The sequence below is a fragment of the Nocardioides sp. genome (assembly GCF_030019515.1).
Lineage (GTDB): Bacteria > Actinomycetota > Actinomycetes > Propionibacteriales > Nocardioidaceae > Nocardioides.
This window is the reverse complement of record NZ_JASEEQ010000006.1, coordinates 1-114,344: the sequence shown is the minus strand read 5'-3', so window position 1 is coordinate 114,344 and position 114,344 is coordinate 1. Positions and strand designations below refer to the sequence as shown.

105 protein-coding genes and 5 tRNA genes (1 of these 110 running past the window's edge) are annotated in these 114,344 nt (G+C 72.2%); 37 read left to right on the top strand and 73 right to left on the bottom strand.

Annotated elements, in window-relative coordinates:
* From QMC84_RS10420 to QMC84_RS10410, 3 genes are all read right to left on the bottom strand, one after another.
* A protein-coding gene (locus QMC84_RS10420) for a ribonuclease E/G (protein WP_300374567.1) crosses the window boundary here: on the bottom strand, positions 1-39 show its start. It extends 3,162 nt beyond the left edge of the window; the window shows 39 of its 3,201 coding nt (coding positions 1-39); its start codon is at positions 37-39; its stop codon lies beyond the left edge, outside the window.
* A 348-nt stretch (positions 40-387) separates the two neighbouring features.
* Entirely contained in the window at positions 388-1,098 is a 711-nt protein-coding gene (locus QMC84_RS10415; RefSeq protein ID WP_300374565.1) for a TIGR03936 family radical SAM-associated protein, read from the bottom strand.
* Between the two features lie 33 nt (positions 1,099-1,131).
* Positions 1,132-2,322 carry a winged helix DNA-binding domain-containing protein gene (locus QMC84_RS10410; RefSeq protein ID WP_300374563.1) on the bottom strand — a complete coding sequence of 397 codons (1,191 nt, stop codon included), beginning with the start codon at positions 2,320-2,322 and terminating at the stop codon, positions 1,132-1,134.
* 63 nt (positions 2,323-2,385) lie between these two features.
* Between QMC84_RS10410 and QMC84_RS10405 the strand changes: the two genes are divergently transcribed.
* Positions 2,386-3,588, top strand: a complete 1,203-nt coding sequence (locus QMC84_RS10405; RefSeq protein WP_300374561.1) for an MFS transporter — start codon at positions 2,386-2,388, stop codon at positions 3,586-3,588.
* Between the two features lie 54 nt (positions 3,589-3,642).
* On the opposite strand, the gene QMC84_RS10400 is transcribed toward QMC84_RS10405, so the two are convergent.
* The 9 genes from QMC84_RS10400 to QMC84_RS10360 form a co-directional block, all read right to left on the bottom strand.
* Complete coding sequence (locus QMC84_RS10400; RefSeq protein WP_300374559.1) at positions 3,643-5,634, bottom strand: TIGR03960 family B12-binding radical SAM protein; 1,992 nt, start codon at positions 5,632-5,634, stop codon at positions 3,643-3,645.
* An 87-nt stretch (positions 5,635-5,721) separates the two neighbouring features.
* A complete protein-coding gene (locus QMC84_RS10395; protein WP_300374557.1) occupies positions 5,722-5,880 on the bottom strand; it encodes a hypothetical protein in 159 nt (52 codons plus the stop codon).
* 81 nt (positions 5,881-5,961) lie between these two features.
* On the bottom strand, positions 5,962-7,182 hold the full coding sequence (gene rodA, locus QMC84_RS10390; RefSeq protein ID WP_300374555.1) for a rod shape-determining protein RodA: 1,221 nt from the start codon (positions 7,180-7,182) through the stop codon (positions 5,962-5,964).
* A 2-nt stretch (positions 7,183-7,184) separates the two neighbouring features.
* Complete coding sequence (mrdA, locus tag QMC84_RS10385) at positions 7,185-9,311, bottom strand: penicillin-binding protein 2 (RefSeq protein WP_300374553.1); 2,127 nt, start codon at positions 9,309-9,311, stop codon at positions 7,185-7,187.
* 16 nt (positions 9,312-9,327) lie between these two features.
* Positions 9,328-9,840: a rod shape-determining protein MreD gene (gene mreD / locus QMC84_RS10380; protein WP_300374551.1), complete on the bottom strand. Its 513-nt coding sequence runs from the start codon at positions 9,838-9,840 to the stop codon at positions 9,328-9,330.
* Positions 9,837-10,763 carry a rod shape-determining protein MreC gene (mreC, locus tag QMC84_RS10375; RefSeq protein WP_300374549.1) on the bottom strand — a complete coding sequence of 309 codons (927 nt, stop codon included), beginning with the start codon at positions 10,761-10,763 and terminating at the stop codon, positions 9,837-9,839. Before mreC ends, mreD begins: the two co-directional genes overlap by 4 nt.
* Entirely contained in the window at positions 10,760-11,791 is a 1,032-nt protein-coding gene (locus QMC84_RS10370) for a rod shape-determining protein (RefSeq protein WP_300374547.1), read from the bottom strand. Before QMC84_RS10370 ends, mreC begins: the two co-directional genes overlap by 4 nt.
* A gap of 131 nt (positions 11,792-11,922) precedes the next feature.
* On the bottom strand, positions 11,923-12,330 hold the full coding sequence (gene ndk, locus QMC84_RS10365) for a nucleoside-diphosphate kinase (protein WP_300374545.1): 408 nt from the start codon (positions 12,328-12,330) through the stop codon (positions 11,923-11,925).
* A gap of 75 nt (positions 12,331-12,405) precedes the next feature.
* Positions 12,406-13,086 carry a pyridoxamine 5'-phosphate oxidase family protein gene (locus tag QMC84_RS10360; RefSeq protein WP_300374543.1) on the bottom strand — a complete coding sequence of 227 codons (681 nt, stop codon included), beginning with the start codon at positions 13,084-13,086 and terminating at the stop codon, positions 12,406-12,408.
* 70 nt (positions 13,087-13,156) lie between these two features.
* Here QMC84_RS10360 and QMC84_RS10355 point away from each other — a divergent pair, with 70 nt between their 5' ends.
* Complete coding sequence (locus QMC84_RS10355; RefSeq protein ID WP_300374541.1) at positions 13,157-14,482, top strand: PLP-dependent aminotransferase family protein; 1,326 nt, start codon at positions 13,157-13,159, stop codon at positions 14,480-14,482.
* On the opposite strand, the gene QMC84_RS10350 is transcribed toward QMC84_RS10355, so the two are convergent.
* Positions 14,471-14,857 (bottom strand): DUF4233 domain-containing protein, encoded by a 387-nt coding sequence (locus QMC84_RS10350; RefSeq protein WP_300374539.1) that lies wholly within the window; start codon positions 14,855-14,857, stop codon positions 14,471-14,473. The genes QMC84_RS10355 and QMC84_RS10350 overlap by 12 nt on opposite strands.
* A complete protein-coding gene (locus QMC84_RS10345; protein WP_300374537.1) occupies positions 14,854-16,272 on the bottom strand; it encodes a folylpolyglutamate synthase/dihydrofolate synthase family protein in 1,419 nt (472 codons plus the stop codon). Before QMC84_RS10345 ends, QMC84_RS10350 begins: the two co-directional genes overlap by 4 nt.
* 66 nt (positions 16,273-16,338) lie before the next feature.
* On the opposite strand from QMC84_RS10345, the gene QMC84_RS10340 reads away from it, so the two are divergent.
* A complete protein-coding gene (locus tag QMC84_RS10340) occupies positions 16,339-17,442 on the top strand; it encodes an NAD(P)-dependent alcohol dehydrogenase (protein WP_300374534.1) in 1,104 nt (367 codons plus the stop codon).
* Here the strand turns inward: QMC84_RS10340 and QMC84_RS10335 are convergent.
* The gene (locus tag QMC84_RS10335; RefSeq protein WP_300374532.1) at positions 17,420-18,337 is read right to left on the bottom strand and encodes a GNAT family N-acetyltransferase; all 918 of its coding nucleotides are present in this window, start codon (positions 18,335-18,337) and stop codon (positions 17,420-17,422) included. The two genes, QMC84_RS10340 and QMC84_RS10335, sit on opposite strands and share 23 nt — an antisense overlap.
* A 79-nt stretch (positions 18,338-18,416) precedes the next feature.
* Between QMC84_RS10335 and valS the strand changes: the two genes are divergently transcribed.
* Positions 18,417-21,038, top strand: coding sequence for a valine--tRNA ligase (valS, locus tag QMC84_RS10330; RefSeq protein WP_300374530.1), 2,622 nt, complete (start codon positions 18,417-18,419; stop codon positions 21,036-21,038).
* Positions 21,039-21,081: 43 nt separating this feature from the next.
* Here valS and QMC84_RS10325 read toward each other — a convergent pair whose 3' ends face one another.
* The 18 genes from QMC84_RS10325 to QMC84_RS10240 all read right to left on the bottom strand — a co-directional run bounded on the left by QMC84_RS10325 (position 21,082) and on the right by QMC84_RS10240 (position 35,273).
* A complete protein-coding gene (locus QMC84_RS10325) occupies positions 21,082-21,765 on the bottom strand; it encodes a hypothetical protein (protein WP_300374528.1) in 684 nt (227 codons plus the stop codon).
* Between the two features lie 268 nt (positions 21,766-22,033).
* On the bottom strand, positions 22,034-23,314 hold the full coding sequence (clpX, locus tag QMC84_RS10320) for an ATP-dependent Clp protease ATP-binding subunit ClpX (protein ID WP_300374526.1): 1,281 nt from the start codon (positions 23,312-23,314) through the stop codon (positions 22,034-22,036).
* 156 nt (positions 23,315-23,470) lie between these two features.
* The gene (locus QMC84_RS10315) at positions 23,471-24,082 is read right to left on the bottom strand and encodes an ATP-dependent Clp protease proteolytic subunit (protein WP_300374872.1); all 612 of its coding nucleotides are present in this window, start codon (positions 24,080-24,082) and stop codon (positions 23,471-23,473) included.
* Between the two features lie 14 nt (positions 24,083-24,096).
* A complete protein-coding gene (locus QMC84_RS10310) occupies positions 24,097-24,684 on the bottom strand; it encodes an ATP-dependent Clp protease proteolytic subunit (protein ID WP_011756910.1) in 588 nt (195 codons plus the stop codon).
* Positions 24,685-24,797: 113 nt separating this feature from the next.
* Positions 24,798-25,271: an SRPBCC family protein gene (locus QMC84_RS10305; RefSeq protein ID WP_300374524.1), complete on the bottom strand. Its 474-nt coding sequence runs from the start codon at positions 25,269-25,271 to the stop codon at positions 24,798-24,800.
* Positions 25,268-26,395 carry a hypothetical protein gene (locus tag QMC84_RS10300; protein WP_300374522.1) on the bottom strand — a complete coding sequence of 376 codons (1,128 nt, stop codon included), beginning with the start codon at positions 26,393-26,395 and terminating at the stop codon, positions 25,268-25,270. The genes QMC84_RS10305 and QMC84_RS10300 overlap by 4 nt, the downstream gene beginning before the upstream one ends.
* Positions 26,396-26,448: 53 nt before the next feature.
* Positions 26,449-27,849, bottom strand: coding sequence for a trigger factor (tig, locus tag QMC84_RS10295; protein WP_300374520.1), 1,401 nt, complete (start codon positions 27,847-27,849; stop codon positions 26,449-26,451).
* A 38-nt stretch (positions 27,850-27,887) separates the two neighbouring features.
* A tRNA-Pro gene (locus tag QMC84_RS10290) sits at positions 27,888-27,960 on the bottom strand.
* A 44-nt stretch (positions 27,961-28,004) separates the two neighbouring features.
* Positions 28,005-28,078 (bottom strand) — tRNA-Gly (locus QMC84_RS10285).
* A gap of 98 nt (positions 28,079-28,176) precedes the next feature.
* Positions 28,177-29,280 (bottom strand): PP2C family protein-serine/threonine phosphatase, encoded by a 1,104-nt coding sequence (locus QMC84_RS10280; protein ID WP_300374518.1) that lies wholly within the window; start codon positions 29,278-29,280, stop codon positions 28,177-28,179.
* 31 nt (positions 29,281-29,311) lie between these two features.
* Positions 29,312-30,160, bottom strand: a complete 849-nt coding sequence (locus QMC84_RS10275) for a DNA-formamidopyrimidine glycosylase family protein (RefSeq protein ID WP_300374516.1) — start codon at positions 30,158-30,160, stop codon at positions 29,312-29,314.
* The gene (locus QMC84_RS10270; RefSeq protein WP_300374514.1) at positions 30,153-30,641 is read right to left on the bottom strand and encodes a ribose-5-phosphate isomerase; all 489 of its coding nucleotides are present in this window, start codon (positions 30,639-30,641) and stop codon (positions 30,153-30,155) included. The genes QMC84_RS10275 and QMC84_RS10270 overlap by 8 nt, the downstream gene beginning before the upstream one ends.
* A 158-nt stretch (positions 30,642-30,799) precedes the next feature.
* Complete coding sequence (purE, locus tag QMC84_RS10265; RefSeq protein WP_300374512.1) at positions 30,800-31,312, bottom strand: 5-(carboxyamino)imidazole ribonucleotide mutase; 513 nt, start codon at positions 31,310-31,312, stop codon at positions 30,800-30,802.
* 19 nt (positions 31,313-31,331) lie between these two features.
* On the bottom strand, positions 31,332-32,534 hold the full coding sequence (locus tag QMC84_RS10260) for a 5-(carboxyamino)imidazole ribonucleotide synthase (protein ID WP_300374510.1): 1,203 nt from the start codon (positions 32,532-32,534) through the stop codon (positions 31,332-31,334).
* 23 nt (positions 32,535-32,557) lie between these two features.
* A complete protein-coding gene (locus tag QMC84_RS10255; RefSeq protein WP_300374508.1) occupies positions 32,558-32,869 on the bottom strand; it encodes a winged helix-turn-helix domain-containing protein in 312 nt (103 codons plus the stop codon).
* 78 nt (positions 32,870-32,947) lie between these two features.
* The gene (locus tag QMC84_RS10250; RefSeq protein ID WP_300374506.1) at positions 32,948-33,955 is read right to left on the bottom strand and encodes an adenylate/guanylate cyclase domain-containing protein; all 1,008 of its coding nucleotides are present in this window, start codon (positions 33,953-33,955) and stop codon (positions 32,948-32,950) included.
* Positions 33,942-34,442, bottom strand: coding sequence for a PH domain-containing protein (locus QMC84_RS10245; protein ID WP_300374504.1), 501 nt, complete (start codon positions 34,440-34,442; stop codon positions 33,942-33,944). Before QMC84_RS10245 ends, QMC84_RS10250 begins: the two co-directional genes overlap by 14 nt.
* Before the next feature lie 12 nt (positions 34,443-34,454).
* Complete coding sequence (locus tag QMC84_RS10240; protein ID WP_300374502.1) at positions 34,455-35,273, bottom strand: biotin--[acetyl-CoA-carboxylase] ligase; 819 nt, start codon at positions 35,271-35,273, stop codon at positions 34,455-34,457.
* A 56-nt stretch (positions 35,274-35,329) separates the two neighbouring features.
* On the opposite strand from QMC84_RS10240, the gene QMC84_RS10235 reads away from it, so the two are divergent.
* Genes QMC84_RS10235 through QMC84_RS10230 form a run of 3 tightly spaced genes read left to right on the top strand, consistent with a single transcriptional unit; the run spans position 35,330 to position 38,980 of the window.
* Positions 35,330-36,964: an acyl-CoA carboxylase subunit beta gene (locus tag QMC84_RS10235; protein WP_300374501.1), complete on the top strand. Its 1,635-nt coding sequence runs from the start codon at positions 35,330-35,332 to the stop codon at positions 36,962-36,964.
* On the top strand, positions 36,961-37,185 hold the full coding sequence (locus QMC84_RS22410; RefSeq protein ID WP_366145743.1) for an acyl-CoA carboxylase subunit epsilon: 225 nt from the start codon (positions 36,961-36,963) through the stop codon (positions 37,183-37,185). Before QMC84_RS10235 ends, QMC84_RS22410 begins: the two co-directional genes overlap by 4 nt.
* Positions 37,186-37,201: 16 nt before the next feature.
* Entirely contained in the window at positions 37,202-38,980 is a 1,779-nt protein-coding gene (locus QMC84_RS10230; RefSeq protein WP_300374499.1) for a biotin carboxylase N-terminal domain-containing protein, read from the top strand.
* A 753-nt stretch (positions 38,981-39,733) separates the two neighbouring features.
* On the opposite strand, the gene QMC84_RS10225 is transcribed toward QMC84_RS10230, so the two are convergent.
* Both QMC84_RS10225 and QMC84_RS10220 read right to left on the bottom strand, forming a co-directional pair.
* Complete coding sequence (locus QMC84_RS10225) at positions 39,734-40,024, bottom strand: ATP-binding protein (protein ID WP_300374497.1); 291 nt, start codon at positions 40,022-40,024, stop codon at positions 39,734-39,736.
* 171 nt (positions 40,025-40,195) lie between these two features.
* A tRNA-Leu gene (locus QMC84_RS10220) sits at positions 40,196-40,279 on the bottom strand.
* A gap of 277 nt (positions 40,280-40,556) precedes the next feature.
* Here QMC84_RS10220 and QMC84_RS10215 point away from each other — a divergent pair.
* Genes QMC84_RS10215 through pknB form a run of 7 tightly spaced genes read left to right on the top strand, consistent with a single transcriptional unit; the run spans position 40,557 to position 49,183 of the window.
* A complete protein-coding gene (locus QMC84_RS10215; RefSeq protein ID WP_300374495.1) occupies positions 40,557-41,273 on the top strand; it encodes a DUF3662 and FHA domain-containing protein in 717 nt (238 codons plus the stop codon).
* A gap of 2 nt (positions 41,274-41,275) precedes the next feature.
* Positions 41,276-41,752 (top strand): FHA domain-containing protein, encoded by a 477-nt coding sequence (locus QMC84_RS10210; RefSeq protein ID WP_300374493.1) that lies wholly within the window; start codon positions 41,276-41,278, stop codon positions 41,750-41,752.
* A 4-nt stretch (positions 41,753-41,756) separates the two neighbouring features.
* Positions 41,757-43,085: a protein phosphatase 2C domain-containing protein gene (locus QMC84_RS10205; protein ID WP_300374492.1), complete on the top strand. Its 1,329-nt coding sequence runs from the start codon at positions 41,757-41,759 to the stop codon at positions 43,083-43,085.
* On the top strand, positions 43,085-44,491 hold the full coding sequence (locus tag QMC84_RS10200) for an FtsW/RodA/SpoVE family cell cycle protein (RefSeq protein ID WP_300374491.1): 1,407 nt from the start codon (positions 43,085-43,087) through the stop codon (positions 44,489-44,491). The genes QMC84_RS10205 and QMC84_RS10200 overlap by 1 nt, the downstream gene beginning before the upstream one ends.
* Positions 44,488-45,960 (top strand): penicillin-binding protein 2, encoded by a 1,473-nt coding sequence (locus QMC84_RS10195; RefSeq protein WP_300374489.1) that lies wholly within the window; start codon positions 44,488-44,490, stop codon positions 45,958-45,960. The genes QMC84_RS10200 and QMC84_RS10195 overlap by 4 nt, the downstream gene beginning before the upstream one ends.
* The gene (locus QMC84_RS10190; RefSeq protein ID WP_300374487.1) at positions 45,957-47,372 is read left to right on the top strand and encodes a protein kinase; all 1,416 of its coding nucleotides are present in this window, start codon (positions 45,957-45,959) and stop codon (positions 47,370-47,372) included. The genes QMC84_RS10195 and QMC84_RS10190 overlap by 4 nt, the downstream gene beginning before the upstream one ends.
* Positions 47,369-49,183, top strand: coding sequence for a Stk1 family PASTA domain-containing Ser/Thr kinase (gene pknB, locus QMC84_RS10185; protein ID WP_300374485.1), 1,815 nt, complete (start codon positions 47,369-47,371; stop codon positions 49,181-49,183). Before QMC84_RS10190 ends, pknB begins: the two co-directional genes overlap by 4 nt.
* Here the strand turns inward: pknB and QMC84_RS10180 are convergent.
* Positions 49,143-49,964: a DUF881 domain-containing protein gene (locus QMC84_RS10180; RefSeq protein WP_300374483.1), complete on the bottom strand. Its 822-nt coding sequence runs from the start codon at positions 49,962-49,964 to the stop codon at positions 49,143-49,145. The two genes, pknB and QMC84_RS10180, sit on opposite strands and share 41 nt — an antisense overlap.
* A gap of 50 nt (positions 49,965-50,014) precedes the next feature.
* Between QMC84_RS10180 and QMC84_RS10175 the strand changes: the two genes are divergently transcribed.
* Entirely contained in the window at positions 50,015-50,473 is a 459-nt protein-coding gene (locus QMC84_RS10175) for a cell division protein CrgA (RefSeq protein WP_300374481.1), read from the top strand.
* Between the two features lie 413 nt (positions 50,474-50,886).
* On the opposite strand, the gene QMC84_RS10170 is transcribed toward QMC84_RS10175, so the two are convergent.
* Both QMC84_RS10170 and QMC84_RS10165 read right to left on the bottom strand, forming a co-directional pair.
* Positions 50,887-51,807 carry a rhomboid family intramembrane serine protease gene (locus QMC84_RS10170; RefSeq protein WP_300374479.1) on the bottom strand — a complete coding sequence of 307 codons (921 nt, stop codon included), beginning with the start codon at positions 51,805-51,807 and terminating at the stop codon, positions 50,887-50,889.
* Between the two features lie 16 nt (positions 51,808-51,823).
* Positions 51,824-52,336 (bottom strand): peptidylprolyl isomerase, encoded by a 513-nt coding sequence (locus QMC84_RS10165; protein WP_300374477.1) that lies wholly within the window; start codon positions 52,334-52,336, stop codon positions 51,824-51,826.
* A gap of 156 nt (positions 52,337-52,492) precedes the next feature.
* Here QMC84_RS10165 and QMC84_RS10160 point away from each other — a divergent pair, with 156 nt between their 5' ends.
* On the top strand, positions 52,493-53,134 hold the full coding sequence (locus QMC84_RS10160) for a hypothetical protein (protein ID WP_300374475.1): 642 nt from the start codon (positions 52,493-52,495) through the stop codon (positions 53,132-53,134).
* A gap of 39 nt (positions 53,135-53,173) precedes the next feature.
* On the opposite strand, the gene QMC84_RS10155 is transcribed toward QMC84_RS10160, so the two are convergent.
* From QMC84_RS10155 to QMC84_RS10140, 4 genes are read right to left on the bottom strand one after another with little or no spacing between them, the layout of a single operon-like run.
* Complete coding sequence (locus QMC84_RS10155; protein WP_300374473.1) at positions 53,174-54,193, bottom strand: 1-acyl-sn-glycerol-3-phosphate acyltransferase; 1,020 nt, start codon at positions 54,191-54,193, stop codon at positions 53,174-53,176.
* Positions 54,190-55,074, bottom strand: coding sequence for a patatin-like phospholipase family protein (locus QMC84_RS10150; protein WP_300374471.1), 885 nt, complete (start codon positions 55,072-55,074; stop codon positions 54,190-54,192). Before QMC84_RS10150 ends, QMC84_RS10155 begins: the two co-directional genes overlap by 4 nt.
* Positions 55,075-55,114: 40 nt before the next feature.
* Positions 55,115-55,462 carry a DUF3817 domain-containing protein gene (locus QMC84_RS10145; RefSeq protein WP_300374469.1) on the bottom strand — a complete coding sequence of 116 codons (348 nt, stop codon included), beginning with the start codon at positions 55,460-55,462 and terminating at the stop codon, positions 55,115-55,117.
* Between the two features lie 9 nt (positions 55,463-55,471).
* The gene (locus tag QMC84_RS10140) at positions 55,472-56,227 is read right to left on the bottom strand and encodes an SURF1 family protein (RefSeq protein ID WP_300374871.1); all 756 of its coding nucleotides are present in this window, start codon (positions 56,225-56,227) and stop codon (positions 55,472-55,474) included.
* 105 nt (positions 56,228-56,332) lie between these two features.
* Between QMC84_RS10140 and QMC84_RS10135 the strand changes: the two genes are divergently transcribed.
* Genes QMC84_RS10135 through QMC84_RS10125 form a run of 3 tightly spaced genes read left to right on the top strand, consistent with a single transcriptional unit; the run spans position 56,333 to position 58,870 of the window.
* Positions 56,333-57,088, top strand: coding sequence for a GntR family transcriptional regulator (locus QMC84_RS10135; protein WP_300374467.1), 756 nt, complete (start codon positions 56,333-56,335; stop codon positions 57,086-57,088).
* Complete coding sequence (locus QMC84_RS10130) at positions 57,085-57,825, top strand: sterol desaturase family protein (protein ID WP_300374465.1); 741 nt, start codon at positions 57,085-57,087, stop codon at positions 57,823-57,825. Before QMC84_RS10135 ends, QMC84_RS10130 begins: the two co-directional genes overlap by 4 nt.
* Before the next feature lie 46 nt (positions 57,826-57,871).
* Positions 57,872-58,870, top strand: coding sequence for an HNH endonuclease (locus QMC84_RS10125; protein ID WP_300374463.1), 999 nt, complete (start codon positions 57,872-57,874; stop codon positions 58,868-58,870).
* Between the two features lie 111 nt (positions 58,871-58,981).
* Here QMC84_RS10125 and QMC84_RS10120 read toward each other — a convergent pair.
* The 11 genes from QMC84_RS10120 to dnaA all read right to left on the bottom strand — a co-directional run bounded on the left by QMC84_RS10120 (position 58,982) and on the right by dnaA (position 71,188).
* A tRNA-Ala gene (locus QMC84_RS10120) sits at positions 58,982-59,054 on the bottom strand.
* 58 nt (positions 59,055-59,112) lie between these two features.
* Positions 59,113-59,238, bottom strand: coding sequence for a DLW-39 family protein (locus tag QMC84_RS10115; RefSeq protein ID WP_300374461.1), 126 nt, complete (start codon positions 59,236-59,238; stop codon positions 59,113-59,115).
* Between the two features lie 33 nt (positions 59,239-59,271).
* A tRNA-Ile gene (locus tag QMC84_RS10110) sits at positions 59,272-59,348 on the bottom strand.
* A 139-nt stretch (positions 59,349-59,487) separates the two neighbouring features.
* Positions 59,488-60,006 (bottom strand): DUF3566 domain-containing protein, encoded by a 519-nt coding sequence (locus QMC84_RS10105; protein WP_300374459.1) that lies wholly within the window; start codon positions 60,004-60,006, stop codon positions 59,488-59,490.
* Positions 60,006-62,780 carry a DNA gyrase subunit A gene (gyrA, locus tag QMC84_RS10100; protein WP_300374457.1) on the bottom strand — a complete coding sequence of 925 codons (2,775 nt, stop codon included), beginning with the start codon at positions 62,778-62,780 and terminating at the stop codon, positions 60,006-60,008. The genes QMC84_RS10105 and gyrA overlap by 1 nt, the downstream gene beginning before the upstream one ends.
* A gap of 51 nt (positions 62,781-62,831) precedes the next feature.
* Entirely contained in the window at positions 62,832-64,910 is a 2,079-nt protein-coding gene (gene gyrB / locus QMC84_RS10095; protein ID WP_300374870.1) for a DNA topoisomerase (ATP-hydrolyzing) subunit B, read from the bottom strand.
* 380 nt (positions 64,911-65,290) lie between these two features.
* Complete coding sequence (locus tag QMC84_RS10090) at positions 65,291-65,866, bottom strand: DciA family protein (RefSeq protein ID WP_300374455.1); 576 nt, start codon at positions 65,864-65,866, stop codon at positions 65,291-65,293.
* Complete coding sequence (gene recF / locus QMC84_RS10085) at positions 65,856-67,010, bottom strand: DNA replication/repair protein RecF (RefSeq protein ID WP_300374453.1); 1,155 nt, start codon at positions 67,008-67,010, stop codon at positions 65,856-65,858. Before recF ends, QMC84_RS10090 begins: the two co-directional genes overlap by 11 nt.
* A 125-nt stretch (positions 67,011-67,135) precedes the next feature.
* The gene (gene gnd / locus QMC84_RS10080) at positions 67,136-68,038 is read right to left on the bottom strand and encodes a phosphogluconate dehydrogenase (NAD(+)-dependent, decarboxylating) (RefSeq protein ID WP_300374451.1); all 903 of its coding nucleotides are present in this window, start codon (positions 68,036-68,038) and stop codon (positions 67,136-67,138) included.
* 59 nt (positions 68,039-68,097) lie between these two features.
* Positions 68,098-69,237, bottom strand: coding sequence for a DNA polymerase III subunit beta (gene dnaN / locus QMC84_RS10075; RefSeq protein ID WP_300374450.1), 1,140 nt, complete (start codon positions 69,235-69,237; stop codon positions 68,098-68,100).
* Positions 69,238-69,634: 397 nt separating this feature from the next.
* Positions 69,635-71,188, bottom strand: coding sequence for a chromosomal replication initiator protein DnaA (gene dnaA / locus QMC84_RS10070; protein WP_300374448.1), 1,554 nt, complete (start codon positions 71,186-71,188; stop codon positions 69,635-69,637).
* 535 nt (positions 71,189-71,723) lie between these two features.
* Here dnaA and rpmH point away from each other — a divergent pair.
* From rpmH to QMC84_RS10030, 8 genes are all read left to right on the top strand, one after another.
* On the top strand, positions 71,724-71,861 hold the full coding sequence (gene rpmH / locus QMC84_RS10065) for a 50S ribosomal protein L34 (RefSeq protein WP_011758123.1): 138 nt from the start codon (positions 71,724-71,726) through the stop codon (positions 71,859-71,861).
* 33 nt (positions 71,862-71,894) lie between these two features.
* On the top strand, positions 71,895-72,248 hold the full coding sequence (gene rnpA, locus QMC84_RS10060) for a ribonuclease P protein component (protein WP_300374445.1): 354 nt from the start codon (positions 71,895-71,897) through the stop codon (positions 72,246-72,248).
* On the top strand, positions 72,245-72,523 hold the full coding sequence (gene yidD / locus QMC84_RS10055; protein WP_300374443.1) for a membrane protein insertion efficiency factor YidD: 279 nt from the start codon (positions 72,245-72,247) through the stop codon (positions 72,521-72,523). Before rnpA ends, yidD begins: the two co-directional genes overlap by 4 nt.
* 3 nt (positions 72,524-72,526) lie before the next feature.
* Complete coding sequence (gene yidC, locus QMC84_RS10050; protein WP_300374441.1) at positions 72,527-73,597, top strand: membrane protein insertase YidC; 1,071 nt, start codon at positions 72,527-72,529, stop codon at positions 73,595-73,597.
* Between the two features lie 50 nt (positions 73,598-73,647).
* Positions 73,648-74,250 carry a R3H domain-containing nucleic acid-binding protein gene (locus tag QMC84_RS10045; protein WP_300374869.1) on the top strand — a complete coding sequence of 201 codons (603 nt, stop codon included), beginning with the start codon at positions 73,648-73,650 and terminating at the stop codon, positions 74,248-74,250.
* A 10-nt stretch (positions 74,251-74,260) separates the two neighbouring features.
* Positions 74,261-75,013, top strand: coding sequence for a 16S rRNA (guanine(527)-N(7))-methyltransferase RsmG (gene rsmG, locus QMC84_RS10040; protein WP_300374439.1), 753 nt, complete (start codon positions 74,261-74,263; stop codon positions 75,011-75,013).
* A gap of 143 nt (positions 75,014-75,156) precedes the next feature.
* Positions 75,157-76,098 carry a ParA family protein gene (locus QMC84_RS10035; RefSeq protein WP_300374437.1) on the top strand — a complete coding sequence of 314 codons (942 nt, stop codon included), beginning with the start codon at positions 75,157-75,159 and terminating at the stop codon, positions 76,096-76,098.
* Positions 76,095-77,051 (top strand): ParB/RepB/Spo0J family partition protein, encoded by a 957-nt coding sequence (locus tag QMC84_RS10030; RefSeq protein WP_300374435.1) that lies wholly within the window; start codon positions 76,095-76,097, stop codon positions 77,049-77,051. The genes QMC84_RS10035 and QMC84_RS10030 overlap by 4 nt, the downstream gene beginning before the upstream one ends.
* 27 nt (positions 77,052-77,078) lie before the next feature.
* Here the strand turns inward: QMC84_RS10030 and QMC84_RS10025 are convergent, their stop codons facing one another.
* Genes QMC84_RS10025 through QMC84_RS10015 form a run of 3 tightly spaced genes read right to left on the bottom strand, consistent with a single transcriptional unit; the run spans position 77,079 to position 80,170 of the window.
* Positions 77,079-77,855 (bottom strand): lysophospholipid acyltransferase family protein, encoded by a 777-nt coding sequence (locus tag QMC84_RS10025; protein ID WP_300374433.1) that lies wholly within the window; start codon positions 77,853-77,855, stop codon positions 77,079-77,081.
* A 1-nt stretch (position 77,856) separates the two neighbouring features.
* Entirely contained in the window at positions 77,857-78,828 is a 972-nt protein-coding gene (locus QMC84_RS10020; protein ID WP_300374430.1) for a D-alanine--D-alanine ligase, read from the bottom strand.
* 22 nt (positions 78,829-78,850) lie between these two features.
* Complete coding sequence (locus tag QMC84_RS10015) at positions 78,851-80,170, bottom strand: PLP-dependent aminotransferase family protein (protein WP_300374428.1); 1,320 nt, start codon at positions 80,168-80,170, stop codon at positions 78,851-78,853.
* 67 nt (positions 80,171-80,237) lie between these two features.
* On the opposite strand from QMC84_RS10015, the gene QMC84_RS10010 reads away from it, so the two are divergent.
* Positions 80,238-80,912 (top strand): GNAT family N-acetyltransferase, encoded by a 675-nt coding sequence (locus QMC84_RS10010; protein ID WP_300374426.1) that lies wholly within the window; start codon positions 80,238-80,240, stop codon positions 80,910-80,912.
* A gap of 130 nt (positions 80,913-81,042) precedes the next feature.
* Here QMC84_RS10010 and trxA read toward each other — a convergent pair whose 3' ends face one another.
* The 7 genes from trxA to QMC84_RS09975 form a co-directional block, all read right to left on the bottom strand.
* Positions 81,043-81,369 (bottom strand): thioredoxin, encoded by a 327-nt coding sequence (gene trxA, locus QMC84_RS10005; protein ID WP_300374424.1) that lies wholly within the window; start codon positions 81,367-81,369, stop codon positions 81,043-81,045.
* A 97-nt stretch (positions 81,370-81,466) separates the two neighbouring features.
* Positions 81,467-82,456, bottom strand: a complete 990-nt coding sequence (gene trxB / locus QMC84_RS10000) for a thioredoxin-disulfide reductase (protein ID WP_300374422.1) — start codon at positions 82,454-82,456, stop codon at positions 81,467-81,469.
* A gap of 134 nt (positions 82,457-82,590) precedes the next feature.
* Complete coding sequence (locus QMC84_RS09995; protein WP_300374420.1) at positions 82,591-83,313, bottom strand: hypothetical protein; 723 nt, start codon at positions 83,311-83,313, stop codon at positions 82,591-82,593.
* Positions 83,314-83,429: 116 nt separating this feature from the next.
* Positions 83,430-84,173: an RNA polymerase sigma factor SigM gene (gene sigM / locus QMC84_RS09990; RefSeq protein ID WP_300374418.1), complete on the bottom strand. Its 744-nt coding sequence runs from the start codon at positions 84,171-84,173 to the stop codon at positions 83,430-83,432.
* Between the two features lie 7 nt (positions 84,174-84,180).
* The gene (locus QMC84_RS09985) at positions 84,181-85,983 is read right to left on the bottom strand and encodes a protein kinase family protein (RefSeq protein ID WP_300374416.1); all 1,803 of its coding nucleotides are present in this window, start codon (positions 85,981-85,983) and stop codon (positions 84,181-84,183) included.
* Positions 85,984-86,070: 87 nt separating this feature from the next.
* Positions 86,071-87,729 carry a murein biosynthesis integral membrane protein MurJ gene (gene murJ / locus QMC84_RS09980; RefSeq protein WP_300374414.1) on the bottom strand — a complete coding sequence of 553 codons (1,659 nt, stop codon included), beginning with the start codon at positions 87,727-87,729 and terminating at the stop codon, positions 86,071-86,073.
* Positions 87,726-89,885 carry a DUF6049 family protein gene (locus tag QMC84_RS09975; RefSeq protein ID WP_300374412.1) on the bottom strand — a complete coding sequence of 720 codons (2,160 nt, stop codon included), beginning with the start codon at positions 89,883-89,885 and terminating at the stop codon, positions 87,726-87,728. Before QMC84_RS09975 ends, murJ begins: the two co-directional genes overlap by 4 nt.
* Positions 89,886-90,002: 117 nt before the next feature.
* On the opposite strand from QMC84_RS09975, the gene QMC84_RS09970 reads away from it, so the two are divergent.
* Together QMC84_RS09970 and QMC84_RS09965 are read left to right on the top strand one after the other, a co-directional pair.
* Entirely contained in the window at positions 90,003-91,424 is a 1,422-nt protein-coding gene (locus QMC84_RS09970; protein ID WP_300374868.1) for a CCA tRNA nucleotidyltransferase, read from the top strand.
* 58 nt (positions 91,425-91,482) lie between these two features.
* A complete protein-coding gene (locus QMC84_RS09965) occupies positions 91,483-93,129 on the top strand; it encodes a helicase HerA-like domain-containing protein (RefSeq protein ID WP_300374410.1) in 1,647 nt (548 codons plus the stop codon).
* 12 nt (positions 93,130-93,141) lie between these two features.
* Here QMC84_RS09965 and QMC84_RS09960 read toward each other — a convergent pair whose 3' ends face one another.
* From QMC84_RS09960 to QMC84_RS09945, 4 genes are all read right to left on the bottom strand, one after another.
* Positions 93,142-94,203, bottom strand: coding sequence for a hypothetical protein (locus QMC84_RS09960; protein ID WP_300374408.1), 1,062 nt, complete (start codon positions 94,201-94,203; stop codon positions 93,142-93,144).
* 147 nt (positions 94,204-94,350) lie between these two features.
* Positions 94,351-98,421, bottom strand: a complete 4,071-nt coding sequence (locus QMC84_RS09955) for a PKD domain-containing protein (RefSeq protein ID WP_300374406.1) — start codon at positions 98,419-98,421, stop codon at positions 94,351-94,353.
* Positions 98,422-98,681: 260 nt separating this feature from the next.
* Positions 98,682-99,767: an inositol-3-phosphate synthase gene (locus tag QMC84_RS09950; RefSeq protein WP_300374404.1), complete on the bottom strand. Its 1,086-nt coding sequence runs from the start codon at positions 99,765-99,767 to the stop codon at positions 98,682-98,684.
* 60 nt (positions 99,768-99,827) lie between these two features.
* A complete protein-coding gene (locus QMC84_RS09945) occupies positions 99,828-100,490 on the bottom strand; it encodes a PadR family transcriptional regulator (RefSeq protein ID WP_300374402.1) in 663 nt (220 codons plus the stop codon).
* 161 nt (positions 100,491-100,651) lie between these two features.
* On the opposite strand from QMC84_RS09945, the gene QMC84_RS09940 reads away from it, so the two are divergent.
* Complete coding sequence (locus tag QMC84_RS09940) at positions 100,652-102,997, top strand: transglycosylase domain-containing protein (RefSeq protein ID WP_300374400.1); 2,346 nt, start codon at positions 100,652-100,654, stop codon at positions 102,995-102,997.
* 94 nt (positions 102,998-103,091) lie between these two features.
* Positions 103,092-104,510 carry a glycosyltransferase 87 family protein gene (locus QMC84_RS09935; protein ID WP_300374398.1) on the top strand — a complete coding sequence of 473 codons (1,419 nt, stop codon included), beginning with the start codon at positions 103,092-103,094 and terminating at the stop codon, positions 104,508-104,510.
* Between the two features lie 85 nt (positions 104,511-104,595).
* On the opposite strand, the gene QMC84_RS09930 is transcribed toward QMC84_RS09935, so the two are convergent.
* A complete protein-coding gene (locus QMC84_RS09930; protein ID WP_300374396.1) occupies positions 104,596-105,666 on the bottom strand; it encodes an alanine racemase in 1,071 nt (356 codons plus the stop codon).
* Positions 105,667-105,673: 7 nt separating this feature from the next.
* Positions 105,674-106,789, bottom strand: coding sequence for a peptidoglycan bridge formation glycyltransferase FemA/FemB family protein (locus tag QMC84_RS09925; protein ID WP_300374867.1), 1,116 nt, complete (start codon positions 106,787-106,789; stop codon positions 105,674-105,676).
* Between the two features lie 206 nt (positions 106,790-106,995).
* On the opposite strand from QMC84_RS09925, the gene QMC84_RS09920 reads away from it, so the two are divergent.
* The 5 genes from QMC84_RS09920 (at position 106,996) to QMC84_RS09900 (ending at position 112,583) form a co-directional block, all read left to right on the top strand.
* Entirely contained in the window at positions 106,996-107,610 is a 615-nt protein-coding gene (locus QMC84_RS09920) for a sigma-70 family RNA polymerase sigma factor (protein ID WP_300374394.1), read from the top strand.
* Entirely contained in the window at positions 107,607-108,068 is a 462-nt protein-coding gene (locus tag QMC84_RS09915) for a hypothetical protein (protein WP_300374392.1), read from the top strand. Before QMC84_RS09920 ends, QMC84_RS09915 begins: the two co-directional genes overlap by 4 nt.
* 223 nt (positions 108,069-108,291) lie before the next feature.
* A complete protein-coding gene (locus QMC84_RS09910) occupies positions 108,292-109,701 on the top strand; it encodes a S8/S53 family peptidase (RefSeq protein WP_300374390.1) in 1,410 nt (469 codons plus the stop codon).
* Positions 109,702-109,708: 7 nt separating this feature from the next.
* Complete coding sequence (locus QMC84_RS09905; protein ID WP_300374388.1) at positions 109,709-112,162, top strand: CHAT domain-containing tetratricopeptide repeat protein; 2,454 nt, start codon at positions 109,709-109,711, stop codon at positions 112,160-112,162.
* A gap of 121 nt (positions 112,163-112,283) precedes the next feature.
* Positions 112,284-112,583, top strand: coding sequence for a hypothetical protein (locus QMC84_RS09900; protein WP_300374386.1), 300 nt, complete (start codon positions 112,284-112,286; stop codon positions 112,581-112,583).
* Positions 112,584-112,649: 66 nt separating this feature from the next.
* Here the strand turns inward: QMC84_RS09900 and QMC84_RS09895 are convergent, their stop codons facing one another.
* From QMC84_RS09895 to QMC84_RS09880, 4 genes are all read right to left on the bottom strand, one after another.
* Positions 112,650-113,063, bottom strand: a complete 414-nt coding sequence (locus QMC84_RS09895) for a VOC family protein (protein WP_300374384.1) — start codon at positions 113,061-113,063, stop codon at positions 112,650-112,652.
* On the bottom strand, positions 113,060-113,869 hold the full coding sequence (locus tag QMC84_RS09890) for a deoxyribonuclease IV (protein WP_300374382.1): 810 nt from the start codon (positions 113,867-113,869) through the stop codon (positions 113,060-113,062). The genes QMC84_RS09895 and QMC84_RS09890 overlap by 4 nt, the downstream gene beginning before the upstream one ends.
* 10 nt (positions 113,870-113,879) lie before the next feature.
* Positions 113,880-114,059, bottom strand: coding sequence for a hypothetical protein (locus tag QMC84_RS09885; RefSeq protein ID WP_300374380.1), 180 nt, complete (start codon positions 114,057-114,059; stop codon positions 113,880-113,882).
* A 5-nt stretch (positions 114,060-114,064) separates the two neighbouring features.
* Positions 114,065-114,344, bottom strand: a 280-nt coding sequence (locus QMC84_RS09880) for a hypothetical protein (protein ID WP_300374378.1), incomplete at its 5' end; no start/stop codon positions are given.

The window sequence follows — 114,344 nt, the reverse complement described above, 5'->3', positions numbered from 1 at the left end:
CGTGGTGAGTTCTGCTCCGGCCTGGAGGTCGTCGGGCATCGTGTGTGCTCCTAGGCCCGCGCGCCGTGCGCTCGGGCGAGTCCGACGTCGCCCGCCCGGGCATTCAGAGCCGGCGACGCAAAGCCTGTCGTGTGGCGGCGACACCCTCCGCGGTGCGTCACCGGTGCACGTCGCCTCGCCTGCCGCGGTCGTCTGGCCGAGTCCCCAAGAACTCATGGTGGGTCGCTGTCACCGACCTACCGGGCCGCGTCGCGGTCTGGTGAGACGACATCCAGCCAGCGTGCCGACCCTGGGTGGGCCGGCGAGAACGTCGTCGTACCGTTCCGGGCAGGTTGCCCGGGCCGATCTCTGCGAGTATCGCACACGTCGCGGCGATGCCCCGCACCGTCAGCCGCGCAGCGGGTCGCCGATCTGCCCGGTCACCGGGTCGAGGGGGCCCTGGGCGAGGCGGGTGAGGAGCGGGGCGCCGGGGATCTCGAGGCTCGCGACCGACGCCAGACCGGCCAGCACGTCGTCGGGGCGCACCGACGGCACGGCGTGCCGCAGCACGAGGTCGAGACGGGTCCCGGCCCCGTGCGGCACCGCGGCGAGGGCGACCACGGCGGCGCGGCAGTCGAACTCGCGCAGCCCCTTCTTGGTCATCCGCTGCACCGGCGCGGCGTCGGCAGCGAGGAAGGCCGCGACCGCGGGTTCGGCGACCTGCGGGTCGACCTCGAGGTCGAGCAGCCAGTGGCTGGCCTCCAGCAGGTCGGCGAGCGACCCGCCGGCGGCCTCCACGACCTCGACGACGTCGAGACCGTCGGGCAGCGCCTCCTCCAGGGCGGCGCGCACGGACGCGGGGTCCCGGGTCTCGGCCAGGCCGATCTCGAGGTACTCGGCCTCGCTCGCGGACCCGGTCGGCGCGGCGCCGGCGTACGAGATCCGCGGGTGCGGGTTGAACCCCGAGGAGTAGGCCATCGGCACCCGGGCCCGGAAGATCGCGCGCTCGAAGGCCCGGCTGAAGTCACGGTGGCTGGTGAACCGGAGTCGGCCGCGCTTGGCGTAGCGGATCCGCAGCCGCTGGACGGGCGGGGCTTGCTGCTCGGGCTGGTCGCGCACCGGGCAAGGCTACGGGTTCAGCGCGCACCGGGCTCAGGGAGTGGCCGCCTGCCTCATCGCCGCGGACGGGTAGACCGTGCTGACCCGGTCGCCTCCGAGCCAGGCGGTCAGCCGGGCCGCCTCGGCCCCCAGCGCCGCCCGGCCGTCGGCGCCCACGTCCTCGAGGAGGTTGAGCACGACCACGCCGTCGGGGTCCTGCACCCAGCAGCCGACCACCCGGCCGTCCCACCAGGCGGTGGTGCCGGCGTTGCCGTTGGTGTCGAACAGCGCCGGCGCGTGCGGCCCGAGGAAGAAGGACCGCTCCTTCCAGCCCATGACGGTCGGGTCGAGCACCGGGAGCAGCGCCGCCCACGGCTCGACCGCCGGCTCGGCGTCCGCGAGCAGCGGGTCCTCGGGCAGCAGCCACCCGGTGCCGCCGCCCGCGAGGCCCACCTGGACCGCGGCGACATCGGCCAGCGCGGCGCGGACCGCGCCCTTCGTGGCGCCCAGCCACCACACCAGGTCGGCCTCGGTGCCGGGTCCGAAGCTGCGCAGCCAGCGGCCGACAAGCTCGGCGTACCCCTCCCGCTCCTTGGCGGGCCCGGGCACCTCGCCCAGCCAGGTCCGGGTCAGCGTCCACTGCGGCCGGGCGGTGCGCCAGTGGCCGGCGTTGCGGCCGCGGACGATGCTGCCCTCCAGCCCGAGCTGGGTGAGCAGCCGGGGCGCGATCGGGACGTGCCCGCCGTAGGACTTGCCGGGCGACATGTGCAGGCGACCCTCGAGCTCGGGCACCTGCTCGCGCAGCTGGGCGGCCGACAGCTCCGAGCCGTCGGCGAGCCGGGCCAGGGTGGCGGTCTCGGCGGCCGCGACCCAGCCGGCGCCGTCGACCGCCAGGCCCCCGGCCTCGACGTCCTTGGCCAGGCGGGCCCGGTGGGCCCGGGCCACCCGGGCCGACGCGCTCCCCCAGGCGGCCGGCAGCAGGTCGAGCGGGAAGACGAACAGCGTGCGCCGCATCGCGAGCTGCTTGACCAGCGTGCGGTCGGCGTACAGCGCCCGGTCGACGTCGGCCACCGTGATCTCGTCGACGCGCGCCCACAGCGAGAGGTAGACCGTGGGTGCCTCGGTGGCGTGCAGCACGGTCATGGCGTACGTCGCCGCCTCGGGGCCGGTGGCCCGGTGACCGGGCGCGAGGGCGTGACGGCGCGCCAGTCGGGACCGACGCTCGGCGGCGCTGACCTCTCGCATGAGCCCCATCCTGCCGCCGCCCGCCCCCAGCGGGCTGGCGGGCCGGGTGAGAGCATCGCCCGGGTGAGCACCTCCGCGCGTCGTACGGCCGCCCTCGTCCTGGTCGGTCTGGTCCTGCTGTCCTTCAACCTCCGGCCCGCCGCGATCAGCGTCGGGCCGGTGCTCGCGGAGGTCCGGGACGCCTTCGAGATGTCGGGCGCGACGGCCGGCCTGCTCACCTCGCTGCCGGTGATCGCGTTCGCCGTGTTCGGCGCGCTCGCGCCCGCGGCGGCGCACCGGATCGGCATCCACCGGGTCACGCTGCTGGCGCTCCTCGCCGCGATCGCGGGACTCGTCGGCCGGGTGCTGACCCACCAGGAAGGCGTGTTCCTGCTGCTGTCCCTCGTCGCGCTCGCGGGGATGGCGATGGCGAACGTGCTGCTCCCCTCGCTGGTGAAGCTGCACTTCCCCGACCGGATCGGGCGGGTCACCGCGATCTACACGACCGCGCTGTCGATCGGCCTGACGTCCGCGCTGGTGCTGACCGTCCCGATCTCCGCGGCGTTCGGCGGCTGGCGCTCCGGGCTGGGCGCGTGGGCGATCCTCGCGGTCCTGGCCGCCATGCCGTGGCTCTCGCTGATCGCCCACGACCGGCACCTCGAGACGGCCCCGCGCTCGATCAGGTTCGTCGACGTCGCGCGCACGCCGCTCGGCGTGGCGATGGCGCTGTTCTTCGGGCTGCAGTCGCTGCAGGCCTACGTCATCTTCGGCTGGTTCCCCCAGCTGTGGCGCGACAGCGGCTACTCCGCGACCGTCGCCGGCCTGCTCGCGGGGGTCGTCGCCGGGATGAGCATCCCGCTGTCGCTGTGGCTGCCGAACGTGCTGGCGCGGAGCGAGGACCCCCGGCGGCTGATGCTCACGGTGATCGCGGCCTACCCCGTCGGCTACCTCGGGCTGATGGTGGCGCCGTACGCCCTGGCACCGGTGTGGGCCGTGGTCCTCGGCGTCGCCGCGGCGACCTTCCCCCTGATCCTGACCCTGATCGGGCTGCGGGCGCGCACCCCGGAGGGCACGGCGGCGCTCTCGGCGTTCACGCAGTCCACCGGCTACCTGGTCGCCGCGATCGGCCCGTTCCTGATCGGCGTCGTGCACGACGCGTCCGGCGGCTGGAACCTGCCGCTGCTGATCCTGCTGCTGCTCGCACTGCCGCTGTTCGCGCTGGCGACCTACATGTCCCGGCCGAGGTACGTCGAGGACCAGCTGCGCGCGAGCTCGCCGCGCACCTGACGTATCGGTCGCCCACCCGGAGTCCGGGCGACCGATACGTCAGGGGCGTGCGGATCAGACGACGCTGAGCGGCAGCAGCCTCTGGCCGGTGGGGCCGATCTGGATCTCGGTGCCCATCACCGGACACACCCCGCAGTCGTAGCAGGGCGTCCAGCGGCAGTCCTCGACCTCGATGTCCGACCCCTCGGCGGCCGCCAGGGCGTCCTCCCAGTCGGCCCACAGCCAGTCCTTGTCGAGCCCGGAGTCCAGGTGGTCCCAGGGCAGCACCTCGTCGTACTCGCGCTCGCGGGTGGTGAACCAGTCGAGGTCGACGCCGGTGCCGGCCAGGCCCGTCTCGGCGGAGGCGACCCAGCGCTCGTAGGAGAAGTGCTCGCTCCAGCCGTCGAACCGGCCGCCGTCGCGCCACACCTGCTCGATGATCGCGCCGACGCGCCGGTCGCCCCGGGAGAGCAGGCCCTCGATCGTGCCGGGCTTGCCGTCGTGGTAGCGGAAGCCGATGGCGCGGCCGAACCGCTTGTCCTCGCGGACCGTGTCGCGCAGCTTCTTCAGCCGCTCGTCGGTGGTCTCGTGGTCGAGCTGCCCGGCCCACTGGAACGGGGTGTGCGCCTTCGGCACGAAGCCGCCGATGGAGACGGTGCAGCGGATGTCGTTGCGCCCGGAGACCTCGCGGCCCTTGGCGATCACCTGCTTGGCGAGCTCGGCGATCGCGAGCACGTCCTCGTCGGTCTCGGTCGGCAGGCCGCACATGAAGTAGAGCTTCACCTGCCGCCAGCCGTGGGAGTACGCCGTCGCCACGGTGCGGATCAGGTCCTCCTCGGTAACCATCTTGTTGATCACCCGGCGCATCCGCTCCGACCCGCCCTCGGGGGCGAACGTCAGGCCGGAGCGCCGGCCGTTGCGCGAGAACTCGTTGGCGAGCGTGATGTTGAAGGCGTCCACGCGGGTGCTCGGCAGGCTGAGGCTGACGTTGGAGCCCTCGTAGCGGTCGGCCAGGTCCTTGGCGACCTCGCCGATCTCGGTGTGGTCCGCGCTGCTCAGCGAGAGCAGGCCGACCTCCTCGAACCCGGACTTCCGGATGCCGTTCTCGACCATGTCGCCGATGGTGCGGATCGAGCGCTCGCGGACCGGGCGGGTGATCATGCCGGCCTGGCAGAAGCGGCAGCCGCGGGTGCAGCCGCGGAAGATCTCCACGGAGTACCGCTCGTGCACGGTCTCGGCGAGCGGGACCAGCGGCTTGGAGGGGTAGGGCCACGCGTCGAGGTCCATCAGCGTGTGCTTGCGGACCCGGAACGGGATCCCGGGACGGTTCGGGACGACCGCCTCGATGGTGCCGTCCTCGGCGTACACGACGTCGTAGAAGCGCGGCACGTAGACGCCGCCGCTGACCGCGAGGCGGCGCAGCAACTCGTCCCTGGTCATCGCGGAGCCGCCGGGGCCGTTCTTCTCCTGCTTCCACTCGCGGACCACCTCGGAGATCGCGAGCACGACCTCCTCGCCGTCGCCGAGCACGGCGGCGTCGATGAAGGCGGCGATCGGCTCGGGGTTGAACGCCGCGTGGCCGCCGGCGAGCACGATCGGGTCGTCCTCGCCCCGGTCGGCGGCGTGCAGCGGGATGCCGGCCAGGTCGACGGCGTTGAGCATGTTCGTGTAGCCGAGCTCGGTGGAGAAGCTGAAGCCGAACAGGTCGAAGGCGCGCACCGGCCGGTGCGCGTCGACGGTGAACTGCGGGATCGGCCCGGCGGCGTCGCCCGCCCGCATCACCCGCTCCATGTCCGGCCACACGGCGTACGTGCGCTCGGCGACGATCCAGTCGCGCTCGTTGAGCACCTCGTAGAGGATCTGGACGCCCTGGTTGGGCAGGCCGACCTCGTAGGCGTCGGGGTACATCAGTGCCCAGTGGACGGTCTCGCCCTCGGGCGCGCAGTCCCAGTCCTTGACGGTGGAGTTGAGCTCGCCGCCGACGTACTGGATCGGCTTGGAGACCGATGCGAGCCGGGGCTCGAGGCGGCCGAAGACAGACTCCGGGGCGCTCGCGGGCGCGGACATGGAAGTACCTCGCAGAACTGCGTCGACGGTCGGGAAGGTCCCCAGGGTACGTCGCGCTCCGCGTCGCCGCGAACTGTCGCGCGATGCTCAGTCGGTGTCCGGGGCGAGCTCCTGGAGCGCGCGGCGCGCCACCACGAGCTGCTCCTCGGCGAGGACGATGAGGTCCTCGAGCCCGCGGGCTCCATATCGGTTGGCCACGCTGCGGACGGCCTCGGCGATCTCCGGCTCGATGTCGCGGTCGGTCATGACCTCATCCAAACACGAGTCAGCCGACCGGATCGGCCGGAGCGCGCCCGGGCGGCCCGGCCGTCCTCGTGCCCCTGCAGGTCAGGCCCGGACACTGAGCCCGGGGCGAACCGCGCGCAGGGGCATCGCGTGCCGCAGCGGCAGCGTCGCCGTCGAGCGCAGGTGGATGTTCTGGAGCAGCCCGATCGCGAGCATGCCGGCGAACATCGAGCTGCCGCCGTACGACACGAACGGCAGGGGCACGCCGGTGACCGGCATGATCCCCAGGCACATGCCGACGTTCTGGAACGCCTGGAAGCCGAACCAGCAGGCGATCCCGGCGGCGGCCAGCCGGCCGAACGGGTCGTCGGTGCGTGCCGAGATCGCCAGCGCCCGCCAGATCACGAGGCCGAGCAGCGCGATGACGACGCCGGCGCCGACCAGGCCCAGCTCCTCCCCCGCGACCGTGAACACGAAGTCGGTGTGCTGCTCGGGCACGAAGCCGGCGCGGGTCTGCGAGCCGTCGAAGAGGCCCTGGCCGAACAGCCCGCCGTTGCCGACCGCGATCCGCGCCTGCTCGACGTTGTAGCCCGCGCCCCGCGGGTCGAGGTCGGGGTTGGTGAACGCGAGGAATCGGTCGACCTGGTACTGCTTCAGGAGCCCGGCCGCGACCGCCGCCGCGGCCGCGGTGAGGCCGCCGGCAGCCAGCAGGCCGAGCCAGCGCCGCGGCGCACCGGAGACGGCGAGCACGCCGAAGACGGTCGCGGAGAGCACGAGCATCGTGCCGAGGTCGGGCTGGAGCATGATCAGGGCGGCCGGGAGGCCGGCGATGGCGAGCATGCCGAGGACGTCGCCCAGACTGCCCCCGAGGCGGCCCCTGCGGGCGTCGGCGCGCTCCGCGACCCACAGCGCCATGCCGATGACGACGGCGAGCTTGGCGAACTCCGAGGGCTGGATGGACATCCCGCCGAGCTGCAGCCAGGACCGGGAGCCGTTGATAGTGGTGCCCATCGTCAGCACCAGCGCGAGCCCGCCGAGCGAGGCGACGTACGCCAGCGGCGCGACGATCCGGAGCCACCGGTGGTCGGTCGCGAGCACGACGACCATCAGCACGAGCCCGATCAGGACGTTGACGACCTGCTTCTTCAGGTACGCCGTGGGGTCGCCGCCCGTGAGGTCCTCGCGGTGCGAGGTCGCCGACCACACCAGCAGGCTGCCGAGCGTGACCAGGCCGAGCACGGCGAGCATCAGCACCCAGTCGAGACCGGGGGCCTTGAGCCCGGACGTGTTGAGGGGCGGGCGTACGGATCGCGTGGTCGCCACGGTCAGTCCTCCTCGTCCTGGCGCTCGGAGCCCTGCTCGGCCGGCGGCAGGATCGTGCCGTCCTTCATGAACGTCGGCAGCGCCTTCGGCGGGGTGGTGCCGGGGATCGCGGCCCGCGACGGGTCGACGCTCATCCCGTCGACGCCGTACAGCGCCTCCCAGACCTTGCGGACCGCGGGGCCCGAGGTGCCCGAGCCGGTCCCGGCCTGGCTGACCATCATCACCACGACGTAGTTCTCGTCGTACGACGCGACCCACGACGTCGACTGCTTGCCGTAGACCTCGGCGGAGCCGGTCTTGCCGCGGATGTGGACCCGGTCGAGCGGGAAGTCGCCGAACCGCCAGGCCAGGGTGCCGACCCGCGGGGTGCCCTGCAGCGCCTGGTCGACGTAGCGCAGGCTCTCGGCGCTGGCGTCCACCTTGCCCTCGACGACCGGGTCGAACCGCTTGAGCACGGTGCCCTCGGGGCTGACGACCGCCTTGGCTACCCGCGGGGCGTAGAGCGTGCCGCCGTTGGAGAGGGCGGCGTAGGCGCGGGCGAGCTGGAGCGGGGTGACCATCGTGTCGCCTTGCCCGATCGAGTAGTTCACCGCGTCGCCGGCGCGGTAGTAGCTGCCCTCGAGGCAGAACTCGTGGGCGAAGACGCGCAGGAAGTCGCTCTTCGCGCTGCCCTCGCGGTCGACCTTGCAGTAGTAGCCCTTCATCGCCTTCCAGTAGGCGAGCTTCCAGTGCCGGTCGGCGATCCGACCGCTCGCCTCGCCCGGCAGGTCGACGCCGGTCTCGCTCCCGAAGCCGAAGTTCTTGGCCTCCTGGACCAGCGGGTCCAACGCGTCGACGTTCGTCGGGTCGGAGCCGTACTTCTGCCAGAAGTGCAGGCCGACGCGGTAGAAGAACGTGTCGCAGGACAGCTGCAGCGCCTGGTCGAAGCCGATCATCCCGTACGACGCGGACTCGTAGTTCTTGAACCAGCGGTTGCCGACCTGGAGGCCGGACGAGCAGTCCAGGCGGGTGCCGGTCGAGAAGCCGTTGTTCAGGGCACCGACCGCCATGATCGGCTTCCAGGTCGAGCCGGGGGCGAACTGGCCCTGGGTCGCCCGGCCGAGCAGCGGGTTGCCGGCCGCGTCGGAGTAGAGCCGCGCCAGCTGCCGCTTGGTGATGCCGCCCACCCACACGCCCGGGTCGTAGGTCGGCTGGCTGGCCATCGCCACGATCCGGCCGGTCCGCGCCTCCATCACCACCACCGCACCGGAGTCGGCGCGGTAGTTGCGGTGGGTGACCTCGTCGTAGGTCTGCCGCGCGGTCCGGATCGTCTCGGCGAGCTGCCGCTCGACCACGCCCTGCACCTTCGCGTCGATCGAGGTGACCAGGGTGTCGCCGGGCTGCCCGGCGACCTCGCCGTCGTCACCGAGCACCCGGCCCATCGAGTCCACGGCCACGCTCTTGTAGCCGGGCATGCCGCGCAGCCAGCGGTCGTACTGCTTCTCGACACCGGCCCGTCCGACCGACGAGGCGCCGTTGACCGACCGGTCGCCGTGCTGCTCGGCACGGTCGAGCTCGTCCTCCGTGATCGGGCTCAGGTAGCCCAGCACGTGCGCGAGGTTCACGCCGTACGGCCGGGGGTAGGCGCGCACGCTCTGCTGCTCGGCGAGCACGCCCGGGTAGTCCTCGGGCTGCTCCAGGATCCGCAGCGCGACCGCCTGCTTGACGTCCATGGCGACGGGCACCGGCTGGTACGGCGAGCCGTTCCAGCAGGTGCCGGGGACGCTGCCCGCCTCGCCGCAGGTGATCAGCTGGTGGCGGATCGTCCGGGCCGGGACGTCGACGACATCGGCGACCCGGCCCACCAGCACCTCCTGCTGGTGGTCGGTCATCCTGCCGAGCATGGTCCGGTCGATCGACACGACCCACGACGTGCGGTTGGCCACCAGCGGGCGGCCCTGGTCGTCGACGATCAGGCCGCGCTGAGGCTGCACGACGATCTCGCGCACCGACTGGGAGGCCGCCTGGGCGTGGTACTCGTCGCCGCCGACGACCTGGAGGTAGTACAGGCGCGCGAACAGGGTGGCGAAGAGCGAGAACACCAGGACCTGGATCACCACCAGGCGCAGCCGGCCGGAGCGCGCGGACATCGAAGACACCCCGGCCCTAGGCGATCGCGCGATCGGGCTCGATCCGCCGGAACACCGCCATCACGGCGGGCAGCACGAGCGGGGTGAGCAGCAGGTCCCACAGGAGCGCGACCCCGATCACCTCGAGCAGCTCGGGGATGCCGAGCGCGGGGTCGTCGAGGACCAGGCCGCTGAGCGCGAAGACCGAGGTGCCGACGAACGACGACGCCGCGACCGTCGCGACCACCGCACCGACCGAGGGGCGGGCCCCCTGGCGCACCCGGCCGGCGACGTACGCGACGAGCACCAGGGCCAGGGCCCAGCGCCCGGCGACGTGGTCGGCCGGGGGTGCGAGGTCGAGGGCGACGCCGGCACCGAAGCCGAGCACCATCGCGAAGGAGGTCCCCTGGGTGAGGGCGGCGCCGACGACGACGAGCAGGCACAGGTTCGGGACGATGCCGTCCCACGCGAGGTGCGGGAAGACCGAGACCTGGAGCACCAGCGCGACCGCCACCGCGGCGGCGGCCACCGCCGCCCTCAGGGCGTTCACCGCAGGCTCCCGTCGGACTCGATGACCGCGCGGTCGCTCGCGGTGCCCGACGGCACCACGACGCCGACCAGGTCGAGGGCGCCGAAGTCCACGAACGGGTCGATCACGGCGCGCTGCGAGGTCTCCCGCAGGCTGCTGTACACCGTGGTGACCCGACCGACCGGGATGCCGGACACGTAGGGACCACCGGCCTCGCTGCCCCAGGTCACGACCGCGTCGTGCTTGGCGGGAACGGCCCTCTGGTCGACCAGCTCCAGGTCGAGCCGGCCCTGGTCGCCGATCACGCCGCGGCCGTGGAGGAAGCCGACCTCCATGCTCTCCCCGACCCGGCCGCCGACCACGGAGTCGGCGTCGACGATCAGCAGCACGGTCGCGGTGCTGCGGGTGACCCGCAGCACGCGGCCGACCAGGCCGTCGTTGTTGATCACGGTGAGGTCGGGCTGCAGCCCGGCGTCCGTGCCGGCGTCGATGGTCACCGTGCTGGAGAACGACTGCGAGGACCCGAGCCCGACCACCCGGGCGGGGACCAGGGAGTACCCGAGGCTGCGAGCGGCCGCGGTGAGGCCGTCGTACTCCTCGAGCCGGTTGCGGTCGTAGCCCTGGGTCGCGAGGTCCGACCTGAGCCGGGAGTTCTCGGCCTGGAGCGCGATCAGGTCGTCGTGCATCGAGCCCCGCGAGCGGAACCAGTCGGGGACGGCGGTGAACGGCCGGACCACGGTCGCGGTCGCCACCTCGACCGGCCCGAGGACCTCGCCCGCGACCCGCCGGGCCGGCTCGAGCGGCGAGCCGTCGCCGGCCTGGTCGAGCGTCATCAGACTGAGGCAGGCCAGCACCAGCGCGACGAGCAGCGCCGGCGACGAGGGCGGCCGCTCCCCCGGGCTGCGCCACCGGCGCTCGCGGGTCGCCGGCCGGTCACGGATCATCGGCGGCGCCTCTGGTCGCCGACCAGCACCTGCTGGAGGGCCTCGAACTCCTCGACGCACTTGCCGGCGCCGAGCGCGACCGAGCTAAGCGGGTCCTCGGCGACGTGCACGGGCATCCCGGTCTCGTGGCGCAGCCGCTCGTCGAGCCCGCGCAGCAGCGCACCGCCGCCGGTGAGCACGATGCCGCGGTCCATGATGTCGCCGGCCAGCTCGGGCGGGGTCTGGTCGAGGGTGGTGCGTACGGCGTCGACGATCGCGTGCAGCGGCTCCTCGAGGGCCTGGCGGACCTCGGCGCTGGACACGGCCACGGTGCGCGGCAGCCCGGAGACCAGGTCGCGGCCGCGGATGTCCGCCTCGGGCTCCTCCGACATCGGGAACGCCGAGCCCAGGGTGGTCTTGACCTCCTCGGCGGTGCGCTCGCCCAGCATCAGCGAGTGCTCCTTCTTCATCCAGGCGACGATCGCCTGGTCGAGGTCGTCGCCCGCGGTGCGGATCGACAGGCTGGTGACGATGCCGCCCAGGGAGATCACCGCGACCTCGGTGGTGCCGCCGCCGACGTCGACGACCATGTTCCCGGTGGCCTGGTGGACCGGCAGCCCGGCGCCGATGGCGGCTGCCATCGGCTCCTCGACGATGTAGACCCGGCGCGCGCCGGCCTGGTAGCCGGCCTCCTTCACGGCCCGCTGCTCGACCGCCGTGATGCCGCTCGGGACGCAGATCACCATCCGCGGCTTGGCGAAGTAGCGGCGCCGATGCACCTGCTGGATGAAGAACCGGAGCATCTGCTCGGTGGCCTCGAAGTCGGCGATCACGCCGTCCTTGAGCGGGCGGATCGCGGTGATGTTGTCGGGCGTGCGCCCGATCATCCGCTTCGCCTCGTGCCCGACGGCGAGGATCTCGCCGGTCGTGTCGTTGAGGGCGACCACGCTGGGCTCGTCCACCAGCACACCCTTGCCGCGCACGTAGACCAGGGTGTTGGCGGTCCCGAGGTCCACGGCCATGTCGCGGCCGATGAAGCTGTTCGCCATGCGTCGCCCTGTCGCTGAAGCTCCACCGCCTGGGGACGGTGGTGCAGATGGGGAAGGTGTGACAACAGGCTACGAAGGCAGGGTGCTGCCGCCGGGGAGGACACGCGGCCCGCCCGGGCAATTCCCCCAGGTCAGAGACCCGGGAACCAGATCCCGATCTCGCGCTCGGCCGACTCCGCGGAGTCCGAGCCGTGCACCAGGTTCTCCCGGTTGGACAGCGAGAGGTCGCCGCGGACGGTGCCGGGGGCGGCCTTGCGGCCGTCGGTGGCGCCGTTGAGCGCCCGCACCACCTCGACCGAGTTCTCGCCCTCGAGCACCAGGGCCACCAGCGGCCCGCTGGTCACGAAGTCGCGCAGCGGCGGGTAGAACTCCTTCTCGACGTGCTCGGCGTAGTGCTCGTCGGCGACCGAGGCGTCGATGGTGCGCTGCTCCATCGCGACGATGGTCAGCCCCTTCGCCTCGTAGCGCGACAGGATCGCTCCGACCAGCCCGCGGCGGACGGCGTCGGGCTTGAGGAGGACGAGGGTGCGCAGACTCATGGCCCGAACCCTAGCGAGCGGGGAGGGGTCCGCCGCGAGGGCCCTTCGACGCTCGACGGCGGGTCTTTGGGCCGCTCATCCCAGGGACCGGGCCCGCCGCCCCACCTCGTCGGGCACCGGGCCGACCGCGTCGGAGTCGGGCACCGGCGCACCCGCCACCCGGCGGATCGGGACGTGCCCGCCCCAGGCGCCCGCCTCGACGTCCTCGGCCTCGTCGCCGGGTCCCCCGGCGCGGGCCTTCATCGACGCCTCGTGGAGAGGTACGGCGAGCACCGCGGTGGCGGCCAGCTCCTTGCGCGTCGAGGGCCGCAGGGTCGCCGTACGGCCCGGGACCATGTGGTCGACGATCAGGGTCAGCGCCCGGTCCCGCTCGGCCGGGTCCTCGACCAGCCGGGCCGGCCCGATCACGACCGCGCAGCGGTAGTTCATCGAGTGGTGGAAGGCCGAGCGGCCGAGCACCAGCCCGTCGAGCTCGGTCAGCGTGACGCAGACCGTCGCACCGGCCGCCGCGCCGGCCCAGCCCGCCGCGACCGAGCCGTGCACGTAGAGGGTGCCGTCGCGGTCCGGCCCGGCGGGGTCGACGCCGAACGCGACCGGGAGCACCAGCGGGTGGTCGCCGACGACCACCCCGAGGTGGGCGACCAGGGCGTCGTCGAGCAGGCGGTGCAGCTCGGCCCGGTCATCGACCGCGCGGTTGCGGCCCCGGCCGACGGTGGTGCGGGCGGTGGGCGAGAGGGTCGGGTCGAGCGTGGTCACGGCACTAGGATCGCCGAGAAGTGGCCTGCGCACACGGGCCAATCCGTCACGACTTCGACAGGACAATCCGATGGCCACCCTGCCAGTGCGGCTGGACCGCGACGCCCCGGGCCCGCTCGGCGTGCAGCTCTCCGGCCGGATCCGGGACCTGGTCCTGGCCGGCACGCTGACCCGGGGCGACCGGCTGCCGAGCACCCGCGCGCTGGCCGTCGAGCTCGGGGTCAGCCGCGCGGTGACCGAGCAGGCCTACGAGCAGCTGCTGGCCGAGGGCTGGCTGACCGCGCGTCGCGGCTCGGGCACCTTCGTCGCCGCCGGCGGGGCCGCGCGGGCCGACGCACCGTCCCGTCGACCGCTGCGCCCGCCCACGGACCTGGTCCGCCTCGACGCCGGCACCCCGTGGATCGACCCCCGGCACGCCGCCGGGTGGCGGCGCGCGTGGCGGGAGGTGTCGACCGCCCGACCGCCACGGGGGTACGACGACCCGCGCGGGCTGCCCGAGCTGCGGGCCGCGCTGGCCGACCGGCTGGCCCGGACCCGTGGGCTGGCCATGCACCCCGACGAGGTGGCCGTGGTCAACGGCACCACCGACGGGCTGCGCCACCTGCTGACCGCGCTGCCACCCGGACCGGTGGCCCTGGAGGACCCGGGCTACCGGGCGGCGGTCGAGACGGTGCGGGGGCTGGGGCGCGAGGTGCGCGACCTGCCGGCCCTGGCCCCGGTGACCGACCTGACCGGGGTCGCCGCGGCCTACGTCACGCCCGCGCACCAGCACCCGCTGGGCCGGGTGCTCCCGGGGCCCGAGCGGGTCTCGCTGCTGGCCGCGGCGCGTGCGGCCGGGGCGCTGGTGGTCGAGGACGACTACGACTCCGAGTTCCGCTACGACGTGGCCCCGGTGCCGGCCCTGGCCAGCCTGGACCGGACCCGGGTCGCCTACCTCGGGACTGCGGCGAAGTCCGTGGCTCCGTCGCTGCGGCTGGGCTGGCTGGTCGCGCCGCCGGAGCTCGGCGAGCGGGTGCAGGCCCGCCGCACCGTCACCCACGAGGGCGTGCCGTGGCCGGTCCAGCGCGCCTGCCTCGCCCTGCTCCGCGACGGGTACGTCGACCAGGTCGTCCGCACCGCCCGGCGGGTCTACGCCGAGCGGGCGCCGCGGGTCGCGGCCGCGCTCGCGCCGTACGCCGAGCTGGCCGGCCCGCTCGCGGGCATGTACTCGACCTGGCTGCTGCCGGCGGCGGACGCCGAGCGGGCCCGGGACGCCGCACGCCGGGCGGGCTTCGAGGTGAACCTGCTCGCGGACTACTGCCGCTCGGCGACGCTCACCGGCCTGGTCGTCGGGTTCGGCGGGGTCACCGACGAGGAGCTGGACCGGGCGCTCGCCGCGCTGGTCTCAGCCCTCTGAGCCCGCCGGGCCCGCGTCGGCGGCCGCGGCGTAGGCCGCCGCCCGCTCGCGCTCGATCCGGACGCCGAGGAAGTACGCGGCGCCCCACAGCAGCGCGAAGATCGCGCCGAGGAAGAACATCAGCGGGATCACGAAGCCCAGGCCGATCGCGGCGCCCTGCACCAGCCAGCCGAGGCTGTAGGCCCACTCGCCGCGCAGCATCCCGGCGAGCAGCAGGCACGCCACGGTGAGACCGAGTCCGACCCAGAGCGCGGTGGCGACGTCGACGTCGGCGACCGCGATCATCACCGGCGTGGTCAGGCCGAGGGTGACGGCCTCCAGGGCCAGGACCGCCGCGCACATCCCCCGGCGCGGCGACCGCTCCGGGCCGCTCACCGGGCCGCTCCTCGGTTCCGTTCGGGACGGACCAGGAGGGAGCGGGCCTCGCCGACGGTCACCACGGACCCGGTGACCAGGACGGCGCCGGAGCCGAGGGGGGCGCCGAAGGTCTCGCCGGCCTCGGCCAGCGTCGCCGCCTCCTCGAGGGCGACCGCCACGGTGGGCGCGACCGACACCCGGTCGGGCCCGAAGACCTCGCGGGCGACCGCCGCGAGCCGCTCGGCCGGCAGCGCTCGCGCGGTGGAGTTCTGGGTGCACACGACGTGAGCGAGGACCGGCTCGAGCGCGGCCAGCAGTCCCTCGTGGTCCTTGTCCCCCATCACCCCGACCACGCCGATGAGCGGGGAGAACGTGAACGAGTCCTCGATGGCGGCGGCGATCGCCTCGGCGCCGTGGGGGTTGTGCGCCGCGTCGAGCACGATCGTCGGGCTGCGCCGGACGATCTCCAGCCGGCCGGGCGAGGTCGCCTCCGCGAACGCGGCGCGAACGAGGTCCTCGTCGAGGGGCTGGCCGTGCTCGTCGGCACCCAGGAACGCCTCGACCGCGGCGAGGGCGACCACGGCGTTCTGCGCCTGGTGGGCGCCGTGCAGCGGGAGGAACACGTCGTCGTACCGGGCGCGCAGGCCCTGGAGGGCGAGCACCTGGCCGCCGACGGCGGGCACCTGCGAGATGACGCCGAACTCCAGGCCCTCCCGGACCACGCCGGCGCCGACCTCGGCGGCCCGGTCGAGGAGCACCCGGGTGACCTCCGGCGTCTGCTGGGCGAGCACCGCGACGGAGCCCGGCTTGATGATGCCGGCCTTCTCGACGGCGATCTGGGCCGGCGTCCCGCCGAGGTACGCCGCGTGGTCCACCGCCACCGGGAGCACCACCGCCACGGTGGCGTCCGCGACGTTGGTCGCGTCCCACGAGCCACCCATCCCCACCTCGACCACGGCGACGTCGACGGGCGCGTCCGCGAACGCGGCGTACGCCATCCCGACCACGGTCTCGAAGAACGACAGCGGGTGGTCCTCGCTCGTGTCGACGAGGTGGGTGTACGGCGCCACGTCGTTGAACGCGCGCACGAACGCCTCGTCGCTCAGCGGCTCGCCGTCCACCGAGATCCGCTCGGTCATCCGCTCCACGTGCGGGCTGGTGAACCGGCCGGTGCGCAGGTCCAGCGCGCGCAGCAGCGTGTCGATCATCCGCGAGGTCGAGGTCTTGCCGTTGGTGCCGGTCAGGTGGATGACCGGGTACCCGGACTGCGGGTCGCCGAGCACCTCGGTGAACGCGCGGATCCGGTCGAGGGAGGGCTCCAGCCTCGTCTCCGGCCAGCGGGACAGCAGGGCGTCCTCGACCTCCTCGAAGGTCGCGGCGAGCCGGGGCGCGTCGGGGGTGTTGCCGGGGGTGTTGCCAGGGGTGTCGCTCATGGTGCGTCGAGTCTAGGGAGCGGCGAGCCGCTGACAGAAAGTGGAACAGGTTCTAGGTTGCTCCTCATGAGAACCACGGTCGCGGTCGTCAACGGTCCCGGAGCGGAGTTCGTGCTCGAGGCGGTGGAGGTCGACGGCCCGCGCGCCGACGAGGTGCTGGTGCGCATCGTCGCGACCGGCCTGTGCCACACCGACCTCTCGCTGCGCGACACCCTGCCCGCGGAGATGTTCCCGAGGGTCTTCGGCCACGAGGGTGCCGGCGTCGTCGAGGAGGTCGGCGCCGACGTGACCGGCATCGCGGTCGGCGACCACGTGGTGCTCAGCCTCGCCTCGTGCCGCGGCTGCGCGAAGTGCCAGGCCGGGCAGGCGGGCTACTGCGAGCAGACGCTGATGCTCAACTACATGGGCTTCCGCACGGACGGCTCGACGTCGTACTCCCGGGAGGGCGGGCCCGTCTACGGCCACTTCTTCGGGCAGTCGTCCTTCGCCCGGCACGCCGTCGCGCTCGCCAGCAGCGTCGTCGTGGTCGACCCCTCGCTCGACCTGACCCGGATCGCGCCGTACGGCTGCGGCTTCATGGCCGGCTCCGGAGCCGTGCTCAACGTCGCGCAGCCTGGGCCGGGCGACTCCGTGGCGGTGTACGGCGTGGGCGCGGTCGGGCTGGCCGCCGTCGCCGCCGCACGCGCCAGCGGGGTGGGGACCGTCGTGGCCGTGGACCTCCAGGCCCGCCGGCTCGAGGCGGCCGAGCGACTCGGCGCGATCGGCGTCGACCCGGCCGGCCTGGGCGAGACGACCGTGGTGGAGCGGGTCAAGGAGCTGACCGGTGGCGGCGCGACGTACGGCATCGAGACGACCGCGGTGCCCTCCGTCCTCAAGGAGGCCGCCCAGTCATTGGGGGTGCAGGGCACGCTGGTCGTCCTCGGCCTGGACATGAGCCGCCCGGAGTTCCCGGTCGACGCGATCGACCTGCTCCAGAACGGCAAGGTCGTGCGAGGCTCGGTCGAGGGCGACTCCGACCCGCAGGAGATGGTCCCGAGGATGCTGCGGATGAACGCCGAGGGCAGGCTGCCGCTCGACGACCTGGTCACGACCTACCCCTTCGGCGAGATCAACAGCGCGATCGCCGACGTGCTCGCCGGGAGGGTGGTCAAGCCGGTCCTGGTGTGGTGAGGACCAGGTTGGCCATGTCGACGACCGCCTCGTAGCCGAGCGCCTGATAGATCCGGTTCGACGTCGGGTTCGCCTGGTCGGTGAACAGGCAGCAGCGCACGCCCCTCTCGACGTACTGCCGGGAGACGTCGGCGACCGCGGCGCTGGCGAAGCCCCGGCCCCGGTGCCGCACCGGCGTGTAGACCGGGCCGATCCGGGTCACGCCGTTCGCCGGCGGGTTCGCAGCCGTCAGGTGCACCGGCTCGCCGCGCTCGTCCTCCCAGAGCCAGACCACCTCCTGCTCGAGACGCAGCAGCATGTCGTCCGCCGTGAGGTCCGGCATGGCATGGGGCTCGTCGCGGCCGGCCTGCTCGGCGGCGGCGAGCCCGAACGCCCGGAACCACGCGAGCGCCCGGTCGAGGTCGTTCGCGGTCGCGAGCCGCAGCCGACCGGGCGGGCTCGGCGGCACCGCGAGCTCGCCGAGCTCGAAGAGCCGCAGGTGCTCGTGCACGCGCACCTCGCCGCCGGCCAGCCGGGCGGCCTCCTCCGCGACCCGGCGGGCCGCCGGCAGCGCGCCGTTCACGCCGTGCAGCGGCTCGCCGCGCTCGTGCACGAGCCGGGCCAGCGTCACTGCCGCCTCGTCGGGCATCGGCAGCACGTAGAGCGGATACGGCTCGAACGGCGCGGTCCGCATCGCCACGCCGACCACCGCACCCGCCTCGTCGCGGACGACCGCCCACCAGCAGGGGTGCTGGCCCCGCGCGACCCCGCGCTCGTCCGCGGCGGCGATCCGCTCGGTCACCGTCGCGATCACCGTGGTCAGCACGGGGTCGGCGGCCAGGTGGGACCCCGCCGCGGCGAGGAACGCGGCGGGCTCCTCGGTCAGCTCGAGGTGGTACGGGACCGACGGGGACATGGGTGAAAGTCAGCCACCGGAGTGCCCGTGCTCACAACCGGTTTCTCCGGTGCCGCGGCCTGACCCTAGGATTTCCTCCATGACCGACACGCAGGCTGGCCAGGCACCGGAGACGACGACCGCACCGCAGGTCGCCGTAGCCGTACCTGACAAGCCTGCACTCGAGGGCCTCGAGGCGACCTGGAGCGAGCGCTGGCGCGCCCAGGACACCTACGCCTTCGACCGCACCCAGCCGCGCGAGAACGTCTACTCCATCGACACCCCGCCGCCGACCGTGAGCGGGAGCCTGCACGTGGGGCACGTGTTCTCCTACACCCACACCGACCTGATCGCCCGCTTCCAGCGGATGCGCGGCAAGTCCGTGTTCTACCCGATGGGCTGGGACGACAACGGGCTCCCGACCGAGCGTCGGGTGCAGAACTACTACGGCGTCCGATGCGACCCGTCGCTGCCCTACGACCCCGACTTCACCCCGCCCGAGAAGGCAGACCCGAAGCGGCAGATCCCGATCAGCCGGCCCAACTTCATCGCGCTGTGCGAGCAGCTGGTCCAGGAGGACGAGCAGGTCTTCGAGCAGCTGTGGCGCACCCTCGGCCTCTCGGTCGACTGGAAGCAGCACTACACGACGATCGGTGCCAAGTCGCAGACCGTGAGCCAGCGCGCGTTCCTGCGCAACTTCGCCCGCGGCGAGGCCTACCTGCAGGAGGCGCCCACGCTCTGGGACGTCACGTTCCAGACCGCGGTCGCCCAGGCCGAGCTCGAGGCGCGGGAGTACGCCGGCGCCTACCACCGGGTCGCGTTCCACAAGCCGTCCGGGGAACCGGTGTTCATCGAGACCACGCGGCCCGAGCTGATCCCCTCGGTGGTCGCGCTGATCGCGCACCCCGACGACGAGCGCTACCAGCCGCTGTTCGGGTCGACCGTCACCAGCCCGGTGTTCGGCGTCGAGGTCCCGGTGCTCGCGCACCCGCTCGCCGAGATGGACAAGGGCGCCGGCATCGCCATGTGCTGCACGTTCGGCGACCTGACCGACGTCCAGTGGTGGCGCGAGCTCGACCTGCCGGTCCGCACCCTGATCGGCCGCGACGGGCGGATGTCCCGCGAGACGCCCGACTGGCTGGCGCACGAGCCCGCGGCCGCGGCGTACGAGGACCTCAAGGGCAAGACCGCCTTCTCCGCCCGTGAGGCCGTCGTCGCGAAGCTGCGCAAGACCGGCGACCTGGACGGCGAGCCGAAGCCGACCCAGCGGATGACGAACTTCTACGAGAAGGGCGACAAGCCGCTCGAGATCGTCGCCACCCGGCAGTGGTACATCCGCAACGGCGGTCGCGACACGGAGATCCGCGGAGAGATGCTCGCCCGCGGCGCCGAGATCGAGTGGCTCCCGGGGCACATGAAGCACCGCTACGACAACTGGGTCGGCGGCCTCAACGGCGACTGGCTGATCTCGCGGCAGCGGTTCTTCGGCATCCCGTTCCCCGTGTGGTACCCGCTCGACGCCGAGGGCGAGCCGGACTACGACCACCCACTGCTCCCCCGCGAGGACGAGCTGCCCATCGACCCGTCGACGGCCGCCCCGAACGGCTACACCGAGGACCAGCGGGGCAGGCCCGGCGGCTTCCTCGGCGACCCGGACGTGATGGACACCTGGGCGACCTCCTCGCTGACCCCGCAGATCGCCGGCGGCTGGGAGTCCGACCCCGACCTGTGGCAGCGGGTGTTCCCGATGGACCTGTGCACCCAGGCGCACGACATCATCCGCACCTGGCTGTTCTCCCGGGTCGTCCGGGCCCACTTCGAGAACCACGCGGCGCCGTGGTCGCACGCCCTGGTCTCCGGGTTCATCCTCGACCCGGACCGCAAGAAGATGTCGAAGTCCAAGGGCAACGTCGTGGTCCCGACCGACATCCTCGACAAGTTCGGCGCGGACGCAGTGCGCTGGCGCGCCGCGATGGCGCGGCCGGGACTGGACTCGCCGTTCGACGAGACCCAGATGAAGGTCGGCCGCCGGCTCGCGATGAAGGTCCTCAACGCCTCGAGGTTCGTGCTCGGCGGCGTCGGTGCCACCGCAGTGACGCCGTTCGAGGTCTCCGAGCCCGTCGACTGCGCCCTGCTGGGCCGCCTCGCCGAGGTGATCACGAGGGCCACCGACGCGTTCGAGGCCTACGACTACACGACCGCGCTCGAGACCACCGAGAAGTTCTTCTGGGAGTTCTGCGACGACTACCTCGAGCTGGTCAAGGAGCGTGCGTACGACGAAGCGGGGGGCGCCGCCACGGCGTCGGCCAAGGCCGCGCTCGCCCTGGCCCTGCACGCCCAGCTCCGGCTGCTCGCGCCGTTCCTGCCGTACGTGACCGAGGAGGTCTGGTCCTGGTGGCAGCAGGGCTCGATCCACCACGCCTCGTGGCCGACCGTCGTCGAGCTCGGCTCCGCCGCCGCCACCGACGCCGCCACCCTCGACGCGGTCTCGGCCGCGCTGATCGGCATCCGGGGTGCGAAGTCGAACGCCAAGGTCTCGATGCGCGCCGAGCTCTCCCGGGTCGAGATCCGCGGGCCGCAGGCGCTCGTCCGGGCCGCCGAGCAGGCCGCCGACGACCTGCGCAAGACCGGCAAGGTCACCGGCGAGCTGGTCTTCACCGTCGATGACGGCGCCACCGAGCTGAGCGTGGCCGCGGAGCTGAGCGCCCCCGACCCGAGCTAGTGCCGGAGCTGGTGCCCGAGCTGGTGCCCGAGCTGGTGCCGAGCTAGTGGTGGTGCCCGCGGCCGCCGTCGTGATGGCCGTGACCGGGGCCCTCGCCCCGGTGACCGCGGTCGCCGTCGTGGCCGTGCCCGTCGCCGTGCTCGTGGCCGTCGCCGTGCTCGTGGCCCTGGCCGTGACCCCGACCGCGGTCGCCGACCCAGTCGTGGTGGTCGCGGGCCTGGGGGGCCGGGCCGGTGTTCGGGGTGGTGACGTTCGGCGCCGGGTGCTCGCTCCGGCCCTGACCGTGGCCGTTGCCGCGGCTCGCGGAGTCGTCCTGATCCGTGGCGTCGTCGGTGTCCACCACCGGGTCGGAGGCGTCGTGCACGTCACCGACGACCGCGCCGACGACCGCGTGGTGGCCGTGTGTCGCGGACGAGTGCTCCGCGGGCGCCGGCTCCCCCTGGGCGGGCGCGGCGGCGAGCGGCGCCGAGGTGCCGGAAGCCGCGCCGACCGGCAGCGGGCCGGCGGCGACGATGGTCGACTCGTGCGCGGGGTCGTGCTCGAGCACGGTGGCCTCGAGCACCCGCTGGCCGACGATCCCGTCGAGGCCCGCGCGCAGCCAGCCCGGGGTCGCCTCGCTGCGGGCCATGTGCACCATCATCAGGGCGCACGCGATCGCGACGACCGTGAACGCCACCAGGGGCGGCTTGTGGTCGAGGAAGAGGCGCGGCCTGCGTCGGGCATTCATCGGGACTGAGTCTCCCGGTATCCGCGGCGCGGCTCCAAGCCTCCGGGGCACTCCGGGACGGATATGACCCGAATGGACTAGTCCGACTAGTCAGGTGGGGCCAGGAGGCGGTGTCGACTCGAGCCCAGGTGGTTGGGTGCGGGCCGCCACCTCGACTACGCCGGTTCGCTCCGCGACTCCGGTCTCGACACGGCCGTCGCGACCTCGTCCCTCGGTCGCGGGCCTTGCTCGACCTCCGCCTTCGATCGTCGCGGCGGAGCCGCGCCGATCAGGCGGACTTCTTCTTCTTCTCCGTCTCCCGCGGGATCAGGGTCGGCGAGACACCGTCCATCACGACCTCACGGGTCACGATCACCTTGGCGATGTCGCCGCGCGAGGGCACGTCGTACATCACGTGGAGGAGCACCTCCTCGATGATCGCGCGCAGGCCGCGGGCACCGGTGCCGCGCTCGAGCGCGTTGTCGGCGATCGCCTCGATCGCGTCGGCGGTGAACTCCAGCTCGACGCCGTCGAGCTCGAAGAGCTTCTGGTACTGCTTGACCAGCGCGTTGCGCGGCTCGGTGAGGATCTGGACCAGGGCGTGCTGGTCGAGCTTGCTCACGCTCGCGATCAACGGCAACCGCCCGATGAACTCGGGGATCAGGCCGAACTTCGTGAGGTCCTCGGGCCGCACCTGGGCGAGCAGGTCCTCGGCCTCGCGCTCGGCCTTGCCGCGGACCTCGGCGGTGAAGCCGAGGGTCTTCTTGCCGACCCGCTGCTCGACGATGTGCTCCAGCCCGGCGAACGCGCCGCCGACCACGAACAGGATGTTCGTGGTGTCGATCTGGATGAACTCCTGGTGCGGGTGCTTGCGGCCGCCCTGCGGAGGGACCGAGGCGGTCGTGCCCTCGATGATCTTCAGCAGCGCCTGCTGGACTCCCTCACCGGAGACGTCGCGGGTGATCGAGGGGTTCTCGGCCTTGCGGGCCACCTTGTCGATCTCGTCGATGTAGATGATGCCGGTCTCGGCCTTCTTGACGTCGTAGTCGGCGGCCTGGATCAGCTTGAGCAGGATGTTCTCGACGTCCTCGCCGACGTAGCCCGCCTCGGTGAGCGCGGTGGCGTCGGCGATCGCGAACGGCACGTTGAGCATCCGGGCCAGCGTCTGGGCGAGATACGTCTTGCCGCAGCCGGTGGGGCCGATCACGAGGATGTTCGACTTGGCGACCTCGACGACCTCCTCCTTGCTGTGCTTGCCCGACAGGGGCTGGAGGCCGGCCTGGACCCGCTTGTAGTGGTTGTAGACCGCGACCGCGAGGGACTTCTTCGCCTGCTCCTGGCCGATGACGTAGGAGTTGAGGAACTCGAAGATCTCCTTCGGCTTGGGCAGCTCGTCGAGGCTGACCTCGGCACCCTCGCTGAGCTCCTCCTCGATGATCTCGTTGCACAGGTCGATGCACTCGTCGCAGATGTAGACCCCGGGACCCGCGATCAGCTTCTTGACCTGCTTCTGGCTCTTCCCGCAGAACGAGCACTTGAGCAGGTCGCCTCCGTCACCGATACGTGCCACGGGCGGTCATCCTCCGGTCCTGTCGAGCTGTCCTTCGTGCTGTGCGGTCGAGCTGGGCCCGATGGTGCGAGCCGATGGTGCGGGGCGAGACCCTCTCCGAAGGTACCTCCTGCCGCCCCCGGTCGGGGGCCGGACACGAGGAACACACCGGACGGGTCAGCCGGCCACCGCGGGGGTGCCCTTGAGCGACTGGAGCACGGCGTCGATCAGGCCGTACTCGACCGCGCCCTCGGCGGTGAGGATCTTGTCCCGCTCGATGTCGTGGCTGACCTCCTCGATGGAGCGGCCGCTGTGGTCGCTGATCATCTTCTCGAGCAGCTCGCGCATCCGCAGGATCTCGTTGGCCTGGATCTCGATGTCGGAGGTCTGGCCGAAGGTGCCCTCGGTGTAGGGCTGGTGGATGAGGATCCGGCTGTTCGGCAGCGCCAGGCGCTTGCCGGGGGTGCCGGCCGCCAGCAGGATCGCTGCCGCGGAGGCCGCCTGCCCGATGCACACGGTCTGCACATCGGGCTTGATGAACTTCATCGTGTCGTAGATCGCGGTGAGCGCGGTGAACGACCCGCCGGGACTGTTGATGTAGATGCTGATGTCCTGGTCGGGGTTCATCGACTGCAGGCAGAGCAGCTGGGCGATCACGGCGTTCGCGACGTCGTCGGAGATCGGCGTGCCGAGGTAGATGATGCGGTCCTCGAACAGCTTGGCGTAGGGGTCGATGCGCCGGAAGCCGTACGACGTGCGCTCTTCCCACTGCGGGATGTAGTAGTTCATCTCAGACATTCGGGTCAGTCCTTCTGCCGGGCCGGGCGGCCGTCGTCGGCGGCCTCGCGAGCGCTCTTGATGACCTGGTCGACCAGGCCGTACTCCTTGGCCTGGTCGGCGGTGAACCACCGGTCGCGGTCGGCGTCCATCTCGATCTGCTCGACCGTCTGGCCGGTGTGCTCGGCGATCAGCTCGAGCAGGACCTTCTTGATGTGCAGCGACTGCTGGGCCTGGATCTTGATGTCCGAGGCCGAGCCGCCCATCCCGGAGGAGGGCTGGTGCATCATGATCCGCGCGTGCGGCAGGGCGTAGCGCTTGCCCTTGGTGCCGGCGCAGAGCAGGAACTGGCCCATCGAGGCGGCCAGGCCCATCCCGACCGTGGCCACGTCGTTGGGGATGTAGTTCATGGTGTCGTAGATCGCCATGCCCGCGTCGACCGAGCCACCGGGCGAGTTGATGTGGAGGAAGATGTCCGCTTCGGGGTCCTCCGCCGAGAGCAGCAGCAGCTGGGCGCAGATCGCGTTCGCGTTCTGGTCGCGCACCTCGGAGCCGAGGAAGACGATCCGCTCGCGCAGCAGCCGCTGGTAGATGTGGTCGTCGAGCACGTTCATGCCCGCGCCGCCGTTGAGCTGTGGGCTGGAGTTCTGGGTCACGAGAGCGACCCTAGCCGCAAGCCCGGACAGAACCACGGCCAATCCCCCGCTGTTCGCCGACAGCAGATAAGTCACGCCTCGGCGGCCGCCTTCAGCCGGGCCACGGTCCGGGCCATGCCCGCCTCGAGCTCGTCGGCGTGGCCCTCGCTCCCGCCCAGGGCGAGCGGGGCGAACACCCTGCTCATCGCTGTCATGCCGCGCGGGACCGGGCGGCGGTGCACGACCCGGGTGGTCGTCCCCTCCGCCGCGGGCGTCAGCTCCCAGATCCACCGTGCACCGCTGGAGGTGGTGTCCCAGGCGACCGTGCGGCCCGGCTCGAGGGCCGAGACGACGTTGCGGGTCGGCCAGAGCGCCGCCCTACGGCGGTTGAGCCCGAGGTACCACTGCCCGACCCGGAGGCCACCGGGCTTCAGCGGGACCATCCGGACCAGCTCGGGGCTCCACTCCGGCATCCGGGAGAAGTCGGTCAGCAGCGCCCAGACCCGCTCCGGCGGCGCCTCGACGGTGGCCTCGGCACGCAGCTCGCGATCGGCGGGTCCGGTCATGCGAGCCAGTCTCCCAGAGCGCGGTGGACCTCGGGGTGGTTGAGCAGCCCGAAGTGGTCGGTGCGGCCGACGTGCAGCACGTCGGCACCGGGGAACAGCTCGCGGCCGTGGCGGTCGCGGCCGTACGCCGAGGGCACCCGGACGAGCAGGTCGCCGACGACGTGCCCCACGGGATGGCGCCGGCTGGCGGTCACGGTCGCGGCGACCAGCCGGTAGCGGGCATGCGGCAGGGGCGGGACGTCCTCGGCCAGACCGGCGACCAGGTCGTGCACGCCGACCGAGCGCAGGTCGAGGATCCGCCCGAACGTCGCGGTCTCGGGCCGCCGCCCCAGCCCGCGGCTGCCGTGCCCGATCCCGCGGGCGACCGGGGCGCCCAGGTGCGGGGTCCCGAGCGTGACGACGTCGGAGACCAGGTGGGTCCACGGCCGCTCGACCCCGTGCGCCACCGCGCCGGCGGCCCGCAGGATCAGCCCGCCCATCGAGTGCCCGACCAGCGCGATCCGGCGCACCGGCACCGGCCAGTCCTCGACCAGCCGCTGGAGCAGCGCGGAGAGCGCGACGCCGTTCTGGCGCAGACCCAGCCCGGTGTTGGCGCGCAGGAAGACCGGGGTCCAGCCCGCGCCGGCCAGCGCCTCGCCGTACGTCGTGCCGGTGCGCTCGCGACACCGCTCCCAGTAGGACTCGTTCTCGCAGAGCCCGTGCAGGAACACCACGACGCGACCGGTGGCGTCGGGGAAGGCGGCCGCGAGGCCCGGCCCGTCGAGCGGCACGTCGCGGCCCGCGGACCGGACCGCCATCGCGATCGCGAGCCGCGGCCGCTCCGCGACCAGACGGTCGCCGATCAGGCCGTTGACGGCCGAGCTGACGAAGCGGCCGCGCGGGCCGTCCTCGAGGCGCGGGCCGACGCCGGTCTCGGCGACCTTGCCGAGCCCGGCCGAGGCGGCGCGCAGCCCGGCACTGAGGCCGCCGCACACCGCGCCGGCGATGGCGCGGCCGGGGTAGCCCCCGAACCGGTCGGCCCAGGCGTCGTGGGCATCGCGCACGCTGCGCACGACCAGCTCGTCGGCGGCCTCGGACAGCAGCGAGAGCGCGTCGAGGTAGGTCGGACCGGAGGGGGTGCTCACCCGCGGGAGCGTACCGAATGAGTGCACAGACGTGCACTCATTCGGCGGGTCGCTCACGCCTGGGTGGCGGACTCCTCGGCCGGCTGCTCCTCGGCCTCGGACTGCTCGGCCTCGGCCTCCGGCTCGCCGATGGTGCCGTCGGGGCGCAGGTTCTTCAGCTCGACGACGTTGCCGGAGGCGTCCTTGACGACCGCGGCCTCCACGATCCGGGCGAGCGCCTTGCCGCGAAGGATCTCCTGCACCAGCTCGGGGATGTGGTTGTGCTCGAACATGTGGTTCGCGAACTCCTGCGGGTCCTGGCCGGACTGCTGGGCGCGCCGCACGAGGTGCTCGGAGAGCTCGGCCTGGTCGATGCCGAACTCCTCCTTCTTGGCGATCTCGTCGAGCAGGAACTGCGCGGCGACCGCATCGCGGACCCGCCGCTCGAGGTCGGCCTCGAACTCGTCCAGGGTCTGGCCCTCGTCCTCGAGGTACTTGTCCATGGGGACGCCGGCGTACGCGAGCTGCTGCTCGAGGTTCTGGCGGCGGGCGTTGAGCTCATCGGTCACGACGACCTCCGGCAGCGGCACCTCGACCCGGTCGAGCAGCTGCTCGAGGACGGCGTCACGGGCGGCGGCGGCCTGCTCGAGGCGCCGGCCGCGGCCCAGGCGCTCGCGGACGTCCGCGGTGAGCTCCTCGACGGTGTCGAACTCCGAGGCCATCTGGGCGAACTCGTCGTCGACCTCGGGGAGCTCCTGCTCCTGGACCTGGCTCACGGTGACCGAGACGTCGACCGCCTGGCCGACCAGGTCGCCGCCGACCAGCTCGGACTGGAAGGTCTTCTGGTCGCCGGCGGCCATGCCGGTCAGCGCCTCGTCGAGGCCGTCGAGCATGCCGCCGCGACCCACCCGGTAGGACATGCCGGAGACCTCGGCGCCCTCGATCGGCTCGCCGTCCCGGGTCGCCACGAGGTCCATGACCACGAAGTCGCCGTCGGCGGCCGGGCGCTCGACGTCGATCAGCGTCGCGAAGCGCTCGCGCAGCGCCTCGACCTGCTCCTCGACGTCGGTGTCGGTGAGCTCGATGTCGTCGACCTGCGCCTCGACGCCGTCGTAGTCGGGCACCGCGATCTCGGGCCGCACGTCCACCTCGGCGGTGAACTCCAGGGCCTGGTTGTCCTCGAACTTGGTGACCTCGATCTCCGGCTGCGCGAGCGGCTGGAGGGAGCTGGCCTGCAGCGCCTCGACGTACTTCTGCGGAACGACGTCGTTGATGGCCTGGTCGAGCACGGCACCGCGGCCGACCTGGCGGTCGATCACGGCCGGCGGGACCTTGCCGCGGCGGAAGCCGGGGACGTTGATCTGCTGGGCGATCTGCTTGTACGCCGCGTCGAGGCTCGGCTTGAGCTCCTCGAAGGGCACCTCGACGGTCAGCTTGGCCCGGGTCGGGCTCAAGGTCTCGACGGCGCTCTTCACAGGCTTTCTCCTCATGCATCTGTTAGGTGGGTGGTGCGTCGGGGCGACAGGACTCGAACCTGCGATCTCCTGCTCCCAAAGCAGGCGCGCTAGCCACTACGCTACGCCCCGCCAAGTGGGCTCCGGTCCGCCTCGGGTGCGGCTCGGTCCCTGCTTGGAGCGGATGACGGGAATCGAACCCGCGTAGCCAGTTTGGAAGACTGGGGCTCTACCATTGAGCTACATCCGCGCACCCGGGGGCGGGACCCCCGCGAACCCCCGAATCGTGCCATACCTGCGCGGCTCCGCCCCAACCGAGGGCGCCGCACGGGCCCGGCCCCTCGATCGTCAGCGGCGGTGCAGGACCACCAGTGCCCGGTCGTCGTTGTCCGAGCCGAGGGCCTCGACGAGCCGATCGGCACCGCCCTCGAGCCCGCCGCGCAGCAGCCGCTCCGCCTGGCCGAGCATCCGGTCGATGCCCATGCCGATCTCGCGGCGCGGGGTCTCGACCATTCCGTCGGTGTAGAGCAACAGCGCGTCGCCGGGCCGGAGCAGGCCGCGGACCATCGTGAACTCGGCGTCCTCGATCAGGCCGAGGACCGGGCCCTCTGCCTCGTGGACCGTCCACCTCCCCGAGCCGGCGTCCAGCTGGGCGGCCGGCGGGTGGCCCGCCGTACGGATCTCGAACTCGCCGGTGTCGGTGTCCAGGGAGAGGTGGATGGCGGTGGCGAAGCCCTCGTCCCAGTCCTGGCGGAGCAGGTAGTCGTTGGCGGCCTCGAGGAACTCCCCCGGCGGCAGCGCACCGAGCAGGCCGCCGAACGCACCGGAGAGCTGCAGGGCGCGGGTGCCGGCCTGCTCGCCCTTGCCCGACACGTCGACCACGGCGAGCTCGACCCGGCTGCTTCGCCGCGGCCGGGTGGCGACCACGAAGTCCCCCGCGAAGGGGGTGCCGCCCGCCGAGCGCAGGGCGGTCTCGAGCAGCCACTCATCCGAGAGCGTCGGGACGCCGCCCTGGTTGAGGATGCGGTCGCGGAGGTCGACGAGCATCGATTCGCCCAGGACGCCGGCGACCCCGAGCCGCGAACGGCGGAACGAGGTGACCAGCACGATGAAGCAGAGCAGGAAGACGATCGCGATCGCGAGCACGGTGCGCAGCAGGATGTGCTCCTGACGGCCCACGGTGAGCATCAGCATCACCATCAGGAACACCACGAACCACGGGAGGTGTCGGGGTCCGAGCAGCAGGCTGCCGAGCAGCAGCGGGACCATCAGCGCGGTCAGCGGGATGATCGTCGGCCAGGCCAGCACCACGGCGGTGATGGCCACGGTGAGCGCGACCAGCGCGACCAGGATCCGGTTGTGCGGGCGGATCCCCCGGCCGATGGCCTGGCTGACGGAGGGTCGCCGCCGCGCGGACCGGGCGGGCCGGCCCGCCTCGGAGGGAGCGGTCATGGTCGGCATCGGTCCTCGTGCTCGGGGGTGCTCACTGTAGTGCGCGGGAGCGGAACCTGGGCTGGCATCGCGGGCACCAGAACAGGTTTCTTCCCTGGAGCTCGACGGTCCGCACGGTCGAGCCGCACACGTGGCACGGCTGCGCGGTGCGGCGGTAGACGTAGACCTCGCCCCCGTGGTCGTCGCGGCGGGGCGGCCGGCCCATGGCCTCGGGCGTGTGCTCGGGCCGCACGGTGTCGATCCGGCCGGTCCGAACGCCCTCGCGCATCAGCACCACGAGGTCGTCCCACATCGCCTGCCACTGCCCGGCGCGCAGCGTGTTGCCGGGGCGCTGGGGGTCGATCCGGTGCCGGAACAGCAGCTCGGCGCGGTACACGTTCCCCACGCCGGCGAGCACCGCCTGGTCCATCAGCAGGCCGCCGATCGGCGCCCTGCTGCGCCGGATCCGCGCCCAGGCGCGGCCGGGATCGGCGTCGGCACGCAACGGGTCCGGGCCGGAGCGGGCGACGACCGCGTCGCGCTGCTCCCGGGTCACCAGCTCGCAGGTGGTGGCGCCGCGCAGGTCGGCGTACGCGTGCCAGTCCCGGTCCGCGGCCACGATCCGCAGGCGCACCTGCCCGACCGCCGCGGGCACCTCCTCGATGCCGGCCACGACGTCGAGCCTGCCGTAGAGGCCGAGGTGGATGTGCACGAACCGCTCGTCGGGGAAGGCGATGAACAGGTGCTTGCCCCAGGCCTCGGCACCGACCAGCACCTGGCCGTCGATCAGAGCCGCCGAGTCGGCGAACCGGCCCTGCGGGCTGCCGGTGCGCACCACCCGGCCGGCGAAGGTCGCGGTGATCTCGTCGGCCAGGCGGTGGAGCGTGTGGCCCTCAGGCATCGCCGGGAAGCGCCGGGAGCTCGCCGGTGCTCTCGTACGCCGTCAGCTGGCCGATCCGGCGCACGTGCCGCTCCTCGCCGCTGAACGGCTCCGCGAGGAAGACCTCGACGAAGCGGGTCATGTCCTCCAGGGAGTGCATCCGGCCGCCGACGGAGACGACGTTCGCGTCGTTGTGCTGCCGGGCGAGCACCGCGGTCTCCTCCGACCAGACCAGCGCGCACCGGATGCCGCGCACCTTGTTCGCGGCCATCTGCTCGCCGTTCCCGGAGCCGCCGATCACGACGCCCAGGCTGTCGCCGCCGGCGGCCCGCTCCGCGGCGACCGCCTCGGCGGCCCGCAGGCAGAAGACGGGATAGTCGTCGAGGGCGTCGTAGGCGAACGGGCCGTGGTCCACTGGCTCGTAGCCGTGGTCGGTGAGCCAGCGGCTGAGGTGGTCCTTGAGGTCGAGTCCGGCATGGTCGCAGCCGAGGTGCACGCGCATGACGCCCATCCTGGCAGCCGGGCGCGCGGTGGGAGCGATCGAGGCGGCATGATCGGACCGTGACGGTGTTCCTCGGGACGTCATACGGTCGGAGTAGGCGGTAACACCGTCCGTAGGACCTCCCGGAGGCCGGCGGCCGGCGTGAACGGCCAGGGCCCCTAGAAGCCGAGCCGGCGACCGGGCCGGTCGTTGCGGACGGCCTCGCCCTTCTGCTGCGCCGTGGTCCGCAGCTCGGCCTGGAAGGCGCGCATCCGGTCCTGCAGCCCCGGGTCGGTGGCCGCCAGGATCCGCACGGCGAGCAGGCCGGCGTTCCGGGCGCCGCCGACCGCGACCGTCGCGACCGGGACGCCGGCGGGCATCTGCACGATCGAGAGCAGCGAGTCCAGGCCGTCGAGGTTCTTCAGCGGCACCGGTACGCCGATCACCGGCAGCGGCGTGACCGCGGCGAGCATGCCCGGCAGGTGGGCGGCCCCGCCGGCCCCGGCCACGATCACGGACAGGCCGCGGTCGGCGGCCTCCCGTCCGTAGGCGAGCATCTCCTCGGGCATCCGGTGCGCCGAGACCACGTCCGCCTCGTAGGCGATGTCGAACTCGGCCAGCGCCTCGGCCGCGGCCTTCATCACCGGCCAGTCGGAGTCCGACCCCATCACGATGCCGACTCGTGCACCCATCGCCCGTCCTTCCAGGGGTTCACTCACTCTCGTCTCCCAGGTCGCCCCGGAACCACGCCGCGGCGTGCCGCGCGCGCTCGAGGCAGTCGTCGAGGTCCTCACCGTAGGCGTTGACGTGCCCGACCTTGCGGCCCGGCCGCAGTTCCTTGCCGTAGAGGTGCACCCGCAGCATCGGGTCCCGGGCGAGCGCGTGCGGGTAGCCGTCGTACAGCCTGCCGACGCCGGTGTCGTCGCCGCCGAGGATGTTCACCATCACCGTCCACCGCGCCCGCGGGGCCGGCGAGCCGAGCGGCAGGTCCAGGACCGCGCGCAGGTGGTTCTCGAACTGCGAGGTGATCGCGCCGTCCTGGGTCCAGTGGCCGGTGTTGTGCGGACGCATCGCGAGCTCGTTGACCAGCACCCGCCCGTCGCGGGTCTCGAAGAGCTCGACCGCGAGGATGCCGGTCACGTCGAGCGCACCGGCGATGTGCAGCGCGATCTCCTGCGCCCGCCCGGCGAGCCCCGGGTCGAGGTCGGGCGCCGGCGCGATCACCTCGCGGCAGATGCCGTCCACCTGCGTGGAGGCGACGACGGGGTACGCCGCGGCCTGCCCGCTGGGCGAGCGCGCCACGAGCGCCGAGAGCTCCCGGCGGAAGTCGACCAGCTCCTCGGCCACCAGCCGCACGTCGGCCTCGAGCGCGGCCCGGAACGGCTCCTCGCAGTCGTCGACCGAGCGGACGAACCACACGCCCTTGCCGTCGTAGCCGCCCCGCGAGGTCTTGAGCACGCACGGGAACCCGAAGGCCTCCACGTCCCCGACGGTCCGGACCACGGCGTTGCGGGGGCAGGGCACGCCGAGCTCCGCGAGCCGCTCCCGCATCACGGCCTTGTCCTGGGCGTGCACCAGCGCGTGCGGGCCGGGACGCACCGCGACACCGTCCTCCTCCAGGGCGTGCAGGTGCTCGGTGGGGACGTGCTCGTGGTCGAAGGTGACGACCGGGCACCCGGACGTGACCCTCCGCAGCGTCTCCAGGTCGCGGTAGTCGCCGACCAGGTGGTCGGGGATCACCTGGGCGGCCGAGACGCCCTCCCCCTCCGCGAGCAGCCGCAGCGGCAGCCCGAGCGCGTTGGCCGGCGCGGCCATCATCCGGGCGAGCTGTCCGCCGCCGATCACGGCGAGCGTCGGGGCGAGCCGATGGTCGGGGCTGGACTCACCGGGGCTGGACTCACCGGGGCTGGGCACACCGGAACTCTAGACGGGGTCGCTCAGCGGGTGCGGTCCTCGGTCTCGAAGCGCAGCCCCTCGCCGCGGATCGTGGTGATCAGGCGCGGATGGCGGCTGTCGTCACCGAGCTTGCGGCGCACCCACCCCAGGTGCACGTCGATGGTCTTCGACGAGGTCCAGAACGTGGTGTGCCAGACGTCACGCATCAGCTCGTCGCGCGTGACGACCTCGCCCGCCCGCTCCATCAGCGTCTGGACCAGGTCGAACTCCTTGCGGGAGAGCACGATCTCCTCGGTTCCACGCCAGGTCCGCCGCGAGACCGGATCGAGCCGGATGTCCTGCACCTCGATCACGTTCCCACGGTAGGAAGGCACCGGCCGCACCGGAGGGCAAACGCCGAAATTGATCCCCAGGACTAGCCGATCGCAGGGTCAGGAGCGGCGGACGGCGACCGGCTCGACGAGCCCGAAGCCACGCACCGGGCGGGCCGGCAGCCGCCGGGTCTCGAACTCCTCAGCCGGCAGCAGCCCGGCGGTGGCGGAGTCGATGATGATCCGGTTGCGGCGGGCCACCGCCGTCAGCCGGGCGGCCAGGTTGACCGGCGGGCCGAAGACGTCACCGAGCCGCATCACGACCGAGCCGCTCGCCAGCCCCAGGCGTACGTCGGGCATCCGGGTGTCCCGGCCGACCACGTTGATGATCCCCTCGGCCGTGTCGTAGGCCCGGACCGGGTCGTCGTTCACGAACAGCACCGAGTCGCCGATGCTCTTGATCACGCGCCCGCGCTGGGAGGCGACCACGTCGGAGCACCGGGACTCGAAGAGCTCGACCAGGTCGCCGATCCGCTCCTCGCTCAGCCGGTTCGAGAGCGCCGTGAAGCTCACGATGTCGGCGAATCCGACGGTGAGCTGCACGGTGTTGAGGTCCTCCTCGTTGGCGCGCAGCGCCTCGACCCGCGCGACCGCTGCGGCCAGGTGCCGGCGCCAGACGTAGACGAGGAGCTCCTCGAACGGCTGGTTGATCTCGTCGATGAGCCGGATCGCCGATCCCTGCCGGCTGCCGGTCGCCTCGTCACCGGACTCGAGCTCCTCGACCCGGTGCACCAGGGTCGCGACCTCCCAGTCGGCGAGCCGGGCCATCGTCTGACCGACGGCGCGGGTGAGGTTGACGGCCATGTCGAAGTCGATGGCGCCGGACGCGACCACGCCGAGCAGCGTCGAGAGCGCGTCGGCGTCGGCGTCGGTGAACGCCGTCTCCAGCCCGTGCTCGGGGAACCCGAGCGCACGCCACAGCCGGCGCGCCTCCGCGACGGTGACGCCGGTGCGGGCCGCGACCTCCTGGGCGTTGAACGTGGGCGTCTCGCCGAGGATCGCCCGCTCGAGGTCCTCCGAGCTCGGCGCCGGGTCCGACCCGGTCGGGTGGTCGTCAGGTCCCGTCATGTCCTGCCGAGGGGTGGTTGAGGCTCTGCAGCATGGCGTTGACCCTGCGCTGGGTCTCCTCGACCCGCGGGATGTCGTGCAGCCGGATCTGCCCGTGCTCGCTGGCGTCGGAGATGATCAGCGTGCCGCAGCCGAGCATCCGGTCGATCAGCCCGAACTCGTAGGCGATGTCGCTGATCCGCGTGAGCGGCATGTCGTGGCCGCGGCGCACGAGGACGCCGCTGCGGGTGATCAGCCGCCGGTTCGTGAACGTGTACGACGCGGTGGCCCAGATGATCGCCGGGCGCAGGACGTACCAGATCACGCCGATCGCGACGACGGCCCACACGACGTAGGCGAGCGTCTGGTCCCACTGGACCTGGACGAAGGTGCCGATCGCCAGCAGGACGACCAGGACCAGGATCGGGACGATCAGCGCCTTGACGTGGGTGCGGGTGTCGACGACGACGGTCTCACCCTCGTTCAGCAGCTTGTGCGAGATGGCCACGCGCCGATCATGTCACTGATCGTGCCCGGACGTGGCGGAGCGCACGTGCACGACGTCGCCCGCGCCCACGACCGTCTCGCCGTCCGCGCCGCGCACCACCAGCCGCCCGACCTCGTCGATGCCGGTCGCCCGGCCGGTCAGCACCCGGCCGCCGGGCAGGTCGACCCGCACGTCGCGGCCGACCGTGACGCAGGCCGCGGCGTACGACGAGCGCAGCCGGGCGGTCGCCTCGGCCCCACCGGCCTGCCAGACGTCGTAGGCCTCGCGCAGCGAGCGGAGCAGCTCGCCGAGCAGATGGGTCCGGTCCGGCTCGGCGCCGGACTCGAGGGCCAGCGAGGTCGCGGCCGGGACCGGCAGCTCGCCCGCGGTCAGGCTGACGTTCAGCCCGATCCCGAGCACCGCCGCCGGGCCGGTGGGCGTCTCGACCCGCTCGACCAGGATGCCGACCAGCTTGCGGTCGCCGGCCAGTACGTCGTTGGGCCACTTCACCCCGACGTCGTACCCCTCCGCGCGCAGCGCCTTCGTCACGGTGTAGCCGGCGAGCAGCGGCAGCCACGGCCAGTCGGCGGCCGGCGCCGACGGGCGGAGCAGCAGCGAGAACGTCAGCGAGGACCGGGCGGGGGTCTCCCAGGACCGGTCCAGGCGGCCCCGGCCGGCGGTCTGGTGCTCGGCGACGACGACCAGGCCCTCCTCGGCGCCCTCCCGGGCGCGCTCCGCGGCGACCGCGTTGGTCGAGGTCGCGGTCTCGAGCACCTCGACGAGGAGATCGGGGGCGAGGGCCGCGAGCGGGACGGGGTCGAGTGATGTGCGTCGCACCGGGTCGGAGGTCACGGGCACTACATTGGCCCACGGTCCCAACCACGTGCCAGTGAGGAGCCCCCCAGAAGATGGCAGAGCCGACAGCAGAGACGGCGAGCACCGAGCCCGGTCACGGAGCCGGCTCCCCCGACGTCCACACGACGGCGGGCAAGCTCGCCGACCTCGACCGACGGCTCGACGAGGCGGTGCACGCGGGCTCGGCGAAGGCGGTCGAGAAGCAGCACGCCAAGGGCCGCAAGACCGCCCGGGAACGCATCGAGATGCTCTTCGACGAGGGCTCCTTCGTCGAGCTCGACGAGCTGGCCCGGCACCGGTCGACGGCGTTCGGCCTCGAGAAGAACCGGCCGTACGGCGACGGGGTGATCACCGGCTACGGCGAGATCGACGGCCGCCAGGTGTGCGTGTTCTCCCAGGACTTCACGGTCTTCGGCGGCTCGCTGGGCGAGGTGTACGGCGAGAAGATCACCAAGGTCATGGACCTCGCGATCAAGACCGGATGCCCGATCATCGGCATCAACGAGGGCGCCGGCGCGCGGATCCAGGAAGGTGTCGTCTCGCTCGGCCTGTACGGCGAGATCTTCCGCCGCAACGTGCACGCCTCCGGCGTGATCCCGCAGATCAGCATGATCATGGGCTCCTGCGCCGGCGGGCACGTCTACTCCCCCGCGGTCACCGACTTCACGATCATGGTCGACGGCACCTCCAACATGTTCATCACCGGTCCCGACGTCATCAAGACCGTCACCGGCGAGGACGTGTCGATGGAGGACCTCGGCGGCGCCCGCACGCACAACACCAAGTCCGGCAACGCCCACTACATGGGCTCGGACGAGGAGGACGCGATCGAGTACGTCAAGGCGCTGCTCTCCTACCTCCCGCAGAACAACCTCGACGAGGTGCCCGCCTACGACGAGGCGGCGGAGCCCGAGTTCACCGACCTGGACCGCAGCCTGGACTCGATCATCCCGGACTCGCCGAACCAGCCCTACGACATGCACGAGGTGATCGGAGCCGCCCTCGACGACCAGGAGTTCCTGGAGGTCCAGGAGCTGTTCGCGCCGAACATCATCGTGGGCTTCGGCCGGGTCGAGGGCCGCTCGGTCGGGGTCGTCGCCAACCAGCCGATGCAGTTCGCCGGCACCCTCGACATCGACGCCTCGGAGAAGGCCGCCCGCTTCGTGCGCTTCTGCGACGCCTTCAACATCCCGGTGCTGACCTTCGTCGACGTCCCGGGCTTCCTCCCGGGCACCGACCAGGAGTGGAACGGCATCATCCGCCGCGGCGCCAAGCTGATCTTCGCCTACGCCGAGGCCACCGTCCCGCTGGTCACGATCATCACCCGCAAGGCCTACGGGGGGGCCTACGACGTGATGGGCTCCAAGCACCTCGGCGCCGACATCAACGTCGCCTGGCCGACCGCCCAGATCGCGGTGATGGGCGCCCAGGGCGCAGCCAACATCGTCTACCGCAAGGAGCTCAAGGCGCTCCAGGACGATGGCGGCGACGTGGAGTCGCGCCGCGCCGAGCTGATCGACGAGTACGAGACCACCCTGGCCAACCCCTACATCGCCGCCGAGCGCGGGTACGTCGACGCGGTGATCGCCCCACACGAGACGCGCCTGGAGATCGTCCGCGCGCTGCGCCTGCTGCGCTCCAAGCGCGAGACGCTGCCGCCGAAGAAGCACGGGAACATCCCCCTGTGACCGCCCCGGCCGACCACCCCACACGACCCCTGCTACGCGTGGTGCGAGGTAATCCCACACCCGACGAGATCGCCGCCCTCACCGCAGTGGTCACCTCCCTACCCAGCCACCAAATCCCCCCACCACTACCGGCCCCGCACTGGTTCGCACACCACCACAAGCTACGGACACCCCACCCCCACGGACCTGACGGCTGGCGCGCCAGCACCCTTGCCCGTTGAGAGAACAGGACGCCATGTGACCAAGTCTCTGCAGAAGGTCCTTGTCGCCAACCGCGGAGAGATCGCGGTGCGCGTGATCCGCGCCTGCAAGGACGCCGGTATCGGCTCTGTGGCGGTCTACGCCGACCCCGACCGCGACGCGCTGTTCGTCCGCCTCGCCGACGAGGCCTACGCGCTCGGTGGGGCGACCCCGGCGGACTCCTACCTCGACATCACCAAGATCATCGCGGTCGCCGAGCAGTCCGGCGCCGACTCGGTGCACCCCGGCTACGGCTTCCTCGCAGAGAACGCCGACTTCGCCCAGGCGGTCATCGACGCCGGGCTGACCTGGATCGGCCCACCGCCCTCGGCGATCGAGGCGCTGGGCGACAAGGCCAGGGCCAAGCACATCGCCGACAAGGCGAACGCGCCACTGGCCCCGGGCACCAAGGACCCCGTCCAGGACGCCGACGAGGTCGTCGAGTTCGCGAAGGCCAACGGCCTCCCGGTCGCGATCAAGGCGGTGTTCGGCGGTGGCGGCCGCGGCCTCAAGGTCGCCCGCACCCTCGAGGAGATCCCCGACGCCTACGAGTCCGCGGTGCGTGAGGCGATCTCCGCCTTCGGCCGCGGCGAGTGCCTGGTCGAGAAGTTCCTCGACAAGCCGCGCCACGTCGAGACCCAGTGCCTCGCCGACCAGCACGGCAACGTCGTCGTGGTCTCCACCCGGGACTGCTCGCTCCAGCGCCGCAACCAGAAGCTGGTCGAGGAGGCGCCCGCGCCGTACCTCACCGAGGAGCAGCTGACCGAGCTCTACGAGTCCTCCAAGCGCATCCTGAAGGAGGCCGGCTACTACGGCGCCGGCACCTGCGAGTTCCTGGTCGCCCAGGACGGCACCATCTCCTTCCTCGAGGTCAACACCCGGCTCCAGGTCGAGCACTGCGTGTCCGAGGAGGTCACCGGCATCGACCTGGTCCGCGAGATGTTCCGCATCGCGGCGGGCGAGGAGCTCGGGTACGGCGACCCCGAGATCCGCGGCCACTCGATCGAGTTCCGCATCAACGCCGAGGACGGCGGCCGCAACTTCATGCCGGCGCCCGGCACGCTGTCGGCCTGGAGCCCGCCCAGCGGTCCGGGCGTCCGCCTCGACGGCGGCTACGAGAACGGCGAGACCATCCCGGGCTCGTTCGACTCGCTCATCGCGAAGCTGATCGTGACCGGCCGCGACCGCACCCAGGCCCTGGAGCGCTCGCGGCGCGCGCTCGACGAGTTCGTCGTGGACGGCATGCCGACGGTCATCCCGTTCCACCGCGCAGTCGTCTCCGACCCGGCGTTCGTCGGAGACGGCGACAGCTTCGACGTCTACACCCAGTGGATCGAGACCGACTTCGACAACCAGATCCCGCCGTACAGCGGTGACACCGCCGAGGGCGACGGCTCCCTTGGATCTTCGGGAGAGGAGCGGCAGCGGGTCGTCGTCGAGGTCGGCGGGAAGCGCCTCGAGGTCGTCCTGCCGGGCGGTCTCGGCGCCGGGGCCGGCGCCGTCGGCGGCGCCAAGAAGCCGAAGCGCGCGGCCGGCAAGAAGGCGGGAGCCGCGGCCAGCGGCGACGCGGTCACCAGCCCGATGCAGGGCACCATCGTCAAGGTCGTCGTCGAGGAGGGCCAGCAGGTCGCCGAGGGCGACACCGTGGTCGTCATCGAGGCGATGAAGATGGAGCAGCCGCTCAAGGCGCACAAGGCCGGCACGGTCACCGGGCTCGAGGCCGTGGTCGGTCAGACCGTCGGCAACGGCGCGGTCATCTGCGAGCTCAAGGACTGAACACGGGCTCCATCCCGCGCTGGTGGACGCCCCGACCCACGCCTGCTCCTTTCGTGAGCACTCGGGATGAGCGTTCACTATATGTTTGGCATTTCGGGGTCCCAAACCCCGATCGCGCCTGCGAGGAGTACTTCGACCGCCCAGCGGCCCGCGGGCATGCCTTCGCGAGCGGGCCCCGGCGAAGCGGGTTTGCCGCTGGCCCGAGCCCGAGGAGGCGTGCACCCCGGGGGGGCACAGCGGCTGCAGATTCTCGCCAGAAAGTTGCCGCAGATTGATCGCTCGCCCGCACCACTGAGACTTAGGTGACTAAGACGAGCACCCAAATCCAAGAAGGGCCACGCCGCAGCAACGGCGGCAATCGAACATCGCGAGGCCACTCCAAGCCGACGGCCACACGAAGCCGCCCGGAAAATGGACGAAGCCCCGGATCCGAAGACCCGGGGCCCGTCATCACACGTGACCGGTTGATCTTCGCAGCTCGCGACGGCGAGTCGAAGAGCCCTCCCACGATTCACCCTCGGAACTCCCAATCTTCGTTTCCGTAGGTCAGAGGTCGAATACGTCTCGCCTGAGAGGCCTTGAGGGTGCATCTGCAGCCTGCGGATCAGCTGTCCTGTCCGAACAGCTCTCGAGAGCTCTTGTCCTCAAGTCGGTCTCAGCTGATCTTCGAATCTCGAGCCTCGCAAACTGTCGGCAACGCTCGAAAATGAGGCCGCTCCGACGCTCGAAAACGAGGCCACCGGTTCGTGCTGCTTAGTCTGCCGTGTCTTGGGTTCTGATGCTGGGCAGGGTGTCGATGCCGCGGTTGCGTAGTCGGTAGCTGGCGCCCTTCAGGGTGAGGACGTCGGCGTGGTGGACGACGCGGTCGATCATCGCGGCGGCGACGGCCTGGTCGCCGAAGACGCCGCCCCAGCCGTCCCGCCCGATGTCGCCGCGGGCGGCGGTCTCGGCGTAGTAGGCAGCAACGGCCTCTTGGATGTCGCCCATGACCTGGACGAGCCGCAGCTCTTCGTCAGCGGTGATGGCCAGGCGGGCGGCGCTCATCGGGTGCGTCTCCAGGTGGTGGTCAGGGATGTGCGCGACAACGCCGGTGGCGCGGCCGGCTTAACTACCTGCCGGATACACACGGCGAGGGCCCCTGGCCCGCGTTTCCGCAGGCCAGGGGCCCTTTCTTTACCTAAACTGCCGAGCCGGTAATACCTAAACCGGCCCACGTGCGCGAGGGGGGAGTTGAACCCCCACGTCCTTTCGGACACACGGACCTGAACCGTGCGCGTCTGCCTATTCCGCCACTCGCGCGTGAAGCGGGCCAAGGCTATCCCAGCCCCCAGGCTTGCCCCAAACCGACACCGGCGGCCCGCCCGGCCCGGGTCGTGTGCCTGAGCACGCGCCAGGGCGCGGCGTGAGGCACACGACCCTCGCGCGCCGCGCCCGCGCCGCGCGCACCGCTCGGTCGACCCCGTTACGATCGGTCGCAGCCCGGCCCACCGGTCGGGGTGCCCGGCCTGCCACGGCCGAGGATTCGGCGAGCACGCTGGCGGGCACGACCACCGGGATGCGGACGGAAGGAGGCAGCGTGGGCGGACTCCAGAAGCTGGAGAACCGGCTCGAGCAGATGATCTCGGGCGCCTTCGCCCGCGCGTTCCGCTCCGCGGTCCAGCCGGTCGAGATCGCGGCGGCCCTCCAGCGCGAGTGCGACAACAACGCCCAGATCCTCTCCCGCGAGCGGCGCCTGGTCCCCAACGACTTCCACGTCGAGCTCTCACCGGCCGACCTGGACCGGCTCTCGCCGTACGACACCGCGCTCGCCGAGGAGCTGACCAGCCAGCTGCGCGACCACGCCGAGCAGCAGAGCTACGTCTTCCCGGGACCGGTGGCGATCGCCTTCGAGGCCGCCGACGACCTCACCACGGGACGCTTCCGGATCCGCAGCCAGGCCCAGGCCAAGGTGACCAGCGGCGCGACCCACACCCAGGTCGGCCGGGCCCGCGCGGTGCTCGAGGTCAACGGCACCCGGCACCCGCTCCAGCCGCCCGGTCTCGTGGTCGGCCGGGGCACCGACGCCGACCTGCGCATCAACGACCCCGGCGTCAGCCGCCGGCACGTCGAGTTCACGGTCACGGGATCCGGGTCGCCGGACGGGTCGGGACTCTCGATCGAGGTCAACGACCTGGGCTCGACCAACGGCATGCTGGTCGACGGCCACCGGATCACCCACACCGGCCTGCGCGACGGCTCCCAGGTCAAGATCGGCAACACCACCATGACCGTCCGGGTCCTCGAGGAGGGCTGAGGATGTCCGAGCTGACGCTGTTCCTGATCCGGATCGCCTACCTGGCGATCCTCTGGATCTTCGTGCTCTCGGCCATCTCGGTGATCCGCTCCGACATGTTCGGCGCCCGGGTCCCGGAGGCGGCGCGCGGCGGCCGCGGTGCCGGCCGTGCCCCCAAGCCGGCCAAGCAGCCCAGCAAGCGGCGCGGCACGCCCACCCACCTGGCGGTGACCGAGGGCTCGAACGCCGGTGAGCGGGTCGACCTCGACCGCGCGCCGATCCTGATCGGCCGCGGCGCCGACGCCGCGATCCGCCTCGACGACGACTACGTCTCGACCCGGCACGCGCGGATCGCGGCCTCCGGGGACCAGTGGTTCGTCGAGGACCTCGGCTCGACCAACGGCACGTACGTCGGCACCGTCCGCATCACCCAGCCCACCACGATCACGCTCGGCACCCAGGTCCGGATCGGCAAGACGATCCTGGAGCTCAGGAAGTAGCGCGATGACCGACACGCCAGCAGCGGCGCCGCCGACCGGCCTGCGCCTGCGGTTCGCCGCGATCTCCGACGTCGGGCGGGTCCGCAAGGACAACCAGGACTCCGGATACGTCGGGCCGTGGCTGGTCGCGGTCTGCGACGGCGTCGGCGGCGCGGCCCGCGGCGACATCGCCTCCAGCACCGCGATCGGCCAGTTGCGGCGGCTCGACGTACCGCCGAAGGGCGAGTCCCCGGACGACCTGCTCACCAAGGTCGCCGGCGCGCTGCACCGCGCGCACGACCGGATCAACGAGCTCGCCGCGGAGGACCCCGCGCTCGACGGCACCAGCACCACCGCGACGGTCGCGCTCTTCGACGGCGCACGGATCGCGATCGGCCACGTCGGCGACAGCCGTGCCTACCTGTTCCGCCAGGGCGAGATCACCCGCCTCACCTCCGACCACACCTTCGTGCAGACGCTCATCGACGAGGGCCGGATCACCGAGGCGGAGGCCCGGGTCCACCCGCACCGCAACCTGATCCTCAACGCCCTGGGCGGTCCCGGCGAGGTCGAGCCCGACCTCTTCATGATCGAGCTGGCGCCCAAGGACCGGCTGCTGCTGTGCAGCGACGGCACCAGCGGGGTGCTCGACGACGACCGGCTGGCCGACATCCTCGCGACCGGAAGCCCGGAGTTCGCGTCGGTCGAGCTGGTGCGCGCCAGCCTCGAGGCCGGCAGCTCCGACAACGTGACCTGCCTGGTGGCCGATGCCGTCGCGGCCGACGAGCCGCCCGGTCCCGGCGAGGCGGGCGAGCCGGTGCTGGTCGGCGCCGCTGCCGAGCGGCGCCTGCACCGCCAGCGCGGCGGCGGCATGGGCAGCCTGTTCCGCGGCCACCGCTCCGGCGACACCGGCGAGCTCGAGCCGGTGCAGGCCGAGATCCCCGACGACCTGCCCCACGCGATCACCGCCGACCCGATCGACCCCGAGGAGGCCCGCTACGCGCCCCGCCCGCCGCGCCGCTTCGTGTGGCTCAAGCGGCTGCTGACGCTGGTGCTCCTGGTCGGGCTGGTCTGGGTCGGCCTCGCCGCGGCGTGGTCGTGGACCCAGGGCCAGTACTACGTCGGCGAGGAGGACGGCGCGGTCGTGATCTTCCGCGGCGTCAACACCGAGCTGGCCGGCCTCTCGCTCTCCGAGCCCTACGAGCACTCGGACGTCGAGCTGGACCGGCTCGGTGAGATCGAGGCCGACCGGGTCCGCGAGGGCATCGCCTACGACAACCTCGAGGACGCCGAGCAGAAGGTCCGCGATCTGGCCGCCCGTCAGACCCCCATCACCGAGAGCTCGGGGGGCTGATGTCCCAGACGTCCTCCAGCCTGATGGGGTTCGTGCACCGCCGCCGCCGGGGTGCCGAGCTGTTCCTGCTGGTGCTCGCGCTAGCGGTCGGCATCGGCGCGTACGCCGCCGTCGGCATCGGCGTGCAGGAGAAGATCCCGGCCGACCTGTTCGGGTACGGCGGCTGGCTCGCCGCGCTGGTCATCGTCGCCCACGTGGTGATCCGCGTGGTCGCGCCGTACGCCGACCCGGTGCTGCTGCCGGTCGTCGCCGCCCTCAACGGCCTCGGCCTGGCGGTGATCCACCGGCTCGACCTCGCCAAGGAGGCGGCCGGCACCAAGCACGACTACGCCCAGCAGCAGCTGGTGTGGATGACCCTCGGCGTCATCCTGTTCGTCGCCACCCTGCTGGTGCTGCGCGACCACCGCAACCTCCAGCGGTTCACCTACACCAGCGGCCTCGCCGCGATCGTGCTGCTCCTGTTGCCGATGCTGCCGGGCATCGGCAAGTCCGTGTACGGCGCGCGGATCTGGATCCACCTCGGCCCGTTCAACTTCCAGCCGGGCGAGGTCGCCAAGGTGCTGCTGGTGATGACCTTCGCCGGCTACCTGGTGCTCCACCGCGACGCGCTCGCCCTCGCCGGCCGCCGGGTGGTGTTCGTCGACCTGCCGCGCGGGCGCGACCTCGGCCCGATCCTCGCGATGTGGCTGGTCAGCCTCGGCATCCTGGTCTTCCAGCGCGACCTCGGCTCGAGCCTGCTGTTCTTCGGCCTGTTCCTGGTGATGCTCTACGTCGCCACCGAGCGCCCCGGGTGGCTCGTGGTGGGCGCCCTGATGTTCGCCGGCGGCGCGACCGCGGCGTACTACCTGTTCCCCCACGTGACCGACCGCTTCGACATCTGGCTGCACCCGTTCGACTACTACAACAAGAACGGCGACCAGGCGTTCCAGCCGGTCGAGGCGCAGTTCGGCATGGGCTGGGGCGGCCTGATCGGCCGCGGGTTCGGCGACGGCGACCCCAACCGCGTGCCGTTCGCGGAGTCGGACTTCATCGTCGCCGCGATCGGCGAGGAGCTCGGCCTGACCGCGGTCATCGCGGTGGTCCTCCTCTACGGCCTGATCGTCGAGCGGGCGCTGCGCACCGCGCTGATCTGCCGCGACGGGTTCGGCAAGCTGCTGTCGACCGGCCTGGGCAGCGTGTTCGCGCTCCAGGTGTTCGTGGTCGTCGGCGGCGTGACCAGCCTGATCCCGCTGACCGGTCTCACCACGCCGTTCCTCTCGTACGGCGGGTCCTCGCTGGTGGCGAACTGGGTGATCGTCGCGATCCTGCTGCGGGTCTCCGACCAGGCCCGCCGCCCGGCGCCGCAGCTCTCCGACGACACGACCGCGATCGGCGACGACGCCACCCAGGTGGTGAAGCTCGGGTGAACAAGCCGATCCGGACGATCTCGATCTTCTGCCTGCTGCTGTTCGTGGCGCTGATGCTGAACGCGACCTACCTGCAGTACTGGAAGGCCGGCAAGCTCAACGACGACCCGCAGAACCGGCGCGTGCTCGTGGAGGCGTACTCCCGCGAGCGCGGCGCGATCCTGGTCGGCAACAAGCCGGTCGCCGAGAGCGTCGAGTCCGACGACCAGTACAAGTTCCAGCGCACCTACCCCACGCCCCTCGAGTACGCGCCGCTGACCGGCTGGTTCAGCTACTACAGCGCGACCGGCATCGAGCAGAGCCGCAACGCCATCCTCTCCGGCGACGACTCCCGGCTGTTCGTGACCAAGCTCGTCGACCTGCTGAGCAACGACCCGACCCAGGGCGGCAACGTCGCGCTGACCATCGACCCGAAGGCCCAGGACGCGGCGTACAACGGGCTCAAGGCCCTCGGCCCCAACGTTCAGGGCTCGGTCGTCGCGCTCCAGCCCAGCACGGGCAAGGTCCTGGCGATGGTCTCGCTGCCCACGTACGACCCGAACAAGCTCGCCTCCCACGACCTCGGCTCGGTGCAGGACACCTTCGACCGGCTCAACGCCGACCCGACCCAGCCGCTGCTCAACCGGGCCATCCAGACCCGGCTGCCGCCCGGCTCGACGTTCAAGATCCTCACCGCGGCCGCGGCCATCGACAACGGCCTCTACAAGGCGGACGACCCGGTGCCCGGCGGCGTCACCTTCCAGCTGCCGCAGACCAGCGGGCCCACCGGCGAGATCGACAACGAGGGCCGCTCCTGCGGGGCCAACAACGCGCGGATCCCCTTCACCCAGGCGCTCGCGCAGTCCTGCAACACCTCCTTCGCCCAGATCGCGATCGAGGTCGGCGCGGAGGACATGGCCAAGACCGCCGAGGGGTTCGGCTTCAACAGCCACTACTTCGACGACCTCACCCCGCAGGCGGAGTCGGTCTTCCCGACCGACGCGAGCGAGCCGGAGGTCGGCCAGTCCGGCATCGGCCAGTTCGACGTCGCCGCCACGCCGCTGCAGATGGCGATGGTCACCGCCGGGATCGCCAACGGCGGCACCGTGATGCGGCCCTACCTGGTCGACGAGGAGCAGTCCGCCGACCTCGACGTGATCGAGAAGACCGAGCCGCAGGAGCTGTCCCAGGCGATCTCGTCCTCGGCGGCCAGCGAGGTCACCAAGCTGATGGTCGCGACGGTGAACGAGGGTACGGCGAGCCCGGCCGCGATGGAGGGGTTCCAGGTCGCCGGCAAGACCGGTACCGCGCAGAGCGGCCAGCCGGACAAGCCGCCGTACGCCTGGTTCGTCTCGTTCGCCCCGGCCGAGAACCCGCAGGTCGCGGTCGCGGTGATGATCCAGGCCGCCGACATCCCCCGCGGCGAGATCGCGGGCGGCACCTACGGCGGCCCGATCGCCAAGGCCGTGATGGAGGCGGTGATCAAGTGACCTCGACACCGGACCAGGGCCACGGCTTCGCCGACGCCGAGCACCGCTACCGCCTCGACGCCCGGATCGCCACCGGCGGCATGGGCGAGGTCTGGCGCGGCACCGACACCACGCTGGGTCGCCAGGTCGCGATCAAGCTCCTCAAGAGCGAGTACGCCGACAACGCGACGTTCCGGACCCGCTTCGAGACCGAGGCGCAGCACGCCGCCTCGCTGCACCACGCGAACATCGCCGCGGTCTACGACTTCGGCGAGGCGCCGGCCGCCGACGGGTCGGGGGTGCAGCGGCCGTTCCTGGTGATGGAGCTCGTCGACGGGCAGCCACTCTCCGCGCTGCTGCGACCCGGGGAGCCGATGGACCCGGACGCCGTGCGGGGGCTGCTCGCACAGGCGGCGGACGGCCTGGCGGCCGCGCACGCGGCCGGGATCGTGCACCGCGACGTCAAGCCCGCCAACCTGCTGGTGACCCCCGACCGGCAGGTCAAGATCACCGACTTCGGGATCGCCCGCGCCGCGGAGGGGATCGGCCTGACCGGGACCGGCGAGGTGATGGGCACCCCGCAGTACCTCTCGCCCGAGCAGGCCCAGGGCCAGACCGCGACCCCGGCCTCCGACGTCTACTCCCTCGGCGTGGTCGCCTTCGAGTGCCTCGCCGGGCGCCGCCCGTTCGTCGCGGACACGGCGGTCGCCACCGCGCTGGCGCACCTGCGCGAGCCGGTGCCCGAGCTGCCCGGGTCGGTGCCGAGCGACCTGGCCGCCGTCGTACGGCGCGCGCTCTCGAAGCTGCCCCAGGACCGGTTCGCCGACGGCGCGACCCTGGCCGCCGCCCTGCGCGACCCGGCCACGGCCGTCGCCGACCTCGGCGCGCCCGTCGAGCACGACCACACCCGGGTGCTTCCGGGGGCGGTGCCCGCAGTGCTCCCGGCGGAGCCGACCCTGGTCCCCGGCCCGGTCGCCGGACACGTACCGGACCCGCCGCGGGTGCGCCGGCGCAACGCGCTGTGGCCGGTGCTGGCCGTGCTGGCCCTGATCGTCGTCGCGGTGATCGTCTTCCTGCTCGTCGCCGAGGGCCTGGGCTCCGACGACCCGGCGGACGAGCCGACCCGCGCGCCGAAGCAGAGCCGCAGCACCCAGCCCACCTCCGAGCCGCCGTCGACCGAGCCGGCCTCCGAGCCGCCCTCCTCGGAGCCCACCTCCGAGCCGCCCTCCTCCGAACCCACGTCCACGTCGCCGACCCCGACGCCGACCCCCACCCCGACACCCACCCCGACGCCCACGCAGTCCGACTCGCCGGTGGCCCCGTCGCAGACCGCGTCCGGTACCGCCGCCTCCGAGCCGACCGCTCCCCTCACGTCCGCCAGCAGGCCCACCCGCACGTCCACCAGCAGCCAAGGCGAGGTCGACCGTCGATGAGCAACCACCAGCCCACCGTCGGTGGCCGCTACGAGCTCGGCGAGCTGCTCGGCCGCGGCGGGATGGCCGAGGTCCGCAAGGGCACCGACACCCGGCTCGGCCGGGTCGTGGCGGTCAAGCGGCTGCGCACCGACCTGGCCAGCGACGCGACCTTCCAGGCCCGGTTCCGGCGCGAGGCGCAGTCGGCCGCGTCGCTCAACCACCCAGCGATCGTCGCCGTCTACGACACCGGTGAGGAGCCGGCCGCGGACGGTTCCGGCATCTCCCAGCCCTACATCGTGATGGAGTTCGTCGCCGGCAGGACGCTGCGCGACATCCTGCGCGAGGGCCGCAAGATCCTCCCCGAGCGCGCGCTGGAGATCACCAGCGGCGTGCTCGCCGCCCTCGACTACAGCCACCGCGCGGGGATCATCCACCGCGACATCAAGCCCGGCAACGTGATGCTCACCCCGAGCGGCGACGTGAAGGTGATGGACTTCGGCATCGCCCGGGCGATCAGCGACGCGTCCTCGACGATGACCCAGACCGCGGCGGTGGTGGGCACCGCGCAGTACCTCTCCCCGGAGCAGGCGCGCGGCGAGACCGTCGACTCGCGCTCGGACGTCTACTCCGCCGGGTGCCTCCTCTACGAGCTGCTCACCGGCCGCCCGCCGTTCGTCGGCGACAGCCCGGTCGCCGTCGCCTACCAGCACGTCCGCGAGCCCGCCGTACCCCCCTCGGACCACGACACCGAGCTGCCGCCGGAGATCGACGCGATCGTCATGAAGGCACTGGCCAAGCGGGTCGAGGACCGCTACCAGTCGGCCGCCGCGATGCGCAGCGACATCGAGCGCTACCTCGCCGGCCGCCCGGTGCAGGCGCCGATCCCGGCGCCGGTGTCGGCGGTGCCACCCGCGTCGGCCACCGAGCGGACCGCCGTGGTCGGCGCGGTGCCGCCCGCCGAGAACGACCTGCCGCGCAGCCGTACCGGCCTGCTGGTCCTGATCGGGGCGCTGCTGGTGGCGCTGATCCTGGCCGGCGCGTACTTCGTGTGGCCGCGGCTCTTCGAGCAGGCGCCGGAGCAGGTGGCGGTGCCGAACGTCGTCGGGAAGACCGAGACCCAGGCGCGCCGGCTGATCGGCGAGGCCGAGCTCGCCGTCGGCAGCATCGACCGCGAGAACAGCGACACGGTCAAGGCGGGGAACGTGATCCGGCAGAACCCGGAGCCGGACCGGTACGTCGACCCCGACACCGCCGTCGACTTCGTCATCTCGCTCGGGGTCCCCGAGGTGGACGTGCCGCCGGTGATCGGCCTGGACAAGGAGGCCGCCCGGTCCCAGCTCGAGGCCGCCGACTTCGTGGTGCGGATGGAGGAGAAGGAGTCCGACGAGCCCGCCGGCGAGGTGATCGAGACCGACCCGCCGGCCAACACCTCGGTCGAGCAGGGCAGCACCGTCCTGGTGCTCTACTCCGACGGTCCCGAGGAGGTGCCCGACGTCCGCGGCCTGATGCAGCCGCAGGCGAAGCACAAGATCCGGGCCGCCGGGTTCGAGCCGCGGGTGATCGCCGACCCGGACTCGACCGAGCCGGCCGGCACCGTGACCGACCAGAGCCCGGAGCCCGGCGAGACGCCGTCGCAGGGCTCGACGGTGACCATCCTCGTCTCGAACTACCAGGAGCCGACCGAGGAGCCGACACCGACCGAGTCGCCGAGCAGCACCCCGACGGACACCCCGCCGCCGGTGCTCGAGCGGAGCGCGGTGCCGCCGCGCTCGGCCAGCTCCCGGAGACTCAGCTCCCGGAGACGGGGACCAGCGGCTCGGCGTAGTTGAGGTCGAGCAGGCCGTCGTACGCCGGCGCGGTGAGCCGGTCCTCGAGCTCGAGGCCCCACCCGACGGAGATGTCGGGGTCGGCCGCGTCCTCGCGGTAGGCCCCGACGTAGGTGTCGCCCTCGATCGCGGTCAGCAGCGCGCCCTGGTCGCCGACCGCCTGGATGACGTAGGGCTGGGGGTAGGGCACGCCCTGGAGCTGGACCGCGTTGCCCTCGCACTTGATGCCGGTGGTGGAGACGATCCGCTGCCCGGCGATGGTGACCGCGGTCGCGCCGCCCTTCCACAGGGCGTTGACGACGGCCTGGATGTCCTGCTGGTGCACGAGCAGCTCGTTGATGTCGCCGGTCGTGGAGTTGATGACGTCCTCGGGTGCGTCGGACAGGGTGATCGAGATGCCGGCGCCCGAGCGCGGCACCAGGCCGGTCGGGTCCTTCAGCTCCGCCACCCGGCGCTGGTAGCGGTTCACGTCGCGATCGCTCACCGCAGCCGACAGCGACGCGACCTGGTCGTTGAGCTCGGTGCGCCGCTGCTGGAGCTCGGCGTACTGGTCCGCCTCGTCCTTCACCAGCGACGCGAGGTCGGTGTAGCGGCCGGGGCGCAGGTCGGTGCCGCCGCTGTTGGCGGCGCTCACCACGAACAGGGCGCCGCACAGCAGCACGACCACGGGGGTGCCGGCCCGCCACAGGCTGCGCCTGCGGTCGGCAGGCGGCCGTCCCAGGCGGGCCCGAAGCCAGCCCGGACCGGGCGACTCCGGGGGCCGCGCATGGGTTCGACCGCGCATGGCGACTAAGGTAGCGCGCAGCCCGTCTCACGATCGATCCAGGAGCACCCGTGGCCAAGGCCAAGCTTGATCCTCTCGCCCCCGCCCGGGGCCCGCTGCTGTCCGTGCGCTCGGTGATCGCGCTGGTGCTGATCGTGCTCGGCATCGCGTGGATGGCCTACTTCTACATCGTGGTCCGCGTCGACCCGACCGCGTTCCCGAAGCCCGACCCGGGCTCGCCGGCGTTCATGGACGACCTCGGCAACTGGAACTACCTCATCGGCTTCGGCCTGATCATGCTCGGCCTGGTCATCTCCGCCCACCCCTCCACCCCGCTCGGCCGCGGCCGCGGCGTCGTGGTGGGCATGCTGAGCTGCTTCCTGATCGGCCTGCTGTGGATCTGCACCTACTACGTCTTCAGCAACGACATGTCCAGCATCCCGGTCTTCAACGACCTGGGCCAGAAGAACCTCTTCGTGGGCATCGCCCTGATGGCCGTGGGCTTCACCTTCGCGACCCGCTGGGAGTGAGCGGGCAGCTGTCACCGAGGAACGAGGTGACAGCGTCGCCCGCGAAGGTCGAGCAAGGCCCGCGACCGACGAAGGAGGTCGCGACGGCCGGGTCGAGACCCGGTGACCTGCCCACCACCTCAGCCACCACGATCAGCAACACCGCAGCCACCACCTCTGCCACGCCCTCTCTGCCACCGCCGGTCCCTCCGGGCCGGCGGTGTGCTTCGTCCACACCTGGGGACAGTGCTGTGGAGAACTACACGGGTGTAGTTCTCCACAGGTCAATCCACACCTGTGCATGACCGTCCGCCCCGCGGGCCGCGCCCACCCGCACCGCGCCCACCCGCCCCGGACGTCATCCGGACGGAGCCACAGGGTGACCCCCTCCGCACGACGTCAGCGGGGCGCGGCGAGCCGGACGCCGGACGAGATCAGCCGAGGGCGGCGGTGCGGAGGACGACCGCGACGGCGGTGATCGCGGCGACGAGCACCAGGCCGGAGACCTGGAACCAGGCTCGTCGCGGGCCGCGCGGGGAGTAGACCAGGATCGCGGCGATCACCAGGCCGCCGAGGAACCCGCCCAGGTGGCCCTGCCAGGAGATGTTGCTGACCATCACGGTGAACACGAAGTTGATGCCGATCCACATCAGGATCTGCTGGGTGTTCGCCCGCATCTTGTAGGCCACCACGAGCAGCGCGCCCATCAGGCCGAAGATCGCGCCCGAGGCGCCGACGGTGGCCTGGAACTCCGGGGACGCCCAGTACACCAGCGCGGACCCGGTGAGCCCGGAGAGCAGGTAGAGCGCCAGGAAGCGGATCCGGCCGATGGCCAGCTCCAGCTGGGGGCCGAGGACGTACAGCGCGAACATGTTGAACGCGATGTGCAGGGGCTGCACGTGCGTGAACGTGCTGGTGAGCAGCTGCCAGTAGGCGCCGTCGTACACACCGGGCAGCCACTCGCCGCGGCCCGAGCAGACCGCCCGGGTGGTGTCGAAGCCGCCGGCGGCGTTGAGGCACAGCCCGTTCGGCCGCAGCTCGAGCCACGCGAGGACCCGGCTGGCGCTGCCGCCGCTGGCCACGATCATCAGCCAGACGAAGGCGTTGAGGCCGATCAGGACGAACGACGTCGTCGCGGCGTTGGTCGGCCGGAGCCCGCCGAACGCGGTGCGGCCGGCGCGGGTGTTCTTCCGGCCCTCCGCCACGCACTCGGGGCACTGGAAGCCGACGGCCGCGTCGCGCATGCAGTCCGGGCAGATCGGCCGGTCGCAACGCTGGCAGCGGATGTGGGCCTCGCGGCCGGGGTGCCGGTAACAGGTCGGCACCCCGCCCGGAGGCGTGGTGTCCTCGGACACGCTCGGTCGCCCTGGGTCAGCCGCGGACGATCTCGACGCTCTCGAACACGACCGGCTCGACCGGGCGGTCGCCCGGGCCGGTGGCCGTGGTCGCGATCGCGTCGACGACGTCGCGGGAGGCCTGGTCGGCGACCTCGCCGAAGATCGTGTGCTTGAAGTTCAGCCACGTGGTCGCGCCGACGGTGATGAAGAACTGCGACCCGTTCGTGCCCGGGCCGGCGTTGGCCATCGCGAGCAGGTACGGCTTGTCGAAGGTCAGCTCGGGGTGCGGCTCGTCCTTGAAGGTGTAGCCGGGGCCGCCGGTGCCGGTGCCGAGCGGGCAGCCGCCCTGGATCATGAAGCCCTCGATGACCCGGTGGAAGCCGAGGCCGTCGTAGAACGGACCGGTCCTGCCGTTGCCCGCGTCGTACGCCTTGGTGCCCTCGGCGAGGCCGGTGAAGTTGGCGACCGTCTCCGGCGCGTGGTCGGGGAACAGGTTCAGGGTGATGTCACCCCGGTTGGTCTTGAGAACGGCCTGCTGGTCAGCCATGAGTGCCTCTCACGTCAGATGGGTACACGGCACGGTGTACGTGCCGTCCGATCCTCGCACGGCCCGCAAGGAGCCCACCCGGCAGCCTTGCCTCTGGTTCGCCCCCGGGTGACATGATCGAATGAGGCAGGACACGACGAGAGGAAGTGCCCCACGATGGGTCTGCGCAAGAAGAAGTCCCTGATCGACCAGGCGAGCGAGACCGTCACCCAGTACGTCGACCAGGTCAGGCCGCAGCTCGAGTCCGCGGTCGCCACGGCACGTGAGAAGGCCGGCCCGGTGATCGCCGACGCCCGCACCAAGGCGGCCCCCGTGATCGCCGACGCCCGCGCGAAGGCCGCACCGGTCATCGCCGACGCCCGCGCGAAGGCCGGACCGGCCATCGCCTCGGGCGCCGCGCTGGCCGCCGAGAAGGTCGCCGCCGGCGCGAGCCTCGCCGCGGAGCGCGCTGCCGAGGCCGCCGACGCCGCAGCCGGCAAGGTCACCGAGGTCACCTCGCCGAAGAAGAAGAGGGGCGGCAAGACGAAGAAGCTGTTCCTGCTGACGGGCCTGGCCGCGGTCGCGGCGTTCGTGGCCAAGAAGCTCCGGGGCAGCGGCCAGAGCGAGAACTGGCAGTCCTCCTACACGCCGACCCCGGCGCCGGCGCCGGGACCGGCCCGCTCCACGACCCAGCCGACCGACGACGAGGGCGGCGCGTCCCCCGACGAGGCGATCGCCGACCAGGCCGAGGCCCCGCACCCCGTCACCACGCCCGACGACCCGGCCGAGGTCGTCGACGTCGACGAGAACAAGGGCTGACCTGGCGCCACCCTCGCCACCGAGACAGCACCAGCACGGTCAGCGCCGGCCCGGGGACAGGTCCTCGGGCCGGTTCTGCTGGATCCACGCGTCGATCCGCTCCCACCAGCCGTAGAGCCAGTCGATCCGCTCGTCGCGGCCCGCCGGGATCTCGGCGCGCGGCACCTGCCACCACCGCATCACGATCCGCTTGTCCATCGGCAGCTCGCGCCAGATGTCACCGACGGTCAGGAGGTGGTCGAGCCCGGTGTGCGCCACCAGCACCACGTCGGCGTCCGGGGCCGCGTCGAGGGCCGCGAGGAAGCCACCCGGACGCGGCGCCAGGACATGGGTCATCCGCTCGGCACGCGCGGCCATCCGCTCCATGCCGAGCCGGCGGAGCCGGTCGATGGCCCGCTGCCGGCGCTGCGGGGTGAAGTTGCCACCCTCGGGGAAGATCACGAACGCATCGTTCTCGTCCAGGCCGGTCGCCAGGGCCGCGATCTGGTCCTCGAGCCGGGCCCCCTCCGCAGGGTTCGGCGTGATGAACCGGGCCGGGATCCGGTTGAGGATCACGTCGATCGCCGGGTCCCAGGCCAGCGTGTCCCTGAGCACCACGCGCGGCTCCCGTGCGTACCACGCCATCAGCGTGTGGATCAGCACGAAGGAGTCGCCCGGCCCGGCGTGCCGGCAGCACACGAGGAGCGGCCGCCCGGGGTGGGCGTCGGGCGCCGGCCCCTCGGTCTCGATCCGCAGCCGCAGTACCCGCCGCGCCTCGCGGAAGAAGATCCACATGGTGCCCTGCACGAGGTCGTAGTGGATGCCCTCGAAGTACGCCGAGCGCAGCCGCCACCCGAGCCCGGACGCGAGCCAGAGCCCGAAGAGGACCACCAGCAGGATCGCCTGGCAGGTCAGGTAGACGATCGCGACCCACATGATGCGCAGCGGCCGCAGCCGGCCGGGCACCACGGGCGACAGCGCGGCGGCGCCGATCACCCACAGCGGCAGGGTGAACCACAGCAGCCCGGTGAGTGCCACGACCGCGGGCGCGATGACCAGCCGCCGCAGCAGCCGGATCACCGGTCGCTCGCTGACACCGGCCCGAGGTGCTCGTCGAGGTAGGCCACCGACGCGGCGTACGTCTCGTCGATGCGCGCCTGCACGCTCGCGAAGTCCCGGCTGCCGAGCAGCGAGTCGTCGCGGGAGGAGGTGCCGCGAGCGGGCAGCACGTAGGCCTCGACGTCCTCGGGCAGCTCGTCGAGCTCGCGGATGAACCGGTGCCGGCGGGCGATCTCGAAGGAGACCCGCGCGACCTCCCACGGGCGGCGGGGCACGCTGAGCGGCCGGTCGATGCGCCCGACCTGGAGCACGAAGACCCGGTCCGCGCCGAGCCGCACCGCGCGGGCCAGCGGGATGGAGTTGACGATGCCGCCGTCGAGGAAGTGCTCGTCGCCGATCCGGGCCGGCGGCAGGAGACCGGGTACGGCGGCGCTGGCGACGACCGCCTCCACCAGCGGGCCGGAGTCGAACCAGTGCTCGGCCGCCCGCTCGATGCTGGCCGCGCAGACCTGGAACCGCACCGGCAGGTCCTCGAAGGTGAGGTCGCCGAACTCCGCTGCCAGGGCCCGCTGCAGCGGGCCGGAGGACCACAGGTGGGTCCCGGTCGACATCGCTCGGCGCACGGTCCGCAACGGGCGGTCGCCGTACACCTGACGGGGCGGTGGCCCGTCGCCCGGTCCGGCGTCAGGGCCGGCGCCACCCCCGGCGCCACGCCACATCGCGGTGAGCTTCTCGACCACGCCGAGGTCGGGCTGCCGAGCGACGAGCGCGCCGTTGAGGGCGCCGACGCTGGTTCCGAGCACCAGGTCCGGGACGATGCCGCGCTCGAGCAGGGCCCGGAGCATCCCGACCTCGACGGCGCCGAGGACGCCGCCCCCGCCGAGGACGAATGCGGTGGTCATGCTGGGGTCATCGTCGGCTCATCGTCGGCTCACCGGCGGCTCACGCAGCCGTGGGTCCTACGAGCTCGGGGTTCTCGGCCCGCACCTTGTGGGTGACCCGGCGCTCGACCCAGAAGATCAGCAGCGGGATCAGCCCGGCGACGAGCATCAGCACGGTGAAGGCGATCGTCCACCGGGCGCGGCGGGCCAGCAGGAAGGCGACCACGACGTAGATCATGAAGACCCAGCCGTGGGCCACCCACAGGATGCTGGCCGACTCGCCGAACCGCTGCAGGCTGCTGTCCTCGGTCGCGAGGTACTTCAGCGGAGCCGCGACCAGCGCGCAGAAGGCGAGCAGGACGCCGACGATCGTCGCGAGCACCCGGTAGGTGTTGAACAGGTTCTTCACGAGGCCACCCTACGGACCGACACCCGACGGCTCGTCGGCCCGCTGCCCCGCGGACCCCGGCGCGGCGGTCGCGTCGGGATCCTCGGTGACCCAGCGCCACCAGATGAACAGCGCGAAGGCACCGAAGAACCACCACTCGATCGCATAGAGCAGGTTGCGCAGGCCGGTGAGCGCGTCGACCTGGGGGAGCTGCTCGAGCGACGCGGCCTCGAGACCGGGCCCGGGTGTCTCCGCGACACCGTAGGCGCCGTACAGGTCCTGGTCGACGTGCTGGATGACGTCGGCGATGCGCAGCTGCGGGAGCACGTCGTCGGCCGGGTCGTCGTCGGGCTGCCCGGTGCCCTCGGGCGGCTGCAGCCAGGCCTGGAGCTCGGCCGTCCCGCTCGGCGGGTCCGGAGCGTCGGCGGGATCCGCGACCCAGCCCCGGACCACCGGCAGCGCCGCCCCGTCGGCCGAGCCCACCGCCAGCGGCGTCACCACCCAGTAGCCCTGGTGGCCCTGGTGCTCGCGGCCGGAGACGTAGACGGTGCCGGAGCCGACCCAGGTGCCCGCGACGGTGACCGGCTGCCCGATCCGGTTCCCCGGGAACGGGTCGTCGGGACCGATCACGTCGTCCAGGGGCAGCGGGGCCGCCTGGGTCAGGTCGCGGGCCTCGAGGCGGCGGTGCTCCTGCCAGGCGCCGAGCTGCCAGAAGCCGAGCCCGACCGCGACGCCCACGAGCACCAGGGCGAGCAGGTGCGCGGCCCAGAAGCGGGGGGCGAGCATCCGGGGCACCACGCCAGCGTACGCATCGGGCCGCCGCGTCCGGCCGCCGGTCGATCTGGTCTGACCACTTGACCACCGACCGCCGCCGTGCCTACGCTGCCGCGCATGCGGCTGCAACCCGTGAACCGTCGCTCGGTCCCCGACGAGGTGTTCGACCAGGTCCTCTCCGAGGTGGTCGACGGTGGGATCGGCGCGGGTGAGGCGCTGCCGAGCGAGCGCCGCCTGGCCGAGGTGCTCGGCGTCTCCCGCCCGGCGGTCCGCGAGGCGCTGCAGCGGATGGCGCAGACCCGGCTGCTCGACGTACGCCACGGCGGCGCGACGACCGTCCGCGACTTCCGGCGGTACGGCGGCCTGGACCTGCTCCCCCGGCTCCTGGTGCGCCGCGGCGAGCTGGACCCGGCCGTGGCCCGCAGCATCCTCGAGGCCCGGCTGGTCGTCGGCCCCGGCGTCGCGGCCTTGGCGGCCGAGCGCGGCGGCCCGGCCGTGGAGGCGGTGCTCGTCGAGACCGTCGAGGCGCTCGGCGGCACCGAGGACGGCGTGGAGCGGCAACGGCACGCGCTGGCGTTCTGGGACCTGGTCGTCGACGCCGCCGACTCGATGGTGTTCCGACTGATGTTCAACAGCCTGCGGGCGGCCTACGAGCCCGCCCTCGAGGCGCTTGCCTCGCTGATGGCCGAGGAGGTCGGGCAGGTCGGGGCGTACCGGCTGCTGACCGCGGCGATCGGGGCCGGCGACCCCGAGACCGCGCGGGCGGCGGCCGACCGGGTGCTGCGTCCGGCGACCACGAGCCTGCTCACCGCCCTCGCCGCGCTGGACTCCGACCAGCTCTCGGAGCAGCCGCCCGACGAGGAGGACGCATGACGAGGTCGCAGAGCCCGATTGCTTCGGCGGAGGTCGAACGGCTCGCCGCCCAGCGGGTGGCCGCCGACGAGCAGCGGATCACCGGATCGCGGCGTACGAACGTCTCGCTCGGCCAGGCCTGGCGGTCGTTCTGGCGGCACCCCTCACCCTGGATGCTGGGCACCTGCGTGCTCGGGTCGATCCTCGCTCGGGCGCTGGTCGGGGGTGGCACCTGGTGGGAGCTGCTGGTCCCGGTCGGGCTGGTCGCCGCGCTGCCCGTCGTCGAGTGGGTGGTGCACGTCGGGATCCTGCACTGGCGCCCGCGCCATGTCGGCCCGGTCACCGTCGACCCGCTGCTGGCCCGCAAGCACCGTGCCCACCACGCCGACCCGCGCGCGATCCCGCTGGTGTTCATCCCGTGGCAGGTCGAGCTCTGGCTGTTCCCGTCGTACGTCGTGATCGCGTGGCTGGCCATGCCGACCACGTCGAGCGCGCTCACCCTGCTGGTCGCCGTCTACGCGATCATGTCCGGCTACGAGTGGACGCACTACCTGCTGCACAGCGACTACCGGCCGCGCTCGCGGTGGTACCGCGCGGTCTGGCGCAACCACCGGCTGCACCACTACAAGAGCGAGCACTACTGGTTCACGGTCACCACGGCCGGCACCGCCGACCGGCTCTTCGGCACCTACCCCGACCCGGCGACCGTCGAGACCTCGCCGACGGTCCGGGCGCTGCACTCGCGCGACGGCCTCTGAGCCCACCGCGCGGGCGAGGACCGGGCCAACGGCCGTCCAGCTCCGGATGATCCAGGTGCCCAGCCGGTTGATCTGCCTTTGCGTCTTCCCCGATGCTTCAGCAACCAAAGCTGCCATGATCTCGGCTGTGAGGCCCGATGAGCGTCTGCGCGAGCTTGCGATCAGGCATGCCGCGTTCGTGTGGCTTGATCGCGAGCGCGCGATGGGAAACGAGACGTTCACGCAGGAGAGCACCAGCGATCTCACACTGCTTGGCGAGCACTTTCGCCTGATGCCGACTCAGCAAGGCATCTGGAAGCCGGGCCAGCTCTCGGCGGCGCTCTCGATGAGGACGGTCTACCGTCCCGAAGGCTCCGATCGTCCCTACGACGATGCCGTGGGCGCCGATGGCCTGTACCGCTACAAGATGCGCGGCGACGATCCGAACCATTATCAGAATCGGGCTCTTCGCGAGGCGATGGCCGAGCGGCTGCCACTGATTTGGTGGCTCGGTGTGCAAGGCGGTGGATACAGCGCGCTTTACCCGATCTACCTCGTAGGTGAAGAGCAAGCTCACCGGCAATTCGTCGTCGACATCGATGCCGTCCCGCAACCGGACATCACATGGCCGTCCGTCGAGCTGGAATTCGACCCGTCCTACCGGCAGCAGTTGACGAAGATCCGGCTGCATCAGCGTCCCTTCCGCGCCGCAGTTCTCCGGGCATACAACACCTCGTGCGCAGTCTGTTCCTTCCGCCACAGCGACCTGCTCGATGCCGCGCACATCCAGGAAGACAGTGGCGGCGGAAGACCGGTCGTCACCAACGGTTTGACGCTGTGCAAGATGCACCATGCGGCATACGACCGACGGATCCTCGGAATCACGCCGAGCTACGAGGTGCGCATCAACGCCGAGGTCTTGAGTGAGGTGGACGGGCCCATGCTCCGCCATGGGATCCAGGAGTTTCACAACAAGACACTCATGGTCCTGCCACAGCGTCGGTCGGATCGCCCGGACCCGTTGCTCCTGGAGGAGCGCTTTCAAGCCTTCCTCGACGCCAGTTGAGCGCGGCAGCGGCGAAGTCTTCCCCGACCAGTCCACCCCTGCGGATCCGGAGTTAGCAGGGGACAGGCCGAAGGCTGAGAGATTCGCAGGGTGACCTGCCGTTTCTCGCGGTGGAGCCTAGGGGACTCGAACCCCTAACCCCCTGCTTGCAAAGCAGGTGCGCTACCAATTGCGCCAAGGCCCCGGGTGGTCTTGACGACCATGGGTCGGATCAGGCTGGTGTCTGGATCAGGCCGGTCGGCTCAGGACCGGTCGACCGGGTCGGTCGCCTCGGCCCAGAGCGCCTGCTCCTGCTTGCTCTCGTCGAGCTTGCGCTTGACGAACACGGCGCCGCCGGCGGCCAGCAGGAGGAACAGGATCTTCTTCATCGGGGCTCCCACGGATCGGTGGTGTGCTGCGGATGGTGGGCCTAACAGGACTTGAACCTGTGACCTCTTCCTTATCAGGGAAGCGCTCTAACCGTCTGAGCTATAGGCCCGGGACCGAGGGGGAACACTACCGGACCCCGGTTGGGTCCGACAAAACGGCCGGGAGGAGGTGCGGGACGTCATACGGGCGGTGGAGCAGGTAACACCCTCCGCATGACGTCTGGGGACGCGGCGTCGACCACCACGCTCTCAGCGGTCGTCCTCGGCCAGGGTCAGCTCGACCCCGCCGACGAGTGCTGCGGACATGTTGTACAGGAACGCGCTGAGGGTCGCGATCGCGGTGATCAGCACGACGTCGACGACCGAGACGAGGATCGTGAAGCCCATCACGCGGGACAGGCCGACGTACTTCTCGACGTCCCAGCTGCCCGCGTCCTCGCCACCGACGACGTCGCGGACGGTGTCGTTGATCGAGTCCCAGACACCGGCCGCCGCGAGCACCGACCAGATGATGAACACGGAGACGACCGTGACGACAGCGAAGGCGACCGCGAGCAGGAAGGCGGTCTTCATCACCGACCACGGGTCGACACGCGTCAGGCGCAGCCGGGCCCGCCGTGGCGGTCGGCCGCCGGCCGCAGCCTTGGTCGCGGCCTTGCGCGAGTCGGGCTGCGCGTTCGCACGGTGCTCGTCGGCGGCGTTGCTCAGCTTGGCCGAGATGCGTTCGCCGAGCGGTGCGCGTACGGCGGTGTCCGGGCGGTCGCTCATCAGCCGTCACTCTCTCCGTCGGTGTCGGGCTCGGTGTCTCCCTCGGTGGCCACCACGTCAGACGCGGCGGACCCGTCGATTGTTGCATCCGTACCCGCATCGGACGACTCGTCAACCTCGCCGCCCTCGGCCAGGCCCTCGGCCGAGGCCTCGTCCGGTGCCGACTCGTCGAACTCGTCGTCGTCGTCGTCGCTGGCCTCGACCGAGCGGGCGACCACGGCGACCGAGTCACCCTTCTTCGGCGTCACGAACTTCACGCCCATCGTGGAGCGTCCGGTGGGCCGGAAGTTCTCGTCGATCGGGCTGCGCACGACCTGTCCTCCGGAGGTGATCGAGAGGATCTCGTCGCCGTCCTCGACGATGAACGCGCCGACCAGCTCGCCGCGGTCCTCGTTGGCGAGCTTCATCGCCCGGATGCCGATGCCGCCGCGCGACTGCACGCGGTACTGCGGGATCGGGGTGCGCTTGGCGAAGCCGCCGTCGGTGATCGTGAAGACGTACTGCGGGTGCAGGCCGAACCACGGTCCGCGCGTCTCGGCCACCTGCTCGACGGACTCGCCGGACGCCTCAGCGGCCTCCTCGGCCTCGACCTGGGCCGCCCGGACCACCGACATCGACAGCAGTGAGTCGCCGTCGCGGAACTTCATGCCGGTCACGCCGCCGGTGGCGCGGCCCATCGGCCGCAGCTGCCCGTCGTCCGCCTGGAACCGAACGGACTGACCCTTGCGCGAGACCAGCAGGATGTGGTCCTCGGGGTTCACCAGCTCGGCGCCGATCAGCTCGTCGTCCTCGCTGCGGAAGTTGATCGCGATGACCCCGGCCTGGCGCGGGCTGTTGTAGTCGCCCAGCCGGGTCTTCTTGACCAGGCCGTCGCGGGTCGCGAGGACGAGGTACGGCGCCTGCTCGTAGTCGCGGATGGCCAGCACCTGCGCGATGTTCTCGTCGGGCTGGAAGCTGAGCAGCCCGGCCACGTGGCCGCCCTTGGCGTCGCGCGAGGCCTCGGGGAGGTTGTAGGCCTTGGTGCGGTAGACGCGGCCGGCCGTGGTGAAGAACAGCAGCCAGTGGTGATTGGTGGTCGCGATGAAGTGCTCGACCACGTCGTCACCGCGCAGGGTCGCGCCGCGCACGCCCTTCCCGCCGCGCTTCTGGGTGCGGTACTGGTCGGCCCGGGTGCGCTTGGCGTAGCCGCCGCGGGTGATCGACACGACGAGCTCCTCGTCGGGGATCAGGTCCTCCATCGACAGGTCGCCGTCGGCCGCGATGATCTGGGTACGGCGCTCGTTGCCGTACTTCTCGACGATCTCGGCGAGCTCGTCGGCGACGATCTGCCGCTGCCGCGCGACGTTGGCCAGGATGTCCTTCAGGTCGGCGATCCGCGCCTCGATCTCGGCCAGGTCGTCGATGATCTTCTGCCGCTGCAGCGCCGCGAGCTGGCGCAGCTGCATGTCGAGGATCGCGGTCGCCTGGACCTCGTCGATGTCGAGCAGGGCGATCAGGCCCTCGCGCGCCTCGGCCACGTCGGGAGAGCGCCGGATCAGCGCGATCACCTCGTCGAGCATGTCGAGCGCCTTGGCCAGTCCGCGCAGCACGTGGGCGCGCTTCTCGGCCTCGGCGAGGCGGTACTCGGTACGGCGCCGGATCACGTCGACCTGGTGGGTGACCCAGTTGCTGATGAACTGGTCGACGGTCAGCGTGCGCGGCACCCCGTCGACCAGTGCGAGCATGTTGGCGCTGAAGTTGGTCTGCAGCTCGGTGTGCTTGAGCAGGTTGTTGAGCACCACCCGGGCGACCGCGTCGCGCTTGAGCACGATGACGAGCCGCTGGCCGGTGCGGTCGGAGGTGTCGTCGCGGACGTCGGAGATGCCCTGGACCCTGCCGGAGTCGGCGAGCTCGGCGATCTTCAGCGCGAGGTTGTCCGGGTTGACCATGTAGGGCAGCTCGGTGATCACCAGGTTGGTGCGGCCGCGGGCGTCCTCGTCGACCTCGATCACCGCGCGCTGGGTGACCGAGCCGCGGCCGGTGCGGTAGGCCTGCTCGATGCCCTGGTGGCCCACGATCAGCGCACCGTTGGGGAAGTCGGGGCCCTTGATCCGCTCGAGCAGGGCGTCCTGCAGCTCCTCGCGGGTCGCGTCCGGGTGCTCCAGCGCCCAGCGCGCACCCTCGGCGACCTCGCGCAGGTTGTGCGGCGGGATGTTGGTGGCCATGCCGACCGCGATGCCGGCGGAGCCGTTGACCAACAGGTTCGGGAAGCGGGCGGGCAGGACCACCGGCTCCTGCGAGCGACCGTCGTAGTTGGGCTGGAAGTCGACGGTGTCCTCGTTGATGTCGCGGACCATCTCCATGGCCAGCGGCGCCATCCGGCACTCGGTGTACCGCATCGCGGCGGCGGAGTCGTTGCCCGGCGAGCCGAAGTTGCCCTGGCCGTGGATCAGTGGCGCCCGCATCACCCAGGGCTGGGCGAGGCGGACCAGGGTGTCGTAGATCGCGGTGTCGCCGTGGGGGTGGTACTGACCCATGACGTCGCCGACCACGCGCGAGCACTTGGAGAACCCGCGGTCGGGGCGGTAGCCGCCGTCGTACATGGCGTAGAGCACCCGGCGGTGCACCGGCTTGAGGCCGTCGCGTACGTCGGGCAGCGCCCGGCCGACGATCACGGCCATGGCGTAGTCGATGTAGGCACGCTGCATGGAGGTCTGCAGCTCGACGGGCTCGATGCGGCCGCCGGGTCCCTCCGGGGGAGGAGTGGTGCCGCCGTCGGTGGGGGTCTCGGTCACGATCGCTCTCTCTGGTCTCTTCTACTGGTGTCTAGCGTTCGTCGTAGACGGCTAGATATCCAGGAATCGGACGTCCTTGGCGTTGCGCTGGATGAAGGAGCGGCGCTGCTCGACGTCCTCGCCCATCAGGATCGAGAAGATCTCGTCGGCGTGCGCCGCGTCGTCGAGGGTGACCTGGAGCATCAGTCGCTGCTCGGGGTCCATCGTGGTCTCCCACAGCTCCTTGGCGTTCATCTCGCCCAGGCCCTTGTAGCGCTGGACCGGGTTCTCCTTCGGCAGCTTCTTGCCGGCCTCCTGGCCCGCGCGCAGCAGGGCGTCGCGCTCGGCGTCGGAGTAGACGAACTCGTGCTCGGCCGGCTTGTTCCAGCGCAGCCGGTACAGCGGCGGCTGCGCCATGTAGACGTAGCCGCCCTCGATCAGCGGCTTCATGAAGCGGAACAGCAACGTGAGCAGGAGGGTGTTGATGTGGTGGCCGTCGACGTCGGCGTCGGCCATCAGCACCACCTTGTGGTAGCGCAGCTTCTCCAGGTTGAACTCGTCCTGGATGCCGGTGCCGAGCGCGGAGATGATCGACTGCACCTCCTGGTTGCTCAGGACCTTGTCGATGCGCGCCTTCTCGACGTTGAGGATCTTGCCGCGGATCGGGAGGATCGCCTGGATCCGCGGGTCGCGGCCCTGCCGGGCCGAGCCGCCGGCGGAGTCGCCCTCGACGATGAACACCTCGCACTCGGCGGGGTTGGTCGACTGGCAGTCCGAGAGCTTGCCGGGCAGGCCGCCGCCCCCGAGCAGTCCCTTGCGCGAACGGGCCAGGTCGCGGGCCTTGCGTGCGGCGATCCGCGCCGACGCCGCCGCCTGGGCCTTGCGGACGATGTCGCGGCCCTCGGCCGGGTTCTGCTCGAGCCAGGCACCGAGCTGGTCGTTGACCAGCCGCTGCACGAAGCCCTTGGCGTCGGTGTTGCCGAGCTTGGTCTTGGTCTGGCCCTCGAACTGCGGCTCGCCGAGCTTGATCGAGATGATCGCGGTCAGACCCTCCCGGATGTCGTCGCCGGAGACGCGGTCCTCCGGCTTCTTCATCAGGCCCCACTCGAAGCCCCAGTTGTTGACCAGCGAGGTGAGCGCCGCACGGAAGCCCTCCTCGTGGGTGCCGCCCTCGTGGGTGTTGATCGTGTTCGCGAAGGTGTGCACCGACTCCGAGAACGAGGTGTTCCACTGCATGGCGACCTCGAGGCTCATGTGGTGCTCGACCGCCGGGGGCGTCTCGGCCTCGAAGGCGATCACCGTGGGGTTCGCGGCCGTCTTGCGCCGGTTGAGGTGCTCGACGTAGTCGATCAGGCCGCGGTCGTACCGGAAGACCTGCTCGAGCCCGCCCGCCTCGCCGCGCTTGATCGCGTCGTGGCCGGCGTCGTCGATCCCCCCGTGGTGGTCCGGGTCGACCGTCTGGTCCTCGACCGCGTCGACGATCTCGGTGGCCGCCGGCCGCTCGTCGCGGACCACGATCTCCAGGCCCTTGTTGAGGAAGGCGTACTCGCGGATGCGGGCGGTGATCGTCTCGAGGGAGTAGGTCGTGGTCTCGAAGATGTCGGAGGAGGCCCAGTAGGTGACCGTGGTGCCGGTGCGCTCGTCGGGCTCCAGCGCCCGGACCTCCTCGAGGTCGCCGTCCGGCACGCCGAGGCTGAAGGACTGGCGCCACAGGTGGCCGCGGTTCTTGACCTCGACGACCAGGCGCGTGGACAGCGCGTTGACGACCGAGACGCCCACGCCGTGCAGGCCGCCGGACACCTTGTATCCGCCGCCGCCGAACTTGCCGCCGGCGTGCAGCATCGTCAGCGCCATCGTCACCGCCGGCATCTCCTGACCGGGGGCGGTGTCGGTCGGGATGCCACGGCCGTTGTCCTCGACCCTGATCGCGCCGTCCTCGGTGAGGGTGACGACGATCCGGTCGCAGTAGCCCGCGAGGGCCTCGTCGACCGCGTTGTCCACGATCTCCCAGATCAGGTGGTGCAGGCCGCGCTCACCGGTCGAGCCGATGTACATGCCGGGACGCTTGCGGACCGCTTCGAGGCCCTCGAGGACCTGGATGGCCGAGGCGTCGTAGTCGACTCCGTTGGGGCGAAGGTCGGCGGTCTCCACGGCGGCCGTGCCGGAGCCGCCTTCCGCCGGGTTCTCGATCGGGGTCTCGTCCGACACACACACCTCTTCGCGACGGGCCACCCGGAGCAGGGCCCGGGGGGCGTGGACACACACACGCAGCTGAAACACGCACGCTGAGAACATGCGCAGGGCCGTCGCACGACAGGCTGACGACCCGGTGTCCATAATAGCGCTCTGAGGGCCGTATCCCACGCGCACGCCCCGGCAGCGGGGGACAACCACCGAGAAAACAGGCCCCTGCGCGGCTCGTGAGGGCCTCCGGGAGCGCCGAGCAGGGGTGGTGATGGGTCCCCATACGTCTGCGACCGGCTCAGATCGGCACATCCGGGCTGGCCGCACCACGGGGTCGCGTCGCGGGCTCAGCCGTAGGTGTCCCGCGGCCCGCGGCCGTCCCGCACCGATCGGGGGCCCTTCTTCCACGTCGGCCCGTGCGGGCCGAGCACCTCGATCAGCGTCACGGTGCCGTGACCGAGCTCCTCGTTGAGGCGGCGTACGACGGTCGGGGCGAGCAGCCGCAGCTGGGTGGCCCAGGCGGTCGAGTCGGTGCGCACGACGAGCCGGCCCTCCGCGAAGGACTCGGGGGTGCAGTGCTGGGCGACCTCGGCGCCGACCAGCTCGGCCCAGCGGCCGAACACCCCGTGCACGCGCAGGTCCAGCTCCCAGCCGTGGTCGTCGACCAGCCGGCTCAGCGTGGCGTCGAGCAGTTGCGGGTCACGGTCGTCGGGATGGGCGCCCGAGACCCGGCCCCGGCGGGGGGTGTCCTTCTTGCGCAGCTTGCGGCGCGCCGCCGGCGTCGACCTGGCGGTCGCCCGGGTCAGCGCCTTCGCGAGGTCGAGCCCGTCGTCGTGGTGCTCCTCCGGGTCCGGCGACCCGCTCTGCTCCAGTGGCTCCTGCGGCGCCTCCGGCGGTGGCTCGAGCGGCTCGTCACTGCTCACGGACGACCTCGCCGTTCCCGACCGCGAAGCGGGCACCGGCCAGGCCGGCCGGCACGTCGGCGGCGACGGCCGCCGTCACCAGCACCTGCTCGGCACCGGCCACCAGGTCGGCGAGCTGGGCGCGGCGCTCGGTGTCGAGCTCGGCGAACACGTCGTCGAGGATCAGGATCGGGTCGTCGCCGTCCGCCCGGAGCAGGTCGTACGCCGCGAGCCGCAGCGCCAGCGCGAACGACCACGACTCGCCGTGCGAGGCGTAGCCCTTCACCGGGAGCCGGCTGTCGGGGCTGCCGTGACCGAGCGTCAGGACCAGCTCGTCGCGGTGCGGGCCCACGAGCGAGACGCCGCGGTCCAGCTCGTCGCCACGGCGCCGCTCGACCTCGGCCAGCAGCGCCTCGACCAGCTCGTCGCGACGGCTGCGTCCCTCGAGGTCGAAGGACGGCTTGTAGTCGATCTCGGCGTCGTCGCGGCTCGCCCCGCGCGCCACGGTCTCGTAGGCCTTCCCGACGTAGGGCCGCAGCGCCTCCACCAGGGCGAGCCGCTCGGCGAGCAGCTCCGCGCCGGTGCGGGCCAGGTGCGCGTCCCACACCCCGAGGGTGGAGAGCGCCCCCTCCTGGCTCGAGCTCCCGCGCCGGGCGGAGCCGGCGGTCTTGAGCAGGGTGTTGCGCTGCCGCAGGACCCGGTCGTAGTCGGCACGCACCCCAGCGAGGCGCGGAGCGCGGAGCACCAGCAGGTCGTCGAGGAAGCGGCGCCGGTCGGCAGGGTCGCCCTTGACCAGGGTCAGGTCCTCCGGGGAGAAGACGACGGTGCGCACCAGCCCGACCAGGTCGCGAGCCCGGGGGAGCGGCGAGCGGTTGACCCGCGCCCGGTTGGACCGGCCCGGGTTGAGCTCGACCTCGAGCACCGCCGTGCGCCCGTCGCGCACGACCGCGGCGCGTACGACGGCCTGGTCGGCGCCGGCCCGCACCAGCGGAGCGTCGCTGGCGACCCGGTGCGAGCTGAGGCGCGAGAGGTAGTCGATCGCCTCGACCAGGTTGGTCTTGCCCTGGCCGTTGCGCCCGATGAACGCCGTGACCCCCGGGGACAGCTCGACCTCGGCCGTCGCGTAGGAGCGGAAGTCGTGGAGCGAGAGGTGCGCGACGTACATCCGGCTAGCTCTCGGTGAGAGGCCGTGCCGTGATGCGAGGGCGCCCACGCGAGCCGTTCGCCAGGGCGTCCGCGGGGCTCCTGCCGGCTGCGCTCGCTCGCTGCGCTCGCGCGCAGCTCAGCGGGTCAGGCACCCACGTCTCCACCGGCTGGCGGCTCCGCGTGGACGGCGTGGCCGCCGAACTGGTTGCGCATCGCCGCGACGGCCTTCATCGCCGGGCTGTCGTCCTGACGGGAGGTGAAGCGGGCGAAGAGGGACGCGGCGATCACGGGCATCGGGACCGCGTGGTCGATGGCGGCCTGCACCGTCCACCGGCCCTCGCCGGAGTCGTCGGCGTAGCCGGCGATCTTGTCGAGGTGGTCGTCGTCCTCGAGCGCGGTGACCAGCAGGTCGAGCAGCCAGGACCGGATCACGGTGCCGGAGCGCCAGGAGTCGAAGACCTCGGTGACGTTGTCGACCAGGTCGACCTTCTCCAGGAGCTCCCAGCCCTCGGCGTAGCTCTGCATCATGGCGTACTCGATGCCGTTGTGGACCATCTTCGCGAAGTGGCCGGCGCCCACCTTCTTGCCGGCATGGACGAACCCGCCCTCGTCCGGCTTGAGGGCGTCGAGGGCGGGCTGCACCTTCGCGACGTCCTCGTCGGAGCCGCCGCACATCAGGGCGTAGCCGTTCTCGAGGCCCCACACGCCACCGGACACGCCGCAGTCGACGAACCCCACGCCGCGCTGGGCGAGCAGGTCGGCGTTCTCCTGGTCGTCGGTCCACTTGCTGTTGCCGCCGTCGACGACGAGGTCGCCCTCGTCGAGGAGGTCGCCCAGCTGGCGGATCGTCTCGCGGGTCGGGTCGCCGGCGGGGACCATCACCCAGACCACCTTGGGGGTGGGCAGCTCCGCGACCATCGCCTCCAGGCTCTCGACGTCGGCGAGGTCCGGGTTGCGGTCGAAGCCGACCACCGTGTGGCCGGCGTCCCGCAGCCGGGTGCGCATGTTGCCGCCCATCTTGCCGAGGCCGACGAGTCCGATGTGCATCGCAGTTCCTCTCTGCCGTGGCGCGCTCGGCCCCAGCCTAGGACCCCGTACCCGAACGGCTAGGAGAGCAGGCGGCGGGGCATCAGCAGGTAGCGGAAGGACGAGTCGGCGTCGTCACCGTCGACCGCCCCGCTGATCACCACCGGCTTGGAGGCCTGCGTGAAGGCGAGCTCGACGACCGGCTGGTCGATCGCGGTCAGCCCGTCGAGCAGGAACTGCGGGTTGAAGCCGGTCGTGATGTCCTCGCCATCGATGGTCGCCTCGATCGACTCCGAGGCCTGGGCCTCATCGCCGGAACCCGCGTCGAGGGTCAGCACCCCGTCGCTGAAGGCGAGCTGCACCGCGGTGTTGCGCTCGGCGACCAGGGCCACGCGCTTCACCGACTCGACCAGGGCGGCCTTGTCGACCAGCGCCGTGGTCTGGTGCTCGTTGGGGAACAGGCTGCGGACCTTGGGGAACTCGCCGTCGAGCAGCCGGGTCGTGGTCCGACGCAGGCCGCCGGGCCCGTGGCCCTCGAAGCCGATGATCCCCTCGCCCGACCCGGTGGTCGCCAGCGCGATGGTGACCTCGCCGCCACCGGTCAGGGACTTCGCGGTGTCGCCGAGCACCCGTGCGGGGACCAGGGCGGCGGCGGACTCGTCCGGGGTCCGCGGGCTCCACTCGAGCTCGCGGTGGGAGAGCCGGAACCGGTCGGTGGCGAGCAGCGAGATCGTGGACCCGTCGATCTCGATCCGAACGCCGGTGAGCACGGGCAGCATGTCGTCGCGGCCGGCCGCGGTCACGGCCTGGGCGACCGCGTGGGCGAAGGCCTCGCTCTGCACGGTGCCGGTGGCCGCGGGCATGTTCGGCAGCGTGGGGTAGTCGTCGACCGGCATCGTCTGGAGGCTGAAGCGCGCCGAGCCGCAGGTCAGCGAGACCCGGGCGCCGTCGAGCACCATCTCGACCGGCTTCGCGGGCAGGCTGCGGCAGATGTCGGCGAGCAGCCGGCCGCTGACCAGTGCCTGGCCCTCGTCGCTCACGTCGGCCGCGAGGGTGGCGCGCGCCGAGGTCTCGTAGTCGAAGGTGGAGAGCACCAGGCCGTCGTCGCTCGCCTCGATGAGCAGCCCGGCGAGGACGGGGACGCTGGGACGGACCGGGAGGCTGCGGGCAGCCCAGGCGACGGCATCGGCGAGCACGTCGCGCTCGACGCGGAACTTCACGATGGTTCCTTCGGGTCGGCTCGGTGGAGCGGGTGTGGAGCAGGAGCGGGAAAACAGCACGTTCTGGGCTCCGCATCCTGCCATGTGGCGCCGACGCGTGGGAGTTGTCCCCAGGAAGGGGCCCGGATAGACGTTCACCGGGGATCGATCTGTCTGGAGGTAGGTGGCAGTCATAGCGTCGGTGGAATCTGTGGAGAACCGGTGTTTGCCCTGCTCAGTGCCGCGATTCGGGTTGCACAGGGGCTGTGGAGGGACAAATGAACGAATCGCTGGTGGTGTGGAGCACCGGGCGGTGCCGTGAGCGGAGGCGTCGCTCGTCCACAGCGGGTGCGCAGGATCGGGACGGTGGCCCACACTCGATCCACAGGGCGGCGGCGATCGCTCGGGCGCCGGCGGCTCAGCCCTGACGGGCCTGGAGCTTGACCCGGTTGGTGAGCTCGCTGACCTGGTTGAAGACGGCCCGCCGCTCGGCGAGGAGCTGGTTGATCTTGCGGTCGGCGTACATCACCGTCGTGTGGTCGCGGTTGCCGAACTGGGCGCCGATCTTGGGCAGGGAGAGGTCGGTGAGCTCGCGGCACAGGTACATCGCGATCTGCCGGGCCATCACCAGGTGCCGGCCGCGGCTCGGGCCGGTCAGCTCGTCGATGGACAGGCCGAAGTACGCCGCGGTCTGGGCGATGATCAGCGCCGCGGTGATCTCCGGCTCGCCGCCCTCGGGGATCAGGTCCTTGAGCACGATCTCGGCCAGGGTCATGTCGACCTCCTGGCGGTTGAGGTTCGCGAACGCGGTGACCCGGATCAGGGCGCCCTCGAGCTCGCGGATGTTCGTCTGGATCTTCGAGGCGATGAACTCCAGGACGTCCGGGGGGGCGGTGAGCCGGTCCATCGCGGCCTTCTTGCGCAGGATCGCGATCCGGGTCTCGAGGTCCGGCGGCTGCACGTCGGTGATCAGGCCCCACTCGAACCGGTTGCGCAGCCGGTCCTCGAGCGCCTCCAGGCGCTTGGGTGCGCGGTCGGAGGTCAGCACGATCTGCTTGTTGGCGTTGTGGAGGGTGTTGAACGTGTGGAAGAACTCCTCCTGGGTCTGGGTCTTGCCCTCCAGGAACTGGATGTCGTCGATCAGCAGCACGTCGACGTCGCGGTAGCGGCGCTTGAACCGGTCCTGTCGGTCGTCGCGGATCGCGTTGATGAACTCGTTGGTGAACTCCTCGCTGGACACGTAGCGCACCTTGGCGCCGGTGTAGAGGGAGCGGACGTAGTGGCCGATCGCGTGCAGCAGGTGGGTCTTGCCGAGCCCGGAGTCGCCGTAGACCAGCAGTGGGTTGTAGGCCTTGCCGGGCGCCTCGGCGACGGCGACGGCGGCCGCGTGCGGGAACCGGTTCGACGAGCCGATGACGAACGTCTCGAAGGTGTACTTGGGGTTGAGCCGGGTCTCCATGGAGGTCGGTCGGGAGCCGAGCTCCGGCTGGGGCGGCGCGGGCGGCGCCGCGGCGGCCGGCCCACGCTCGATCCGGGTGATTGTCGACATGTCGTCTTGTCGGTTCGGCGACTCGATGCTGCTCGGTGAGGCCGGCTGGTCGGCCGACAGCGGATGACTCGTGCCGGTGAGGTCGGCCTCCGGGTCGGCGACCTCACCGGGCGCCACCGGGACCTCCTCGAGATGGGGGTTGACCGTGACCGCGATCCGGATCTCGCGCCCGAAGCGGATCGTGAGCGCGTCCTCGAGCTGGGCGCGCAGCCGGCCCTCGAGCTGGTTGCGGGTGAAGTCGTTGGGCACCGCGACGATCGCGGTGCTCTCGTGCAGCGTCACCGGCTCGCTGGCGCGCAGCCAGGCCCGCTGGTTCGGCTGGAGGTCGTTCACCACGCCGCGCCACGCGACGCCGAGGTCCGAGGTGCTCTGGTCCACCACTCCTGCTCTCTGAGTCGTCCTGCCCGTCGCCGGGACCCCCATCGTGGGGGACGTCTCGCCGGTCCCGCAGGAGAACCGGTGACCCCCGGGGCGCCCCTCTTGCGTCCACAACTTTGTCCACAGGCTGTGAACCCGACTCGGTCCTTGTGGAGAGAGCCGGTCCGAGACCATCCCACAGGCCACACCGATCGATGTTTGTGCAGGTCAGGGGCGTGATCCCACCGATGTGGCGGGCGTCACAGGACCTGCCGGTCCGGTGTGCTGCGAGGATGACGGGGAACCTCGGGTCCGATGAACGTAACAACCCGCGGCGGGGCGCGGCAAGCCGTCATCCACAGGTGGTTCCGCGGTGGCCCGGCACGGGTTTGACCCTGTGGATCGCCAGCGCGTACCGTTGCTCGGTCACCCGGTGTCGACGGGTGCCGCATGTCCACGAAGAGCAGTCCCGCTCGCGGGCCGGTTCGTGGGCGGGCGGTGCCAGCCGAAAGGCGCCCACAGGTCCCGATACTCGACCCGACGGCACCGCACTGCCGCTCCGGCCCGGCGTGACCGCCCTGACCCACATGGAGAGAAGCTCGTGAGCAAGCGTACGTACCAGCCGAACAATCGCCGTCGCCACAAGGTGCACGGCTTCCGCCTGCGCATGCGTACCCGTGCCGGCCGCGCGATCCTGTCTTCGCGGCGCCGCAAGGGACGCAAGAGCCTCGCCGTCTGACGGCCGACCCCGACCGCTCGTTGCCCCGGCCACGTGCTGCCCGCGGCGCACCGACTCCGTGACGGCGCCACGTTCCGCGAGGCGATCCGTCGGGGTCGACGCGCCGGGCGGCGCACGCTGGTGGTGCATCTCGTGGTCGGTGAGCCCGCTGCGTCGCAGCCGGTGCGCATCGGCCTGGTCGTGAGCAGAGCGGTGGGGAACTCCGTCACCCGCAACCAGGTGAAGCGCCGGCTCCGACACCTCGCCCGGGAGCACGTCTCGTCGCTCCCGGGCTCCGCTGTGCTCGTGATCCGGGCGCTCCCGCCGGCCGCGGGCGCCAGCTCGGCGGAACTCGCGAGCGACCTGGAGCGTTGCCTCCAGCGGGTCCGCACGGAGGTGACCAGATGAGGTACGACCCGGTGCGCTACCTGCTGATCGGCCTGCTGCGCGCCTACCGACTGCTGATCAGCCCGCTGTACGGCCAGGTGTGCCGCTACCACCCGTCCTGCTCGGCGTACGCCCTGGACGCCGTGCGTACCCACGGCAGCCTGAAGGGGCCCTGGCTCGCTGCGCGCCGCCTGGTGCGGTGCCACCCCTGGGCCGCCGGTGGCTACGACCCGGTCCCGCCTCGCACCTCCCGCCACAGCGCGGGCTCATCTCCCTCACCCCAGCAAGGAGCCTGATCCGTGGGATTCCTCGGCGACCTCGGCGCTTTCATCATGACGCCGCTCTATTACGTCATCTCGGCGGTGCTGGTCGCCTGGCACTGGGCGCTCGACGAGATCGGGCTCAACGGCGACAGCGGCCTGGTCTGGGTGCTGTCGATCATCGGCCTGACCCTGACCGTCCGGGCCGCGCTGATCCCGCTGTTCGTCAAGCAGATCAAGTCCAGCCGGAACATGCAGCTGATCCAGCCGAAGGTCAAGGAGCTGCAGAAGAAGTACGGTCACGACCGGGAGCGCCTCGCCCAGGAGACGATGAAGCTCTACAAGGAGAGCGGGACCAACCCGTTCGCCTCGTGCCTCCCCCTGATCATCCAGATGCCGATCTTCCTGGCGCTGTTCCGCCTGCTGGACAAGCACGCGGCGCGCGGTGACGGGAAGGCGTTCATCACCAAGGACCTGGCCGAGAGCTTCCAGAGCGCCGACCTGTTCAGCGTCCCGCTGAAGGCCACGTTCCTGCGCAACGACGGGTCGACCGCGGTGATGATCGTCGCGGCGATCCTGGTGCTGGCGATGACGGCCACGACCTTCACCACGCAGCGCCAGCTGATGAGCAAGAACATGCCGCCGGACGCGCTCAGCGGCCCGTACGCCCAGCAGCAGAAGCTGCTGCTCTACGTGCTGCCCGTCGTCTTCGCCGTCGGCGGCATCGCCTTCCCGGTCGCCGTGCTGTTCTACTGGACCACCTCGAACCTGTGGACCATGGGGCAGCAGTTCTACGTGATCCGCAACAACCCGGCTCCGGGCACTGCGGCAGCGAAGGCGAAGGCCGATCGGGACCGCGCCAAGGCGGCGCGGCACGGCCACGGTGTGGTGGAGACCGTCGACCCGGTGACGGAGGCGGAGGCCGAGGTGCGGCCGGCGGCCCGCCAGCAGCCCAAGAAGCAGTCCCGCGAGCAGCGCCGCAAGGCGGCGGGCGCGCCGGCACCGAAGGCCCCGCAGCCGAAGCTGAAGGCCCAGCAGCCGAAGCCGAAGGCTCAGCAGAAGCCCCGACAGCCCAAGCCCAAGTCCAGCCCCGAGGGGGAGCAGCAGTGAGTGAGGACGCAGTGAGCGACGAGACGCAGACCGGCATCGACGAGACCGGCATCGACGACGCGGACGAGACCGACGTCGACGAGACCGACGTCGACGAGACCGACGCGGACGAGACCGACGCGGACGAGACCGACGCGGACGAGACCGACGCGGACGAGACCGACGCGGACGAGTCGGCTGCGGCGGGCGGCTCGCGGGTGGACCGCCTGGAGCAGGAGGGCGACATCGCGGCCGACTACCTCGAGGAGCTGCTCGACATCGCCGACCTGGACGGCGACCTGGACATGGACGTCGAGGGAGATCGCGCGGCGGTGTCGATCGTCGGTGCCGACCTCGCCCAGCTGGTGGGAGCCCGCGGCGAGGTCCTCGACGCCCTGCAGGAGCTGACCCGCCTCGCGGTCTATCGCGAGACCGGCGAACGGTCCCGGCTGATGCTGGACATCTCCGGCTACCGCGCGGAGAAGCGCGCCGAGCTGGTCCGGCTGGCCGAGGAGACGGTGGCCCGGGTGCGCGAGAGTGGGGAGAGCACGGCGCTCGATCCGATGTCGCCGTTCGAGCGCAAGGTCGTGCACGACGCCGTCGCCGCGGCCGGCCTGACCTCCGAGTCCGAGGGCGTCGAGCCGCGTCGGCGCGTGGTGGTCCTCCCGGTCTGATGGGCACCCGATGACCGACGATGTTTCACGTGAAACACCCTCCGCGCCCACCGTGGCCCGGGGGGTGTTCGCGTTTGAGCGGCTACCCCTCGCGGAGCGGTACGCCGAGCTGCTGGCGACCGAGGGTGTCCTTCGGGGACTGATCGGGCCCCGGGAGGCGCCCCGCCTCTGGGAGCGGCACCTCCTCAACTGCGCGCTGCTGGCCGACCTCGTGCCGCCGGGCGCGAGCGTCGCCGACCTGGGCTCGGGGGCCGGCCTTCCGGGTCTCGTGCTCGCGATCGCGCGCCCCGACCTGCGGGTCACCTTGGTGGAGCCGCTGCTGCGCCGAACCACGTTCCTCGAGGAGGTCGTGGCCGACCTCGGACTGGACGGGGTCGAGGTGGTGCGCGGCCGGGCCGAGGCGCTGCACGGGGACCGCCGGTTCGCGGTCGTCACCTCCCGGGCGTTGGCGCCTTTGGGCCGGCTGCTCGGCTGGTCGATGCCCCTGGTGGAGCCGGCCGGCGTGCTGCTGGCGATGAAGGGCTCCTCGGTCGCTGCCGAGATCGATGCGGCCCGGGAGGAGTTGACGGCGTGGGGGTGCGCGGATCCGGAGGTGCTCACGCTCGGCGCGGACCTGGGTCTGTCCCCCACCGTGGCGGTCCGGGTGGCCTGGTCGGATCCGGGGCGAGTATCTTGGCCGACTGCGGCACCGCGGAAGCGCGGGGGGCACCAGCAGCGCGCGGGTCGCGGCCGCGGCACATCGAACCGGAGGCGTGGGGCGTGAGCGAGTTTTCCACCGGTGCGGAGCGACCGGCTGAGCGTGAATATCCACAGGATGACGCCAGTCATCCACAGGGCGCGGCCGACGCTCCCCGGGGCGATGTTTCACGTGAAACCGAGCCGGACCGCCCGCTCGCCGGGTATCCGGTGCGGACCGCGGCCGACCTCGCCGTCGCCGCTCCGGACTTCGACCACGACCATGCGACCCCCCTCGCCCGGGCCGCCGAGCACGTGGTGCTGGCCCGCCAGGGAGCCCGGCTGCGCCCGGCGATGGCCCGGCCGGACGCGACCCGGGTCTTCGTCGTCGCCAACCAGAAGGGCGGGGTCGGGAAGACCACGTCCACCGTCAACGTCGCCGCCGCCCTGGCCCAGTTGGGCCAGCGGGTGCTGGTGATCGACCTGGACCCCCAGGGCAACGCCTCGACCGCGCTGGGCGTCGAGCACCGGCGCGGCGTGGCCTCGACGTACGACGCCCTGGTCGACGGCGTGCCGCTGGCGGAGGTGTCCACCGACAGCCCCGAGGTCGAGAACCTCACCGTGGTCCCCGCGACCATCGACCTCGCCGGCGCGGAGATCGAGCTGGTCTCCGTGGTGGCCCGCGAGGGCCGGCTGCGCAAGGCCATCGTCGGCCACCCGCAGGTCGGCACCGCCGCCGAGCTCGGCGAGGACCGTCTGGACTACGTCTTCATCGACTGCCCGCCCTCACTGGGGCTGTTGACGCTCAACGCGCTGGTCGCCGGTAACGAGATGATGATCCCGATCCAGGCCGAGTACTACGCCCTCGAGGGTCTGGGCCAACTGCTGGAGACCGTGGAGATGGTCAAGGCCCACCTGAACCCGGCCCTGGACGTCTCGACGATCCTGGTCACGATGTACGACGCCCGGACCCGCCTGGCGGCCGGCGTCGCCGACGAGGTGCGCGACCACTTCGGCGACCAGGTCCTCAAGACCACGATCCCGCGCTCGGTCCGCGTCTCCGAGGCGCCGTCGTACGGGCAGACCGTGATGACCTACGATCCGGGGTCGCCTGGGGCACTGTCCTACCTCGAGGCGGCGCGCGAGATCGCGATCAAGGGAGTGGCCTCATGAGCACGCACCGTCCGGCGCAGCGGCGCGGCCTGGGCCGCGGGCTCGGCTCGCTGATCCCGACGGCGCCGCCGTCCGACGGCGAGGAGGGCGCGGACCAGCAGCGGACGGCTCCCGGCTCCGGGGTGGAGCTGGCGCCGGTGCTGGGCGCGCACTTCGCGGAGGTGCCAGTCGGACAGATCCGACCGAACCGGGTCCAGCCGCGCCAGGTCTTCGACGAGGAGGCGATGGCCGAGCTGGTCCACTCGATCCGCGAGATCGGCGTGCTGCAGCCCGTGGTGGTGCGCCGGCACGGCCCCGAGGACTACGAGCTGGTCATGGGGGAGCGGCGCTGGCGGGCCTGCCAGGAGGCCGGGTTCGACACGGTGCCCGCGATCGTCCGCGAGACCGACGACGACGACATGCTCCGCGACGCGCTGTTGGAGAACCTGCACCGCGCCCAGCTGAACCCGCTGGAGGAGGCCGCGGCGTACTCCCAGATGCTCGAGGACTTCGGCTGCACCCACGAGGAGCTGGCCGGCCGGATCGGCCGCTCGCGGCCCCAGATCAGCAACACGCTGCGGCTGCTCAAGCTCAGCCCGGCGGTGCAGCGCCGGGTCGCCGCCGGCGTCCTGTCCGCCGGCCACGCGCGCTCGCTGCTCGCGATCGAGGACGCGGACCTCCAGGACCGGCTGGCCCAGCGGGTGGTCGCCGAGGGGATCAGCGTCCGCGGCCTGGAGGAGATCGTGGCCCTGCGCGAGGTCGGCTCTCCGGCCCCGCGGGCGGCCCGGGCCAAGCCGGTCGCCCCGGGGCTGGCCGACCTGGCCGAGCGGCTCTCGGATCGCCTGGAGACCCGGGTGAAGGTCGACCTGGGCCGGACGAAGGGCAAGATCACCGTCGAGTTCGCCTCGCTGGACGACCTGCGCCGGATCGTCGACATCATGGACCCGCGCAACCGCACGGACCGGCCGATCTAGCCGACAGATCGATGAAGCGATAAGTCGCTATGTCGACTTATCTCCCTCGGTTCGAGCCGCGCGCCGGGCGGCCCGACGCCGCTTCTCCTCCTCGTCCAGGCGCGCGGCCTGCTCGAGGGTCGGGGCGCTGCCGCCGTAGGACGCCGGCAGCCACCACGAGCCCGGCGGCTGCTCGTCGGCGGGGTAGGACCGGATCGAGTCGTCGAGCAGCCCGGTCATCCGCGCCTTGAGCTCGGCGGTCTCCGCGACCGGGTCCGCGCCGGTGGGGTGCAGCGGCTCGCCGACCCGGATCGCGATCGTCTTGCCGCGGGAGAGGTCCCGGGGGTGGTCCTTCGTGAGCATCCGCTGGGTGCCCCACAGCACCACCGGAAGGAGCGGGACGCCCGCCGCCGCGGCAATCCGGACGGCACCTGTCTTGAACTCTTTGAGCTCCATCGCCCGCGAGATCGTGGCCTCCGGGAAGATCCCGACCGCCTCGCCGTCTCGCAGGTACTCCACCGCCGTGTGGAACGAGGCCAGGCCCTCGCCCCGGTCGACCTGGATGTGGTGCATCGAGCGCATCACCGGACCGCCCACCCGGTGGTCGAAGATCTCGCGCTTGGCCATGAACCGCACCAGCCGCCCGGCAGGGTTCGCGGCGAGACCGCCGTACACGAAGTCGACGTACCCGATGTGGTTGCAGGCCAGCAGGACGCCGCCGGTGCGCGGGACGTGCTCGGTGCCGGTCAGCACGATCCGCTGGCCGAGCAGCCGGAAGCCGAGCTTGGCCGCCAGGATGATCGGCGGGTAGGTGAGGTCGCGCATGTCAGGCCCGACCGTCGCGCGCCGCGGCGGCCCGCACCATCGCGGCGCAGACCTTCCCCAGGTCCAGGCCGGCGGCCTGGATCGCGAGCGGCACGGTGGAGGTCTCGGTGAAGCCGGGGGCGACGTTGACCTCCAGGAACCACACCCGCCCCTGGTCGTCGATGATCAGGTCGGAGCGGGACACGTCGCGCAGGCCGAGCACCTCGTGGGCGAGCAGCGCCACCCGCGCGACCTCCGCGGCGACCTCCTCCGACAGCGGCGCCGGGGTGACGAACTCGGTGGCTCCCGCGGTGTAGCGCGCGGTGTAGTCGTAGACGCCGCCGTCCGGCTGGATCGCCACGGCGGGCAGGGCCTGGGCGCCCGAGCCGTCGTCGACGACCGGCACCGCGACCTCCATGCCCGAGACGAAGCGCTCCAGCAGCGCGACGTCGCCGTACGCGAACGCGCTCACCATCGCCGCCGGGAGCTGCTCGGCGGTGCGTACGACGGTGCAGCCCAGGGCCGAGCCGCTCCGGGTGGGCTTGACCATCAGCGGCAGTCCCAGCCGGTCGACCAGCGCCGCCATCACCGTGGCGGCGCCGAGCTCGCGGAACGTCTCGTGCGGCAGGCACACCGACTCGGGCGTGAGCACGCCGGCGCGGGCGACCACGGCCTTGGCGACCGGCTTGTCGAACGCGACCCGGCAGGCGGCCGGCGGGGCACCGACGTAGGGGACGCCCAGCAGCTCCAGGATCTCGCGGATCGCCCCGTCCTCACCGGTCTCGCCGTGGAGCATCGGGACGACGCAGTCGGGCCGCTCGTCGCGCAGCGTGGCCAGCAGGCCCGCGTCGACGTCGCGCTCGGCGACGTCCAGCCCGGTCGCACGCAGCGCCTCCGCGACCCGGCGTCCCGAGCGCAGGGAGACGTCGCGCTCGTGGGAGAGCCCGCCGGCCAGGACCAGGACGTGCCCGGTGGTCGTGCTTGTCGGCGCCACGTGTACTCCGCTCACGAGAGGGTCAGGTCAGGTCAGAGCTGGGGGCGTCGTAGCCGCTGCGGCCCTCGAGCTCGCGCGCCGGGGCGCGGGCCCCGAAGGTCTCGCGCAGCTCCATCTCGGCCTCGAGCACGCCCGCCAGCCGGCGTACGCCCTCGCGGATCCGCTCGGGCGTGGGGTAGCAGAACGACAGCCGCATCGAGCCGGAGCCGAACCCGTCGGCGAAGAACGCCGTGCCGGGGACGTAGGCGACCCGGGCGGTGACGGCGCGGGGCAGCATCGCCTTCGCGTCGATGCCCGGCGGCAGGGTCAGCCAGACGTAGAAGCCGCCGTCCGGGACGTTCCAGCGGCAGGCCGCCGGCATCAGGTCGTCGAGGGCCTGGACCATCGCGTCGCGCCGCTCGCGGTACATCTCCCGGAACTGCTTGATCTGGCCCTGCCAGTCGTGGCCGGAGAGGTACGCCGAGACGGCCATCTGCGAGAACTGCGGCGGGCACAGCGTCGCGGACTCCTGGGCCAGCACCAGCTTCTCGCGCACCGCGTGCGGGGCCAGCGCCCAGCCGACCCGGAAGCCGGGAGCGAAGGTCTTGGAGAACGACCCGAGGTAGATCACGCCCTCGGCCTCGTCGGCGCGCAGCGCGCGCATCGGCTCGCCGCTGAACCCGAGCAGGCCGTAGGGGTTGTCCTCGAGCACCAGGATGTCCTCGGCGCGGCAGATCTCCAGCACCTCCTGCCGCCGGGCTGCGGACAGGGTCACGCCGGCGGGGTTGTGGAAGTTCGGGATCGTGTAGAGGAACTTGATCGTCTTCCCGGCCGCCTTCGTGACCGCGATCGCCTGGCGCAGTGCCTCGGGGACGAGCCCGTCGGCATCCATCTCGGCGTGCACGACCTCGCACTGGTAGGCCTTGAACACGCCCAGGGCACCGACGTACGACGGCGCCTCGCAGATCACGACGTCCCCGGGGTCGCAGAAGATCCGGGTGACCAGGTCGACCGCCTGCTGCGAGCCGACGGTGACGACCACGTCGTCGGGGTGCGCGTCGATGCCCTCGAGCCGCATCACGTCGCAGATCTGCTCGCGCAGCTCAGGCACGCCCTGGCCCGAGCCGTACTGCATCGCGACCGGGCCGAGGTTGGCGACCAGCTCGGAGATCACGCCGCCGACCACATCGAGCGGCAGCCCGGAGATGTTCGGCATCCCGCCGGCGAGCGAGACCACCTCGGGCCGCGACGCGACCGAGAACAGCGCCCGGATCTCCGAGGCCGTCATCCCGGCCGTGCGCGCGGCGTACCGATCGACGTAGGAGTCGAGACGGGTGGTCGCGCGGACGGGCTGGCTCTCCATGACCCGTCTAGCATGAACGATGCGGCCGCACGCCGCAGCACCGGGCTCGCTGCGTGGGAGGTGTTTCGTGTCTCGCAAGATCGTCCGGCTCACCCTGGACCACCTGGACACCTTCGACACGCCCTGCAGGTCCTGCCTGTTCTGGGAGCTGGACCCGGTCCGCCGCGAGCGCGTCGACGAGCCGAGCGCCGCCAAGGACGCCTGGGTCTCCGAGGTGCTGCGCGAGTGGGGCTCCTGCGGCCGGGTGGCCCTGGTCGACGACGTCCCCGTCGGCTACCTGATGTACGCGCCCGCGGCGTTCCTCCCGGGCGCCGCCGGGTTCCCGACCGCACCGGTCTCGCCGGACGCGGTGCTGCTCACGATGGCGTACGTCGCGCCCGCGCTGCGCGGCGGCGGGCTCGGCCGGATGCTGGTCCAGGGGATGGCCCGCGACCTGGTCCAGCGCGGCGGCGTCGGCGCGGTCGAGGCGTTCGGTGACACCGCCGGCCGCAGCGGCCGGTGCCTGCTGCCGGTGGACTTCCTGGGCAGCGTGGGCTTCAAGACCCACCGGGCCCACGTCACCACGCCGCGGATGCGGATGGACCTGCGGATGGCGCTGAGCTGGAAGGACGAGGTCGAGGCCGCTCTCGAGCGGCTGGTCGGCGTGATGCGCCCGGCCCCGAAGCCGGCGCGTCCGCCGGCGCCCAAGGCCGCGTCTCGCGCGTCGACTTCGTCGCCGCGCGGGGCCGCGGGATCGCCCTGAGGCTGATCCCTCCGACGGTGTGGTTGCGGTAGGCACGCCGGTTGGGGGCGCCGCCGCGAGCGGTAGGCCCGGCCGTACAGACGCTGCGGCCCGTCAGCGATGCTGACGGGCCGCAGAAGGACTGAGCGGATCAGGCGATGAAGTCCGAGAGCTCGTTGAGGATCGCGGCCTTGGGGCGCGCGCCGACGATGGTCTTCACGACCTCGCCGCCCTGGTAGACGTTGATCGTCGGGATGCCGGTGACCCGGTAGGACGACGGCGTGACCGGGTTCTCGTCGACGTTCATCTTCAGGAACGTGATCTTGTCCCCGTGGCTGGTGGCGATCTCGTCGAGGATCGGGGCGACCTGGCGGCACGGGCCGCACCACTCGGCCCAGAAGTCCACGAGGACCGGCTTGTCGGACTTGAGCACCTGCGCCTCGAACTCGGCGTCGGTGACGGCAGCGATGTTGCCCACAGGGGTTTCCCTTCTTGTTGAACTCGGAGGTCTACAGGTATCGAACACCACACCGGGGACCGATGTTCCCCGCCGCACCGGCGTTCGGGGGGCGCGCTCAGGCGCCGGCCATCTCCGCGTCCGCCCGGGCCTGGGCGGCACGCGGGTCCGCGGCGGCGTGGTCCAGCTCCGCGAGGTAGCGCTCGGCGTCGAGTGCGGCGGCGCAGCCGGTGCCGGCCGCGGTGACCGCCTGACGGTAGTGGTGGTCGACGAGGTCGCCGGCCGCGAACACGCCGGGGAGGTTGGTGCCGGTCGAGGGGTGGCTCGCGATGACGTAGCCGTTCGCGTCGAGCTCGACCTGGCCGCCGAGCAGCTCCGAGCGCGGGTCGTGGCCGATCGCGATGAACAGGCCGGTGGCGGCCAGGTTGCGGGTCTCGCCCGTCACGGTGTCGCGCAGGGTCACCGACTCCAGGCGGTCCTCGCCGTTGATCTCCTCCACCACGGAGTTCCACTCGATCTCGAGCTTCGGGTCGGCGAAGGCCCGGTCCTGCATGATCTTGGAGGCGCGCAGCTCGTCGCGGCGCACGATCAGGGAGACCTTCGAGCCGAAGCGGGTCAGGAACGTCGCCTCCTCGATGGCCGAGTCGCCGCCGCCGACGACCGCGATGTGCTGGTCGCGGAAGAAGAAGCCGTCGCAGGTCGCGCACCACGAGACGCCCCGGCCGGAGAGCGCCTCCTCGCGGGGCAGGCCGAGCTTGCGGTAGCCCGAGCCCATCGCCAGGATCACCGCGCGCGCCGTGTAGGTGTCGGTGGCCGTCCTGACGATCTTCAGCTCACCGGTGAGGTCGACCTCGACCACGTCGTCGGCGACCAGCTCGGCGCCGAACCGCTCGGCCTGGGTGCGCATCTCGTCCATCAGCGCCGGGCCCATGATGCCGTCGCGGAAGCCGGGGAAGTTCTCGACCTCGGTGGTGTTCATCAGCGCCCCACCGGCGGTGACCGAGCCCTCGAAGACCAGCGGCGCCAGGTTGGCCCGGGCGGTGTAGAGCGCGGCCGTGTAGCCGGACGGGCCGGAACCGATGACGATCACGTTGCGGACATCGGACATGGAGGATGACTCTCCCTCGGACTGGGTTGGCGCAGTGGACCTGCGCTCGTACAACCGATCGTAGGTGAGGAATCTTCCCGGGCCGCGAGCCGCCCGGTCCGGAGCCGCCCGGCCGGGGAGCGGGCGCGCACCGCTCAGCGGGCGGGCAGCGTGATGGACCGGGTGGGCTGGTCGCTGCCGCACAGGTACAGGTCGACCACCTGGGTCTCCCCGTGGGCGCGCCGGTACACCAGGGCGCCCAGGTCGCCGTCGTACCGCACCGCGACACGACGCCCGGCCCCCCAGCCCTCGGTCGAGCAGGAGGCGCGGATCGCGTCGAGCTCGTTGCGTTCCGGCTTCGCATCCGACTGGCTGGTCGTCGTGCCGTAGAGCGCCGCGCTTCGCTCCGCGGCCTGGAGGCGACGCACCTGCGGGCCGAACCGCTCGGAGGTGAGCCGCACCGGTGCCTGGTCGCGGAGGAACGAGTCCGCGCCGTCGGCCGCGGGCTGGTCGGCCTCGCCGGCGGGGGCGCTCTGCGCACCGGCCCCCGCACCTGAGCCCGCACCGGAGTCCTCGGCCCCGCCCGAGACGGTGAGGTCGGCCTCGTTCAGGCCGACCCCGACGGCGACGACCGCGGCGGCGGCGACCAGCAGGTTGCGGACGGTACGGCGCCGCCGCGCGCCGGCCAGGTCCGCGGGCGCGGGCGCGGCGGGGAGGCGGGCGGGGCGCTCGGCGTCCACGGGGTCGCGCCGGAGGTCGGCCAGCACCCCGTCGAGCCGCGCGACGACGTCGTCGGGCATCGGCTCGGTGTGCCGGGCGTCGGCGAGCAGCCGGCGCACCCGCTCCTCCTGCGGGGTGAGCTCGGGATCGTCCGGCACGGGGTCTTCACCTCCTCGGGATGCTGGTGCGGCTGCTGCGTGGGTGCTGGTGTGGCTGTCGGGTCGGAAGGGAGCGATGGGGCGTGGCCGGGGCGCGGGAGAGCGCGGCCGGTCGGTCAGGTCGGGTCCGGTGGGCCCCGGGGTGCGTCGCTGGATTCGACGGACCGCAGCGCGGGCGGGTTCCCCGGCTCGGCGTGTCCCGGGTCACCGGAGGGCTCGGCCAGGAGCGGGGCCAGCACGTCGGCGAGCCGCGCCCGGCCCCGGGAGCAGCGGGACTTGACGGTGCCGACGGCGCAGTCCAGCAGCTGCGCCGCCTCGGCGACGGGGTAGCCCTCCATGTCGACCAGGACCAGCGCCGCGCGCTGCTCCACGGGCAGCGACGCGAGCGCGGCGAGCACCAGGCGCCGCCGCTCGTCGTGCACGGCGAGGTCCGCCGGGTCCTCCGCGGCGGGGGTGGCCGAGGCCGCGGAGCCGCGGTCGCGGTACTCCTCCAGGTCGTCGGGCAGCGCCTCGACCCGGCGTACCTTCGCGGCCCGCAGCCGGTCCAGGCAGGCGTTGACCACGACCCGGTGCAGCCAGGTGGTGACCGCGGCGTCGCCGCGGAACGTCCCCGCCCGCCGGTACGCCGCGACCAGGCCGTCCTGGAGCCCGTCGGCAGCGTCCTCGCGGTTGCCCATGGTGCGCACGGCCACCGCCCACAGCCGGTCGCGGTGCCGGGCGAACAGCACGCCGAACGCGTCCGGGTCGCCGTCGACGTGGGCGCGCAACAGCTCCTGGTCGCTGGCCTGGTCGCTGGCCCGGTCGCCGGCCTGGTCGCCGGCCCCGTCGCCTGCGCCGGAGCCGGCGTGGTGCACGCTCATCGGCCGGTCATCCGCGCACCGCGACCTCGGCGACCTCGCCGCGGAAGCCGTCGGCGATGGCGGGCAGCGAGGTGAGCCAGACGGTGAGGAAGCGTCCCGTGGAGCCGGCATCGAGGGCGACCCGGGCGCGCGTCCCGTCGGCCGTGCCGGTGGCGACCGGGGTCAGCCCGGCGACGGCGTCCGGCGCCTGGTCGCTCAGGTAGAGCGAGTAGCCCGTGGGCGCGCCCACGAAGGTCAGGTCCACGGAGCTGACGTCGTGCTCCGCACCGAGGTCGAGGACCAGGCCGGCGCCGGTCTTCAGGCCCCCGGGCCCGAAGTTCTGCAGGTAGGTCATCGTGCGCCAGGCCGTGCCCGGGTCGCCGTCGACGGCCAGCCCGGTGAGCTCGGGGTTCTCCTCGGGCGGGTCGCCCTGCGGGTCGAGGTCGGTGGCGGTGATGCCGGTGATCGGCGCCGCCGCGCCGCTGGTCGCGGCGCTGCTCGGGGTCGTGTCGCGGCCGTCGTCGGGCACGTCGCCGAGGGGCGTGCGGCCGCGGCCGAGGTTGAACGCGACCACGATCGCCACCAGCAGGAGCAGGCAGCCACCGATCACGGCAGCCAGCCGCAGCCAGCTGCGGCCCGGCACGCCCTCGTCCTCCGGCGGGTCGGCGACGATCGGGCCGGTGCCGGACGGGGCGTCGTCGTCCCAGGGCCAGAACGACGCGCGGGCGCCGTGGTGCGCCGGGTGTCGCGTGCGCCGGGCCGGGCCCTCGGCGGGTTCCGGCGCGAACAGCGGCCGCTCGGGCGGCTCCTCGAACGGCGGGGGCGGGGGCGCCGGGTCGGCGCGGGCGGCGATCCAGGAGACGTCGTCGTTCTCGTCGTCGAAGATCGGCAGCCCGGCCTGGGTGGGCAGCTCGGTCGAGCGGGGGGCGGGCTCGGGCGTCGGCTCCGGGTCGGGCTCGGGCTCACGGACCGGCGGGTCGGCGAGCGCGGGCAGCGAGATCGTCTCGGTGTCTCGGTGGCCTGCGGCGGCCTCGGCCGCGGCCAGCCCGGTCGGATCGCCGACGAACTCCGCGAGGAAGTCGCTGATGCCGGCCGCGGTGGCCAGGTCGTGGGTCTCGCGCAGCCGGGCGCCCCAGCCGCCGCCGTACGGGTTGATGACCTCGTCGCACAGCGCGTCGAGCGGCCGCGGGATCCCGGCGCGCACCTGCCGGGGCCGCAGCACCCGGCCCTGCACGACCGGGGCGCGCGGGACGCCGGAGCGCTCCGTGCCGGGCCACTTGCCGGTCAGTGCGCTGTAGAGCACGCCACCGAGGTCGACGACGTCGGCGGAGGCCCGGCCGGGTGGCAGTCCGTGCAGGGCGGCGTCGACGGCGAACCCGATGATGCGTACGGCGCCGCCGTGGTCGACCAGCACGTTCTCGGGCACCAGCCGGCCGTGGGCCACGCCCGCGTCGTGGCCGGCGGCGATCGACGCGGCGACCTCGGAGACCAGCCAGGCCGCCCGCCGCGCGCCGAGCGGGCCCTCGTTGGCCAGCATGATGTCGAGGGAGTCGCCCGAGCCCCACTCGTTGACGACGTAGACCAGGCCGTCGGTGTGGTCGGCGTCGAGCACCCGGAGCAGCCGCCGGTCGTGCACCATCGCGGACCGGCGCGCCGCCTCGAGCAGCGCCGCGGCACGTTCGTCGTCGGCCGCGATGGTGTGCAGCGCGACGTGCCGCTCGAGCACCTTGTCGTGGGCTCGCCAGAACCGGCCGCCGCTGCTCTCGGCGAGCAGGTCGACCAGTCGGTAGCGATCGGCGAGCACGTCGCCGGGCCGGATCGAGCTCGGCACTCAGCTCACTTTCCTCGGGTTGGGCGGGTTCGGCGGGTTCGGCGTGCGGATCGGAGGGCCCAGGGCCATCGTAGGGCGCCCGCAGCCTCAGCCGGGGACCCGTCCCGGGCGCAGTCGGCGCACGATCGTGTCGACGACCGTCGTCACCTCCGCGAGCCGCAGCACCCGCGCCAGCGCCACGAACACCACCACGTCGACGCTCGTCACCAGCAGCACCCACACCGCGGCGATGCTCCAGTGCGGGTCGTCGGCGACCCGGTGCAGGAGGTACGCCGTGCCGGCGGCGGCGCCGGTCGAGAGCCCGGCGGCGATCGCCGTGCGGACCAGGAAGCGCACCAGCCGGGCGGTCTGCAGCCCGCCGACGAGCCGGCGCAGCACGGCGTACGAGAGCACCCCGCCGACCAGGTAGGACGCCGTGTAGGCGAGCACCAGCGCGGGCGAGGTGTGCTCGGCGTCGGTCGCCCGGACCAGCGCGAGGGCGGCCACGATGTTGGTGCCGCCGACCGCGCACTGGATCCAGAACACGGTGCGGGTGCGCTCGAGGGCGTAGAAGCCGCGCAGCATCAGGTAGTGGACGGTGAAGAAGGCCAGGCCGGCGCCGAAGAGTCCGAGCGAGGGTGCGTAGAGCTCGTAGGACGCGGCCGCGGCGCCGTGTCCCCAGACGACGTTGGAGAGGTCGAGCGCGATGATCGGCAGCAGCAGCGCGAACGGCACCACCACGGCGAGCGCGCTGCGCAGCGTGTCGGTCAGCGAGCGCGACAGGCCAGGCAGGTCGTCCTCGGCGGCGCGCGCCGAGAGCCGCGGCAGGATCGCGGTCGCCAGCGACACGGTCACCACCGAGTGCGGCACCATCATGATCAGGAAGGTCGAGGAGTAGATCGAGTAGCCGGTGCCGTCCGCGGAGCTCGCCGTACCGCTGGAGGCGAGGCGCACGACGACGGTGTAAGCGACCTGGTTGACGATGACGAACAGCACGGTCCAGACGCCGAGGCGCAGCGTGTGGCCCAGGCCGGTGCCGCGGAAGTCGAAGCGCGGCCGGTAGCGGAACCCGGCACTGCGCAGGTACGGGACCAGGATCAGGAACTGGGCCGCGATGCCGAGCGTCGAGCCGACGCCGAGCACCAGCTCCTGGTCGGCGGTGTAGGCGCCGAGGACGTCCTTCGCGGGGCCGAAGGCCAGCAGGTAGACCACGAGCACGGCCACCGAGATCACGTTGTTGGCGATCGGGGCCCACATCATCGGCCCGAACCGGTCCCGGGCGTTGAGCACCTGCCCGACCAGCACGAACATGCCGTAGAAGAAGACCTGCGGCAGGCAGTAGCGGGCGAAGTCGATCGCCGAGTCGCGCTGCGCGGCCAGCGCCGGCTCGCTGAAGCGGGAGTCGAGCAGGAGGTCCATCACCCACGGGGCCGCCAGCACCAGCAGCACCGACACGACCGCGAGGAACAGCGCGGCCAGCGTGATCACCCGGCTGGTGTAGGCGTCCCCGCCGTCCGGGTCGTTGCGCATCGCGCGGACCAGCTGGGGGACCAGGACGGCGTTGAAGATGCCGCCCGCCAGCAGGATGTAGAGCATGTTGGGGATCGTGTTCGCGATGTTGAACACGTCGGCGTGCAGCTGCGCGCCCAGCGCGGCGGCCAGCAGCGTCGAGCGGACGAAGCCGCTCAGCCGCGAGACGACGGTGCCGGCGGCCATCACCGCGCTGTTGGCGAGCACCCGGTCGCGCTCGTCCTCCGGCGCGGTCATGACCGGGCCGCCGCTCGGACCCGGCGGACCAGCCGCACCGCGATCGCGCCGAAGAGCAGCGCGACGCCGGTGCCGATGATCAGCCAGATCACGTTGCTGACCCGGTTCGACCGGATCGGCAGGTCGTCGGAGGAGCCCAGCGGCACGTTGTCGACGTCGGTGAGCAGCAGGGTCACGTTGCGGATGCCGACCGCCGAGGACGACGCGTTGAGCAGCACCGTCGTCCGGCTGTTGGCACCGATGTCGATCGTCTCGGTGGGCACCGCCACCTCGAGAGGCGGATCGGCGACCGCGCGCACCCGGACGCTGACCGCCTGGTCCAGGGAGTTGGTGATGGTGGCGGCGAAGCGGCCGCTGCCGCTGGAGAGGATCACCGCCTTCGGTGCGTCGACGCGTACGCCGCGCAGCCGGCTCTCGATCCAGGCCCGGGACTGGTCCGCCGAGGCCCGGGCGGTCTCGGGCCGCAGCCGGCCGAAGTAGGAGGTGTCCGTGAAGGCCTCGTCGCGGACCGTGTCGCCGACCTGGTCGTTGTGGGTCAGCAGGTTCTGCAGGGTGTCGCCCGCCTGGATCAGGTCACCGGCGGCGGTGAACACGTCGGCGTCGAGCTCGAGCCGGCTCTGGCCCTCGGGGTAGCGCAGCCGGTCGAGCGGCACGTCGGTGCCGGCGCCCTGGGTGATCGTGGTGAGGCTCGTGAGGTCGAGCCAGTCCAGGTCGAGCCCCTCGAAGAAGCCGTCGGCCGCCGGCGCCGACCAGGTCGACGGCAGGGTGACCACCAGCGGCTCGCGGCCGCGGGTCAGCAGCCGGACCGCTGCCTCGCTCACGATCCGCTGGCGCAGGGCGAGCGGCGTCATCCGGTCGGTCGGGCCGGGTCCGCCCGAGGCCGCCCCCGAGGACGACACGGCCAGGGTGCGGCCCTCGGTGCGCACCACCGACGGCGCCCGGGCACCGAGCATCCGGTCGGTGACGAGCACGGTGGCGGCCGGCTCGGCCAGCCGGATGCCGGCGGCGTCGATGAAGCCGCTGGGCGAGGACACGACGGCGGAGGTCGGCAATCCCCAGGGTGCGAGCTCGCCGCTGGAGCGCTTGCGCGCCGCCCGGTACGTGGCCGGGTCGTACTCCGCGGCGGCGGCCACGTCGACGTCGCCGTACGGCAGGGTGAGGATCTCGTGGCCCTCGAGCCCGTCGTGGAGGGACTCCAGCCAGCTGGAGCCGGCGTCGACCGCTTGCTGCATCTCGGGGGACAGCTCGGGCGGCTCCTCACCGCCCGAGCCGCCTCCGTCGTCCGGCGCGGTGCCGTCGGTGGGTGATGCGCTGGCGTCCGGCGACGCCGAGCCGCTCTCCCCGCCCTCCTCGTCCTCGACGACCGTGGGGTCGAGCGAGCGCGGCGGGTTGCCGGCGACGAGCTGACGGACCGCGTCGGGCACGGCCGGGTCCAGCAGCCAGGTGATCGGGCGCGTCCCGGCCGCGACGCCGAGATCGACCAGGGACCGCAGCGAGCCCCCGGGGCCCAGGGTGTGCAGCCACGACTCGACGCCGCTCACGGTGCCGTCCGGGGCGTGCGTGACCTGGCGCCGGATCGGGACGACCAACGCCGTCTGGACGGTCTTCCGCGTGCGCGGCGCCAGCGGCAGGAAGGTGCGGGCGCGGCCGTCCGCGGCCTCGTCGCGACCGTCGGGTCCCTGACCCAGGGCGTGCACGCCGAACCAGTAGACCCCGGGCTCCGTCGAGGGCAGGTAGCGCCGCGGGATGGTGAGCGCGAACCGCTCGGTCGCGTCGGGTGGGAGCTGGTCGATCGTGTCCTGGGTCGCAGGTGCCGTCTCCTCGATGATCCGCTCGCCCACCGGGGCGTCGTCGGTGGTCTCGACCGCGTCCGCCAGCTCGGCCGACGTCGTCATCGGAGTGCGGGAGACGAAGGCGTAGATGTTGACGGTCGTCCAGGTCTCGTTGTCCCGGTTGGTGATCGTGCCGGTCACCCGGACCGGCCCGTGCCGCGGGATCTCCGAGGGCGTCAGGCTGTCGATGGTCATCGCCAGCGGCGTCGCCGGCTCGGCCCGCTGGGCCGGTGCGGCCGGGGCCGGCGCGGCGGGCACCAGGAGGAACGCCGCGAGCGAGGTCACCGCCGCGAGGGCAGGCAGCAGCGACACCGGGCGAAGCACGGCAGCGACTCTATCCGGGGCGGTCGTGCCGGTCCGGTCCCCGCTCCGGTCCGGCCCACCCCTCCGCAACCACTAGACTCGACCCCCGTGCCCGACGCCGTCCCCCCGCCACTCTCCATGGCCGACGCTCAGCGGGCTGTCACCGCGGAGCTGAACCGGATCGCGCCGGTCATCGACGACCTCGGCGAGCGGTTCGCGCAGGCCGGGCACGAGCTGGCCCTGGTAGGCGGACCGGTGCGCGACGCGATGCTCGGTCGCCAGCACAACGACCTGGACTTCACGACGTCCGCGCGGCCCGAGCAGACCGAGGCGCTGCTCAAGGGCTGGGCGGACGCGATCTGGGACATGGGCCGGGCCTTCGGCACCATCGGCTGCCGCAAGGGCGAGTGGCAGGTCGAGATCACGACGTACCGCTCCGAGGCCTACGACCCGGACTCGCGCAAGCCCACCGTCGACTTCGGCGACAGCCTGGCCGGGGACCTCGGGCGCCGCGACTTCACGGTGAACGCGATGGCGGTCCGGGTGCCCGGGCGCGAGCTCGAGGACCCGTACGGCGGGGTGGTCGACCTCGCCGAGCGGGTGCTGCGCACCCCGGGGCGGCCCGAGGACTCCTTCTCCGACGACCCGCTGCGGATGATGCGCGCCGCGCGATTCGCCGCGCAGCTCGGGTTCGGCGTCGACCCGGCGGTCGTCGCGGCGATGACCGCGATGGCCGCGCGGATCGAGATCATCTCCGCGGAGCGGGTCCGCGACGAGCTGGTCAAGCTGGTGTGCGCGCCGTACCCGCGCGTCGGGCTGCGGCTGCTGGTCGACACCGGCCTGGCCGCCCTGGTGCTCCCGGAGCTGCCGGCGCTCGCGCTGGAGCGCGACGAGCACCACCGCCACAAGGACGTCTACGAGCACACGCTCACGGTCCTGGAGCAGGCGATCGACCTCGAGCCCCGGCTGCCGGGCGGTGGCCCCGACTTCGTGACCCGCTTCGCCGCCCTCATGCACGACGTCGGGAAGCCGCGGACCCGTCGCTTCGTCGACGACGGGACCGTGACGTTCCACCACCACGACGTGGTCGGCGCCAAGATGACCCGCAAGCGGATGAAGGCCCTGCGCTTCTCCAACGACGAGACCGACGCCGTCGCCAAGCTGGTCGAGCTGCACCTGCGCTTCCACGGCTACGGCACCGGCGAGTGGACCGACTCGGCGGTGCGCCGCTACGTCCGCGACGCCGCCGACCAGCTCGAGCGGCTGCACGTCGTGACCCGCGCCGACTGCACCACGCGCAACCAGCGCAAGGCGGACCGGTTGCGACGCACCTACGACGACCTCGAGGAACGGATCGCCCGGCTCTCCGAGCAGGAGGAGCTCGACTCCATCCGCCCCGACCTGGACGGCAACCAGATCATGGAGATCCTGGGGATCGGCCCGGGCCGCGAGGTGGGGGAGGCCTACCGGCACCTCCTCGAGCTGCGGATGGACCGCGGGCCGATGTCCGAGGCGGAAGCCCGGGACGCCCTGCTCGAGTGGGCCGCCGGCCGGGGCTGACCCCGGGCACCCCGGGCGGACGCCGGGGTCGACGGTGGCGGCGCCGTAGGGTGCCGTCATGACGACCTCGCCGATCGCCGAGCAGGTGGCCGCGGGCTACCGCTTCGAGGGGCCCGCGCTCGAGCTCGGCGCGCTGATGCTCGCTTCCGACCAGCTGGTCGACGTACCCGTCCGGATCCCGCTGGCGATGCTGAACCGGCACGGCCTGGTGGCCGGGGCGACCGGCACCGGCAAGACCCGGACCCTCCAGCTGATCGTGGAGCAGCTCAGCGCCCAGGGGGTGCCGGTCTTCGCCGCTGACATCAAGGGCGACCTGTCCGGGCTGGCCCAGCCGGGCAGTGCGAGCGAGAAGCTGACCGCCCGGGCGGCGACCGTCGGGCAGCAGTGGACGGCCACCGGCTTCCCCGTGGAGTTCTACGCGATCGGCGGCGTCGGGTCCGGCCTGCCGCTGCGGGTCACGATGAGCGCGTTCGGGCCGACCCTGCTCAGCAAGGTGTTGGGCCTCAACGACACCCAGGAGTCCAGCCTGGGGCTGGTCTTCCACTACGCCGACCGGGCCGGGCTGCCGCTCCTCGACCTCGCCGACCTCCGTGCCGTCCTCGCGCACCTCCTCAGCGACGAGGGCAAGGCCGAGCTGAAGGCGCTCGGCGGCCTGTCCTCGGCCACCGCCGGGGTGATCCTGCGTGAGCTGATCGGCCTGGAGGACCAGGGCGGCGACGTGTTCTTCGGGGAGCCGGAGTTCGAGTCCATGGACCTGCTCCAGCTCGCCCCCGACGGCCGCGGGCTGGTCTCGCTGGTCGAGCTGCCGCAGCTGCAGGACCGGCCGTCGATCTTCTCGACGTTCCTGATGTGGCTGCTCGCCGACCTGTTCCACGACCTGCCCGAGGTCGGCGACGTGGACCAGCCGAAGCTGGTGTTCTTCTTCGACGAGGCGCACCTGCTCTTCGCCGACGCGTCCAAGGCGTTCCTCGACCAGGTCGCCCAGACCGTGCGTCTGATCCGGTCCAAGGGGGTCGGGGTGTTCTTCGTGACGCAGAGCCCGACCGACGTGCCCGACGCGGTGCTCGCCCAGCTCGGCTCGCGGGTCCAGCACCAGCTGCGCGCGCACACCCCGAACGACGCCAAGGCGCTCAAGGCCACCGTGGCGACCTACCCGACCAGCGGGTACGACGACCTCGGGCAGGTCATCACCGGTCTCGGGATCGGCGAGGCCGTGGTGACCGTGATGAACGAGCGCGGCGCACCGACGCCGGTGGCCTGGACCCGGCTGCGGGCGCCACAGGCCCGGATGGACCCGTGCGACCCGGACGTCCTCACCGCGACCGTCGCGGCCAGCCCGCGCGCCGCGAAGTACCAGGCCGTGATCGACCGGGAGTCCGCGCGCGAGATGCTCGCCGACCGGCTCGAGCAGGGCGCCGCCAAGCAGGACCGCGAGCAGGCGGGCGCTGCCGAGCCGGCGCCGGAGCCGGCCTCCGACCCCGCGTCCGACCCGGCGTCCGACCCGGCCTCCGACCCGGCCTCCGACCCGGCGAAGCGGCCGGTGCCGGTCCCGAAGCCGCCGAAGCCGCCGAAGCCGAGCACGACGAAGCCCCCGAAGGACGACAACGTGGTCGAGCAGGTCGTGAAGTCCGACGCGTTCCAGGACTTCATGCGCACCGCCGCGCGCGAGATCGCGCGGGGGATGTTCAAGACCGGCCGGCGCTGACCCACCACGGGCTCATCTGCCGTCGAGTGACGTGATCTGGTTGGGATCCGAGCCCGGATCCAGCCACCGCGCGTCACTCGATCGGTCACGGGCGTCCAGGATCTCGTCGAGGGTCGGCGAGGGCGGCGGGCCGAGCTGCCATAGGCACGGCAGTTGGCGGGCTCGCGACTGCGCCTCGCGCATCCGCTGGGTCACCCGATCGGCTCGGTAGAGGTCGCGGCCCACGACCTCGACGTACTCGAGCCCCACTGCCCGCAGCGCCGCCTCCCGGGCGATGTCGCTCTCGTGCTGGTCGATATCGCGATGGTCGGCGCCGGCGTACTCCCCGACCACGCCGCGGACCGGGTCCAGCAGGTCCGGAACGGCGACCAGGCGGCCGTCGAGGTCGAGGACCGGGTGGTTGCGCAAGGGCCGGCCCCAGCCCGCGTCGTACTCCCAGATCATCCGGAACCGATCCTCCTGCGGTGATCGGCAGTCCTCGACGGCCATGTCGAGCGCGCGCCCCACCACCCGGACGTCCCGGTACCACCTGCGGGTCGAGCGGTAGAGCGCCATCCGGTGAAGCGAAGTGAGCTGCCCGGCGCACGCAGCGCCGGCGGCGACCGCCATCTCGCGGGCGCCCCCGATCCGCCGCATCTCGTCGAACAGGGCGCGCTCGGGCACCGCGCACCGGATCCCGTGGATCTCGACGACCTCGTCGGGCGGCACGGTGAGCCTGACCACGAGGATCGCGTCGTCGCTGCCGAGGCGCTCACCGTTCGCCGCGATCGGGACCGGGAGCCGGGTGCGGCCGTCGCGGGCGAGGCCGTCGAAGAAGCCTCCGCCGTGGAGCCGTAGCGCGGCCCATGCCGTGACCACCGACCGCGGGCCTGCTCGGGAAGCCGCCTCGAGGATGCGCTGCTCGACCAGGTCGTCGGCGACGTGGGCCGGCACGACGAGGCCGGGGCCGACCGAGCGCCACTTCGCGCCGCGCGCCTGACCGCGGGTCGGCCCTCGGCGCCCGGTCGGGTCGACGTGCACCGGTCGCACCAGCCCGGTGACAGGTGGCGCGATCGGATCCCAGCGGTGGCCCATGACCAACCCCTGCCCCGACCAGTGGTCGCCCACTCACCGGGTGTCGGTGGCTGTGGAGGAGTCGTCGAGCGACGCGAGCTGGCTGGTCCTGGGAGAGGATCTCAGCCAGTTCGCGGCACTCGACGGGAGATGGGCCCCGGCAGAGCGCTAGAAGCGGAACCGGTCGACGTAGGCCCGGCCCTTCAGCACCACCAGGCGCAGGTGGTGCCTGCCGGAGCCGAGACCGCGCAGCAACTTGTGGTAGCCGAGCACCGGGCTCGCGTTCTTGTTGTGGAAGCTGATCGTCCCGACCTGGGTGCCGTCGACGAACAGTGCCGCCTTGCCGCCGTGGACCGAGCGCCCGAAGACGATCTCAGCCCGCGGACCCTTGGTGGTCAGCGTCATGGTGTCGCGGCCCGTGCCCCTGCCGGCGTTGTCGCAGTAGCTGCCGCCGCGCGTGGGCCGCACGTTGCGCCAGCTGCCGTGCCGGGTCACCTTGGCGGAGTCGCAGTTGACCGTCGTCCGGGTGCCCGGCTGGGGGCCGGGGCCGGCCGCGTCGCTGGTGACCTTGACGGTCACCGTGTCGGTGTCGGTGGCGCCCTCGGGGTCGGTGACCAGCAGCGTGACGGCGTAGGTCCCGGGCTCGGTGAACGTGTGCCGGGCGAAGGCGCCGGCCGCGTCCTTGGTCGAGCCGCCGTCACCGAAGTCCCAGCTGTAGTCCAGGTCGTTGGGCGTCTCGGTGTCGGTGCTGGCCGAGCCGCGGAAGCGGACCGTGTCGCCGGTCTCGACCCTGGTCGACGACGCCGCGGCCCGGGCGGTCGGCTTGGTGTTCGTCGGCGCGGGGACCGGCGTGTAGCCGAAGTCGAAGTCGCCGCAGCCGGTGCCCATCGTGAACTTCACCGAGCCGGTCAGGTCACCGTCGGACGTCGCCGGTCCGTTGCTGTTGCCGGCCATGGACAGCACCTGGAACCCCAGGCAGCCGTACTGGAAGCGCCACGGGTTCGCGACGTCGGCGTACCGGCTGTCGACCGTGGTGTTCGACGGGTCGGTGTAGTTGTCGGTGTGTCCGGCACCCGAGTCGGTGTACGCCGACCGCGCGGTCGCGGCCGTGAACGCCGCGTCGTTCAGGTTCGGTGTGTCGTTGCCCGGCTCCGGAGTCGAGTCCAGCGGCGACTGGGCCGGCGGGGAGTCGGTGCCCGCGTTGCCGTACCCGTGCGCCTCGTCGGTGTAGGCGAGGTAGAGCCCGGGCTCGAAGCCGATCGGGGTGCGGTCGATCTGCCCGTGCCCGTCGAGGTCGAAGCCGGAGCGGTCCCGCATCTCCAGGTAGTAGCCGTGGTCGAAGGCCGCCTCGTCGCCGGCGTTCACGAACTGCCAGCCCTTGGTGCAGTCACGACCCGGGTTGTCGGCCTGGCAGCCGCCGTTGAAGATCCGCGGGTCGCTCGGGCCGCCGTCCTTCTCCAGGTCGGTCTGCAGCAGCACCTTCTCGCCGCTCGGGGTCGTCGCGGTGACCTTGAGGTCGTCGATGAACCAGCCCGGCCGGGCCAGGCCCGGGTCGGTCGCGTAGCTGAACCGCAGCACGGGGGTGGCCGCGCCGACGAGGTCGGAGATGTCGAAGCTGTCGGCCACGAACGCCGAGTCCGGGTAGTTGCCGGTCGTGCGGTCGAGCTGCACCGTGACCGGGTCGGTGTAGGACCCGCTCGAGCCGGTGATGCCGTTGCCGTACGCCGCCTGGCACGAGCTCTGGTTCGGGTTCGACGTCATCGGCGTCGTGGTCGGGGTGTCGCGCAGGGACGCGTGGGAGGCGAAGCTCTTCCCACCGTCCTTGGAGGTCAGCACGAAGCCGTAGTCGAAGTCCCACTCGATGTCGAACAGCGACTTGAGGTCCAGCCGCAGCGTGGAGCCGGCGGGCAGGTCCTTGATCCCCGGGATCGCGACGTCGAGGTTGTGCCCGCCGCCGTCGTTCGCACAGCCGAAGTCGTTGCCGGACCCCGAGAACCACGCGTGGGTCTTGGTCGCCTTGTCGCCGGTGTCGAACTTGGCCGGGTCGATCAGCTGGCGACCGGGCAGCCGGGCGACGTACATCAACGAGTTGTGGACGACGCCGTCCGGGCCGTTGGCGAGCGTGTACGGCGTGCCGTCCGGCCGCTGCCACGTGATCGTGCCCGTGTCCTGCTTGGAGTCGGTCCAGCCGGCCACGGTCCGGGTCTCGCCGGCCCTCAGCACCTGCGGCACGACCCAGCCGAGCTCCTGGCGGGAGAACGCGTCCATGTTCTGCGACTTGTCCGTCGCCATCAGGTTCCAGTCGCCGTACGTCTCGCGGCCGCCGACGGAGTAGAAGTCCGGCAGCCCGAGCGAGTGGCCGTACTCGTGCGAGATCACGCTCGCCTTGTCGATAGCCGTCTCGGGGTTGAGGTTGTAGGGACCGACCCGGACGAAGACCTTGAGCGCGTCGCCCTTGTCGGTCGTGGTCATGTCCTTGTAGGTCGTGTCGGTGTACCAGAGCGGCCGGCCCTCGAGGTCCTTGAGCTGGTCGTCGGTGGTGAAGCCGGGCAGCCCGGTCTTCGAGTCGTTGTAGTAGTACTCCAGCGACGAGCTGTGCGGCCAGACGTTGTCGTAGGGCAGCGCGTCCTGCGGGTCGTCGCTGCACAGCCCGAGCTGGGAGGCGCCGTTGCCGCCGCAGCCGGCGAAGACCGCCATGAAGAAGTCGACCACGCCGTCCTTGTCCGTGTCGTAGTCGGAGTAGTCGATCTCGGGGTCGGCGAGCGCGGCCGAGTCGACGACGAGCTTGCTGGTGGGACCGCAGCCGCTGTCGATCTGCCCCAGCGCGGCGATGCCGGTGAGCGAGCCGATCACCGCGGAGCCGGCGCCGTCGGAGCCGTAGTAGCCGGTGGTCCCGGGCAGGTTGTAGACACCGTTGGTGATCCGCTCGGTGTACGCCGGGCCGCCGACCGTGCCGGGCGCGGGGATCGTGCCGGCCGGGGTGTCGGTCTGCGTGGTGCCGAGGCAGGTGCTGGCGGCCGTCGGGTCGAGCTGGGTGAACGGGAAGCCCGGGGTGTAGCTGGCGAAGTCGGCCGTGGCGATCCCGGCCGAGGGCACGGTGCCGTCGGGGAACAGCTGGCCCAGCGACATCTCCTGGTACAGGTTGAACGTCGAGCCGGCCTTGGCGGGGGAGTTGATGACCTCCTCGAGCTGCTCGCCGGTGTGTGCCGCGGTGTAGGCGCGGTCGCGGTACTCCACCGGGATGACCGGGAACGGGCGGTCGCCGTACCGCGCGGTGTCGAAGGCGTCGCTCGGCGGGATCACCTTGGGGCCGTGGCTGACCACCGTCTGCGCACCGGTGCTCACGCTGAGGCGGGCGGTGGTCGAGAGGTCGCGCCAGACCACCGTCGGGTCCTGGGCCACGGTGTCGGCCCGGCTCTCCAGCACCAGGGTGACGGTGCCGGGCACCGTGCCGGTCGCGGCCGGCACCGACGGGATGGTCCACGCCACGGTGTCGCTGCTGAACGGGTGGGTGCCCGGGCCGCTGGCGTTCGTGAAGCTCGTGCCCGCGGGCGCCGTGACGGTGACGGAGGCGCCGGCGACCGGGGCGGCCGTCGGGTTGCTGACGATGATGCGGGAGGGGTAGGTCTCGCCGGGCTTCACCCAGCCGACGGCGGAGACGAAGCTGTTCTCGACCCGGAGGCCGGTCGCGGCGGCGCGGACCGCCACGGACCCGGCGCCCGCGTCGGCGGCGCGGTGGTCGTCGTACGTCGCGTCGACGGCGCGCAGGCCCAGCCGCAGCACGTCGGCGTCCGACAGGCCGTCGGTGATGGTGCCGGGCACCATCGTGGCGAACGTGCCGTCGCCGGCGGCGGTCACGTCCTGGGTGCCGAGCACCCGGCCGGTGGGGTCGGTGACGGCGAGGGTGAAGCTGGCCGGCACGCCCTCGCCGGTCCGTGGCACCGCGGTGAGCGAGGTCTGGCTCAGCGTCGCGACGGCGCCGGAGACCCGGAACCGGGCGCCGCGCTCGATCGTGGCGGACTGGCGGTCGAAGGAGACCGACAGGGCGTGGGCGCCGATCGGCCGGGGCTGGGTGCCGGCCGGTGCGACGGCCTGGACCGGGGCGAGCACCGGTGCGAGCACGGCGGAGAGGCCGGTGGTGAGGGCGACGGCCAGCGCGGTGGTGACCGCGGCGGTGCGCCAGGGGCGCGCTGTGCGCGCGGGGCTGCTCGACGGGGTGCTCGAGAGAGGGTTGGTCATGGTGGACGCAATCTCGGGAGGGGTCGCGGGAGGCGACGCGGTGCCACCCCAACGACGCGCCGTTCCGCCTGGTTATGGCGGTCCCCGCATCTGCGTCCGCTCCTGCCTGATCCGGGCCGAACGGTCTGGACCGGTGGCGGCTGATCCCCCGTCGAGAGACGCGAAGTGGCTGCCAGGACCGGGTCCCGACAGCCACTTCGCGTCTCTCGACGGTCTCCGCGTCAGCGGAGGACCACCTCAGGCAGGTTCGAGGGGTGAGGTCACTCCTCGCCCTTGATGAAGGCCTCGACGCGGCGCCGACCCTCGTCGTCGGGGAGCTGCACCGGCGGGGACTTCATCAGGTACGACGAGGCCGAGATGATCGGGCCGCCGAGGCCGCGGTCCTTGGCGATCTTCGCGGCGCGGATCGCGTCGATGATGATGCCGGCCGAGTTCGGGGAGTCCCAGACCTCGAGCTTGTACTCCATGTTCAGCGGCACGTCGCCGAACGCGCGCCCCTCGAGGCGGACGTAGGCCCACTTGCGGTCGTCGAGCCACTGGACGTAGTCCGACGGGCCGATGTGCACGTTGCGGTCGGAGGTCTTGTTCGCCAGCTCGCCCTTGAGGTTGGAGGTGACGGACTGGGTCTTGGAGACCTTCTTGGACTCCAGGCGCTCGCGCTCGAGCATGTTCTTGAAGTCCATGTTGCCGCCGACGTTGAGCTGGTAGGTGCGGTCCAGCGCCACGCCGCGGTCCTCGAAGAGCTTCGCGATCACGCGGTGGGTGATGGTGGCGCCGACCTGCGACTTGATGTCGTCACCGACGATCGGGACGCCGGCGTCCTCGAACTTCTTGGCCCAGACCGGGTCGGAGGCGATGAAGACGGGAAGAGCGTTGACGAAGGCCACGCCGGCGTCGATCGCGCACTGGGCGTAGAACTTGTCGGCCTCCTCGGAGCCCACCGGCAGGTAGGAGACGAGCACGTCCGCCTGGGTCTCCTTGAGCACCCGGACGATGTCGACCGGCTCGGCCGCCGACTCCTCGATGGTCAGGCGGTAGTACTTGCCGAGGCCGTCGAGGGTGTGGCCGCGCTGGACGTCGATGCCGAGCGTGGGGACATCGGCGATCTTGATGGTGTTGTTCTCGGAGGCGTTGATCGCCTCGGAGAGGTCCTTGCCGACCTTCTTGTCGTCGACGTCGAACGCCGCGACGAACTCCACGTCGTTGACGTGGTAGTCGCCGAAGGTCACGTGCATCAGCCCGGGCACCGTTCCCGTCGGGTCGGCGTCCTGGTAGTAGTGCACACCCTGGACCAGGGAGGAGGCGCAGTTGCCCACTCCCACGATTGCTACTCGAACCGAACCCATCGGGCTGTTCCTTTCCGTCGTCCGTCCACGGTGGCCGGACTGATCGTCTGAGGCGAGGCGCTACTTCTGGCCGCTGACCTCGGGGGGCTGCACCGCGGCCGGTGCTGCCGCGGTGGGAGCGGCGGGCAGGGCGCCGCCGCTGTTGCTGCTGGAGGTGGTGCTGGAGATGGTGCTGCTGTCGTGCTCGCCGCTGCGCTCGGCATTGATCAGGTCCGAGAGCCAGCGGACCTCGCGCTCGACCGACTCGACGCCGTGGCGCTGGAGCTCGATGGCGTACCGGTCGACCTCCTTCTGCGTCATCGACAGCTGGGTCTGCACCCGGTCGAGACGCTCCTGGAGCCGGGTCCGCCGGCCTTCCAGGACCCGCAGCCGGATCTCCATGTCGGTGCGGCTGAAGAACGCGAACCGGATGTCGAAGTTGTCGTCCTCCCACGCGGTAGGGCCGACCTCGGTCATCAGTCGCTCGAACTCACGCTGCCCGGACTCGGTGAGCTGGTAGACGATCCGGGGCCGGCGGGTGACCGGCGCGACCGTCGTCGCGGCCTCCTCGATGAGGGCGCCGCGCAGCATCTTCTTCAAGGTGGGGTAGAGCGATCCGTAGGAGAGGACCCGACCCCATCCGAGCATGAGGTTGAGCCGCTTGCGGAGCTCGTAGCCGTGCATCGGACCCTCGTGCAGCAGCCCGAGGACTGCCAGCTCGATGGTCTCTGCCCGACGTGCCATGCGACCTATCGTAGCGATATATCCGTCCGTTGCGAATCCGCAATCGGTACGGCGCGTGCCTGAGACCTCGCTCACTCCCCGCCCGGCGACGTCTTGGGCGCGTGCACCCCATCCCCGTACCCTGACGAGGATCTCGACGTCGACCAGCGGAGCCAACGACTGTGAGTGGTAAGCGCAGGGCCGCGGGCCCCGCCAGCAAGACGAGCGCCTCCAAGCCAGGCAAGCCGGGCGCCAAGCCCCAGGGTCCCCGTACCCGCAAGCAGCAGGTGCTGCGGGTCGCGAAGTGGGGCTCGATCGTCGGCCTGGTGTGCCTCCTGCTCGCCGTCGCCGGGTTCGTCTTCCTCTACAAGACCATCGACATCCCGGACCCCAACGCCGACTTCGAGGCGCAGACGTCGTTCGTCTACTACGCGGACGGCAAGGACCAGGTCGGCAACTTCGCGACCCAGAACCGGGAGTCGATCCCGCTCAAGGAGATGCCGCAGACCCTCCAGGACGCGGTCGTCGCCGCCGAGAACCGGTCGTTCTGGACCGACCAGGGCATCGACCCGAAGGGCATCCTGCGGGCGGCCTTCAGCAACGCGCAGGGCAACTCGACCCAGGGCGCGTCGACGATCACCCAGCAGTACGTGAAGATCCTCTACCTCAACCAGGAGCGCTCCTACACCCGCAAGGTGAAGGAGGCGATCCTGTCGCTGAAGATCCAGCGCACGAAGAGCAAGTCCGAGATCCTCGAGGGCTACCTCAACACGATCTACTTCGGGCGCGGCGCGTACGGCGTGCAGGCGGCCTCCCGCGCGTTCTTCGACAAGGACGCGAAGGACCTCTCCCTGAAGGAGTCGGCGGTCCTCGCGAGCGTCCTGAACAACCCGTCCCACTTCGACCCCGCCAACGGCAAGGACAACAAGCGGGCGCTCAAGGAGCGCTACGACTACGTCCTCGGCGGGATGGCCTCGGCCGGCAACATCACCGCCGAGCAGGCGGACAAGGCCGAGAAGTCGCTGCCGAAGTTCCCGGAGATCGAGGCCGAGAGCAAGTACGGCGAGCAGCGCGGCCACATGCTCAAGCTGGTGCGCGACGAGCTGCACGAGCTCGGCTACTCCGACGAGCAGATCGACAGCCAGGGCTACCGGATCACCACGACCTTCACCGAGAAGGCCATGGACGCCGCCAAGGCCGGGGTGCTCGAGCAGCGGCCCGAGGGCTTCAAGGACAAGGAGCTGCACATCGGCGTCGCGAGCGTGGAGCCCGGCACCGGCGCGCTGCGCGGGTTCTACGGCGGCCAGGACTTCCTGGACTCCCAGATCAACTGGGCGGCCACCGGCGGGATGGTCGGCTCGACGATCAAGCCGATCACCGTCGCGACGGCCCTGGAGAACGGCTACTCGCTCAAGGACACCTTCGACGGCAACTCGCCGTACGTCTTCCCGGACGGGCTCGACGTGGTCAACGAGGGTCCCGGCGACGGCAACGACTACGGCGACAAGGTCAGCCTGACCTACGCGACCGAGCAGTCCATCAACACCGCGTTCGTCGACATGTCCAGCTCGATCCCCGACGGGCCGGCGAAGATCGTCGAGACCGCGAACAAGGCCGGCATCCCGCCGGCCGACCCGACGAACAAGTACCCCGGGATCCCCGACAAGAGCATCGACCTCGAGCCGGACGCGCTGGTCACCCTCGGCAAGGCGCGGATCAGCCCGATCAACATGGCCAACGCCTACGCGACGATCGCGAACGGCGGCGAGCGCGCCGACGTGCACGTGATCGACAAGATCGTGAGCCGCAAGGGTGAGGTGCTCTACTCCTACAAGCAGCACACCACCCCGGCGTTCGATGACTTCGCCGACGGCGTCGACGTGGAGACGGCGGCCGGGGAGAAGGCGACCGGCGAGGACGTCGCCGCCGACACCTCCTACGCCCTGCAGCAGGTGGTCGCGAACGGCACCGGTCGCAACGCGCTGGCCCTGGGCCGACCGGCGGCCGGCAAGACCGGTACGGCGACCAACGACGACGGCGACGTCTCCTCGTCGTGGTTCGTCGGGTACACGCCGCAGCTCGCGACGGCCGTCATGTACGTCCGCGGCGACGGCGACAACGCGCTCAACGGCTGGCTGCCGTCGTACTTCGGTGCGGAGTACCCGACCCGCACCTGGACCGCCGTGATGAGCCGCGCCCTCGAGGGCACCGACGTAGAGACCTTCCCGGAGCCGGCCAACGTCGACGGCGAGGCGCCGGCCGACGGGCACGAGCCGTACACGCCGCCGCCGAAGCCGACCAAGACCCCGAAGCCGAGCGAGACGCCGACGAACACCCCGTCCGAGTCCACGACGCCGACGCCGACCGAGACCCCGACCCCGACCGGGTCGCCGAGCGACAGCTGCGGGCTGCTCGGGTGCGGCTCGCCGTCGAACTCGCCGTCGTCGTCGGACAGCGCGAGCACGCCGCCGAGCGGGGGCGCCTCGCCGAGCGGTCCCGGCCGCGGGCGCCGACTGCGGCGCGGCTGAGGCACGGCCGATGCCGCAGGCCGGGCACGGGGTGGGGCGCGGGGTGGGGCGCGGGGCGGGGTCGGACCGGGTCCATCCCACGAACGACGACCCGGTGGCCGCCGTCCTGAGCGAGCGGATCGGGGGACCGGTCGGGACCCGTGCCGGGCGGCACCCGTGGTGGACCCCGGTGCGGGTGCTGCTCGCCCTGACCGCGATCGTGCTGGCGCTCGGCATGGTGCAGAAGAGCAGCTGCTACCAGGACACGTGGCAGGACGGGCAGGCCCGCTACACGCACATGTGCTACTCCGACCTGCCCTACCTCTACACCGGGCGCGGGTTCGCGGAGCTGAACTGGCCCTACAGCGACGACGCGCAGGTGCGCGCCCGCTACGAGGTCATGGAGTACCCCGTCGGCATCTCGTACTGGGCCTGGGGCGCCGCCTACGTCACGCACTGGCTCAACGGCTCGCCGGACCTCTCGCCGCGCTACGGCCAGTCGGTCGGTGACATGTCGGCGCGGCCCGAGGTGCACCGGGAGATGCGGATCTTCGTGGTCGTCAACGCCCTCGGCTTCGCGGTGCTGACCCTGCTCGCCGCCTGGCTGCTGGCGGGGGTGACCCCGCGCCGACCGTGGGACGCCGCCGCCTTCGCGCTCTCGCCGGCCCTGCTGCTGACCGGGCTGGTGAACTGGGACCTGCTCGCGGTGGTCCTGGTCGCGGGGGCCCTGTGGGCCTGGGCCCGCGACCGGCCGGTGCTCACCGGCGTGCTGATCGGCCTGGGCACGGCGGTCAAGCTGTATCCGCTCTTCCTGCTCGGTGGGCTCCTGGTGATCTGCGTGCGCCAGCGGCGGCCGCGCGCGCTCGTCCACGCCAGCCTCGGGGCGGCCGGCGCCTGGGTGCTGGCGAACCTGCCGGCGTACCTCTCCGGCCCGGACCAGTGGAAGGTCTTCTGGTCCTTCAACTCCGAGCGCGGCGCCGACCTCGGCTCGATCTGGCTGGTCGTCCAGCAGGCGCTGGACAGGACCGGCGACCCGTTCGCGTTCGACCCGCACACGATCAACGTGGGGTCCTGGCTGTTCTTCGGGCTGTGGTGCGTCGGCGTGCTGCTGCTCGGGCTGGCCGCGCCGTCGACGCCGCGGCTGGCGCAGCTGGGCCTCCTGGTGGTGGCGGGGTTCCTGCTGGTCAACAAGGTCTACTCGCCGCAGTACGTCCTGTGGCTGCTGCCGCTCGCGGTGCTGGCCCGGCCGCGCTGGCGCGACCTGCTGATCTGGCAGGCCGGTGAGATCCTCTACTTCGCCGCCGTGTGGTGGTACCTCGGCGGCTTCCTCGCGCCGGCGTCCGGCGGGGACGCCGGCTTCTACTGGGTCGCGATCCTGGTCCGCCTGGTCGCCGAGCTCTACCTGGTCGCGATGGTGGTCCGCGACATCTGGCTCCCGCGGCACGACCCGGTCCGGGCGACGTCGTACCGGCCGGTGGTCGGTCCGCCGGTGCCCGGTTCGGCCGGGCTGCCAGTTTCATCGGCCGGCCGATGAAACTCGAGCCTGGACGACGCAACTGCATCGTCCAGGCACGACCTTTGTCGGCCGGCCGACGAAACTCGCGGCTCGCTCGGCGGGCTCAGCTGATGACGACGCGGTCGAACGCGGTGGCGGTGTAGCGCACCCGCACGTCGACGTCGTCGCCGACCGACGGGACCCGGGCGCCGTGCGGCAGGAACAGCATCGAGGCCTGCATGTGCGGCGGCTCGGCGAACAGCCGCAGCTTGCCGTCGATCGAGAACGGCGAGCGCACGAAGCCGGCCGCGTCGAGGCCGCCCCGGGCCAGCGTGGCGGCGCGGGCCTTCAGGCTGGCGTCGCCGGTCGGTGCCTCGAGGCCGATGCCGTGGGCGGTGCCGCCGCTCACGACCAGGATGTGGCCGGCCTTGGGCGCCGTGCGGTGCCGGTAGCCGAACGCGTCGCCGCGCTCGACCCGATGCACGTCGAGCACCGTCGCGGTGACCCGGAGCGCTCCGCGGTCGCCGAGCCACAGGTCGGTGCCGACGCGCGGGCGGAACGTGAAGTCGGGGTACGACGAGCGCAGCACCGCGAGCTCGTCGGCCGCCAGGTGGCTGACCCACACGGTGTCCAGGGCGAGCTCGGTCGCCACGACGTCGTTCATCAGCCGCTGCACCTCCGAGAGGTGCGCGCCGTGCGCGAGCGGGAGGTGCAGGGCGACGCCGCGCACCCGCGCGCGGGGGTGCTCGGCGAGGATCCTCGGGGTGCTCCACAGCTCGCGCGCGGTCATGCCGTGGCGCAGCATGCTGGTGGTGCGCTCGAGGACCACCCGCGCGTCGGGCTGGCGGGTGAGCAGGGCGCCCAGGTCCTCGGTCCGGCTGACGGTGTGGATCAGCCGGTCCGCGAGCTTCGGGTCCAGCTCGACCGCCGCGCCGAAGGGCCGCCACGGCGTGAGCACCAGCAGCTCGCCGTCGTAGCGGTCTGCGACGTGCGACAGCTCGTCGTAGGTGCCGACCGCCAGGACGTCGCCGCCGAGACCCTGGTCGGCCAGCCACTGGGTCTTGCGGGCCAGCCGACCGAGCGTGAAGCCGTAGCCGTTGCCCTTCGCGACCGGGACCAGCCCCGGAGTCGCGTCGGCGACGGTGCGCAGGTGGGCGCGCCAGCGCTCGCCGTCGACGCTCAGCGTGAGGCTCACGTCGCGGTCACCCCCGGCGCTTCAGGTAGAGCGCGAACGCCGCGTAGAGCGCGCGGTTGAGCGGCAGGTCCCACTCGCCGACGTACTCGACGGCCTCGCCGCCGGTGCCGACCTTGAACTGGATCAGCCCGAGGTGCGGGTCGTCGGCGGCGAGCGTGTCGGTGATGCCGCGCAGGTCGTAGACGTCCGCCCCGGCCGCGATCGCGTCGCGGATCATCTGCCACTGGATCGCGTTGGAGCCGCGGACCTCGCGCTTCTCGGTGGAGGAGGCGCCGTAGGAGTACCAGGCGTGGGCGCCGACCCGGATGCCGATGGTGGCGGCGACCAGCGTGCCCTCGTGGTGGGCGCTGTAGATCCGGATCCGGTCGGGGTCCTCGGCGCCGAGCGCGTCGAGCATCGTGCGGAAGTAGGACAGCGGCCGCGGCGTGAAGTGGTCGCGCTCGGCGGTGTGCAGGTAGAGGTCGTGGAACGCCGCGAGCTCCTCACCGGGAACGCCGGTGGAGGTGACGTCGACCCCCTCCTTCGCGGCCTTCTTGATGTTGCGCCGCCACAGCTGGTTCATGCCGGCGAGCACGTCCTCCTCGGTGCGGCCGGCCAGCGGGATCTGGAAGACGTACTGCGGCTGCCCGGCGGCGAAGCCGCCCTCGACCGCCTGGGCGCGCCAGCCCAGCTCGATCAGCTGGGAGGTCACCTTGGCCCCGGCGCGGCTGCGCTCGGTGGGCGCGAGGTCGCCGAGGCGGCGTACGGCGTCGTCCGCGATCCCGTCCTTGATCGTCGCCGCGTCCCAGCGACGGGTCACCACGGGCGGCCCCATCCGCACGCCGAACGCGCCGCGCGCGCCGAGGTGGGCGGCCATCGGCTCGAGCCACTCGCGCAGGTCGTCGGCAGCCCAGTCGATCACCGGCCCCTCGGGCAGGTAGGCCAGGAACCGCTTGACCTTGGGCAGCTGCCGGTAGAGCACCAGGGCGGCGCCGACCAGCTCCTCCCCGCGGAACCAGCCGATCGACTCGCGGCGCCACTCCGACTTCACCCGGCCCCACGCCGGGGTCTGGAGGAAGCTCGCCGAGCGGCGGCTGCGCAGGAGCGCCAGGTGGTCGCTCTCGGGGATCTCGCGGACGCTCAGCACGCGGGTCACGCTACCGGGCGCCGACCGGCCGCCCTCGACGTACCCGTCCGGGCCATGGCGCCGCAGGCCCGGACGCGCCACGATGTGCAGAACAGGTACAGACCAGGTATCTGCGCGCGCCTCCTCGCCTCCTGGGGGACGTGATCCTGACCGAGCGACTGACCGGGCGACTGGCTGAACGACACAGGGGAGCGACGCGATCGATGACCGGCATCGGGGCCGTGCGGCCGGTGGGTCCGGCCGATGAGGTGTGGCAGCGCGCGACCGACGGGTTCAACCGCTGGGTCGCGGGGGAGCCCAGCGGGCTGGACGACCTGGTGGCGGCGATGACGCCGGTGCTGTGGCACGTGGTCCGCTCGTACCGGCTCTCGGAGTCGGCGGCGGAGGACGTGATCCAGACGACCTGGCTGGCGCTGGTACGCCGCCGGGCGGCGATCCTCGACGCGAAGGCGGTCGGCGGCTGGCTGACCACCACCGCACGCCGCGAGGCCTGGCGGGTCGCGCAGGCGACGTCCGCGGTCGCGCCGGCCGACGACGACGACCTGGCACCGCTGCTGCCGCGGCAGCGCTCGGCCGAGGACGCCGTGGTCCAGCGCGACGAGGGCGACCGGCTCTGGGCCGCGGTCGACCGGCTGCCCGAGCGGTGCCGCCGGCTGCTTCGGATCGTGGCCTTCGAGAACCGGCCGGACTACCGCGAGCTCGCGGCCGACCTGGACATGCCGGTGGGGAGCATCGGCCCCACCCGGGGCCGATGCCTGGCGAAGCTGAGGGTGGCGCTGGTGCAGGCCGGCGCCACGGAGACGGGGGAGTACCGATGAGCGAGCTGAGCCGCGAGGCCCTGCTGGGGATCGTCCGGGACGTGTGGGAGCGCCGTGACCCGGTGCCCGCGCACCTGGTCGCCGCGATGCAGGCGACCGCCGCCATGGCCGGCAGCGACGTGGACGCCGAGCTGATGGAGCTGGTGGAGCGGTCCACCGAGCTGGTCGGCGCGCGCGGGTCCACGGCGTACACGCTGCGCTTCGTCCACGAGGACACCGACCTGCTGCTCCGCGTCGCCGTCGACGGCGACCGGTCCCGCGTCGACGGCTGGGTGGTTCCCGCCGAGCCGATGACCGTGCGGGCACTGCCGGGCGAGCTGCCCGCGCCCTACGCCGCGGTCGTCACGGAATCCGGCCGTTTCGAGCTCACCGACCTGCCGCTCGGGCTGCTGCGGCTGAGGCTCGAACCCCACGACACCACCCGTCCGGCGTTCGCCACGCCGACGTTCGAGATCTAGGAGCCACCCGATGGCGCAGGAGCCCGAGAAGAAGCCGCCGGTCCGCAAGCCGCTGGACCGTGACCCGGCGCCGCCGCGGCCGGCGTCGATCGCGACGGTCGAGGGCCGGGTGCTGGACCCGGCCACGGCGATCAGCGTCAAGGGCGTCACCCCCCGGCCCACCGTGTACGTCGGCCCGCGGCTGGTGATCTCGAAGTCGGTGGACTTCGAGGGCGCGCTCGCCGTGCTCCGCGCGGTCGCCGAGCCGCTGGGCTGGGACGTCGTCCCCGAGCGCGAGGACCCCCACACCGCGAACCTGAGGTTCGGGGTGCGACCCGTCCGGATCGAGATCGGTTCCAACACGGCAACCATCGCGCCGGACGGCTGGACGCTGCTGCAGCAGACGCGCGCGCAGTTCGGGGTGGATGCGGTCAGGGGCGTCGGGCTGGACCACGTCGTCTACACCTCGCCCTTCGACGTGAGTCATCCGTTCGACGTGAGTCATCCGTTCGACGTGAGTCACCCGTTCGACGTGAGTCACCCGTTCGACGTGAGTCATCCGTTCGACGTGAGCCACCCGTTCGACGTGAGTCACCCGGCCGGCGGTGCCTCAGGCCCGGTCGCCACCTACGCCGTCCCCGGCAGCGGTGGCCGCCAGCCGGTCGCGTACGTAGGTCCGGCGCCGCGGCGCGCGCCGGACGCCGAGCTGGCGGGGCGACGTGTCGTGGTGGCGATCCTCGACACCGGGTGCGGCGCCCACGAGTGGCTCGATCCTGTGGTCAGGAAGGGGCTGACGATCGACGGCATGCCGATCGGTCACACCGACCCGGCCGATGATCCCGAGCTGCACGGCGACCTCACCGGCCAGTTGGACGGGATGATCGATCCGCTCTCCGGACACGGCACCTTCATCGCCGGGTTGGTGCACCAGGCCTGCCCCGACGCGGACATCCTGTCGTGGCGCGTCGTTCCGTCGTACGGACCCCTGGTCGAGTCGGATTGGATCGCGGCGCTGGCCCAGGTCGCAGAGCTGGCGCGCCGCTTCCGCGCCGGCGAGGACGGAGGGGTGCCTATCGACGTCCTCAGTCTGTCGATGGGCTATTACCACGAGACGCCGGAGGACGAGCTCTTCGATCCGACCCTGTACGCCATCTTGGAGGACCTGGCTCGGAACGGCACCGTCGTCGTGTGCTCGGCAGGCAACGACGCGACGAGCCGCCCGTCCTTCCCTGCGGCCTTCGCGCCGTGGGCCGACGGTTCGGGCCCGATTCCGACTAGCCCTGACTGTCTCCCGATCGTCTCCGTGGGCGCGCTGAACCCGAACGGTCTCACCGATGCGCTGTTCAGCAATGCGGGCCCGTGGGTCCGGGCGTTCGCTCCCGGAGCCGCCGTGATGAGCACCTTCCCCGCGTTCGAGGGTGGCCTTCAGCCCGTCGCCCGCACGGTCGCGTTCGGGCGCCGACGGGAGTCGATCGATCCCGACGACTTCCGCGGCGGGTTCGGGGTCTGGAGCGGCACGTCGTTCGCGGCGCCGCTGCTCGCGGGGTGTGTCGCGGTGGCGCTTGCCCCCGCGATCGCCGACGGTGACGACGTGCTCACCGCGGTTGAGCGCGGTTGGCGAGTGGTGGAGTCCCTGACGGGGATGGCGCCATGATGGGCGGGTGCTGACGGCCGACGAGCTCCATCGCAGGGGTGTCGCCGCGATCAATGACGGTCGGATCGTCCGTGCCCGAGGGCTTCTCGAGACCGCCCTCGAGCGCTCGGCGGAGGACGACATCCTCGCTCGGGTCGAGGCGAGTCTCGCCTACATCACAGCCGACCAGGGCTCGCCGGTCGCAGCGATAGAGCTCTGTCGGCGCGCGCTGGACAGGGCCGGGATCACGGCCGAGACCCGCGGGGTCGTTGAGGGTCAGCACGCGCTCCTTCTCATGCGGCAGGGGGAGGTCGCCGGCGCCCTCGGGGCGTTCGGCTCCGCGATCGAGTGCTTGCGTGCCGTGCCTGACGAGCTCGCCAAGGTCTTCATCAACCGCGGTGGGGTGCATCTCCAGGTCGGCAACACCCAGGCCGCCGCCTCCGACTTCGAGGTTGCGGTCGAGCAGTTCGGGCTGGCCGGGGACGACTTCAATGCCGCCAAGGCGAAGCACAACCTCGGCTACGCGAGCCTGCTGTCCGGCGACCTCGTGGGGGCGTTGACGGCGATGTCCGACGCCTACGTGGTCATCGCTCCAGTGAGCCCCGTGCTCCGCGCGATCTGTGAGCAGGACCGTGCGGAGGCCCTCCTGGCGGCAGGTCTGGTCGACGAGGGCGTCGAGCTGCTCGAGTCCGCCGCGCGGGCCTACGGCGTGCGACGACTGCGTCGCCGTCAGGCCGAGGCCGAGCTGGCCCTCGCCCGGCGGATGCAGTGGCGCGACCCGGTTAGGGCCGGGGCCTGGGCGCGGGCCGCGGCGGGACGGTTCAGCCGGCTGGGAGCCGATTCCTGGCGCGCCCGGGCTGATGCGGTCGCGCTCGCCGTGGCCGGGTCGCGCCGGCCGGTCGCACCGGAGACCCTCGCATCCCTGGCGACCGAGCTGGAGGCCCAGGGCTTCGGTTGGGCGAGCATCGACGTTCGGCTCCACGGCGTGCGGATGCTCCTGGCGGACCACCCGGACCACCCGGACCACCCGGACCGGGCGGACGCGGAGATGCCGCCGAGTCGCCGGACCCAGCACGGGCCACTTGAGACCCGCCTGCTCGACCACGACGTCCACGCTGAGCTGGCCGCCGCGAAGGGCCGCTCGGCCGCCGCGCTACGACACCTGCGCACGGGGCTGAGCGACCTGCACGCCTGGCAGAGCTCATTCGGATCCTTGGACCTCCAGACCGGGGTCGCCGGGCTCGGCGTACGCCTCGCGGCCCGCGGTCTCGCGCTCGCCGTGGAGTCGGCGAAGGCCGAGGTCCTGTTCGAGTGGTCCGAGCGGGCGCGGATGCTGGCCAGCCGGGTGCAGCCGGTGCGGGCGCCGGAGGACCAACAGATCGTCGCGGACCTCACCGAGCTGCGGGAGATGGCGGCCGAGGGCGGCCGGCGCGACCCCGAGCGCGAGACCGAGCTGCGCCAGCGGATCCGCGAGCGGGCCTGGCAGCAGCGCGGCTCGGGCGAGGTCGCGGACCCGGTGACGCTCGACGAGCTGCGGGACGCCCTTGACGAGGGCACCGCGCTGGTCGCCTACGTGGTGGCCGCCGACCAGCTGGTCGCGCTCGTGGTCACCGACGCCGATGCCACGTGGGTCGACCTCGGCGCCCGCTCCGTGCTCGACGGGATGCTCGGCGGGCTGCTGCCCGACCTCGACGTCGCGGCCTCGGACCTGCCCGACGCGATGGCCGGGTTCGTGCGCACGGCCCTCGCCGACCGGCTGGCCGCGCTGGCCAGCCTGCTCGTGACCCCGGTCCTGGACGCGGTCGGCGGTCGGCAGGTCGTGCTGACGCCGTCCGGCGTGCTCGCCGGCGTGCCGTGGACGCTGCTGCCCGGCTTCGTGGGGCGCCCGGTCACGGTCGCCCAGTCGGCGACCTCGTGGCTGGCCCGGCGTACGACGCCGCTGCGGCTCGCCACGGCCGGGTTCGTGGCCGGGCCACGGGTCGCGCGCGCCGAGGACGAGGTCGTCGCGGCCGCGAAGGAGTGGAAGGACGCCCGCGTGCTCACCGGCGCGGACGCGACCGCCGCCGCGGTCTCCGAGCTCGCCGCGAGCGTGGACGTCCTGCACGTCGCGGCCCACGGCCGGCACGCCGCCGAGAACGCCATGTTCACCGGTCTCCAGCTCGCCGACGGGTCGTGGTTCGGCTACGACATCGACCAGCTCCGGCAGGTGCCCGACGTGGTCGTGCTCTCCGCGTGCGAGGTCGGCCGCTCGACGGTCCGGTGGGGCGACGAGCTGATCGGCATGGCGACCGCCTGGCTGCACGCCGGTGCCCGCTGCGTGGTCGCGTCCGCGGCCGCGGTCAACGACCGGGCGGCGTACGACGTCCTCGTCGCCGTCCACCAGCAGCTGGCCGCCGGCGTGGAGCCCGCGACGGCGCTCGCCGCAGCGGTGCCGGCGGTCGCGGCCGGGACCGCCCCGGTGCCACTGGTCTGCTTCGGCTGACGTCGCGCACCTGACCCAACTGTCGTCCCGAGCGCCGATCGACGACACGTGTGTCAGGTGCGCGGGTATCAGCCGGTGGGTCCGGCGCTCCTCATCGTCACCAGCCGACGAGGAGGCCACCATGCCGAGCCGCACCACGGAACACGTCGATCGTCACGTCGTCGATGACCCGCGGGCCGGCGACGTGCTCACGGTCCCGGCCGGGTCCCGCCTGCACGTCCGGTTCCGCCGCTCGCTCAGCAGCTGGCGGGTCGAGGACCGGCCCGGTCACCTCGTGGCGCTCGAGGAGGGTGACCACGGGTTCGAGTTCCTCGTGTTCGGTACGCCGGACGCCGCCGCGCGACCGCTCCGCCTGGTGCGTGAGCGTGCGGACCGCACCGGGCCCGGAGAGGTGCGCGACCTCATCGTGATGGTCGACTGACACGCCGGTCCCGGCGGTCGGGCACCCGGTCCGCAGCCGTCGGTCGGCCGTGGTGGCTCCGGGTCGTCAGAGGGCGAACCGGCCGGGTGCGAGGCTGCGCAGCACGCAGAACTCGTTGCCCTCCGGATCGAGCATCACGACCCAGGTCGAGTCCGTCGGCGCGAGGTCGGTACGCCGGGCGCCGAGCGCCTCGAGCCGCGCCACCTCCGTGTCGCGGTCGGTGTCGACCGGCGAGAGATCGAGGTGCAGCCGGTTCTTGACCACCTTCTCCTCGGGCACGCGCGCGAAGAAGATCGTCGGTGTGACCGGCCCGGTGCGGACCTCGGCCAGCAGCTGCTCGTCGACGCGCCCCGCCGGGCCGATCTCCACGAGGTCGGGCTCCTCGTCGAGCACGGCGTAGTCGAGCACGGCGGCCCAGAACCGCGCGAGCGCGGCCGGGTCGGCGCAGTCGACGCTGAGCTCGGTGATCCGCGACGTCATGCGATCCGATCCCGGAGCCAGGCGGCGTCCGCGCGGTGCTCGGCCGCGCCGCCCGGGGTCTCCAGGATCACCGGGGCGGCGGCGTCGCGGACCACGGCGGCCAGCAGGTCGGGGTCGACCTTGCCGGCACCGAGGCCGGCATGCCGGTCGGCGCCGGAGTCGAACTCGTCGCGGCTGTCGTTGCAGTGCACCAGGTCGATCCGCCCGGTGATCCGGCGTACGTCGTCGACCACGGTCTCCAGGGCGTTGCCGCCGGCGTGGGCGTGGCAGGTGTCGAGGCAGAACCCGACCAGGTCGGCCTGCTCGGCCGAGGCGATCGCGTCCCACACCCGGCCGATCCGGTCGAGGTGGCGGGTCATCGCGTTGTCACCGCCGGCGGTGTTCTCGATGAGCAGCGGCAGCTTCAGGTCGACCGCCTCGATCGCCTTGCGCCAGTTGTCGAACCCCTTCTCGGGATCGTCATCCTTGTTGACGTGCCCGCCGTGCACGATCAGCCCGCGCGCGCCGATGGAGGACGCCGCGTCGACGTGCTGCTGGAGCAGCTTGCGGCTGGGGATCCGGATCCGGTTGTTGGTGGTCGCGACATTCACGATGTACGGCGCGTGCACGTAGAGCCCGACCCCGGCGGCCTCGGCGTCCGCCCGCAGCGCGTCGGCTCCGCCGGCGTAGCGGAACTCGGGTCCCTGGTAGCCCTGCGGGTCGCCGAGGAAGAACTGCACGTGCGGCATCTCCCGCGCCCGGGCCTCGGCGATCGGGTCGCTCTGGTCGACATGGGCTCCGATGGGGATGCTTCCGGTGGTGCTCATGCGGCCGAGCCTAGGCGGGCGCGCCGACCGCCTCCACGTCGTCGTGCCGATAGCCCGGCACGTCCTCGACCCGGTGCCAGACCGGGATCCCGCGCTCGCGAGCGGTCGCGACGTCCTGGTCCGCGCCGGTCGACGCGCCGGGCAGCCGCAGCACGCCCACCAGGACACGTACCGGGACGGCCCGCAGCACGGCGGTCAGGACAGGAGCAGGTAGACCGCGACGGCGCACAGCGCGATCACGCCGGCGAAGCAGGCGATCGCGACATCGGCCCAGCGGCTCACGCGGGCGGCCGGCGGCTCGGGCAGCCGGTCGGGGACGTGCGGCCAGGGCCGGTCGGTCGGCACCTCGATCCGGCGCAGCCGCTCGAGGGCCGCCGCGGCCGTGGGCGGGCGCAGCTCCGGGTCGGCGCTCGTCATCGCGTCGAGCAGCGGGCCGAGCGCGCCGAGCAGCCGGGCGGGCGCCCCGCGGCCTGCT

Coding starts and splice junctions, on each gene's coding strand:
- QMC84_RS10410 (WP_300374563.1), bottom strand. CDS start 2,322: ATGCGAGAGGTCAGCGCCGCCGAGCGTCGGTCCCGACTGGCGCGCCGT.
- QMC84_RS10400 (WP_300374559.1), bottom strand. CDS start 5,634: ATGTCCGCGCCCGCGAGCGCCCCGGAGTCTGTCTTCGGCCGCCTCGAG.
- QMC84_RS10395 (WP_300374557.1), bottom strand. CDS start 5,880: ATGACCGACCGCGACATCGAGCCGGAGATCGCCGAGGCCGTCCGCAGC.
- mrdA (WP_300374553.1), bottom strand. CDS start 9,311: ATGTCCGCGCGCTCCGGCCGGCTGCGCCTGGTGGTGATCCAGGTCCTG.
- mreC (WP_300374549.1), bottom strand. CDS start 10,763: ATGATCCGTGACCGGCCGGCGACCCGCGAGCGCCGGTGGCGCAGCCCG.
- QMC84_RS10370 (WP_300374547.1), bottom strand. CDS start 11,791: ATGGCGAACAGCTTCATCGGCCGCGACATGGCCGTGGACCTCGGGACC.
- ndk (WP_300374545.1), bottom strand. CDS start 12,330: ATGAGTCTGCGCACCCTCGTCCTCCTCAAGCCCGACGCCGTCCGCCGC.
- QMC84_RS10355 (WP_300374541.1), top strand. CDS start 13,157: ATGGCCACCCTGCCAGTGCGGCTGGACCGCGACGCCCCGGGCCCGCTC.
- QMC84_RS10345 (WP_300374537.1), bottom strand. CDS start 16,272: ATGAGCGACACCCCTGGCAACACCCCCGGCAACACCCCCGACGCGCCC.
- QMC84_RS10340 (WP_300374534.1), top strand. CDS start 16,339: ATGAGAACCACGGTCGCGGTCGTCAACGGTCCCGGAGCGGAGTTCGTG.
- QMC84_RS10335 (WP_300374532.1), bottom strand. CDS start 18,337: ATGTCCCCGTCGGTCCCGTACCACCTCGAGCTGACCGAGGAGCCCGCC.
- valS (WP_300374530.1), top strand. CDS start 18,417: ATGACCGACACGCAGGCTGGCCAGGCACCGGAGACGACGACCGCACCG.
- QMC84_RS10325 (WP_300374528.1), bottom strand. CDS start 21,765: ATGAATGCCCGACGCAGGCCGCGCCTCTTCCTCGACCACAAGCCGCCC.
- QMC84_RS10315 (WP_300374872.1), bottom strand. CDS start 24,082: ATGAACTACTACATCCCGCAGTGGGAAGAGCGCACGTCGTACGGCTTC.
- QMC84_RS10310 (WP_011756910.1), bottom strand. CDS start 24,684: ATGAACGTGCTCGACGACCACATCTACCAGCGGCTGCTGCGCGAGCGG.
- QMC84_RS10305 (WP_300374524.1), bottom strand. CDS start 25,271: ATGACCGGACCCGCCGATCGCGAGCTGCGTGCCGAGGCCACCGTCGAG.
- QMC84_RS10280 (WP_300374518.1), bottom strand. CDS start 29,280: ATGACCGCTCCCTCCGAGGCGGGCCGGCCCGCCCGGTCCGCGCGGCGG.
- QMC84_RS10275 (WP_300374516.1), bottom strand. CDS start 30,160: ATGCCTGAGGGCCACACGCTCCACCGCCTGGCCGACGAGATCACCGCG.
- QMC84_RS10270 (WP_300374514.1), bottom strand. CDS start 30,641: ATGCGCGTGCACCTCGGCTGCGACCATGCCGGACTCGACCTCAAGGAC.
- purE (WP_300374512.1), bottom strand. CDS start 31,312: ATGGGTGCACGAGTCGGCATCGTGATGGGGTCGGACTCCGACTGGCCG.
- QMC84_RS10250 (WP_300374506.1), bottom strand. CDS start 33,955: ATGACGGGACCTGACGACCACCCGACCGGGTCGGACCCGGCGCCGAGC.
- QMC84_RS10235 (WP_300374501.1), top strand. CDS start 35,330: ATGGCAGAGCCGACAGCAGAGACGGCGAGCACCGAGCCCGGTCACGGA.
- QMC84_RS10225 (WP_300374497.1), bottom strand. CDS start 40,024: ATGAGCGCCGCCCGCCTGGCCATCACCGCTGACGAAGAGCTGCGGCTC.
- QMC84_RS10210 (WP_300374493.1), top strand. CDS start 41,276: ATGTCCGAGCTGACGCTGTTCCTGATCCGGATCGCCTACCTGGCGATC.
- QMC84_RS10205 (WP_300374492.1), top strand. CDS start 41,757: ATGACCGACACGCCAGCAGCGGCGCCGCCGACCGGCCTGCGCCTGCGG.
- QMC84_RS10200 (WP_300374491.1), top strand. CDS start 43,085: ATGTCCCAGACGTCCTCCAGCCTGATGGGGTTCGTGCACCGCCGCCGC.
- pknB (WP_300374485.1), top strand. CDS start 47,369: ATGAGCAACCACCAGCCCACCGTCGGTGGCCGCTACGAGCTCGGCGAG.
- QMC84_RS10180 (WP_300374483.1), bottom strand. CDS start 49,964: ATGCGCGGTCGAACCCATGCGCGGCCCCCGGAGTCGCCCGGTCCGGGC.
- QMC84_RS10165 (WP_300374477.1), bottom strand. CDS start 52,336: ATGGCTGACCAGCAGGCCGTTCTCAAGACCAACCGGGGTGACATCACC.
- QMC84_RS10160 (WP_300374475.1), top strand. CDS start 52,493: ATGGGTCTGCGCAAGAAGAAGTCCCTGATCGACCAGGCGAGCGAGACC.
- QMC84_RS10150 (WP_300374471.1), bottom strand. CDS start 55,074: ATGACCACCGCATTCGTCCTCGGCGGGGGCGGCGTCCTCGGCGCCGTC.
- QMC84_RS10140 (WP_300374871.1), bottom strand. CDS start 56,227: ATGCTCGCCCCCCGCTTCTGGGCCGCGCACCTGCTCGCCCTGGTGCTC.
- QMC84_RS10135 (WP_300374467.1), top strand. CDS start 56,333: ATGCGGCTGCAACCCGTGAACCGTCGCTCGGTCCCCGACGAGGTGTTC.
- QMC84_RS10130 (WP_300374465.1), top strand. CDS start 57,085: ATGACGAGGTCGCAGAGCCCGATTGCTTCGGCGGAGGTCGAACGGCTC.
- QMC84_RS10125 (WP_300374463.1), top strand. CDS start 57,872: ATGATCCAGGTGCCCAGCCGGTTGATCTGCCTTTGCGTCTTCCCCGAT.
- QMC84_RS10115 (WP_300374461.1), bottom strand. CDS start 59,238: ATGAAGAAGATCCTGTTCCTCCTGCTGGCCGCCGGCGGCGCCGTGTTC.
- QMC84_RS10105 (WP_300374459.1), bottom strand. CDS start 60,006: ATGAGCGACCGCCCGGACACCGCCGTACGCGCACCGCTCGGCGAACGC.
- recF (WP_300374453.1), bottom strand. CDS start 67,010: ATGTACGTCGCGCACCTCTCGCTCCACGACTTCCGCTCCTACGCGACG.
- gnd (WP_300374451.1), bottom strand. CDS start 68,038: ATGCACATCGGACTCGTCGGCCTCGGCAAGATGGGCGGCAACATGCGC.
- dnaA (WP_300374448.1), bottom strand. CDS start 71,188: ATGGGGGTCCCGGCGACGGGCAGGACGACTCAGAGAGCAGGAGTGGTG.
- yidD (WP_300374443.1), top strand. CDS start 72,245: ATGAGGTACGACCCGGTGCGCTACCTGCTGATCGGCCTGCTGCGCGCC.
- rsmG (WP_300374439.1), top strand. CDS start 74,261: ATGACCGACGATGTTTCACGTGAAACACCCTCCGCGCCCACCGTGGCC.
- QMC84_RS10030 (WP_300374435.1), top strand. CDS start 76,095: ATGAGCACGCACCGTCCGGCGCAGCGGCGCGGCCTGGGCCGCGGGCTC.
- QMC84_RS10025 (WP_300374433.1), bottom strand. CDS start 77,855: ATGCGCGACCTCACCTACCCGCCGATCATCCTGGCGGCCAAGCTCGGC.
- QMC84_RS10015 (WP_300374428.1), bottom strand. CDS start 80,170: ATGGAGAGCCAGCCCGTCCGCGCGACCACCCGTCTCGACTCCTACGTC.
- trxB (WP_300374422.1), bottom strand. CDS start 82,456: ATGTCCGATGTCCGCAACGTGATCGTCATCGGTTCCGGCCCGTCCGGC.
- sigM (WP_300374418.1), bottom strand. CDS start 84,173: ATGAGCGTGCACCACGCCGGCTCCGGCGCAGGCGACGGGGCCGGCGAC.
- murJ (WP_300374414.1), bottom strand. CDS start 87,729: ATGACCGCGCCGGAGGACGAGCGCGACCGGGTGCTCGCCAACAGCGCG.
- QMC84_RS09970 (WP_300374868.1), top strand. CDS start 90,003: ATGGCCGACGCTCAGCGGGCTGTCACCGCGGAGCTGAACCGGATCGCG.
- QMC84_RS09965 (WP_300374410.1), top strand. CDS start 91,483: ATGACGACCTCGCCGATCGCCGAGCAGGTGGCCGCGGGCTACCGCTTC.
- QMC84_RS09960 (WP_300374408.1), bottom strand. CDS start 94,203: ATGGGCCACCGCTGGGATCCGATCGCGCCACCTGTCACCGGGCTGGTG.
- QMC84_RS09955 (WP_300374406.1), bottom strand. CDS start 98,421: ATGACCAACCCTCTCTCGAGCACCCCGTCGAGCAGCCCCGCGCGCACA.
- QMC84_RS09950 (WP_300374404.1), bottom strand. CDS start 99,767: ATGGGTTCGGTTCGAGTAGCAATCGTGGGAGTGGGCAACTGCGCCTCC.
- QMC84_RS09945 (WP_300374402.1), bottom strand. CDS start 100,490: ATGGCACGTCGGGCAGAGACCATCGAGCTGGCAGTCCTCGGGCTGCTG.
- QMC84_RS09920 (WP_300374394.1), top strand. CDS start 106,996: ATGACCGGCATCGGGGCCGTGCGGCCGGTGGGTCCGGCCGATGAGGTG.
- QMC84_RS09915 (WP_300374392.1), top strand. CDS start 107,607: ATGAGCGAGCTGAGCCGCGAGGCCCTGCTGGGGATCGTCCGGGACGTG.
- QMC84_RS09900 (WP_300374386.1), top strand. CDS start 112,284: ATGCCGAGCCGCACCACGGAACACGTCGATCGTCACGTCGTCGATGAC.
- QMC84_RS09895 (WP_300374384.1), bottom strand. CDS start 113,063: ATGACGTCGCGGATCACCGAGCTCAGCGTCGACTGCGCCGACCCGGCC.
- QMC84_RS09890 (WP_300374382.1), bottom strand. CDS start 113,869: ATGAGCACCACCGGAAGCATCCCCATCGGAGCCCATGTCGACCAGAGC.